This is a genomic window from Stenotrophomonas beteli, from assembly GCF_001431665.1.
Lineage (GTDB): Bacteria > Pseudomonadota > Gammaproteobacteria > Xanthomonadales > Xanthomonadaceae > Stenotrophomonas > Stenotrophomonas beteli.
This window is the reverse complement of sequence record NZ_LLXV01000039.1, coordinates 1-112,196: the sequence shown is the minus strand read 5'-3', so window position 1 is coordinate 112,196 and position 112,196 is coordinate 1. Positions and strand designations below refer to the sequence as shown.

The 112,196-nt window shown below is 67.6% G+C and carries 107 protein-coding genes, 1 tRNA gene, 1 pseudogene and 2 riboswitches (1 of these 111 running past the window's edge); of the genes and pseudogenes, 46 read left to right on the top strand and 63 right to left on the bottom strand.

Annotation, left to right across the window (positions count from 1 at the left end; all coding sequences use genetic code 11):
• From ARC23_RS10490 to dtd, 7 genes are all read right to left on the bottom strand, one after another.
• A protein-coding gene (locus ARC23_RS10490) for a glycoside hydrolase family 43 protein (protein WP_057497182.1) crosses the window boundary here: on the bottom strand, positions 1–183 show its beginning. Its footprint begins 804 nt before the window's first position; only the first 183 of its 987 coding nucleotides appear in the window; the start codon lies at positions 181–183; the stop codon falls past the left edge of the window.
• Positions 184–286: 103 nt separating this feature from the next.
• Positions 287–706: an H-NS histone family protein gene (locus ARC23_RS10485; RefSeq protein ID WP_057497181.1), complete on the bottom strand. Its 420-nt coding sequence runs from the start codon at positions 704–706 to the stop codon at positions 287–289.
• 139 nt (positions 707–845) lie between these two features.
• A complete protein-coding gene (locus ARC23_RS10480; RefSeq protein WP_080393065.1) occupies positions 846–1,907 on the bottom strand; it encodes a potassium channel family protein in 1,062 nt (353 codons plus the stop codon).
• Between the two features lie 185 nt (positions 1,908–2,092).
• Positions 2,093–2,168: transfer RNA gene (locus tag ARC23_RS10475), tRNA-Ile, on the bottom strand.
• A 661-nt stretch (positions 2,169–2,829) separates the two neighbouring features.
• Positions 2,830–4,230, bottom strand: a complete 1,401-nt coding sequence (yjjJ, locus tag ARC23_RS10470; RefSeq protein ID WP_057497179.1) for a type II toxin-antitoxin system HipA family toxin YjjJ — start codon at positions 4,228–4,230, stop codon at positions 2,830–2,832.
• Between the two features lie 246 nt (positions 4,231–4,476).
• The gene (gene rpoD, locus ARC23_RS10465) at positions 4,477–6,330 is read right to left on the bottom strand and encodes an RNA polymerase sigma factor RpoD (RefSeq protein ID WP_057497178.1); all 1,854 of its coding nucleotides are present in this window, start codon (positions 6,328–6,330) and stop codon (positions 4,477–4,479) included.
• A gap of 92 nt (positions 6,331–6,422) precedes the next feature.
• Complete coding sequence (dtd, locus tag ARC23_RS10460; RefSeq protein ID WP_057497177.1) at positions 6,423–6,863, bottom strand: D-aminoacyl-tRNA deacylase; 441 nt, start codon at positions 6,861–6,863, stop codon at positions 6,423–6,425.
• 62 nt (positions 6,864–6,925) lie between these two features.
• Between dtd and ARC23_RS10455 the strand changes: the two genes are divergently transcribed.
• The 4 genes from ARC23_RS10455 (at position 6,926) to ARC23_RS10440 (ending at position 11,163) form a co-directional block, all read left to right on the top strand.
• The gene (locus tag ARC23_RS10455) at positions 6,926–7,846 is read left to right on the top strand and encodes a lauroyl acyltransferase (RefSeq protein WP_057497176.1); all 921 of its coding nucleotides are present in this window, start codon (positions 6,926–6,928) and stop codon (positions 7,844–7,846) included.
• A gap of 72 nt (positions 7,847–7,918) precedes the next feature.
• Entirely contained in the window at positions 7,919–9,052 is a 1,134-nt protein-coding gene (gene ribA / locus ARC23_RS10450) for a GTP cyclohydrolase II RibA (RefSeq protein ID WP_057497175.1), read from the top strand.
• A 75-nt stretch (positions 9,053–9,127) separates the two neighbouring features.
• Positions 9,128–9,628 (top strand): PH domain-containing protein, encoded by a 501-nt coding sequence (locus ARC23_RS10445; RefSeq protein ID WP_057497174.1) that lies wholly within the window; start codon positions 9,128–9,130, stop codon positions 9,626–9,628.
• Entirely contained in the window at positions 9,625–11,163 is a 1,539-nt protein-coding gene (locus ARC23_RS10440) for a PH domain-containing protein (protein ID WP_057497173.1), read from the top strand. Before ARC23_RS10445 ends, ARC23_RS10440 begins: the two co-directional genes overlap by 4 nt.
• Positions 11,164–11,257: 94 nt before the next feature.
• Here the strand turns inward: ARC23_RS10440 and ARC23_RS10435 are convergent, their stop codons facing one another.
• On the bottom strand, positions 11,258–12,316 hold the full coding sequence (locus tag ARC23_RS10435) for a CDP-glycerol glycerophosphotransferase family protein (protein ID WP_057497172.1): 1,059 nt from the start codon (positions 12,314–12,316) through the stop codon (positions 11,258–11,260).
• On the opposite strand from ARC23_RS10435, the gene ARC23_RS10430 reads away from it, so the two are divergent.
• A complete protein-coding gene (locus ARC23_RS10430; protein ID WP_057497171.1) occupies positions 12,315–13,121 on the top strand; it encodes a glycosyltransferase family 2 protein in 807 nt (268 codons plus the stop codon). The genes ARC23_RS10435 and ARC23_RS10430 overlap by 2 nt on opposite strands.
• Before the next feature lie 21 nt (positions 13,122–13,142).
• Here ARC23_RS10430 and ARC23_RS10425 read toward each other — a convergent pair whose 3' ends face one another.
• The 5 genes from ARC23_RS10425 to def form a co-directional block, all read right to left on the bottom strand.
• Positions 13,143–14,387 (bottom strand): O-antigen ligase family protein, encoded by a 1,245-nt coding sequence (locus tag ARC23_RS10425; RefSeq protein ID WP_238985231.1) that lies wholly within the window; start codon positions 14,385–14,387, stop codon positions 13,143–13,145.
• A gap of 164 nt (positions 14,388–14,551) precedes the next feature.
• Entirely contained in the window at positions 14,552–16,261 is a 1,710-nt protein-coding gene (locus tag ARC23_RS10420; protein WP_057497170.1) for an ArnT family glycosyltransferase, read from the bottom strand.
• Positions 16,262–16,284: 23 nt separating this feature from the next.
• Positions 16,285–17,616, bottom strand: a complete 1,332-nt coding sequence (gene rsmB, locus ARC23_RS10415; RefSeq protein ID WP_057497169.1) for a 16S rRNA (cytosine(967)-C(5))-methyltransferase RsmB — start codon at positions 17,614–17,616, stop codon at positions 16,285–16,287.
• A gap of 3 nt (positions 17,617–17,619) precedes the next feature.
• Positions 17,620–18,543, bottom strand: coding sequence for a methionyl-tRNA formyltransferase (gene fmt / locus ARC23_RS10410; protein ID WP_057497168.1), 924 nt, complete (start codon positions 18,541–18,543; stop codon positions 17,620–17,622).
• 118 nt (positions 18,544–18,661) lie between these two features.
• On the bottom strand, positions 18,662–19,174 hold the full coding sequence (gene def, locus ARC23_RS10405; protein ID WP_057497167.1) for a peptide deformylase: 513 nt from the start codon (positions 19,172–19,174) through the stop codon (positions 18,662–18,664).
• 127 nt (positions 19,175–19,301) lie between these two features.
• Here def and ARC23_RS10400 point away from each other — a divergent pair, with 127 nt between their 5' ends.
• The 9 genes from ARC23_RS10400 to ARC23_RS10360 all read left to right on the top strand — a co-directional run bounded on the left by ARC23_RS10400 (position 19,302) and on the right by ARC23_RS10360 (position 28,873).
• The gene (locus ARC23_RS10400; protein WP_057497166.1) at positions 19,302–20,435 is read left to right on the top strand and encodes a LysM peptidoglycan-binding domain-containing protein; all 1,134 of its coding nucleotides are present in this window, start codon (positions 19,302–19,304) and stop codon (positions 20,433–20,435) included.
• Between the two features lie 138 nt (positions 20,436–20,573).
• Complete coding sequence (dprA, locus tag ARC23_RS10395; protein WP_057497165.1) at positions 20,574–21,701, top strand: DNA-processing protein DprA; 1,128 nt, start codon at positions 20,574–20,576, stop codon at positions 21,699–21,701.
• 43 nt (positions 21,702–21,744) lie between these two features.
• Positions 21,745–22,218, top strand: coding sequence for a DUF494 family protein (locus ARC23_RS10390; RefSeq protein ID WP_057497164.1), 474 nt, complete (start codon positions 21,745–21,747; stop codon positions 22,216–22,218).
• Positions 22,219–22,257: 39 nt separating this feature from the next.
• Positions 22,258–23,010 carry a pilin gene (locus ARC23_RS10385; RefSeq protein WP_057497163.1) on the top strand — a complete coding sequence of 251 codons (753 nt, stop codon included), beginning with the start codon at positions 22,258–22,260 and terminating at the stop codon, positions 23,008–23,010.
• A gap of 49 nt (positions 23,011–23,059) precedes the next feature.
• Positions 23,060–23,992: an RDD family protein gene (locus ARC23_RS10380; RefSeq protein ID WP_057497162.1), complete on the top strand. Its 933-nt coding sequence runs from the start codon at positions 23,060–23,062 to the stop codon at positions 23,990–23,992.
• A gap of 193 nt (positions 23,993–24,185) precedes the next feature.
• The gene (locus tag ARC23_RS10375; protein WP_057497161.1) at positions 24,186–26,672 is read left to right on the top strand and encodes a DNA topoisomerase I; all 2,487 of its coding nucleotides are present in this window, start codon (positions 24,186–24,188) and stop codon (positions 26,670–26,672) included.
• 159 nt (positions 26,673–26,831) lie between these two features.
• The gene (locus tag ARC23_RS10370; RefSeq protein WP_057497160.1) at positions 26,832–27,392 is read left to right on the top strand and encodes a Sua5/YciO/YrdC/YwlC family protein; all 561 of its coding nucleotides are present in this window, start codon (positions 26,832–26,834) and stop codon (positions 27,390–27,392) included.
• 43 nt (positions 27,393–27,435) lie between these two features.
• Positions 27,436–28,125: a DUF4124 domain-containing protein gene (locus tag ARC23_RS10365; RefSeq protein ID WP_057497159.1), complete on the top strand. Its 690-nt coding sequence runs from the start codon at positions 27,436–27,438 to the stop codon at positions 28,123–28,125.
• 22 nt (positions 28,126–28,147) lie between these two features.
• The gene (locus ARC23_RS10360) at positions 28,148–28,873 is read left to right on the top strand and encodes a hypothetical protein (RefSeq protein WP_057497158.1); all 726 of its coding nucleotides are present in this window, start codon (positions 28,148–28,150) and stop codon (positions 28,871–28,873) included.
• 29 nt (positions 28,874–28,902) lie between these two features.
• On the opposite strand, the gene ARC23_RS10355 is transcribed toward ARC23_RS10360, so the two are convergent.
• Entirely contained in the window at positions 28,903–29,679 is a 777-nt protein-coding gene (locus tag ARC23_RS10355; RefSeq protein ID WP_057497157.1) for an SDR family oxidoreductase, read from the bottom strand.
• Positions 29,680–29,790: 111 nt separating this feature from the next.
• Between ARC23_RS10355 and ARC23_RS10350 the strand changes: the two genes are divergently transcribed.
• Positions 29,791–30,003 carry a hypothetical protein gene (locus tag ARC23_RS10350; RefSeq protein WP_057497156.1) on the top strand — a complete coding sequence of 71 codons (213 nt, stop codon included), beginning with the start codon at positions 29,791–29,793 and terminating at the stop codon, positions 30,001–30,003.
• Between the two features lie 99 nt (positions 30,004–30,102).
• Here ARC23_RS10350 and sppA read toward each other — a convergent pair whose 3' ends face one another.
• The 4 genes from sppA to ARC23_RS10330 all read right to left on the bottom strand — a co-directional run bounded on the left by sppA (position 30,103) and on the right by ARC23_RS10330 (position 35,276).
• On the bottom strand, positions 30,103–32,025 hold the full coding sequence (gene sppA / locus ARC23_RS10345; protein WP_057497155.1) for a signal peptide peptidase SppA: 1,923 nt from the start codon (positions 32,023–32,025) through the stop codon (positions 30,103–30,105).
• Between the two features lie 114 nt (positions 32,026–32,139).
• On the bottom strand, positions 32,140–33,504 hold the full coding sequence (locus ARC23_RS10340; RefSeq protein ID WP_057497154.1) for an MATE family efflux transporter: 1,365 nt from the start codon (positions 33,502–33,504) through the stop codon (positions 32,140–32,142).
• A gap of 199 nt (positions 33,505–33,703) precedes the next feature.
• On the bottom strand, positions 33,704–34,279 hold the full coding sequence (locus tag ARC23_RS10335) for a DUF3106 domain-containing protein (RefSeq protein WP_057497153.1): 576 nt from the start codon (positions 34,277–34,279) through the stop codon (positions 33,704–33,706).
• The gene (locus ARC23_RS10330; RefSeq protein WP_057497152.1) at positions 34,272–35,276 is read right to left on the bottom strand and encodes a hypothetical protein; all 1,005 of its coding nucleotides are present in this window, start codon (positions 35,274–35,276) and stop codon (positions 34,272–34,274) included. The genes ARC23_RS10335 and ARC23_RS10330 overlap by 8 nt, the downstream gene beginning before the upstream one ends.
• 414 nt (positions 35,277–35,690) lie before the next feature.
• Between ARC23_RS10330 and ARC23_RS10325 the strand changes: the two genes are divergently transcribed.
• Positions 35,691–37,868 (top strand): primosomal protein N', encoded by a 2,178-nt coding sequence (locus ARC23_RS10325; RefSeq protein WP_057497200.1) that lies wholly within the window; start codon positions 35,691–35,693, stop codon positions 37,866–37,868.
• A gap of 96 nt (positions 37,869–37,964) precedes the next feature.
• Here the strand turns inward: ARC23_RS10325 and ARC23_RS10320 are convergent, their stop codons facing one another.
• Entirely contained in the window at positions 37,965–38,585 is a 621-nt protein-coding gene (locus ARC23_RS10320; protein WP_057497151.1) for a glutathione S-transferase family protein, read from the bottom strand.
• Between the two features lie 111 nt (positions 38,586–38,696).
• On the bottom strand, positions 38,697–39,476 hold the full coding sequence (locus ARC23_RS10315; protein ID WP_049470953.1) for an NYN domain-containing protein: 780 nt from the start codon (positions 39,474–39,476) through the stop codon (positions 38,697–38,699).
• A 125-nt stretch (positions 39,477–39,601) separates the two neighbouring features.
• On the opposite strand from ARC23_RS10315, the gene ARC23_RS10310 reads away from it, so the two are divergent.
• On the top strand, positions 39,602–40,882 hold the full coding sequence (locus ARC23_RS10310) for an NAD(P)/FAD-dependent oxidoreductase (protein WP_057497150.1): 1,281 nt from the start codon (positions 39,602–39,604) through the stop codon (positions 40,880–40,882).
• A gap of 82 nt (positions 40,883–40,964) precedes the next feature.
• On the opposite strand, the gene ARC23_RS10305 is transcribed toward ARC23_RS10310, so the two are convergent.
• Positions 40,965–41,396, bottom strand: coding sequence for a nuclear transport factor 2 family protein (locus ARC23_RS10305; protein ID WP_057497199.1), 432 nt, complete (start codon positions 41,394–41,396; stop codon positions 40,965–40,967).
• A gap of 144 nt (positions 41,397–41,540) precedes the next feature.
• Entirely contained in the window at positions 41,541–41,816 is a 276-nt protein-coding gene (locus tag ARC23_RS10300; protein ID WP_057497149.1) for a GIY-YIG nuclease family protein, read from the bottom strand.
• 40 nt (positions 41,817–41,856) lie between these two features.
• Positions 41,857–41,946: riboswitch (glycine riboswitch) on the top strand.
• A gap of 13 nt (positions 41,947–41,959) precedes the next feature.
• A riboswitch (glycine riboswitch) is annotated at positions 41,960–42,063 on the top strand.
• A gap of 84 nt (positions 42,064–42,147) precedes the next feature.
• On the opposite strand from ARC23_RS10300, the gene ARC23_RS10295 reads away from it, so the two are divergent.
• Both ARC23_RS10295 and ARC23_RS21310 read left to right on the top strand, forming a co-directional pair.
• Positions 42,148–42,765: a trimeric intracellular cation channel family protein gene (locus ARC23_RS10295; RefSeq protein ID WP_057497148.1), complete on the top strand. Its 618-nt coding sequence runs from the start codon at positions 42,148–42,150 to the stop codon at positions 42,763–42,765.
• A complete protein-coding gene (locus ARC23_RS21310) occupies positions 42,762–42,884 on the top strand; it encodes a hypothetical protein (RefSeq protein ID WP_275044128.1) in 123 nt (40 codons plus the stop codon). Before ARC23_RS10295 ends, ARC23_RS21310 begins: the two co-directional genes overlap by 4 nt.
• A gap of 51 nt (positions 42,885–42,935) precedes the next feature.
• Here ARC23_RS21310 and ARC23_RS10290 read toward each other — a convergent pair whose 3' ends face one another.
• The 5 genes from ARC23_RS10290 to ARC23_RS10270 all read right to left on the bottom strand — a co-directional run bounded on the left by ARC23_RS10290 (position 42,936) and on the right by ARC23_RS10270 (position 46,303).
• Complete coding sequence (locus ARC23_RS10290) at positions 42,936–44,009, bottom strand: 3-deoxy-7-phosphoheptulonate synthase (RefSeq protein ID WP_057497147.1); 1,074 nt, start codon at positions 44,007–44,009, stop codon at positions 42,936–42,938.
• Between the two features lie 295 nt (positions 44,010–44,304).
• Positions 44,305–44,562 carry a hypothetical protein gene (locus ARC23_RS10285; RefSeq protein ID WP_057497146.1) on the bottom strand — a complete coding sequence of 86 codons (258 nt, stop codon included), beginning with the start codon at positions 44,560–44,562 and terminating at the stop codon, positions 44,305–44,307.
• 110 nt (positions 44,563–44,672) lie between these two features.
• The gene (locus tag ARC23_RS10280; protein WP_057497145.1) at positions 44,673–45,011 is read right to left on the bottom strand and encodes a DUF6616 family protein; all 339 of its coding nucleotides are present in this window, start codon (positions 45,009–45,011) and stop codon (positions 44,673–44,675) included.
• 54 nt (positions 45,012–45,065) lie between these two features.
• A complete protein-coding gene (locus tag ARC23_RS10275) occupies positions 45,066–45,806 on the bottom strand; it encodes a DNA alkylation repair protein (protein ID WP_057497144.1) in 741 nt (246 codons plus the stop codon).
• The gene (locus tag ARC23_RS10270; RefSeq protein ID WP_057497143.1) at positions 45,803–46,303 is read right to left on the bottom strand and encodes a MarR family winged helix-turn-helix transcriptional regulator; all 501 of its coding nucleotides are present in this window, start codon (positions 46,301–46,303) and stop codon (positions 45,803–45,805) included. Before ARC23_RS10270 ends, ARC23_RS10275 begins: the two co-directional genes overlap by 4 nt.
• Positions 46,304–46,469: 166 nt before the next feature.
• Between ARC23_RS10270 and ARC23_RS10265 the strand changes: the two genes are divergently transcribed.
• Entirely contained in the window at positions 46,470–47,633 is a 1,164-nt protein-coding gene (locus tag ARC23_RS10265; protein ID WP_057497142.1) for a serine hydrolase domain-containing protein, read from the top strand.
• Between the two features lie 75 nt (positions 47,634–47,708).
• On the opposite strand, the gene groL is transcribed toward ARC23_RS10265, so the two are convergent.
• Together groL and ARC23_RS10255 are read right to left on the bottom strand one after the other, a co-directional pair.
• Positions 47,709–49,358 (bottom strand): chaperonin GroEL, encoded by a 1,650-nt coding sequence (gene groL, locus ARC23_RS10260; protein ID WP_057497141.1) that lies wholly within the window; start codon positions 49,356–49,358, stop codon positions 47,709–47,711.
• A gap of 81 nt (positions 49,359–49,439) precedes the next feature.
• The gene (locus ARC23_RS10255) at positions 49,440–49,727 is read right to left on the bottom strand and encodes a co-chaperone GroES (RefSeq protein ID WP_006396661.1); all 288 of its coding nucleotides are present in this window, start codon (positions 49,725–49,727) and stop codon (positions 49,440–49,442) included.
• Between the two features lie 351 nt (positions 49,728–50,078).
• On the opposite strand from ARC23_RS10255, the gene ARC23_RS10250 reads away from it, so the two are divergent.
• The 4 genes from ARC23_RS10250 (at position 50,079) to ARC23_RS10235 (ending at position 55,226) form a co-directional block, all read left to right on the top strand.
• A complete protein-coding gene (locus ARC23_RS10250) occupies positions 50,079–51,869 on the top strand; it encodes an endonuclease (protein ID WP_057497140.1) in 1,791 nt (596 codons plus the stop codon).
• Between the two features lie 68 nt (positions 51,870–51,937).
• Entirely contained in the window at positions 51,938–52,276 is a 339-nt protein-coding gene (cutA, locus tag ARC23_RS10245) for a divalent-cation tolerance protein CutA (RefSeq protein WP_057497139.1), read from the top strand.
• On the top strand, positions 52,273–54,663 hold the full coding sequence (locus ARC23_RS10240; protein ID WP_057497138.1) for a protein-disulfide reductase DsbD family protein: 2,391 nt from the start codon (positions 52,273–52,275) through the stop codon (positions 54,661–54,663). Before cutA ends, ARC23_RS10240 begins: the two co-directional genes overlap by 4 nt.
• Entirely contained in the window at positions 54,660–55,226 is a 567-nt protein-coding gene (locus tag ARC23_RS10235) for a TlpA family protein disulfide reductase (RefSeq protein ID WP_057497137.1), read from the top strand. The genes ARC23_RS10240 and ARC23_RS10235 overlap by 4 nt, the downstream gene beginning before the upstream one ends.
• 99 nt (positions 55,227–55,325) lie before the next feature.
• Here ARC23_RS10235 and ARC23_RS10230 read toward each other — a convergent pair whose 3' ends face one another.
• The gene (locus tag ARC23_RS10230; RefSeq protein ID WP_057497136.1) at positions 55,326–56,246 is read right to left on the bottom strand and encodes a bifunctional helix-turn-helix transcriptional regulator/GNAT family N-acetyltransferase; all 921 of its coding nucleotides are present in this window, start codon (positions 56,244–56,246) and stop codon (positions 55,326–55,328) included.
• A gap of 280 nt (positions 56,247–56,526) precedes the next feature.
• Between ARC23_RS10230 and ARC23_RS10225 the strand changes: the two genes are divergently transcribed.
• Together ARC23_RS10225 and ARC23_RS10220 are read left to right on the top strand one after the other, a co-directional pair.
• Positions 56,527–59,085 (top strand): TonB-dependent receptor plug domain-containing protein, encoded by a 2,559-nt coding sequence (locus ARC23_RS10225; RefSeq protein ID WP_238985230.1) that lies wholly within the window; start codon positions 56,527–56,529, stop codon positions 59,083–59,085.
• 205 nt (positions 59,086–59,290) lie between these two features.
• On the top strand, positions 59,291–61,813 hold the full coding sequence (locus ARC23_RS10220) for a PepSY domain-containing protein (RefSeq protein WP_057497134.1): 2,523 nt from the start codon (positions 59,291–59,293) through the stop codon (positions 61,811–61,813).
• A gap of 92 nt (positions 61,814–61,905) precedes the next feature.
• On the opposite strand, the gene ARC23_RS10215 is transcribed toward ARC23_RS10220, so the two are convergent.
• On the bottom strand, positions 61,906–64,446 hold the full coding sequence (locus ARC23_RS10215) for a methyl-accepting chemotaxis protein (protein ID WP_057497133.1): 2,541 nt from the start codon (positions 64,444–64,446) through the stop codon (positions 61,906–61,908).
• Positions 64,447–64,649: 203 nt separating this feature from the next.
• Here ARC23_RS10215 and ARC23_RS10210 point away from each other — a divergent pair, with 203 nt between their 5' ends.
• Positions 64,650–65,492, top strand: a complete 843-nt coding sequence (locus ARC23_RS10210) for an arylamine N-acetyltransferase family protein (RefSeq protein ID WP_057497132.1) — start codon at positions 64,650–64,652, stop codon at positions 65,490–65,492.
• Positions 65,493–65,586: 94 nt separating this feature from the next.
• Here the strand turns inward: ARC23_RS10210 and ARC23_RS10205 are convergent, their stop codons facing one another.
• Positions 65,587–65,958 carry a VOC family protein gene (locus tag ARC23_RS10205; protein WP_057497131.1) on the bottom strand — a complete coding sequence of 124 codons (372 nt, stop codon included), beginning with the start codon at positions 65,956–65,958 and terminating at the stop codon, positions 65,587–65,589.
• Positions 65,959–66,041: 83 nt separating this feature from the next.
• Between ARC23_RS10205 and ARC23_RS10200 the strand changes: the two genes are divergently transcribed.
• Complete coding sequence (locus tag ARC23_RS10200) at positions 66,042–66,764, top strand: transporter substrate-binding domain-containing protein (RefSeq protein WP_057497130.1); 723 nt, start codon at positions 66,042–66,044, stop codon at positions 66,762–66,764.
• A gap of 52 nt (positions 66,765–66,816) precedes the next feature.
• Here ARC23_RS10200 and ARC23_RS10195 read toward each other — a convergent pair whose 3' ends face one another.
• Positions 66,817–67,716 carry a LysR substrate-binding domain-containing protein gene (locus ARC23_RS10195; protein ID WP_057497129.1) on the bottom strand — a complete coding sequence of 300 codons (900 nt, stop codon included), beginning with the start codon at positions 67,714–67,716 and terminating at the stop codon, positions 66,817–66,819.
• A gap of 98 nt (positions 67,717–67,814) precedes the next feature.
• Here ARC23_RS10195 and ARC23_RS21080 point away from each other — a divergent pair, with 98 nt between their 5' ends.
• Positions 67,815–67,958: a hypothetical protein gene (locus tag ARC23_RS21080; RefSeq protein ID WP_203226353.1), complete on the top strand. Its 144-nt coding sequence runs from the start codon at positions 67,815–67,817 to the stop codon at positions 67,956–67,958.
• 7 nt (positions 67,959–67,965) lie between these two features.
• On the opposite strand, the gene ARC23_RS10190 is transcribed toward ARC23_RS21080, so the two are convergent.
• Positions 67,966–68,532 (bottom strand): GIY-YIG nuclease family protein, encoded by a 567-nt coding sequence (locus ARC23_RS10190; RefSeq protein ID WP_057497128.1) that lies wholly within the window; start codon positions 68,530–68,532, stop codon positions 67,966–67,968.
• 132 nt (positions 68,533–68,664) lie between these two features.
• Between ARC23_RS10190 and ARC23_RS10185 the strand changes: the two genes are divergently transcribed.
• Complete coding sequence (locus ARC23_RS10185; protein WP_057497198.1) at positions 68,665–69,465, top strand: D-alanyl-D-alanine carboxypeptidase family protein; 801 nt, start codon at positions 68,665–68,667, stop codon at positions 69,463–69,465.
• Positions 69,466–69,470: 5 nt separating this feature from the next.
• Here the strand turns inward: ARC23_RS10185 and ARC23_RS10180 are convergent, their stop codons facing one another.
• The gene (locus tag ARC23_RS10180) at positions 69,471–70,064 is read right to left on the bottom strand and encodes a TetR/AcrR family transcriptional regulator (protein WP_057497127.1); all 594 of its coding nucleotides are present in this window, start codon (positions 70,062–70,064) and stop codon (positions 69,471–69,473) included.
• Positions 70,065–70,080: 16 nt separating this feature from the next.
• Positions 70,081–70,677 carry an NAD(P)H-dependent oxidoreductase gene (locus ARC23_RS10175; RefSeq protein ID WP_057497126.1) on the bottom strand — a complete coding sequence of 199 codons (597 nt, stop codon included), beginning with the start codon at positions 70,675–70,677 and terminating at the stop codon, positions 70,081–70,083.
• Between the two features lie 127 nt (positions 70,678–70,804).
• Between ARC23_RS10175 and ARC23_RS10170 the strand changes: the two genes are divergently transcribed.
• Positions 70,805–71,335, top strand: coding sequence for a hypothetical protein (locus ARC23_RS10170; protein ID WP_057497125.1), 531 nt, complete (start codon positions 70,805–70,807; stop codon positions 71,333–71,335).
• A 33-nt stretch (positions 71,336–71,368) separates the two neighbouring features.
• Here the strand turns inward: ARC23_RS10170 and ARC23_RS10165 are convergent, their stop codons facing one another.
• Complete coding sequence (locus ARC23_RS10165) at positions 71,369–72,196, bottom strand: isocitrate lyase/PEP mutase family protein (RefSeq protein WP_057497124.1); 828 nt, start codon at positions 72,194–72,196, stop codon at positions 71,369–71,371.
• Between the two features lie 165 nt (positions 72,197–72,361).
• On the opposite strand from ARC23_RS10165, the gene ARC23_RS10160 reads away from it, so the two are divergent.
• The 5 genes from ARC23_RS10160 (at position 72,362) to accC (ending at position 76,201) form a co-directional block, all read left to right on the top strand.
• Positions 72,362–73,096 (top strand): DOPA 4,5-dioxygenase family protein, encoded by a 735-nt coding sequence (locus ARC23_RS10160; RefSeq protein ID WP_057497123.1) that lies wholly within the window; start codon positions 72,362–72,364, stop codon positions 73,094–73,096.
• A gap of 319 nt (positions 73,097–73,415) precedes the next feature.
• Positions 73,416–73,865, top strand: a complete 450-nt coding sequence (gene aroQ / locus ARC23_RS10150; RefSeq protein ID WP_057497121.1) for a type II 3-dehydroquinate dehydratase — start codon at positions 73,416–73,418, stop codon at positions 73,863–73,865.
• Positions 73,862–74,287 (top strand): lysozyme inhibitor LprI family protein, encoded by a 426-nt coding sequence (locus ARC23_RS10145; RefSeq protein ID WP_057497120.1) that lies wholly within the window; start codon positions 73,862–73,864, stop codon positions 74,285–74,287. Before aroQ ends, ARC23_RS10145 begins: the two co-directional genes overlap by 4 nt.
• A 54-nt stretch (positions 74,288–74,341) precedes the next feature.
• A complete protein-coding gene (gene accB / locus ARC23_RS10140; protein WP_057497119.1) occupies positions 74,342–74,821 on the top strand; it encodes an acetyl-CoA carboxylase biotin carboxyl carrier protein in 480 nt (159 codons plus the stop codon).
• A 12-nt stretch (positions 74,822–74,833) separates the two neighbouring features.
• Positions 74,834–76,201, top strand: coding sequence for an acetyl-CoA carboxylase biotin carboxylase subunit (gene accC, locus ARC23_RS10135; RefSeq protein WP_049395360.1), 1,368 nt, complete (start codon positions 74,834–74,836; stop codon positions 76,199–76,201).
• A 130-nt stretch (positions 76,202–76,331) separates the two neighbouring features.
• Here accC and ARC23_RS10130 read toward each other — a convergent pair whose 3' ends face one another.
• A complete protein-coding gene (locus ARC23_RS10130; RefSeq protein WP_057497118.1) occupies positions 76,332–76,706 on the bottom strand; it encodes a hypothetical protein in 375 nt (124 codons plus the stop codon).
• The gene (locus ARC23_RS10125) at positions 76,703–77,668 is read right to left on the bottom strand and encodes a hypothetical protein (protein WP_057497117.1); all 966 of its coding nucleotides are present in this window, start codon (positions 77,666–77,668) and stop codon (positions 76,703–76,705) included. The genes ARC23_RS10130 and ARC23_RS10125 overlap by 4 nt, the downstream gene beginning before the upstream one ends.
• 165 nt (positions 77,669–77,833) lie before the next feature.
• On the opposite strand from ARC23_RS10125, the gene prmA reads away from it, so the two are divergent.
• From prmA to fis, 3 genes are all read left to right on the top strand, one after another.
• Positions 77,834–78,754 carry a 50S ribosomal protein L11 methyltransferase gene (gene prmA / locus ARC23_RS10120; RefSeq protein ID WP_057497116.1) on the top strand — a complete coding sequence of 307 codons (921 nt, stop codon included), beginning with the start codon at positions 77,834–77,836 and terminating at the stop codon, positions 78,752–78,754.
• A 42-nt stretch (positions 78,755–78,796) separates the two neighbouring features.
• Positions 78,797–79,576, top strand: coding sequence for a DUF3426 domain-containing protein (locus tag ARC23_RS10115; protein ID WP_057497115.1), 780 nt, complete (start codon positions 78,797–78,799; stop codon positions 79,574–79,576).
• Between the two features lie 114 nt (positions 79,577–79,690).
• Entirely contained in the window at positions 79,691–79,966 is a 276-nt protein-coding gene (gene fis, locus ARC23_RS10110; protein WP_005419706.1) for a DNA-binding transcriptional regulator Fis, read from the top strand.
• Positions 79,967–80,094: 128 nt separating this feature from the next.
• On the opposite strand, the gene ARC23_RS10105 is transcribed toward fis, so the two are convergent.
• From ARC23_RS10105 to ARC23_RS10080, 6 genes are read right to left on the bottom strand one after another with little or no spacing between them, the layout of a single operon-like run.
• Positions 80,095–81,090 carry a phosphatidate cytidylyltransferase gene (locus ARC23_RS10105; protein WP_057497114.1) on the bottom strand — a complete coding sequence of 332 codons (996 nt, stop codon included), beginning with the start codon at positions 81,088–81,090 and terminating at the stop codon, positions 80,095–80,097.
• A complete protein-coding gene (locus ARC23_RS10100; RefSeq protein WP_057497113.1) occupies positions 81,087–81,716 on the bottom strand; it encodes a lysophospholipid acyltransferase family protein in 630 nt (209 codons plus the stop codon). Before ARC23_RS10100 ends, ARC23_RS10105 begins: the two co-directional genes overlap by 4 nt.
• Before the next feature lie 13 nt (positions 81,717–81,729).
• Positions 81,730–82,167 (bottom strand): hypothetical protein, encoded by a 438-nt coding sequence (locus ARC23_RS10095; RefSeq protein WP_057497112.1) that lies wholly within the window; start codon positions 82,165–82,167, stop codon positions 81,730–81,732.
• Positions 82,164–83,492 (bottom strand): phosphatase PAP2/dual specificity phosphatase family protein, encoded by a 1,329-nt coding sequence (locus tag ARC23_RS10090; protein WP_057497111.1) that lies wholly within the window; start codon positions 83,490–83,492, stop codon positions 82,164–82,166. Before ARC23_RS10090 ends, ARC23_RS10095 begins: the two co-directional genes overlap by 4 nt.
• Positions 83,492–85,243, bottom strand: coding sequence for a bifunctional alpha/beta hydrolase/class I SAM-dependent methyltransferase (locus ARC23_RS10085; RefSeq protein WP_057497110.1), 1,752 nt, complete (start codon positions 85,241–85,243; stop codon positions 83,492–83,494). Before ARC23_RS10085 ends, ARC23_RS10090 begins: the two co-directional genes overlap by 1 nt.
• Positions 85,244–85,277: 34 nt before the next feature.
• Positions 85,278–85,895: a CDP-alcohol phosphatidyltransferase family protein gene (locus ARC23_RS10080; protein ID WP_057497109.1), complete on the bottom strand. Its 618-nt coding sequence runs from the start codon at positions 85,893–85,895 to the stop codon at positions 85,278–85,280.
• A gap of 209 nt (positions 85,896–86,104) precedes the next feature.
• On the opposite strand from ARC23_RS10080, the gene purH reads away from it, so the two are divergent.
• Positions 86,105–87,688: a bifunctional phosphoribosylaminoimidazolecarboxamide formyltransferase/IMP cyclohydrolase gene (gene purH / locus ARC23_RS10075; protein ID WP_057497108.1), complete on the top strand. Its 1,584-nt coding sequence runs from the start codon at positions 86,105–86,107 to the stop codon at positions 87,686–87,688.
• A 61-nt stretch (positions 87,689–87,749) separates the two neighbouring features.
• Complete coding sequence (purD, locus tag ARC23_RS10070; RefSeq protein ID WP_057497107.1) at positions 87,750–89,033, top strand: phosphoribosylamine--glycine ligase; 1,284 nt, start codon at positions 87,750–87,752, stop codon at positions 89,031–89,033.
• 77 nt (positions 89,034–89,110) lie between these two features.
• Here purD and ARC23_RS10065 read toward each other — a convergent pair whose 3' ends face one another.
• The 8 genes from ARC23_RS10065 to rhlB all read right to left on the bottom strand — a co-directional run bounded on the left by ARC23_RS10065 (position 89,111) and on the right by rhlB (position 96,223).
• The gene (locus ARC23_RS10065; protein WP_057497106.1) at positions 89,111–89,443 is read right to left on the bottom strand and encodes a helix-turn-helix domain-containing protein; all 333 of its coding nucleotides are present in this window, start codon (positions 89,441–89,443) and stop codon (positions 89,111–89,113) included.
• A 104-nt stretch (positions 89,444–89,547) separates the two neighbouring features.
• Positions 89,548–89,718: a type II toxin-antitoxin system RelE/ParE family toxin gene (locus tag ARC23_RS21345; protein WP_341271525.1), complete on the bottom strand. Its 171-nt coding sequence runs from the start codon at positions 89,716–89,718 to the stop codon at positions 89,548–89,550.
• 266 nt (positions 89,719–89,984) lie between these two features.
• Complete coding sequence (gene rpoH, locus ARC23_RS10055) at positions 89,985–90,860, bottom strand: RNA polymerase sigma factor RpoH (protein ID WP_049428989.1); 876 nt, start codon at positions 90,858–90,860, stop codon at positions 89,985–89,987.
• 278 nt (positions 90,861–91,138) lie between these two features.
• On the bottom strand, positions 91,139–91,852 hold the full coding sequence (ung, locus tag ARC23_RS10050) for a uracil-DNA glycosylase (RefSeq protein WP_057497105.1): 714 nt from the start codon (positions 91,850–91,852) through the stop codon (positions 91,139–91,141).
• Positions 91,849–92,691 (bottom strand): response regulator, encoded by an 843-nt coding sequence (locus ARC23_RS10045; protein WP_049424094.1) that lies wholly within the window; start codon positions 92,689–92,691, stop codon positions 91,849–91,851. The genes ung and ARC23_RS10045 overlap by 4 nt, the downstream gene beginning before the upstream one ends.
• A gap of 7 nt (positions 92,692–92,698) precedes the next feature.
• Positions 92,699–93,646, bottom strand: a complete 948-nt coding sequence (gene ftsX / locus ARC23_RS10040; protein WP_057497104.1) for a permease-like cell division protein FtsX — start codon at positions 93,644–93,646, stop codon at positions 92,699–92,701.
• A 3-nt stretch (positions 93,647–93,649) separates the two neighbouring features.
• On the bottom strand, positions 93,650–94,336 hold the full coding sequence (ftsE, locus tag ARC23_RS10035) for a cell division ATP-binding protein FtsE (RefSeq protein WP_057497103.1): 687 nt from the start codon (positions 94,334–94,336) through the stop codon (positions 93,650–93,652).
• A 165-nt stretch (positions 94,337–94,501) separates the two neighbouring features.
• Positions 94,502–96,223 carry an ATP-dependent RNA helicase RhlB gene (gene rhlB / locus ARC23_RS10030; RefSeq protein WP_057497102.1) on the bottom strand — a complete coding sequence of 574 codons (1,722 nt, stop codon included), beginning with the start codon at positions 96,221–96,223 and terminating at the stop codon, positions 94,502–94,504.
• 513 nt (positions 96,224–96,736) lie between these two features.
• Between rhlB and trxA the strand changes: the two genes are divergently transcribed.
• Both trxA and rho read left to right on the top strand, forming a co-directional pair.
• Positions 96,737–97,066, top strand: a complete 330-nt coding sequence (gene trxA / locus ARC23_RS10025) for a thioredoxin (RefSeq protein ID WP_005411275.1) — start codon at positions 96,737–96,739, stop codon at positions 97,064–97,066.
• Positions 97,067–97,294: 228 nt separating this feature from the next.
• Positions 97,295–99,070, top strand: a complete 1,776-nt coding sequence (gene rho, locus ARC23_RS10020; protein ID WP_057497101.1) for a transcription termination factor Rho — start codon at positions 97,295–97,297, stop codon at positions 99,068–99,070.
• 68 nt (positions 99,071–99,138) lie between these two features.
• Here rho and ARC23_RS10015 read toward each other — a convergent pair whose 3' ends face one another.
• Positions 99,139–100,206 (bottom strand): hypothetical protein, encoded by a 1,068-nt coding sequence (locus ARC23_RS10015; RefSeq protein WP_152985246.1) that lies wholly within the window; start codon positions 100,204–100,206, stop codon positions 99,139–99,141.
• A gap of 105 nt (positions 100,207–100,311) precedes the next feature.
• Here ARC23_RS10015 and ARC23_RS21215 point away from each other — a divergent pair.
• Together ARC23_RS21215 and ARC23_RS10005 are read left to right on the top strand one after the other, a co-directional pair.
• Positions 100,312–100,461 (top strand): annotated as a pseudogene (locus ARC23_RS21215) (cupin-like domain-containing protein); the annotation flags it as partial.
• 235 nt (positions 100,462–100,696) lie between these two features.
• Positions 100,697–102,271: a sensor domain-containing diguanylate cyclase gene (locus ARC23_RS10005; RefSeq protein ID WP_057497098.1), complete on the top strand. Its 1,575-nt coding sequence runs from the start codon at positions 100,697–100,699 to the stop codon at positions 102,269–102,271.
• 30 nt (positions 102,272–102,301) lie between these two features.
• Here the strand turns inward: ARC23_RS10005 and aceK are convergent, their stop codons facing one another.
• A complete protein-coding gene (aceK, locus tag ARC23_RS10000) occupies positions 102,302–104,032 on the bottom strand; it encodes a bifunctional isocitrate dehydrogenase kinase/phosphatase (protein ID WP_057497097.1) in 1,731 nt (576 codons plus the stop codon).
• A gap of 164 nt (positions 104,033–104,196) precedes the next feature.
• On the opposite strand from aceK, the gene ARC23_RS09995 reads away from it, so the two are divergent.
• Entirely contained in the window at positions 104,197–104,934 is a 738-nt protein-coding gene (locus tag ARC23_RS09995) for a KilA-N domain-containing protein (protein ID WP_238985229.1), read from the top strand.
• A 111-nt stretch (positions 104,935–105,045) separates the two neighbouring features.
• On the opposite strand, the gene ARC23_RS09990 is transcribed toward ARC23_RS09995, so the two are convergent.
• The 8 genes from ARC23_RS09990 to queF all read right to left on the bottom strand — a co-directional run bounded on the left by ARC23_RS09990 (position 105,046) and on the right by queF (position 112,034).
• Positions 105,046–105,405: a hypothetical protein gene (locus ARC23_RS09990; protein WP_057497095.1), complete on the bottom strand. Its 360-nt coding sequence runs from the start codon at positions 105,403–105,405 to the stop codon at positions 105,046–105,048.
• A gap of 52 nt (positions 105,406–105,457) precedes the next feature.
• Complete coding sequence (locus tag ARC23_RS09985) at positions 105,458–105,874, bottom strand: roadblock/LC7 domain-containing protein (protein WP_057497094.1); 417 nt, start codon at positions 105,872–105,874, stop codon at positions 105,458–105,460.
• Positions 105,867–106,415: a GTP-binding protein gene (locus tag ARC23_RS09980; protein ID WP_057497093.1), complete on the bottom strand. Its 549-nt coding sequence runs from the start codon at positions 106,413–106,415 to the stop codon at positions 105,867–105,869. Before ARC23_RS09980 ends, ARC23_RS09985 begins: the two co-directional genes overlap by 8 nt.
• Entirely contained in the window at positions 106,408–107,373 is a 966-nt protein-coding gene (locus ARC23_RS09975) for a hypothetical protein (protein ID WP_057497092.1), read from the bottom strand. The genes ARC23_RS09980 and ARC23_RS09975 overlap by 8 nt, the downstream gene beginning before the upstream one ends.
• 316 nt (positions 107,374–107,689) lie before the next feature.
• Complete coding sequence (locus ARC23_RS09970) at positions 107,690–109,912, bottom strand: NADP-dependent isocitrate dehydrogenase (RefSeq protein WP_057497091.1); 2,223 nt, start codon at positions 109,910–109,912, stop codon at positions 107,690–107,692.
• A gap of 283 nt (positions 109,913–110,195) precedes the next feature.
• Positions 110,196–110,708 (bottom strand): hypothetical protein, encoded by a 513-nt coding sequence (locus tag ARC23_RS09965; protein ID WP_057497090.1) that lies wholly within the window; start codon positions 110,706–110,708, stop codon positions 110,196–110,198.
• A gap of 45 nt (positions 110,709–110,753) precedes the next feature.
• Positions 110,754–111,047, bottom strand: coding sequence for a LysM peptidoglycan-binding domain-containing protein (locus ARC23_RS09960; protein WP_057497089.1), 294 nt, complete (start codon positions 111,045–111,047; stop codon positions 110,754–110,756).
• A gap of 168 nt (positions 111,048–111,215) precedes the next feature.
• Positions 111,216–112,034: an NADPH-dependent 7-cyano-7-deazaguanine reductase QueF gene (queF, locus tag ARC23_RS09955; protein ID WP_057497088.1), complete on the bottom strand. Its 819-nt coding sequence runs from the start codon at positions 112,032–112,034 to the stop codon at positions 111,216–111,218.
• Between the last annotated feature and the right edge of the window lie 162 nt (positions 112,035–112,196).

Here is a 112,196-nt window from a genome sequence, read left to right as displayed (position 1 = left end):
CGCATCGTAGTCCGCAGAGGTGGTCGGGAATATCCAGTAGCGGCCATCGAACACCGCTGCTTCCGGGTCGGCATACCACCCCTGCAGGATCGGATTACCCGAGGTGACGGGCGGCGCTGCCTGCGCGCCCGAGGCCAGTGCTACCGCCATGCAGGCGGCCATCATCCACGAACCCAACGCCATGCCGTGCGCTCCCGTGCTGGATCAACGGGAACATCTTAGATCGATTCAGATGCGGGTGCGAAGGCCGGCATCCCCATGTCGCATGCGGAGCGGGATACGGGCCTCAACCCTTCTTGATGACGGTGCGCTTGCCGATGGTGCTGGTCTTGCCCGCCGTTGGCCTGGCCAGACCGGGAATCAGGAAATCGGTGACCTTGTGGCCCTTGGATACCTTGGCCGCCAGCCAGCGCGGCATGCGCCCGCGGCCGCTCCAGGTCAGGCGCTTGTATTCCGGATCGCGATACTTGGGGGCGACTTTGGCCGATTTACGGCGGGCGGGTCTGCGCGCGGGCGCAGCGTCCTCCACAGCGTCATCGCCGAAGAGTTCTTCGAGGGTGTACCCGGCTTCGGCCGCGGCGGCCTTCAACAGGCGGCGCACTGCTGCCGCCGGGCGACGGGTGGTGATCAGGGCCCTGCGCTGTTCGGCAGCCACCACCAGGGCGCCCAGCTCGCGCAGGCTGAGCGATTCGATATCGATAGTCATGGTGGGGAAATTCTATGATGATTGACGGAATGTCAAGCCGACTTGAATTCTTCCTGCAAGTCGCAGCATTGAGGTTTCCTACGCGCGGCGACAGTATCTGCGATATCGGAAAAACGCGATCGGAGCCGCAGTCGTCACCTCACTTGGCTTTTGGCAATCGCCCTAGTACACGCAATTTTTCAATCGCCCGCGTAACGAATTTATTACTGAGCCTTAGCTCAACAGCAATGCGCTTGTGGTCATGGCGGGGCCAGTTCTGGAGTGGCCCCGCCGGGCAAGCAGAAAGTACCTGAGCCAGCACCGCCTCAGTGATCACTGTCGCTGCCTTCCTTCGACCGAGCTCGATCTCCGCCAGCAAGCCGTTCTCGAGCTTTCGTTGTGCATTGGAGATATCAGTTGTTGCCTTGGCAAAACCAATCCGAGTCAATACCGTCCCAGTCCAATCGAGCACTCGATTTGACTGCATCTCGATAACCAACTTGACCAAGCTAACAATACGCCCCACGGCAACGTCCAAGCGCCTCTGCGACTCGGTATCGATTGCAGGCAGCGACATTGCGCCGACAATGGGACGTGATAACGCCTTGAGCTCTATCAGCATCCTGTTGAGCGCTGGCGCATTCCCATATACTCCCAAGCTGGAGTGGTGTGCGTGGAAGGCCACGTAGTTTGAAACACCTTCCAGCTTCCCATTGAGATCCTGTACAAGCCGACTGACATCATTGACGTTTGCATTATCGATACTGATACACAGCTTTTCCCTCACGCCAGCCATTGCTGCCGAGAAGTCGCTCAATCGTCTGTCGCGATCACTTGTATGGAGAAGGAACAGGGTGGCCTGAGATCTTTCCGACGCCAACTTTCCTATGAAAAGCGCAACCGCAGCCAACCCGAAGAAGACCAGTCCGCAGGTTACGATTCGCCCGACGCCCACAGGCAGATAGTCACCATAGCCGAGCGACGTAAGAGTTACGACAGAGAAGTAAGCCGCATCGAGCAAGTCTGATTTCTGAGCCCCGGCTTGTTCGATTCCGTGTCCTTCCGGCGCAGTCGCGAAATAGATTGTTGAAGCCAGCAAGACGAAGACGCTGACTATCCACATGTCACGATAGGAGGCGCGTTCCAAGGTGCGCCCAATTCGACCCGGCATGTAGGGCTTGGAGTGGGGCTGCCCGATACCTGGACTTTGAGTAGGGCTCATCCATACCTCATGGCTACAGAGAATAAAATCTTGATAGGAAGGCTGCTTTTCTTCTTGAGCCAAGAGACACAGCCCTGACCGAATCAGATCTCAGTCTCTCCCCGGATCGTTTGGCGATAACCCTTGCTGTGCCAGAGCGCCACACGGGTTCAATCTAAGCCTGTGGACGTCATTGAACGCCGATGTGGTGGGCCCACCAGGATTCGAACCTGGAACCAAGGGATTATGAGTCCCCTGCTCTAACCGTTGAGCTATAGGCCCTGCGCAGCGCCACAGTGTAGTGGAGCCCGCCCCTGCCCGGCTACTCAGTCCTCAACAGCGAGCGCCTTGGCCCCCCTGCTCCAGCCTCACCTCGGCAATCTCCGCTTAGTGCTGCATCTGCCGCAGGTGCGCCTGGAACAGCGCCACAGTCCTTCTCGCTCTCGCTTTCAGCCCCATCTTCGCTCTCCTGCGATTCGTTGAACCTCTTCCGCCTCCTGTTGAGAGAGGCGACCGGATGCTTCAACACGGTCGTAGGGCCGCCCGCAGCTTTGCTCCTCGCGGAGTCTTGTATGGCTTGCGCGCCACCCGGTCAGAAACCTTGGGGCTCACCGGGATGGCGAGGGATACGGCTCGACCTTGGACTGCCTGCCGTTGCGCCAGACAGCCCGGCTACGAAGGTGTGTTGCGCACCTGCCAAGGACTGTGCAGAAAGGAAGGTAGAGGGCTCAATTGCTGATTGCGACACACTCTGGAAGAGCACGCAGCTTCCGGAAGTTCCAACGCTTTGAACGGACTGGGAATCCGACTGAGCGAGCGCGGCACCCAGGCAATTTCTGCGATCAGATTCCAACAGTCCTCAAAGCCAAGTGCGTCACAAAGCGCAGCGAAGATTGTACGAGCGGTCCGGTCATGGGAAACGCGGGAGATGGGTCATCCGAAATCATCCAAACCGCACACCCATCGCCGCTACCCGCTCGGCATTCACCGCCGCCAACGCACGCAACCCAGCCGCCCCCACACGCGCATCCCCCGCCACACGTTCCCAGAACTCAGTGGCCAGCGGTGCTGCCCAGCGCAGGTGTTCCAGTTCACCACTGCCACGCGGTGCCACTGCTTCCAAGGGTACGTCCTGCCGCAATACGCCCAGCCGCGACGGCGCCAGCGACATCGGCAGCATGTCGTACGTCGGCGCCAATGGCAGCACGCCGCGATCCACAAAGTGGAAGCCTACATTGCCCTGGTGCATGTCGCTGTTACCGATCAGGCGGCCGAATGCGTGCAGCCGCGCCATGGCCTGCACGGTGCGCGAAGAAAGCCAGCCCATCGCCTGTAGCTGCGCTCCGGCAGAGGGCCAGTCCAGGGTGGCCTCACCGGTGAACGCAGCCGACAGCGCCAGCAGCGAGACGAAGCCACGTCGACCCAGCAGATCGGCGGTGCGGTCGAAACGTTCCACCTCCAGGAAGGTGTGCGAGGGTGTCTGCAGCAGCTCGCTGCGGGCGGCATTCATGCCGGCGCCGCGCAGCGTCTGCAGGGCCAGGTGTTCGCAGACCAGCAGATCGGCCCAGCGCTGCGCAGCGTCGCCGCCATCGGGCTGGGCGAACTTCACCAGTACCGCGCGCCGGCCGGCCGCACTTTCCACGGTGGCGGTGAACTTGGGCTGCTCGCCGCCCGGTGATGAGCCCACGTCTTCGCCGGCCAAGGCGGCGCTGGCGCGCTCGGGGTACTGGCGCATGCGGTCGGCGGCATCCACGCGGTCCGGTGGTGCGTCCAGTGCCGCCAGGGCGGTCTGCACAGCTTCGCCGCCCAGCAGCAGATCGCCGATTTCGGTCCCACCGCCCTGCACCAGCGCCGTCAGCACATCATCTCGCTGCCATCGGTTGAGGTCAGTCGGCAGGCCGAGCGCACGGCCGCGGCCGTGGGCGAAGCCGCGGCCCAGGAATCCCTGCGGCCGCAGGTCGTCCAGGTACCAGGGCAGGCCCGGGAAGAAGCCGGGCAGGTTGCCATCGGGTGCACGCTGCAGGTTCGCCCGCGCGCGGCTGGCGTCCACGTGGAAGGTATCGCCACTGAGCGCGATCATCCGGCCCAGTTCTTCCAGCGTGGCATCTTCGCGCAGCCGGTACAGCGGCCATTCGCTGCCGGCGCGCGAGGGGTGGCGCAGCGCGTAGGCGGTCGCGCGGGTCTGGCCCAGCCGCACCACCTGGCCACCACTGCCGGCAACCAGGCGGCTGAGGGTCATGCGGTTCACGCCCAGCCGTTCGGCCAGGACCGACGTCGGCAATGGCTGGCCGGGGGAAAGCTGAGCGATCAGGTCCTGGGGCTGCAACAACGGGGGGCGGGCCATGGCGGGTCTGCCGGCAGAATAGTGTTACGTATTTAACGCAAATGCCGATCCTTCGCAAGCGATCTAATTTCTGTAATACCTTGTTCTACAAGCAATTAACGCAATGCCCCTGCCCCTATCCACGTTAATACTGTTACGTAACAACTTCGAATATAGATACTAATCTATTGCACGTAGCCCTATGCGTCGCCCAAAAAAAACCCCGCCGAAGCGGGGCTTTTCCAGCACATCAGCCGTCGCCAGATATCAATCGATATCCAGGAAGCTGCGCAGCTGCTCCGAGCGGCTCGGGTGACGCAGCTTGCGCAGCGCCTTCGCTTCGATCTGGCGGATGCGCTCGCGGGTCACGTCGAACTGCTTGCCGACCTCTTCCAGCGTGTGGTCGGTGTTCATGTCGATGCCGAAGCGCATGCGCAGCACCTTGGCTTCCCTCGGGGTAAGCCCGGCCAGCACGTCGCGCACGGTTTCAGACAGGTTGATGTTGGTGGTGTTCTCGATCGGGGACTCCACGTTGGTGTCCTCGATGAAGTCGCCCAGATGGGAATCCTCGTCGTCGCCGATCGGGGTTTCCATCGAGATCGGCTCCTTGGCGATCTTCATCACCTTGCGGATCTTGTCTTCCGGCATGTCCATTTCCTTGGCCAGCTCCTCCGGCGTGGCCTCGCGGCCATACTGCTGGAGCATCTGGCGGGAAATGCGGTTCAACTTGTTGATCGTCTCGATCATGTGCACCGGAATACGGATGGTGCGTGCCTGGTCGGCGATCGAGCGGGTGATCGCCTGGCGGATCCACCAGGTGGCGTAGGTCGAGAACTTGTAACCGCGGCGGTATTCGAACTTGTCCACGGCCTTCATCAGGCCGATGTTGCCTTCCTGGATCAGGTCGAGGAACTGCAGGCCACGGTTGGTGTACTTCTTGGCGATCGAGATCACCAGGCGCAGGTTGGCCTCGACCATTTCCTTCTTGGCCTTGCGCGCCTTGGCTTCACCGTAGGCCATGGCACGGCTGATTTCCTTCAGCTCTTCCAGGTCCAGCTGGGTCAGCGTCTCGATGTCGATCGTCGCCTGCTGTTCGGCGATGATCTGGTCCTTCACTTCGCGCAGCGCCGAGGACCACTTCTGCTTGCGCTTCAGTGCGTCTTCCACCCACTCCAGGTTGGTCTGGTTGCCTTCCCAGGAACGGATGAAGTCCTTGCGCGGCATGCGTGCGGTGACGGTGGCCAGGTTCAGCACGCGGCGCTCATGGGCCTTGATGTCGGCCATGGTGTCGCGCAGCTGCTTGGTCAGCACGTCGGTCAGCGGCAGCGGCAGCTTCAGGGTGACGAACACCGCCGACATTTCTTCGCGCAGGCGCGGCAGGTTCTTCTTGTCGCCCTTGGTCGCGGCCTTCTTGAAGGCGTTGAAGGCATCGGTCAGCGCCTGCATGCGCGCGGCGACTTCCTCCGGATCCGGACCGGTCGGTGCGGCTTCTTCCTCGCCACCGTCGACATCATCGTCCTCGTCCTCGTCGCCTTCGGCGTCGGCATCGCTGCTGTCATCGGCAGCGGCCGCCGGCGGCGCCGGCTCTTCGTCGGCCAGGTCGTTGAAGCCGACGATCACTTCGGCCAGGCGCTTCTTGCCTTCCTTGTGGGCTTCGTAGTCGTTCAGCAGCGACTCGACCGAGACCGGGAACTGGCCCAGTGCGGCCTGCACCTGCGAAAGGCCTTCCTCGATGCGCTTGGCGATGGCGATTTCGCCTTCGCGGGTCAGCAGCTCGACGGTGCCCATTTCGCGCATGTACATGCGCACCGGGTCGGTGGTACGGCCACCTTCGGTGTCGAGCGCGCTCAGCGCGGCGGCGGCTTCTTCGGCCGCGGTGTCATCGACTTCGCGGTTGCCGGTGTTGCCGTCGTTGAGAAGCAGGGTCTCCACATCCGGCGCAACTTCATGGACATCGATGCCCATGCCGTTGATCATGCCGATGATGTCTTCGATCTGTTCCGGGTCGACCATGTCGTCCGGCAGATGGTCATTGACTTCGGCGTAGGTCAGGTAGCCCTGTTCCAGGCCCTTGCTGATCAGTTGCTTGATTTCGGATTGGGCAGGACGTTCGTTGGCCATGTAGTGCTCGCGCCACCGGCTGGGTAGGAAATAGGGAACGTAGCATTATACCAGCCCGGGGCCCCGCCTGCCGGGCGGTGGTCCCGGCGGCTTCAGGGCCTGAGAAGGAAGGTCACAGGACCGTCATTGACCAGGCTGACGACCATATGGGCGCCAAATCGGCCAGTTTCCACCCCCGGGGCGTGATTTTCACGGCAGATCCCGACAAATCGATTGAACCCGCGTTCAGCCTCGTCCGGCGGGGCGGCGCTGGTGAAGCTGGGGCGCATGCCCGACCGGGTATCGGCGGCCAGGGTGAACTGGCTGACCAGCAGCAGGCCGCCGCCGGTATCGCGCAGCGAACGGTTCATCTTCCCGGCCTCGTCGGCGAATACCCGGTAGCCCAGCAGCCGCTCGGCCATCCGCTGCAGCTGGGCCTCGCTGTCGCCCGGCTCCATGCCGACCAGCGCCAGCAGCCCGGGGCCGATCTGCCCCACTGCTTCGCCCTCGACGTGGACGGCGGCTTGGCTGACGCGCTGGATCAGGACGAGCATGCGGGGGCTTCCAATCAAGACGGCCGGCCACGATAGCAGCGCCCTTGGCTAAACTGGCACCGATGAATCCGCAACGCAAAGCCCGGCTGGTCTACCGCGCCACCACCCTGTTCGCCCGCCTGCCCTGGCCGCTGCTGCGAGGGGTCGCGCGCGCCCTGGCGTGGGCGTGGATCAATCTCAACGCCCGTGAGAGCCGCGTCACCCGTCGCAACCTGGAACTGGCCTACCCGGAAATGGATGCCGCCGCGCGCGGCGACCTGCACCGCGAGCTGCTGCGCTCCACCGCCCTGCAGGCCATCGAGACCCTGCGACTGTGGAGCCAGAGCCCGGCCGACAACCTGCGCCTGCACCTGAAGCAGCGCCACGGCGAAGCCCTGTACGACGCGGCGCTGGCCAGCGGCAAGGGCGTGATCGTGGCCGCCCCGCACTTCGGCAACTGGGAGCTGCTGAACCAGTGGCTGGCCTCGCGCGGGCAGATCGCCATCGTCTACAAGCCGCCGGAGGACGAGGCCAGCGATGCCTTCCTGCAGCTGGTGCGGGGCGGCCAGAACGTGCAGCAGGTGCGCGCCGAAGGCCCGGCCGTGCGCCAGCTGTTCAAGGTGCTCAAGGACGGCGGCGCCACCGGCATCCTGCCTGACCAGCAGCCCAAGGCCGGCGATGGCGTGTTCGTGCCGTTCTTCGGCGTGCAGGCGCTGACCATGACCCTGGTCAACCGCCTGGCCGAGCGCACCGGCGCCATCGTGCTGTACGGCTGGTGCGAACGCATCGGGCCGGACATGGAATTTGCCCTGCACATCGAGCCGACGGATCCGGCGGTGGCCGATCCGGACCCGCAGGTGGCCGCCACCGCGCTCAATGCCGGCATCGAGCGCATCGCCCGGCGCGACCCGGCGCAGTACCAGTGGACCTACAAGCGCTATACGCTGCGGCCACCGGGCAGCGGCGAGGACGACCCGTACGCGACTGAGGAACATCCGCACTGAGGCCTGCCGGTTGCCTGCGACCGACGGCCGCACCATGTTGAATACGACGCTGGCGCCCCCATAGAGACTGCGATGTCCGCCTCCCCCGGTCCTGCCATGCCTGCTTCATCCCTGTTCGGCGACCCCGCCGCGATCCGCTGCGAACGCGCGGTGGCCGAACTGCGCGCCGGCCGCCCGGTGCTGCTCCACGATGGCCGGGGCCAGCGCCTGGCGGTCATCGCACTGGACAGCGCCACTGCCAGCAGCTTCGCCACCTTTGCCAACGCAGCGCGCGAGCGCCACTACCTGTTCCTGACCGCCACCCGCGCCCGCGTGCTCGGCGTGGAGGCACCGCAGGGCGCGCGCCTGCCGCTGGCCGGCATCGCCTTCGACGCGCTGCCCTCGCTGGGCTATCTGCGCGAGCCGGGCCCGATGCCGGCCGACTGGAGCGCCGGTGATGCCTTCGATGCCGGTGCGGTGGAACTTGCACGCCTGGGCCTGCTGCTACCGGCGATGGTGGCGGTAGGCCTGGAATCGGGCGACCGCAGCTTCGACGGTGCCGCCGAAGTGGCCCTGTGCGACCTGGCCGAGGGTGCGGCACACGCGGCCCACGACTACGAACTGGTGGCGCGTTCACCGGTGCCGCTGCGTGATGTCGGCATGACCACCTTCGCGGTGTTCCGCGGTGGTGTGGCGCAGCGCGACCAGGTGGCGATCATCGTCGGCGAGCCGGACCTGTCAGCGGTAGTGCCGGTGCGTGTGCACTCCTCGTGCCTGACCGGCGACCTGTTCGGTTCGCTCAAGTGCGATTGCGGCGACCAGCTGCGGCGTGGCCTGCGCAAGCTGAAGGAGTTGGGCGGCGGCGTGCTGCTCTACCTGGACCAGGAAGGCCGTGGCACCGGCATTGCCGCCAAGATGCGCGCCTACGGCTACCAGCACGACGGCCTGGACACCATCGACGCCGATGCGCAGCTGGGTTTCGGTGCCGACGAACGCCGCTACGGCAGCGCGGTGGCGATGCTGCGCGGCCTGGGCATCTCGCGCGTGGCCCTGCTCAGCAACAACCCGACCAAGGCGCAGCGCCTGCGCAATGCCGGCATCGAGGTGCTGGACTGCATTCCGGTCACCGGCGAGATCACCACCGAGAACGAGCACTATCTGCGCACCAAGGCCGACCGTGCCGGCCACCTGCTGGATGTGGATGCGCTGATCCAGGCTGCGCAGTAACGCAGCCGACCTGCTACCGTCTGCGCGGTGCGGCCACGGCCGCCATCGCCCGCCCTCCCGCCTGACGGAGCCTGCGTGACCGACATCGTTCCTGCCATCCCGCCCACCGCTGCCTGGCAGTCGCTGCCGCAACGCGCTGCGCGCCTGGCCGCATTTGAAGGCGCCTTCGGTGGGCTGTTCGTGCCAGGCCTGCCACTGGCGGCAGCCTGGTGGTTCTTCGATCTTCCCGGCGGCCTGTGGGCTGCATCGGCGGGACTGCTGGCGGGGCTGCTGTGCGGCGCCTGGCTGGGCCACCGGCGCCTCACCCGCACCCGTTGGCGGCTGGACGCACAGGGCCTGGGCCTGCGCCGCGACCTGATGTGGCAGCTGGAAACGCGCATTCCCGTTTCGCGGGTGCAGCACCTGGACCTGCGTCGCGGCCCGCTGGAACGCCGCGCCGGCCTGGCCACGCTGATCGTGCACACCGCCGGCACCCGCATGAGCGCCGTCACCGTCAGCGGCCTGGACGAAGCCGACGCCGAACGCCTGCGGGACACGCTGGCACACCAGCTGGAGCAGGACGCCGACGCCCTGTGAGCCTGCCGCCGCCCCTGCCCGCATCGCTGCCCGCCGGTGGCGAGGATCATCGCCTGCACCCGTGGTCGTGGCTGTTCGTGCTGCTGATGCAGCTGCGCCATTACTTCCTGCCGCTGGTCGCGCTGCTGGTGTTCGGCCAGCGCGGTGACCGCGATCCGATGTGGGCACAGCTGCTGCCGCTCTCGGCCATCGCCGTGCTGGTCCTGGTGTCGGTGCTTCAGTACCTGAGCTATCGCTACCGCATCGGCAGCGATGCGATCACCGTGCGCAGCGGATTGCTTGCGCGCAATCGTCGCGAGATTCCGTTCGCCCGCATCCACAATGTGGAGGTACGGCAGAACCCGCTGCATCGCCTGTTCGGCGTGGCCGAGCTGCGCCTGGAGTCGGCCGGCGGCACCCGCCCGGAAGCGGAAATGCGGGTACTGAAGCTGGACCAGGCGCTGGCGCTGGAGCGCCTGGTGCGCCAGCGCGGGCACGCGCCGCCGGCTGCCGGTAACCGCCTGCCGGCCGGCACCGCCGATGCGGGCGACGAACAGGTACTGCTGCGCCTGTCGAGCAGGGACGTGGTACGCATGGGCCTGCTCTCCAACCGCGGCTGGGCGCTGGTGCTGGCCGCCATCGGCGTGCTGTTCCAGGTCGTGCCGCGTTCACTGATGGACGATGCCCTGCAGCGCGGCGGCCGCGAGGCCTTCGGCTATGCCAGCCACCTGCACCCTGGCGTGGCCGGCGCCTTCGCGCTGCTGGCCGCTGCGCTGCTGCTGGGCTGGCTGGTACTGCGCGCGCTGTCGGTGGTGCTGACCGTGCTGCGCTATCACGGCTTCATCCTCGCCGAGCAGGCCGGCCGCCTGACCGTGTCGGCAGGCCTGCTCAGCCGCACCCGCAGCAGCGTGGCGCGTCGCCGCATCCAGGCCTGGACGCTGCGTGAGGGCACCCTGCATCGATGGTTCGGGCTGCGTCAGCTGCGTATCGACAGTGCCGCCGGTGGCCCGTCGCGCGAGGAGGACCGCGCGCTGCGCGAGCTGGCGCCGCTGGCTCCGGCGCCGCGCTGCGAGCAGCTGGTGCAGCAGCTGCTGCCGCACCTGCACTGGCCGCCCGCGCACTGGCAGGCGGTGCCGCAACGCGGTCGGTGGCGGCTGTGCGCGGGCGCCCTGGTGCTGGTGCCGGCACTGGCGGCGGCGGCCTGTTGGCGCTGGGGTGGTTGGGGCCTGATCGTGCTGGCCTGGTTGCCGGTCGCACTGTGGGTGGCGCACCAGCAGATGGCGCGCATCGGCTGGTACCTGGACGCGCACTACGTGGCAGTACGTGGCGGCTGGTGGAACCGCTGGTGGCGCTGGGCCGAACTGGACAAAGTGCAGGGCCTGCGGCTGCACCGCTCGCCGCTGGACAGGCTGCTGGGCACCAGCAGCCTGCAGCTGGACACCGCCGGTGCACACGGTGATGTGGCATTGACCCTGTCCTACCTGCCGCAGGCACAGGCGCGGCAAGTGATGGATCAGCTGGCCAGCGCGCTGGCACGGCGCCAGCTGCGCTGGTGATGCAGGGCCGGATCCGGCCTTGAATCAGGTAGTGAGCGGGGTCGCGCATCCACGCATGGCGTGGATCTACTGTAGAGCCGAGCCCATGCTCGGCTTACCGCTGCGACGGCCCCCAATAGCCCAGGTCCCTGCGGATCTGCAGGTCGCGCATCCAGCTGCCGAACGGCTTGCGCCGCAACGTGCCCATTTCACCTGACAGGAAATCCTCGGTGGCCGCGATCACCCGTTCGCTGGACAGGCCGTCACGGTAGGGATGGATGGCATCGGCATAACGCACGATCTCCGCTCTCAGCGCGGCGTCCGGGTGCAGCGCGCGCTGCAGCATCGCCACCAGCTGCGCAGGGTCGTCGAAGTCGATCATGTGCGGCTTCGGCACGCGGTTGCGGAACGTCACCACCGGCTTGTGCTGGACGATGAACTCCGAAACGATCGACGAGGTATCCGACACCAGCACGTCGGCCGCACGCTGCGCGGCCATCACCTGCTCGGGCTCGATGAAGCGCGCATTGGCACCGGCCAGCGCGCGGTACTGCTCGAACAGCTGCGGCGGGCACTTCGGATGCAGCGTCAGCAGCCAGTAGCGTTCACCGGCGGCGATGTCGGCGGCGATCTGCGCATGCAGGTGCGGGGCCGCACTGAGGCGTTCGGTGAAGGTCGAGCCGAACAGGATCACCGGGCGATCGCCCGCAGGCGCGCGCAGCGCGGCGCTGTCGCCGCCATCATCGCGGAACAGTGGATCCAGTTTCGGCCAGCCGGTCTCGGCCACCGCGAAGTGGCCCTGCTGATCGGCGATCTGGCGGAACGGCGCAGTGGTGGCCGGGCCCTGCGTGCAGTACAGGTCGAACATGCCGCGCACCCGGAAATGGCCACGTGCACTGTCACGCTTCTCCACGTTGAAGCCATGGAACAGCTGCACCTTGGCCCCGGACAGGAAGGTCGGCACCCAGTTGGCGGCGCTGAACACGGCGCGCGGACGCATCGCCAGGGCCTGCTTCAGTCCGATGTTGGGCACGCCCGGCAGGTGGCTGCCGGCCGCACCGTCTTCAAACCAGGCGGCCAGCTCCTGCCCGGAGGCGTGCAAGGCCTGCGCCAACGGGGCGAGAATAGGCAGCGCATAGCGCTCCGTCGCAAACAACAGGTAACCGGCCATCATGTCCTCCACGACCGCTCCCATCGAACGGCCTCGCATCTCGGCGTGCATTATCACGTTCAACGAGGCCGGCCGCATCGGCGACTGCCTGGCCTCGCTGGCCTTCTGCGACGAGATCGTGGTGGTGGACTCGCAGTCCACCGACGCCACCGTGGCCATCGCCGAAGCGGCCGGCGCCCGCGTGCTGCAACGGCGGTTCGAGGGGTTCCGCAGCCAGAAGGCGTTCTGCGTGGAGCAGGCCGGCCACGACTGGGTGCTGTGCCTGGACGCTGATGAGCGCATCAGCCCGGAACTGCGCGCGGCCATCGAACAGGCCCGCGACGGTGGCTTCGCCGGCCATGCCGGCTACCGCTTCGCGCGCCTCTCCGAATACTTCGGCAAGTTCCTGCGCCACGGCAACGCCTACCCGGACCGGGTGCTGCGCCTGTTCGACCGCCGCCAGGGCGGCTGGCGCGGCAAGCGCGAGATCCACGAGGCAGCCAGCGTCGATGGCCGCGTCGGCACCCTGCGCGGCGATCTGATCCACTATCCCTACCGCTCCCTGCAGCAGCAGCTGGCCAAGACCGAGAAGTACGCACGGATGATGGCCGAGCACGAGTTCGCACGCGGCAAGCGCGCCACCCTGGGCAAGCTGGTGCTGGCGCCGGCCTGGCGGTTCTGGCGCGGCTTCCTGTTCCGTGGCGGCTTCCGCGACGGCTGGCACGGCCTGGTCTACGCCTATGTACGCGCCAACTACGTACGGCAGAAGACCATCATGCTGTGGATGCTGGGCAACGGCCAGGCCGTGGCCGATCCGCCCGCCGCCTGACCGCCGCGTATCGGGTGGCGCTCAGCCGCCGAGGCGTGCCCGATGGCGCGCGCCTTCGACGATCGACAGGCCGGTCAGCAGGCCGACCAGGGTGACGTAGAAACTGGCCGTCATCTGGTGCGCGAACATCGACTGGGTCAAGCCGCAAAGGGCGTAGGTGGTCACCAGCATCACCCCGGCGGCGGCCGGACCACGGAACGTCGCCCGGCCACTGCGCCGGTGCAGGCGCACGAACAACCCGAGCGGAATGCCGTAGACCGCCAGCAACAGCGCCAGGCCCGGCGCCCCCTGGGTGGCCGCCCATTCGGCGATGTCGTTGTGCGCATGGCCCAGGTGGCAACGCGCCTCGGCCGGGTTGTCGCGGCAGACCGGCAGCCGCTGCATGGCGTTGTCGAAATGCCCGATGCCAACCCCGACCAGCGGGTGATCAACGAAGGTGTCCCAGGCCACCTGCAGGCGTTCCACGCGCGCGCCGGCCGAGGAATCGCTGTCGCCCTGCTCCATGCGCTGCACATCGCTGTGCAGTTCACTCAGGCGTACCTGGTGGCGCAGTTCCGGCACCGACAGCAGCAGTGTCGCGCCGATGGCCAGCATGCCTGCCAGCACAGACAGCCGCGCTGCACCGGTCCGCCAGCGCAGGCTCAGCGCCAACACCACCAGCAGCGCCAGCAACGCCGCAAAGACCCCGCGGCTACCGGTCAGGACGATGGTGCCGCAGCCGGCGGCCATGCCCACGATCACCAGCGACCAGCGCCGCGACGGGCGGCAGAACACCAGCAGCACCATCAGCACCATCACGATGTCGGCCAGCACGATGGCGTTGGTGAACAGTTCGGCGCGCGGCGCACCACCGAGTACCTGCCACAGCGACATGGCGAAGGTGGCCAGCAGACCGGTCAGCGCGCCGTACCAGAGCCAACGCAGGTCGGGACGCAGCGCGCAGACCCACAATGCGATCCAGGGGATCACCACGAAACGCGAACGATTGTCGACGTCACGCAGGCCCTGTTCGAACAGCAGCACCGATACCAGCCCCAATACCAGCACGGCCAGCATCAGCCCGGTCAGCACCTTGACCGGCTGCCCGGCCATGCCACGCGCACGCCACAGCAGCTCCGGCGCCAGCAGGGTACTGAGCAGCAACAGCAGGCCATACGGCAGCAGGTTGATCGGCACGGTCAATACCAGCGCCGGCAGGCAGAACAGGCCCAGTTGCGCCAGCCCGTGCGCAGCGCCCTGGCGCCCACCAACGGGAACGCCCAGCAGGTCGCCGCCCTTGGAATTCAGGTTGTCCGGTGAAGCTGGCACGTCGGGAGATATCGCTGCAATCTGCGGAATGAACGGAAGCGGCCCGCAGAGGCCGTTCCCGCCTGCTGTTTTACTGCCTTTGGCCGCACTTGGGCAGACTGGACAAGCAGAAATCGTAGGCGCTAGTCATGTTCCTGCAAGCGCCGTTCACGTTCCCGCTCGGCCGGGGTGGCCACGCACGGCAGGCTGACCGCTGCCGCAGGCACCAGCCACCAGCGGCGCCGGTTGGCCACGCCGGCCAGTTCCGCACGACTGCGGTCGACGCATGACAACAAGGCGTGCTCATTGACCAGCAGCCAGCGACGGTCGGGTACCAGTCGCTGCCAGCGGGTCGCGGCCGCCAGCTGCGCGTACCAGGGGGTCTGGAAACCGAACGTGGCGGCCGGGCGGTCGGCCAGCAGCAGGTTCTGTTCCTTCCACGCCACCAGCCCCAGTTCCGCGTCCGGGCCGATGCGGGTGCCCACGGTTCGCATCAGCCCGTGAGCGGAACTGGAATCGTTCAACAGCGGGTAGCCGATCAGGCTGTACAGCGTCCAGATCCCGGCCAGGGTCGAGACCAGCGCGAGGTGACGCCGGCGCCCGCTGGCCAGCAGGCTGAAGCCCCCCCACAGGCCCATGGCCAGAATCGCCCACGCCAGCGCGTCGACCGCCCCGGGCGTCAACCCGCGGCTGTGTGTCAGCCGCAGTTCGTAGCCCGGGTTCCCCAGCAGCGCCAAGGCTCCGGCCACGGCCAGGCCCAACGCCAGCAATGCGGTGAACACGCCCACCACGGCCTGCACGTCACGCCGCTTCAGCAGGCCCGGCAACAACGGCGCCAACGCCAGGCAGAACATCGGCAGCGCCGGCAGGATGTACACATCGCGCTTGCCGTCGGGCAGCGAGAAGAACAGCACCACCAGCAGCCACCAGGCCAGCGGCAGCAGGTAGCGCGGGTCGCGGCGGCGCAGGCGCCGGCGCCACGCCGGAAGTGCCCAGGGCAATGCCAGGACCGGCGGAATCCACAGCAGCGGCATCGTTGCCAGGAAGTACCAGCCGGGCTGGTGGTGGTCCCAGGAATGGGCGTAGCGCCGTGCCGTCTGCTGGAACAGGATGTCGTCGACGTAGGCCCGGTACGCGTCCGAACCGGTGGCCAGCGCCGCCAGCAGCATCGGCGCCAGCCACAACGCCACGGCCAGCACGAAGGCCAGCGGTGCCAGCCAGAAGCGCGGATTGCGCGCGTGCAGGTGCAGCCGCGGCCAGTGCAGCGCTGCAGCCAGCGCCGCCGGCACGAGCATCAGCAGCGCCAGCATGCCCACGCCTTTGGTGATCACCCCGATACCGGCGAAGAACCAGCCCAGCCACCACCAGCGCCAGGCTGGGCCGAGCAGCAGGTGGCGCAGCAGGCCGTAGTTGGCCAGGGTGATGAACAGCAGCAGCAGCGCGTCGATCTGCGCCTTCTTCGCCTGGAAGGTGAACTGCAGCGCGAACAGCAGGGCCCAGCCCGCATACAGCCCCACCCGCCGCGTCCACAGCCGGCGGCCCAGATCCACCACGCACCACAGCGTGCCCAGCGCCGCCAGCAGCGACGGCACCAGGAAGGCCACGCGCCAGTGCCCGATCAGGCTGTACAGCGTCGCCTGCCACCACATCAGCATCGGTGGCTTGTCCGAGTACAGCTCGGTGCCACGATGCGGGAACAGCCAGTGCCCGCTATCGACCATCTGCTTGGCCACCAGCGCGAAGCGTGGCTCGTCCGACGGCCACGGATCGCGAAGGCCAAGCCCGGCCCCCAGCACCAGCAGGGCCATCACCGCCAACAACCAGGTCTCGCGCGACGCGCGGGTTTTCAGCATGGGACTCGCAACGGCAGCGGGGGTCAGGCCGTTTTTAGCAGACGTGCGTAGAAGAATCCGTCAGCATCGTTGTCACCAGGCAGTCGTTGGCGTGCGATACCGTCACAATCCAGGCCGAATGCGTCGCCCAGTGGTTGCGCCTGCGCATCCGGATGCCACTTCAGGAACGCCCTTACCTGGTCGACGTTCTCGGCGCGCAGGATCGAACAGGTGGCGTACAGCAGCACCCCGCCCGGGCGCAGCATCGACCAGCAGGCTTCCAGCAGGCGTGCCTGCACACCGACCAGGGCCTCGATGTCCTCGGCGCGGCGGTGGAACATCACGTCCGGTTGCCGGCGGATCACGCCGGTGGCCGAACACGGGGCGTCCAGCAGAATGGCGTCGAACAGGGTGCCATCCCACCACGAACCGGGGTCACTTGCGTCAGCCACCCGGGTCTGCGCAGCGTCACCCACGCCGGTACGCACATAGGTATCGCGGGCGCGCGCCAGGCGACGGGCATCGATATCCAGGGCCAGCAGCTGCAGGCTCGGGTCACGTTCCAGCAGGTGCGCCGACTTGCCACCGGGGGCCGCACAGGCGTCCAGCACACGGGCGCCGCGCGCCGGTGCCAGTGCGTCGGCAGCACATTGCGCCGACAGGTCCTGCACCGACAACGCACCGTCGGCGAAACCCGGCAGCTGGTTCACCGCGATGGGCGTCGCCAGGCGCAGCGCATCGGCACAGAGCGGGCTGGGCTCGGCGACGATACCGGCCTCGGCCAGCACCGCCAGGGCCTTGTCGCGGCCCCCGTGTTGGCGGTTGGCACGCAACCACAGCGGTGCCGGTTGCAGGCTGGCGGCGAAGATCGCCTCGGCCTGGGCCGGCCAGTCCCGCTGCACGGCATCGGCCAGCCACTCGGGAAACGCCTCGCGGGCCGGCTGCTCGGGGAACCCTTCGCGCTGCGCACGGCGCAGGATCGCGTTGACCAGGCCGGCCTGGCGCTCGCGGCCCAGCGCGCGGGCGGCGTCGACGGTGGCCGACAGCGCCGCATGGGCCGGCAGTTCCAGCACGTCCAGCTGGGCGAAACCGACCATCAGCAAAGTGCGCAGGTCGGCATCGCGCACCGACAGCGGCTTCTGCATCCACGACTGCAGCGCTGCGTCATAGGTGCTGCGCCGGCGCAGCACGGCGAAACACAGGGCTTCCAGCAGCGCGCGGTCACGGGTATCGGCCAGCTTGGGCAGGGCCCAGGCCAGTTCGGCTTTCAGCGAACGGCCACGGGTGAATACCTGCGCCAGCACGCGCGCGGCCAGCATGCGGGTCGCGGCGCCCGGCGCGGCCTTGGCGATGGAGAAATCGTTCTGCTTCGACACCGCTTATGCCCCCACGCGCAGGTCGCGGCGGGCGTTGAGGTAATCGGCGGCGGTGATCGCCTTGCCGCCTTCGCGCTGCAGCACACGCAGGCGCAGCGCGCCCTGGCCACAGGCGATGTCGACGCCCTCGCGGCCGGCGGCCAGCACCGTACCCGGGACCTGGCCGTGGGCCAAGTCCAGCGCCACGGCGCCATGGATGCGCACGCGCTCGCCGGCCAGCATGGCCTCAGCAATCGGCCACGGGTTGAACGCGCGCACGGTACGCGCCAGCGCCCCGGCGTCCTGCGCCCAGTCCAGTTTCGCTTCAGCCTTGTCCAGCTTTTGCGCGTAGGTCACGCCGTGCTCCGGCTGCGGCCGCGCGATCGGCTTGATCCCGGCCCGCAGCAGGCCCAGCCCGTCGGACAGCACCTGCGCGCCCAGCTCGGCCAGCCTGTCGTGCAGCTGGCCGCCGGTATCGGTGGCGGCAATCGGCAACTCCTGGTGCAGCAGCACCGGACCGGTATCCAGGCCGGCTTCCATCTGCATCAGGCATACGCCGGTCGTTTCGTCGCCGGCCTGGATCGCGCGCTGGATCGGCGCGGCGCCGCGCCAGCGCGGCAGCAGCGAAGCGTGCACGTTCCAGCAGCCATGGGTCGGGATGGCCAGCACCGCCTTGGGCAGGATCAGGCCATAGGCCACCACTACCATCAGGTCCGGCTGCAGATCGCGCAGCTGCTGCTGTGCGGCTGCGTCCTTCAGCGATTCGGGCTGGTAGACCGGAATGCCACGGGCCACCGCCTCCAGCTTGACCGGCGACGGCGCCAGGCCACGGCCGCGGCCGGCCGGGCGATCCGGCTGGGTGTAGACGGCCACGACCTCGTGGTGGCGCGCTGCGGCGCGCAGCGACGACACCGCGAATTCCGGCGTACCGGCAAAGACAATCCTCATGGCTACCCCACTTGCAGGATGGATTCGTGCAGGAAAGAAAACGGCGCCGTCGGCCGGCGCCGTGCAGCCCGCGCAGTGCGCAGGCACGGGCCACCCGCCGGGTGGCCCGGATGGGCGATCACGCCACGTGCTTGCGCTGCTTGGCCAGCTTCTTGCGGACCATTTCGCGCTTGAGCGGCGACAGGTAATCAATGAACAGCTTGCCGTCCAGGTGGTCCATCTCGTGCTGGATGCAGGTCGCCAGCACTTCACCGGCCTCGATCTGCTGCGGCTTGCCGTTGCGGTCCAGGTACTTCACGGTGATGGTGTCGGCACGGGTCACGTCGGCGAAGATGCCCGGCACCGACAGGCAACCTTCCTGGTACACCCGGCCACCGTCCTTGGCGATGATTTCCGGGTTGATGAACACATGCGGTTCATTCTTTTCTTCGCTGACGTCGATGACCATGAAGCGCTTGTGCACGTCCACCTGGGTGGCGGCCAGGCCGATGCCGGGGGCGTCGTACATGGTCTGGAACATGTTGTCGACCAGCTCCTGGAAGGCCGGCGTGGTGACTTCGGCGGCGTCGATCAACGCGGCCTTGGTACGCAGGCGCGGATCGGGGAACTCGAGAATGGGGAGAAGGGCCATGGCTGTTTCCGGATATAAGGGCCGGCACGCCGGCATACGTCGCAGATTCTAGCTCCAACGCTTGCCTTGCGCCCCGGTTTCTGGACTATAGTGCGCGAACCTGTTGGGGAATCAGGGCTTCACACCTATGTTGCTTCGTTTTCGTACGGTCGTCGCCGCGGCGATGCTGACCGTGGCTGCCTATGCTACCGCCGTGGAAGTGAATGGCGGGCACCCGGACACCTATGTGGTCCGAAAAGGGGACACGTTGTGGGATATCGCCGCACGTTTCCTGCAGAAGCCCTGGCTGTGGCCGGAGATCTGGCAGGCCAATCCGCAGATCGCCAACCCGCACCTGATCTATCCCGGTGACGTGCTCAGCCTGGCCTATCTGGACCGGGTGACCGTGGCCGCCCAGCCCGGCCCACGCCGGGAGGCCCCGATCGATGCCATTCCGCTGGCCCAGGTCGAGCCGTTCCTGAAGCAGCTGAGCGTGGTCGACAGTGTCAAGCAGCTGCCCTACGTGGTCGGCCTGGAAGACAACCGGCTGCGCGTCTCCGGCGGCGATACCGTCTATGTCCGCCTGGCCGATGCCCAGGTCGGCCAGCGCTGGGCCGTGGTCCGCCCGACCGTGCGCTACGCCCAGCCCAAGCCGACCGAGGACCTGACCGCCAATGGCGATGTCACGCCCGGCAGCGGCAACCTGTGGAAGGCCTACAACGCCCCCAACGCGCGCCGGGGCGTGCTGGGCTACGAGCTGGCCCAGGTCGCCACCGGCACCATCACCCAGGTCGCCGGCGGCAAGGTCGAGGCGTCCACCCTGGTCCTGGACAAGAACGTCGGCGGCCGCGAAGTGCGTTCAGGCGACCGCCTGGTGCCGGTCGAGGCCCGTCCGTACGACCTGCAGTTCGTGCCGCACGTACCGGCGGCCGGGGTCGAAGGCGTGGATGTGCGCGTGCTGGCGGTGACCGACATGTTCACGGCCGGCGGCCCGCGCGACGTGATCGCCATCTCGGCAGGCCGCGCGCAGGGCGTGGACAACGGAACGGTGTTCTCGCTGTGGCGCCCGGGCCGTCACGTCGCGCACCGCATGAAATACCCGACCTCCTCACGCATGGACGACGCGCTGAGCACCGGCGCCGGCCGCGTCTCGCTGCCCGATGAGTATGCCGCGCACGCGATGGTGTTCCGCACCTTCGACAACGTCAGCTACGCGCTGGTGATGCAGGGCGTGAAGCCAGTGCGGGTGGGCTACAACGCGTTGCACCCGGACGCGAAGTAGCCGTCGAGCGTGGCTTGACGCCGCAGAAGGCGGCGTCGCGCTGGCTCGACTCCACCGGGTCGGCTTCCGGCAAATTCTGACGACCACACGCGAAGGCGCCCTAGGGCGCCTTTTTCGCGTGCGGCCGATAGTGGGGGAATGACCGATCATGCAGATGAGGCGCTGCTGCGCCTGTTGATGGCGGGGGGCGCATTGGCGCCACGGCAGGCATTGCTGCGCAGCGCCGGTGATGCCGCAGCGGCCCTCGCACTGGGACCGGCCGGATGGCGCACGCACGGCTGCACGCCAACCCAGTGCGCGGCCCTGCAACATCCCGACCCCAGGGCCCAGGCAGCCACCCTGCGCTGGCTGGCGCACGACCACCATCATCTGCTGGCCTGCACCGACCCCGCCTTTCCACCGCCGCTGCTGGAGGTGCCCAATCCACCGCTGGCCCTGTTCATGGCCGGCGATCCCAGCCTGGCCTGGCGCCCGTCGGTGGCGCTGGTCGGCAGCCGCTCGCCAACGCCGGGCGGCCGCGCGCTGGCGGCCCGCTTTGCCGGGTGCTTCGTCGAGGCCGGCCTGGCGGTGACCAGCGGGCTGGCGGCCGGCATCGATGCCGCGGCTCACCAGGCTACGCTGGACGCCGGTGGCTGTACCGTGGCGGTGATCGGCACGGGACCGGACCGGGCCTATCCGGACAGCCATGCCCGGTTGCAGGCGCGGATCGCCGCCGACGGCGTGGTGCTCAGCGAGTACCTGCCCGGCACGCCCGCACGCCCCGGCCACTTCCCGGCGCGCAACCGGCTGGTGGCCGGGCTGGCAATGGCCACGGTGGTGGTCGAAGCCGCACAGCGCTCGGGCGCGCTGATCACCGCGCGGCTGGCCGCCGAGGCCGGCCGCGAGGTCTGCGCACTGCCCGGCTCGGTGCTCAACCCACGTGCGGCGGGCTGTCACCGCCTGATCCGCGACGGCGCCGCGCTGGTCGAGCGTCCCGAGGACGTGCTGGAACTGCTGGCCCCCGCCCTGCGCCAACAGCTGCCGGGCTTGCAATCGCGGCTGGCCACCCCCACTGAACAGGCACCGCCGGCGCTCCTGCCGGCGCGCTGGGCGAACGACCCGGACTACCAGTGCTTGTGGCGGGCCCTGGACCACAACCCAAGCGGTATGGATTCACTGATCACGCGCTGTGGATTGACGGCGCCACAGGTGTCCTCCATGCTGCTGGCCATGGAACTGGCGGGAATCGTGGTGTGCGTACACGGCCGCTACTGTCGAACTCCCTAGTTTCTTCACCTCCACAGCGTCGCGCGACGCAGGCCGAGGGGCAATGAAAGAGAGCATCCTGGATGTACTGCTGTACCTGTTTGAACACTATTTCAGCGAAGATGCGGACCTGATCCGTGACCGCGATTCGCTCCAGAACGGCCTGATCCAGGCCGGTTTCAGCCCAACCGAGATCAACAAGGCGTTCGACTGGCTCGACGCCCTGGCCGCGCAGCGGCCGAGCATGGCCCAGGCCCGGGTCGACGGCCCTGTGCGCGTCTACCATGGCCCCGAGCTGGACAAGCTTGACGTGGAATGCCGCGGTTTCCTGCTGTATCTGGAACAGCACGGCATCCTCGACGCCGACCAGCGCGAGCTGGTGCTGGACCGGGCAATGGCCCTGGACCAGGACGAACTGGACCTGGACGACCTGAAATGGGTCGTGCTGATGGTGCTGTTCAACCAGCCCGGCTCCGAGGCAGCCTACGCCTGGATGGAAACGCAGATGTTCATGGACGAGCCAGAACCCCTGCACTGACCGTACACTTGGGGGCATAGCGCATTCAGGAGCGTCCCCGTGAGCGAGTGGTTCCATGCAGAAGGCAACCGGCAGCAGGGTCCGCTGCCGGCGGAACAGGTGGTGGAGTTGTTCCGCAACAACCAGATCACCCTGGACACCCTGGTCTGGCGCGACGGCCTGCCGCAATGGCAGCCGTTGCGCAGCGTCGTCGACGAGCTCGGCCTGATCGTGTCGGCACTGGACGCGGCAACGCCATCGCTGGCGCCCGATCCCACACCGGAACCCGCGCCGCCGCAGCCACCGGTGCTGCCGCCGGCCACCCCCTATGCCGCCACGTCCGCCGCAGCCGGCGTGCTGCCGCCGCCGAAGAAGAAGCTCTCCGGCTGCGCGCTCACCGCCATCATCGGTGGTGGATTGCTGCTGGTGCTGGTGCCGATCATGGCCATTCTGGCGGCGATCGCGCTGCCGGCCTACAACGAGTACACCGTACGTGCCAAGGTCGCCGCCGCGGCCGATGCGCTGCACCCGTTGAAGGACCAGGTGCAGCACTTCGCCGATGACGAAGGCCGTTGCCCCGGTGCCAACGACGCCGGCTTCCCGGCCCCGGGCGACTTCACCCAGGCCGGCCTGTCGGCCGTGCACATCGGCCGCTTCAACAACGGCCATTGCGGCATCGAAGCCACGCTGGCCGCGCCGGGCAAGCAGATCGACGGCGATCTGCTGTGGCTGGAATACGACCGCGACAGCGGCCGCTGGGAATGCAGCGGCGAGAGCGACAACAAGTACCTGCCGCCGTCGTGCCGCGGTTGAACCACACGCACGGCGGCACTTCCAAGGACGATCCAACAGGGAACATGCAATGACCGAGTGGTACTACGCCGAAGGACAGCACCGCCAGGGCCCCCTGCCGGTGCAGGAGATCCGCCAGCGCTTCCAGCGCGGGCAACTGACCCTGGACACGCTGGTCTGGCGCGAGGGCATGGCGCAATGGGCCGCGCTGCGCCAGGTGGTCGACGAACTCGGCCTGCAGACCCTGGCCGATGCCAGCACAACGGCCGCCAGTGGCGGCTTCGACCTGCGCGGCGACTATGCCGCCATCGACAACGGCACCGCGCCCCTGCCCGGCACCGGCGCCCTCAGCAGCTCGCCCTACAGCGCCCCTGCGGCCGCCGGCGGCAGCAGCCACGCCCAGCCGATCGCCGGTGGCGAAGTGGTCTACGCCGGCTTCTGGAAGCGCGTGGCCGCCTACATGATCGACTACTTCGTGCTGGCCATTCCCGGCGGCATCATCGGTGCCATCATCGGTGTCGTGCTGGGCGCCAGCATGGGTGCGTTCGGCGGCGGCGACACCGCCATCGAAATCGTCGCGCAGCTGGCCAGCGCGCTGATCAACCTCGGCATCGGCATGGCGTATTACACCTGGTTCCATGCCTCGCAGGGCGGCGCCACGCTGGGCAAGATGGCGGTCGGCATCAAGGTCGTGCGCAGCAACGGCGAGCGCCTGACCAAGGGTCGCGCCTTTGGTCGCTACTGGGCGGCAGTGCTGAGCAGCCTGATCCTGGGCATCGGCTTCCTGATGGCCGCCTTCACCGAGCGCAAGCAGGGCCTGCACGACATGATCTGCGACACCCTGGTGGTCGATCGCTGGGCCTTCACCGACCAGCCGCACCTGCAACGGCGCGAGCTGGGCGCGGTCACCATCGCGATCCTGGTGGTGACCGGCCTGCTGACGCTGGCAGGCCTGGCCCTGCTGGTATTCGCGGTCGGCTTCATCGCCAAGATGGCCTCCTGAACGGCCATCCTCACGCCTGGCTGCTTGACAGGGGCCGCCCGGGCGTGATTCCTCTAACAAGGTGAAACCTGAACGCCCGGCACAGTACCGGGCGTTCAGTTTATGGATTTGCCCGTGGCCGCTTCACTAATGCGGCCGTTTGCTCCACCCTAGCGGCCCCTTCCCCACGGTTCGCCCCACAGACCCTGCTGCCATGCCCAAGCACCTGCTCATCGTCGAATCGCCGGCCAAGGCCAAGACGATCAACAAATACCTCGGCAAGGACTACACCGTCCTGGCCTCGTATGGGCACGTGCGTGACCTGATCCCGAAGGAAGGCGCGGTCGACCCGGACAACGGGTTCGCCATGCACTACGACGTCATCGACAAGAACGAGAAACACGTCGATGCGATCGCCAAGGCCGCCAAGGGCGCCGATGACATCCTGCTGGCGACCGACCCGGACCGCGAGGGTGAGGCGATCAGCTGGCACATCGCCGAGATCCTGAAGGAACGCGGGCTGGTCAAGGACAAGCCGATGCAGCGCGTGGTGTTCACCGAGATCACCCCGCGCGCCATCAAGGAAGCGATCAGCCAGCCGCGCGCCATCGCCAGTGACCTGGTCGACGCCCAGCAGGCGCGTCGCGCGCTGGACTATCTGGTCGGTTTCAACCTGTCCCCGGTGCTGTGGCGCAAGGTGCAGCGTGGCCTGTCCGCCGGCCGCGTGCAGAGCCCGGCGCTGCGCATGATCGTCGAGCGCGAGGAGGAGATCGAAGCCTTCATCGCCCGCGAGTACTGGTCCATCGGCGCCGAATGCGCGCACCCGTCGCAGCACTTCAATGCCAAGCTGGTCAAGCTGGACGGGCAGAAGTTCGAGCAGTTCACCATCACCGACGGCGACACCGCCGAGGCCGCCCGCCTGCGCATCCAGCAGGCCGCGCAGGGCTCGCTGCATGTCACCGACGTGGCCAGCAAGGAGCGCAAGCGCCGCCCGGCACCGCCGTTCACCACCTCCACCCTGCAGCAGGAGGCCTCGCGCAAGCTCGGCTTCACCACCCGCAAGACCATGCAGGTGGCGCAGAAGCTGTACGAAGGCGTGGCGATCGGTGACGAAGGCACGGTCGGCCTGATCTCGTACATGCGTACCGACTCGGTGAACCTGTCGCAGGATGCGCTGGCCGAGATCCGCGACGTCATCGCCCGCGATTACGGCATCGCCTCGCTGCCGGACCAGCCCAACACCTACCAGACCAAGTCGAAGAACGCCCAGGAAGCGCACGAAGCGGTGCGCCCGACCTCGGCCCTGCGCACCCCGGCCCAGGTCGCCCGCTTCCTCACCGACGACGAGCGCCGCCTGTACGAGCTGATCTGGAAGCGCGCTGTCGCCTGCCAGATGATCCCGGCCACGCTCAACACCGTCAGTGTGGACCTGTCCGCCGGCAGCGAGCACGTGTTCCGTGCCAGCGGCACCACGGTGGTCGTGCCCGGCTTCCTGGCCGTGTACGAGGAAGGCAAGGACAGCAAGAGCGCAGAGGACGAAGACGAAGGCCGCAAGCTGCCTGCGATGAAGCCCGGCGACCGCATCCCGCTGGAACGCATCCTGGCCGAACAGCATTTCACCCAGCCGCCGCCGCGCTACACCGAAGCGGCGCTGGTGAAGGCGCTGGAAGAGTACGGCATCGGCCGTCCCTCGACCTACGCCTCGATCATCCAGACCCTGCTGTTCCGCAAGTATGTGGAAATGGAAGGCCGCAGCTTCCGCCCGTCCGACGTTGGCCGCGCGGTGTCCAAGTTCCTGTCCAGCCACTTCACCCAGTACGTGGACTACGACTTCACCGCCAAGCTTGAGGACGAGCTCGACGCCGTCTCGCGGGGCGAAGAAGAGTGGATTCCGCTGATGGCCCGCTTCTGGGAGCCGTTCAAGGAACTGGTGGAAGACAAGAAGGAATCGGTCGACCGCGCCGAAGCCAGTGGCGCCCGCGAGCTCGGCACCGATCCCAAGACCGGCAAGCCGGTCAGCGTGCGCCTGGGCCGTTTCGGACCGTACGCGGCCATCGGCAGCACCGCCGAGGACGCCGAGGAGAAGCCCAAGTTCGCCTCGCTGCGCCCCGGCCAGTCGATGCACACCATCTCCCTGGAGGACGCGCTGGAACTGTTCCTGATGCCACGTGCACTGGGTGAGGACAAGGGCGAACCGGTCAGCGTCGGCATCGGCCGCTTCGGGCCGTTCGCCAAGCGCGGCAGCACCTACGCCTCGCTGAAGAAGGAAGATGACCCGTACACCATCGACCTGGCCCGCGCCGTGTTCCTGGTGGAAGAGAAGGAAGAGATCGCGCGCAACCGGATCATCAAGGAATTCGAAGGCAGCGACATCCAGGTGCTGAACGGTCGCTTCGGCCCGTACATCAGCGACGGCAGGATGAACGGCAAGATCCCCAAGGATCGCGAGCCGGCATCGCTGACCCTGGCCGAGGTGCAGCAGCTGATGGAAGAAACCGGCAAGCCGGTGCGCAAGGGCTTTGGCGCCAAGAAGGCCGCAGCGAAGAAGGCACCGGCCAAGAAGGCAGCGGTGAAGAAGGAAGCAGCACCGAAGAAGGCCGCAGCCAAGAAGGCACCGGCCAAGAAGGCGGTGAAGAAGGCGGCCGCGAAGAAGGCCCCGGCCAAGAAGGCCGTCAAGAAGGCCGTCAAGAAGGCGAAGTAGTTTCACGCCATGCGTGGATGAGGGGTAGTGCCGGCCGCTGGCCGGCGACACCCGGACGCATCAGATGCCGGCCAGCGGCCGGCACTTCCGGGCCAGGGTCCACCCCATCTGCACGCAGCAGGGGGATAATGAAGGCCCACGTCGGGCCTGGTTGCCGTCATGAAAGAACTCACCCTGGACTCCGCTGTCGCCACGCTCCGTACCGGCGGCGTGATCGCCTACCCGACCGAGGCGGTCTGGGGCCTGGGCTGCGATCCCTCGCACGAAGCAGCGGTGCACATTGTGCTGCGGCTGAAGCAGCGACCCATCGAGAAAGGCATGATCCTGGTCGCTGCCGACCTGCCGCAGCTGGAAGGCTGGGTGCGCCTGCAGGCGCTGCCCGACGCCCGCCAACGCGCCGTGCTGGCCAGCTGGCCCGGCGCCAACACCTGGATCCTGCCGGCCGGTCCGCGGGCGCAGCCCTGGGTGACCGGCGAGCACAGCGGCATCGCCGTGCGCATCAGCGCGCACCCGCTGGTGGCCGCCCTGTGCCGCGCCTGGGGGGGGCCGCTGGTGTCCACCAGCGCCAACCTGGCCGGAGAGCCGCCGGCCCGCAGCCGCGCCGAGCTCGATCGGCGCCTGCTGCGCCTGCTCGATGGCGTGCTTGATGGCCAGACCGGCGGCCTGGCCCAGCCGACGCCGATCCGCGATGCGCTCAGCGGCAACGTGCTGCGCTCCTGAGCCGACGATTGCACGGTCCCGGACAATCCCGCACCCTGCTGCCATGAACCTGACACGCACCGTCCTGGGCCTGTGCCTGCTGCTGCCATGGAGCGCAGCGCCAGCAGCCGACGACGTGCGCGTGTACCGCTGCGTGGCCAGCAACGGCGCGGTGGCCCTGCAGGACAAACCCTGCAGCAACGGGCGCCAGGAAGTCCGCGACCTGCAGCGTCCGCGCGATCCGCTGCCGAGGGTGGCCAGCAGCGACGCACCGCCGCCGCCCAGCGCAACGCCAGCCATCCGCGAGCGCGAAGTGCGCCACGTCTATATCCAGCCGCCGCAGCCGATGTACGAATGCGTGAGCGACGACGGCCGGCGCTACACCAGCGACAGCAACGAGGGCAATCCGCGCTGGGTTCCGTTGTGGACCAGCATCTGGCTGCCGCATGGGTACCCGGGCGGCGGTCATCCCGGCCCGCGCCCGGCCATCGGTGGACCGGTGGGGCGGCCCATCGGCGGAGGCGCCGGGTATCGCCCGCCCACGGTCGGTGTCGGCGTGGAGATACCGGCCGGCAGCGTGCTGGTGCGCGACACCTGCCACGCCCTGCCGCAGCAGGAAGTGTGCGCGCGCCTGCGTGACCGCCGCTGGGAACTGGACCGTCGCTACAACAGTGCGCTGCAGAGCGAACGCACCACCATCAGCACCGAACAGCGTGGCATCGACGCACGCCTGTCGCAGGACTGCGAGCGCTGAGCGCAGCCTGTACGCTGTGCGCATGAACAGACTGATCTGGCTGGCCCTGGCAATGTTGCCCGGCGCTGCACTGGCCGAAGAAGGCGTCATCTACCGCTGCACTTCCAGCAGCAGCGATGTTCCGACCCTGCAACGTACGCCCTGCCCTGCCGGCAGCCAGCAGCAGATCCTTCGCATGCCCGCGCCGGCCAGCGCCGAACCGGCCGTGATTGAGCCCTCACCGGTACAGGATTCCACGCCGGCCGCCGTGCCCGGCGCGAGCGGATCCACTGCGCCCCCGACCGCGCCACGGCGCGCGGACGAAGGGCGCACGATCATGGAAGCCGGCATGGTGGATGCCGAGGGCGGCGATCAGATCCTCGACAGTGCGGCGCTGCGTCACGATGCCGATGCGCGTGCCGCCAGCGACGGGCCGTCGAAGCCGCCCCTGCCCCCGATCTTCCAGTGCAGCGACAGCCAGGGCGGCGGCTACCTGCACGAATACGAGCCCTCGCCGGCACGCTGCGAACTGATGACCGTACAGGGCCTGGGCGGTGCAACGCCGGTCAATGCGGCCAGCTGCGAAGTGGTACGCGACACCTGCGAGGAGGTCCCCGAGGCACAGCGCTGTGGCAGCTGGCAGCAGCGCTTCCGCGACGCACGCGGCCGCGAGCGCTTCGCCGCGCCGGAGAACCGGGATACCGCGCGCGGTGAACGCGAGCGGCTGCAGGGCGTGCTGGAGGCCAGCAGCTGCCCGGTACCGGGGTGACAGCCCCGGTAGTGCCGGCCGCTGGAAGATCAGAACCCGTAGCGCAGGAATCCACCATCCACGGCGATGCACTCGCCGGTGACATAGCTGGCTGCCGGCAGGCACAGGAAGCCCACGGCCGCAGCGACTTCCTCCGGCTCACCGATGCGGCGCATCGGCGTGCGGTTGATCACTTCCTCGTAGTAGTCCGGGTCCGACAGCGGGCCGGACGTGCGCCGCGTGCGGATGTACCACGGCGCCACCGCATTGACCCGGATGCCATCCTCGGCCCACTCGACGGCCAGGTTGCGGGTCATCTGGTGCATGGCCGCCTTGGTCATGCCGTAGACCACGCCGCTGCGCACGTGGGTCAGGCCGGACACGCTGCCGACGTTGACGATGGACGATGCGGCGTGGCGTGCCAGCAGCGGATGCGCGTAGCGCGACAGTTCGAACGCCGAGAACAGGTTGGTCTCGAAGATGTTGCGCCATTCGTCCTCGGAGTACTCGGTCGCAGGCCGGGTGATGTTGCCGCCGGCGTTGTTGACCAGGATATGCAGGCCATCGCTATGGTCTTCCACCCAGTCCAGAATCTGCCGGCGGTCTTCGTCATCGGAGACATCGGCGGCCAGCGCATGCACCTGCATCTGCGGATGCACGTCCAGCAGTTCGTCGCGCGCGGTCTCCAGCATGTCGATATCGCGCCCGACGATCATCAGGTCAGCGCCAAAGCCGGCCAGTTCATGCGCGATGGCCAGGCCGATGCCGGCGCTGGCACCGGTGATCAGGGCCGTCTGGCCGTCCAGGCGCCACCGTTGCTGGGTCATGTGTCCTCCGGGGCCGTGCCCACTGCATTTCGATGCCGCAAGGATACGCGCTCACGGCGGCGCCCTGCCGGGGATGCGACACTGCACGCACGCCCGTCCCGGAGTGCCGCCATGCGCATCCTGAACCTGTCCACGCCCCTGCTGGCTGCCGTGCTGCTGTGTGCCTGCCAGCGCCCGCCCGCACCGAACCCGGAACAGCCACCGGTGCCGAAAGCGATGTCGCACGCGATCAACGAGCCGCTGGACCGCGCCAAGGACGTGCAGAAAACCGTGGACGATGCCGCCGCGCGTGAGCGCAAGGCCGAGGCCGACGCGATGCAATGATCCGGGGAGCCAGGGCCCTTTGCGCTGCAACGGGATCCGACCCCATGAACGAAAAACGCCCGGCCGAAGCCGGGCGTTTTCATTCGGTCGCGTGGCCGGTCAGAACCCGCAGAAGCAGTACGCCAGCGCCTTCACCGGCGCACCGTTGCCCTTCTCGCGGGCCGCGTTCTCGACGAAGCGCAGCTGCGTGTCCACTTCCGGCATCGTACGTGCCAGCATCATCCGCGCCATGCCCGAGTCGGACAGCATCCACGCACCGGCACGGCTGCCGGCGAAACCGCTGACGAACTGCGCGAACGGCGTGGCCGCCTTCTCGATGTAGCGCACGCGGTAGGCGTCGGCCTTGCCGAGCTTGGCGCGGCTGGCCGCATCGGCCACGGCATCCTTCAAGCCACCGAAGGCGTCGACCAGGCCGCGCTCCTTGGCCTGGGCACCGCTCCACACGCGGCCACGGGCCACTTCATCGATGGCCTCGACCGGCTTCTTGCGGGCCTCGGCGACCCGGCCGGTGAAATCGGCGTAGCCCTTGTTGATCACCGACTGGATGACCTGGCCAACGGCCGGATCCATCGGGCGGGTGACATCGAACGCGCCGGCAAAGCGGGTGGTGCCGACACCGTCGGTGTGCACGCCGATCTTGTCCAGCGCGCGGCTGAAGTTGGGAATCATGCCGAAGATGCCGATCGATCCGGTGATGGTCGACGGATCGGCGTAGATGCGGTCGGCATTCATGCTGATCCAGTAACCGCCCGATGCGGCCAGGTCACCCATCGATACCACCACCGGCTTGCCGGCGGCCTGCAGGGCCACCACTTCACGGCGGATCTGCTCGGAGGCGAAGACTTCGCCACCCGGAGAGTTCACGCGCAGCACCACCGACTTGACGTTCTCGTCGTCACGCGCGGCACGCAGCAGCGCCGAGGTCGACTCGCCACCGATGCGGCCGGCCGGCAGGTCACCGCCGCTGATTTCGCCAGCGGCGACCACCACGGCCACCTGCGGACGCGAGTCCACCGGGTTGCGACGCGCGTCGAGCAGTGCCAGGTAGCCGCCGAAATCGACATTGCGGAAACCGCCGTCGGCATCGTCATCGGCCACGCCGCGCTCGATCATCAGATTCTCGAAGTCCTCGCGGGTCTTCAGCGCGGTCACCAGCTTCTGCTGCAGCGCGAACTTGGCCAGATCGCCACCGGCGGCGGCGACGCCTTCGGGCAGCGTGTCGATGCCTGCGGCCAGCTGAGCCGGGTCCAGGCGGCGCGCCTTGGCGATGTCACCCAGGTAGCGCTGCCACACATCGTTCATCCAGAACAGGTCGGCTTCCTTGGAGGCCGGGGAGGCGGCGTCGAGCACGTACGGCTCGGCCGCGGACTTGTACTCGCCCACCTTGAACAGGTGCACGTCCACGCCCAGCTTGTCCTGCAGGCCGGTGCGGAAGTACTGGCGATAACGACCCAGGCCTTCCAGCACCACCGAGCCCATCGGGTCCAGGTAGACCTCGTCCGCCTGCGCGGCCAGCAGGTACTGCGACTGGCCCATGCTCTCGCTGTAGGCCACCAGCTGCTTGCCCGAGGCGCGCAGGTCCTGCAATGCTGCGGCCACCTCGCGCAGCGAGGCAAAGCCGGACGGCTGCAGCTTGTCCAGCTCCAGCACCACCCGCTCGATCTTCTTGTCTTCCTTGGCCGACTCGATCACCCGCAGCAGGTCGCGCAGCTGGATCTCTTCGGCACTGTTGTCACCCACTGCCTTGGCCAGCGCGCGGCTGACCGGATCAGCGCTGAACTGCTCGACCAGGCGCCCTTCCGGCGCGATCACCAGGGTGGTCCGGTCCTGCAGCGATTTGCTGGCTCCGGCGCCCATGCCGGCGGCGACGATGAACATCACCAGCAGCAGGAACAGCAGGCCGAAGAACACCAGGTTGAGGATCAACCGGCGGGTGAAGTTCATGACGTCCCACAGCCCGATGAAGAAACTGGCGACGGGGTTGCGACGCGCCGGGGGCAGCGGGGGCACGGGTTGATTCATGGAACACTCCGGATGGCTTCTTGCCGTGGTACCAGCATAGCCGGTGCCGCGTGATGCGGCATCGGACACAAGTCAGGGGATCGCCCGCCACAGAGGTGGGGCGGGCACGGAAGGTCAGGACAGCATCGACTGGCCGATGCGCAGGCTGCTGCGGCGCAGGCGCCAGCCCATCAGGATGGCAGCGGCGGTCAGCCCGACGATCAGGCCGATCCACATGCCCTGCGGGCCCATGCCCAGGCCCAGGCCGAGCCCGGCACCGAGCGGCATGCCCAGGCCCCAGTACGCGAACATGGCAATGAACATCGGCACGCGGGTGTCCTTCAGGCCGCGCAACGCGCCGGCCGAGAGCACCTGGATGCCATCGGGGAACTGGAAGGTCGCCGCATACAGCAGCAGCGTCGAGGCCAGGCCAGCCACTGCCAGATCGTTGGTGTAAACCCCGACGATGGCGTCGTGGCCGAACAGCAGCACCGCCGCCGACAGCGTCTGCGTACCCATGATGATCGCGTAGCCGGCCCACGCCGCACGGCGCACGCCAAAGCCATCGCCACGGCCGACGGCATGGCCGACGCGCACGGTGGTAGCCTCGGCCACGCCCATCGGGATCATGAAGCACAGCTGCGCGACGTTGATCGCGATCTGGTGTGCGGCCGCTTCGTTGGCACCGAGGCGGCCGATCAGCAGCGCGGTGACGATGAACAGACCGCCTTCCATCAGCACGGTGATGCCGATCGGCAGGCCGGTACGCAGCAGGTCCCAGATCGCCTTCCAGCGCGGGCCTTCGAAATGCGAGAACAGCTGCAGGTGGGCGAAGCGCTTGGTGCACCACAGGTAGGTGGCAAACGCGATCGCCTGCAGCCACATCATCACCGCCGAGGCGATGCCCAGGCCTTCGGCGCCCAGTTCCGGGAAGCCCAGCTTGCCGTTGGCCAGCACATAGCCCATTGGCGCCAGCACCAGCAGGCCACCGAAGCCGAGCAGCATGGTCGGCAACGTCCAGTGCATGCCTTCGCTCAGGTAGCGCATGCAGAAGTACAGAGTGAGCGCCGGCCCGCCCCAGCGCACCGCATGCAGGAACGCGGTCGCCCCCGGCACGATGTCCGGCGCGATGCCGAATGCCGGCAGCAACGGCGGCACCACGGTGAGGAAGGTGAACATGATCAGGCCCAGGCCCAGCGCCAGCCACAACGCCTGGCGGAACAGCGGGCCGATCTCGCGCTCGCGGCCGGCGCCATGCAGCTGCGAGACCGAGGCGGTAAGCGAGATGAGCGTGCCGATCGGGATCAGCATCGGCAGCCACAACAGTGCGGTACCGATGGTCACCGCGGCCAGGGTCGCCGTGGCGTGGTGGCCGGCAATCACGTTGTCGACGAAGGAGATCAGACCGGTGGATACGTGGCCCAGCACAAGCGGCAGGGCGAGCAGACCGGTGGCGCCGACTTCCTTGCTGAAGCGCGGCGTGGAGGTTGCAGTAGACATAAGGTGCTTGACGCGAACTACGGTTGCGCGCGAAGGGCACAGGCACCGGGTTTGCGGCCGGTCATCTTACGCGCGCAGCGCGGGTATTCCCATGACACGGCGTGAATGCTGGGTTCCAGCCCGCAAAAGGGGACGGAGGGGATTAAGTCGCATTCGGCACTGACTGGCCTGATACGACTTAATCCCCTCCGTCCCCTTTTTACTGGCCGGCCTGGCGCTTGAGCCAGGTGTCACGCTCGGCGGCGGGCACCGCGAGGAAGGCGCTGCGCACTGCGTCGCGTTCCTGGGGTGGCGTGCGCTGCGCGACCAGGGTCAGCTGCGCCAGCTGCGCCGGGCTGAGCTGGCGCAGCACGGCCAGTGCGGTCTCCCGCTGCTCCGGCGGCACGAACCCGAACAGCCCGTGCAGCTTGGGAAACTCCAGACCCAGTTGCGGGCCGAGCCGCCAGCCGTCGCGGAAGGCCTGGTCCTGTGCCTGGAACTGTTGGCGCAGACGCTGCTGCTGGTCGGCCGGCAGCGCATTGAAACGCGCAGCCGCCTGGCGGATGCGCTCGCGCTCGCCTTCCGGCAATGCACGCCAGGCCGCATAGTCGGCGCGACGCTGGCGCTGCTGCTGCGCATCGAGCTGGGCAAAGGCTGATGGCGCAGCGGCCGATGGCGGCGTCGCAACCGGGGCGGCCGGCGACGGTGCCGGCAGCGGCACGTTCACGCTCTGTGGAGCGGCCGAGAGCGACAACGGCAGGGCCAGCAGCAGGCTGGCGAACACGGGCTTATTCATCGGCGGCGGTGGTTTCCAGCGTGGTGCTGGCCGGCTCCGGCCGGCTCGGCTTGGATTGCGATTCGTCCACCGGCAACGGTCCGCCGGCAGCCGTCCACGCATACAGATCGGCGTCGGCGACCAGCGGGTAGTCGCGGTCGCCCAGCATCGTCGCGTCGTCCGCGGCCTGGGCCGGGCTCGCCGCCGGCGGGGCATTGACGGTGCTCGGCGGCAGCGCTTCCACCGTGACCGGACCGGCCTCAGCGACCACCCCTTCCGGCAACGCCGCATCACTGCCGGACGAACGGCCCTGCCAGTGGCGCCAGCCGAGGGCGGCAACCAGCAGCACGGCCACGGTCACCAGCAGGATCAGCGGGCCGCGCCAGCGCGGCTTGGCAGTGGGACGCCGCCGCTTGCCCTGGGCGGGCGCACGTTCATCACGCTGCGGTGCGCGCCAACTGGTCGTGGCGGCTTCAGTGCTGGCCACCGGTGCCGCCGGCTGCTGCAGCTGCTGCAGGCGCTTGGCCGGCAGATCCCGGATCCGCCCCTGTACCTGTTCGGCCAGCTGGCGCCAGGCCGAGGCATCGGGCTGGCCGTGCGCATCACGCGGGCAGGCATCGGCCAGCAGATGCTGGTAACCCGCCTGGTCCTGGTCGAGTACGCGCATGGCAATGCCCTCGTCCAGGCTGCCGCCCACCCGCAACAACAGGGCCAGTCGCGGCAGGGGCGCCATCTCGCCCAGCGCTGCCAACGGCGGCAGCCACTGCCCGCCCACCGGCTCACGCAGGGCTTGGCGCTGGCCCAGCAGGGTCCAGAAGCGGGTCGGCCATTGCGCCATCGGCAGATCACTGGCCACGGCGGCGAAGGCACGCATCACTGCCACCAGGGTCTGCTCGGCTCGGGCGGCATCGCCGCACTGCAGCTCGGCCACCACCAGGGCACGGCGCTCGACGCCGCGCAGGAACGCCGCCAGCGCGCCGGCCGCGGTCGAGGAAACAGGGGCAGGCACAGCCGTCATCGGTCACTCCAAAGGTCTGCCGGCATGATAGCGGCAGCCCATTGGCGCCCGGCAGGACTTGCGCCAACAGCTGCTTCGTGCTGCAGGTTGTGCACAGCACCACGCCCCCCGCGCGGAAAACTGGGGTCTACAGCTGAATTCACTCTGTTTCAGCAATGTTTCACACCTAACTTACTGATTTAAATACCTTTTAATGTGTGGCGATTTTTTGACCAACCCAAGGGCAAGGCTGTCGCCATCGGCCTCGCACGCGCCCGTCGACCGGTAACGCACAACGTTATCCACAGAACGTGTGGATAAGACTGAATCTCCAATGGACACCGATATTTAGGTGACATTTATGATTGCCCGGGCCGCGCTCGACCGCCTCCGGCGCCTGCCATCCGTGTGCGCATGGCCCGTTACACTGGCCCGATGTTTGCCCCCATTCCGACTCTGCAGGTCGCCCTGCCCGTCCCGCTGCCCCGCCTGTTCGACTACCTGTCTCCACAGGGAGGTGATCCGGAGGTGGCCGTCGGTTGCCGCCTGAAGGTGCCGTTCGGCAACCGTGAACTGGTCGGTGTGGTCGCCGGGCACAGCCACAGCGACGACGGCCAGGGCCTGCGCCAGGCGCTGGCCTGGTGCGACGCTCAGCCGCTGCTGCAGGGCGAGCTGTGGCAGAGCCTGCAGTGGCTGGCACGCTATACCCATGCGCCGCTGGGCGAAGTGGTGAATACCGCCCTGCCCGGTCCGCTGCGTCATGGCGAACCGCTGCCCGACACCCATCACTGGGGCTGGCAGCTGACCGCTGCGGGCCGCGCACAGCGCGACACGCTGCGCGCCGGCAGCCGCCCCCGGCAATTGGCCGAGCTGCTGGCCGAGGCTATCGTCGATGAGGACGTGCTGGGCGAACGCATGCAGGACTGGCGCACCGCCGCGCGCAGCCTGGCCAAGCGCGAACTGGCCGAGCGCGTCGCCCTCAGCGTGGCACCGCAGCATGCGCAACCGCTGCCCGGCCCCACACTCAACCCGGACCAGGCCGAAGCGGTGGCATCGATCAACGCCGCCGAAGGTTTCCAGCCGTTCCTGCTGGACGGCGTGACCGGCAGTGGCAAGACCGAGGTCTACCTGCAGGCGATCATCCACTGCCTGGCGCAAGGCAAGCAGGCGCTGGTGCTGGTACCGGAAATCGGCCTCACCCCGCAGACCCTGGCGCGCTTCCGTGGTCGCCTCGGCATTGCGGTGCATGCGCTGCATTCAGGCCTGAACGACAACGAGCGCGCGCGCGTCTGGGCAGCGGCCTCACGCGGCGAAGCACGGGTGATCGTCGGTACGCGCTCGGCGGTGTTCACCCCATTGCCGCAGGCTGGCCTGTTGATCGTCGACGAGGAACACGACGGCAGCTACAAGCAGCAGGACGGCATCCGCTACCACGCGCGCGATTTCGCCCTGGTGCGGGCCAAGGCGCTGGGCGTCCCGGTACTGCTGGGCAGCGCCACGCCTTCGCTGGAAACCCTGCACAACGCCTATGCCGGGCGTTACACCCACCTGCGCCTGAAGCAGCGCGCCGGTGATGCACGGCCCCCGCGCGTGCGCATTCTGGATGTACGCAAGCGGCCACTGCATGACGGCCTCTCGGCCGATGTGCTGGCCGGCATCGGCGAACACCTCAAGCGCGGACAGCAGGTGCTGGTGTTCAAGAACCGCCGCGGCTACGCGCCGGTACTGCTGTGCCACGACTGCGGCTGGACCGCGCCATGCCAGCGCTGCGATGCGCCGATGACCGTGCATGGCGGCGGTCGTCGCCTGCAGTGCCATCACTGCGGCGCGCGGCAACCGGCGCCGCTGGCATGCCCCGCGTGCGGGAGCCTGGCGCTGCAACCGCAGGGCATCGGCACCGAGCGCCTGGAAGAACATCTCACCGCAGCCTTCGCCGACTTCCCGGTGGTCCGCATCGACCGCGGCACCACGTCGCGCCGCGATGCACTGGAGCAGCAGCTGGCGAAACTGGGCGACCAGCCCGGCATCCTGGTCGGTACGCAGATCCTGGCCAAGGGCCACGACCTGCCCAAGCTGACCCTGGTGGTGGTGGTGGGCATCGACGAAGGCCTGTTCTCGGCCGACTTCCGCGCCAGCGAGAAACTGGCCCAGCAGCTGATCCAGGTCGCCGGGCGCGCCGGCCGCGCGCGCGACCCGGGCGAGGTCTGGCTGCAGACCCATCATCCCGGGCACCCGCTGCTGGAAACACTGGTCAGCGGTGGCTACCACCCGTTCGCGCAGGCCGAATTGAACCAGCGCCAGGCCGCGGGATTTCCGCCGTTTGCGCACCTGGCGCTGATGCGTGCCGAAGCGCAGCAGGTCGAGCATGCCAACGCCTTCCTGCTGGCGGCACGGCAGCTGCTGGGCGAACAGGACACGGTCGAGGCGTATGGGCCGATGCCGGCGCCGATGCCGCGCCGTGCCGGTTACCAGCGCACGCAGCTGTTGCTGTCGGCGCAGCAGCGGCCACCGCTGCATGGCGTACTGGCGCAGCTGGTGCCGCAGCTGTACGCGCTGCCGGAAGCGCGCAAGGTGCGCTGGTCGCTGGATGTGGATCCGACGGATCTTTATTGAGGGGTCAGAGCCCACCCGCCGGGTGGGATCCGACCCCGATGCCCTGGGGTCGGATCCCTTTTCGCAGAAAAGGGCTCTGACCCCGGACGCTTTCGCTTACGTCAGCGGCGACATCACGCCGCGCTGGTAGGCGGGGCGCTCGCGAAGACGGGCGTACCAGTCGGCCAGGTGCGGCAGTTCCGGACGCTGGATCGGCAGTTCGAACCAGGCATAGATCAGCGAGCCGAGCGGGATGTCACCCATCGCGAACCTCTCGCCCGACAACCACGGCTGCGTGGCCAGGGTGGCGTCGGCCATCGCCAGGTAATCACCGGCTCGCACGATCGCGGCATTGATGCGCGCCTCGTCACGGTCGGCCGGGGCGGTGCGCATGATGCCCCAGATCAGTTCGGAGTACAGCGGCGCCATCCGCGAGGTGCTCCAGTCCATCCACTTCTCGGCCTGCGCACGCTCCATCGGGTCTTCGGCGTACAACGTGCCCAGCGCATAGCGTGCGCTCAGGTAGCGCACGATGGTGTTCGACTCCCACAGCGGCAGGCCGTGATCCTCGATCACCGGCACCAGGCCGTTCGGGTTCATCGCCACGTACTCGGGTGACTGTGTGCCGCCATGGCTGCCGCCGACTTCGATGGATTCGTACGGCAGGCCGATCTCCTCGGCACACCACAGCACCTTGCGGACGTTGCTGGAATTGCGACGGCCCCAGATCTTCAACATGCGGGTTTTCCTTGCTGGCAATGCGAGCGGCAACGATACGCCTGATCGGTTGGTGATGTGCGTGCCGGGTGCGGGATCTGTCATCTGGAGCATGCCGGCCAGCGGCCGGCGCTACCGGTTCTTCTTCGGCAGCGCGCGCACGTAGGACGATTTGCCATCCTTCTTCAGCTCGAACAGGCCAATGGCCGCCAGCAGGTCACTGAGTTTGCCGTAGCCGTAATTGCGCGGATCGAACGAGGCCTGGTTGCCGATCTGGCTGCCGACCGGCCCCAGGTGCGACCAGCCATCCTCGCCCTCGGCCGCGGACACCGCGCGGCGCAGCATCTTGACCAGCCGCGTGTCGCTGCGCATCTCCGCACCGCTTTTGCGCGGGCGTGCATCGTCGTTGGCCACCGGCTCGTTCGAGGCCTGTTCGCTCGATGCCTGCTCGGCATCCGGGACACTGGCGTGGGTCTGGCCCAGCGCCTCCAGATAGGTGAATTTCGAACACGCGTTGACGAACGGTTCCGGCGTTTTCTTCTCGCCGAAGCCATACACCTTCACGCCATCGGTCAGCAGCCGCATCACCATCGGGGTGAAATCGGCGTCGCTGGAAACGATGGCAAATCCATCCAGGTTGCGCGCGTACAGCAGGTCCATGGCATCGATCACCATCGCCATGTCCGAAGCATTCTTGCCCTTGCTGTAGGCGAACTGCTGGATCGGGCGGATTGCATACTCGTGCAGCACCGCTTCCCAGCCCTTCAAGCGCGGGCTCTTCCAGTTGCCATAGGCACGACGCACGTTGGCCACGCCATAGCGCGCCACTTCGGCCAGGACCTCGTCGATCTTCGAGGCCGGCGCATTGTCGGCGTCGATCAACAGGGCGATGCGCTTTTCCGGTTCGCTCATGGATTCCTCGCGGGCGGTTGCCTGAACCCGAGTATCGCCGATCCATGCGGGCGCTGACGTGACAGGCGGCCGGCGTGCGAAGATGCCAGGCGCTTCCCCCAATGCCCCCCCACTGGAGTGAGTCGATGAGTCGTGAGCGCGTTCCCCACCTGGTCGTTGTCGGCGGCGGTTTTGCCGGTCTATGGGCCACCCGTGCGCTGGCCCGCGAGCGCATACGCATCACCCTGGTCGACCGCCGCAACCATCACCTGTTCCAGCCGCTGCTGTACCAGGTGGCCACCGCCGGCCTGTCCGCGCCGGATATCGCCGCACCGCTGCGCCACATCCTCGGCCACCAGCGCAACGTGGAAGTGCGGCTGGGCGAAGTGGTGGCCATCGACAAGCAGGCCCGGCAGATCCGCATGGCCGATGGCAGCACGCTGGACTACGACAGCCTGCTGCTGGCCACCGGCGCCACCCATGCCTATTTCGGCAACGACCAGTGGGCCGATGATGCGCCCGGCCTGAAGACGCTGGACGATGCCATCGCGCTGCGCCGCAAGCTGCTGCTGGCGTTCGAGCGTGCCGAGGCCGAACCGGACCCGGAGAAGAAGGCCGCGTGGCTGAGTTTCGCCATCGTCGGCGGCGGCCCCACCGGTGTCGAACTGGCCGGCACCCTGGCCGAGATCGCACGGCACACGCTGCGCAACGAGTTCCGCCACATCGACCCGGCCAGTGCCAAGGTGCGGCTGGTCGAAGCCGGGCCGCGCGTGTTGTCCTCGTTCCCCGAAGTGCTCTCGCTGAAGGCACGCCGGCAGCTGGAAAAACTGGGGGTGGAAGTGCTGACCGGTACCCCGGTGAGCGACATCGACAGCCAGGGTTTCAAGCTCGGCGATCAGTTCGTGCCGGCACGCACGGTGGTGTGGGCCGCTGGCGTGGCCGCTTCACCGCTGGCGCGCACGCTGGAGGTGCCGCTGGACCGCGCCGGACGCGTGCAGGTGCAACCCGACCTGACCCTGCCCGACCACCCGGAATTGTTCGTGGCCGGCGATCTGGCCGCGCTGAACCAGGCCAACGGCAAGCCGGTACCCGGCGTGGCACCCGCTGCCAAGCAGATGGGCAAATACGTGGCCGAGGTGATCCGCGCACGCCTGCACGGCAAGGCAGAGCCCGGGCCGTTCAAGTACGCCGACTACGGCAACCTGGCCACCATCGGCCGCATGGCCGCGATCGTGCACCTGGGGCGCCTGCAGCTGTCCGGCGTGCTGGCGTGGTGGTTCTGGCTGGCCGCGCATGTGTTCTTCCTGATCGGCTTCCGCAACCGCATCGTGGTGCTGCTGAACTGGGCGGTGGCGTACTGGAGCTACCAGCGCAGCGCGCGCATCATCTTCGGTGATGACCGCGACGACCGGCGGCCAAGGCGCTAGGGCCCGCGCATGCTCCTGTAGAGCCGAGCCCATGCTCGGCTGCACTTTGCGCGGATTGCAGAAGCCGAGCATGGGCTCGGCTCTACGGCGCCTTCGGTTTCGGGTACCACAGCGCGTTGACGATGACCCAGCGCTGCTCGAAGCGCCCCATGTGGAAGTAGTCGACGAACCACGGGGTTTCCAGCCGCACCGAGGCCGCGTTGCCGGTCACGTCCAGCACCGTGCAGCGGCGATCCCATTGATCCTTCGGGGTCTTCAACGCGCCCTGCTTCGTCAACGAGACCAGTTCTTCCTTCGACATCCGGCGCAGGCCGAGGCGTTCGTCGGGTGTATCGCCGAGGACCGCGCGCTTGGCCAGGTCCGGATGCAGGGAGCGGGCGACGCGTTGCGGGTCGGCCTCCAGCTGGCCGTCGTCGTAGTCGAGGCAGGTGGCTTCGATGGCCGCGAGGGTGGCCGGGTCGGCGGCAGGGCTCGTTGCTGCGGAAAGAGCGAACAGCAGGGCAAGGGCGGACATCAGGGTCTCCAGCGCTGAGAGCTGGGCGATCATGGCATGGCCGCAAGCGCCCATCGACGCATGGCGTGGATCTACTGTAGCGCCGAGCCCATGCTCGGCTTCTGTATCGGGCATCAGGAACAGCAGCCGAGCGTGGGCTCGGCGCTACAGCACGCCGGAATCCGGTTCCTGCAGCCAGGCCAGCTTGCGTTCGCGCGGCTGCTGCTTGAGCTGCCACTCGGCCCGCGAGGCCGCAGCACGGTCCGGGTACTCGCGCACGGCCAGGATGCGCAACGGTGGCCGGGCCCGGGTGTAGCGCGCCCCTTTCCCGGCCCGGTGCGCGGCGAAACGCGCGTCCACATCGGTGCTGATGCCGGCGTAGTAGCTGCCATCGCGGCATTCGAGCAGGTACAGGAACCACGGGCGGAGGGACGGGGCCATGGCCGGATTATGCCGTGCTGCACTGCAGCGGATATACTGGCGCCCGAATGCAGGAGAGAGGCGCCGCGCTGGCGCCCGCCGAAGGCGCAGGCTCCCATGATCGCTCAGGCCGGTGGGCTGGAATCCCACCAACCATGCATTCGACTCGCCGAGCTGGAGAGAGGTCACCGGGCACGCCCGGGACGATCCGCCGAAGGGGCACGCGGCCCATGCCGCTGAACTCTCAGGCAAAAGGACAGCGGGAGCGGCACCGGTCATCGTCGTCCCGTCATTGCGCAGGCAGTGGCGGTCGTCGCGCATGGCCGGCCCCACCGCGCCCGGAGCCTGTCCCATGCTGCTGTCCATCATCTACCTGATTGCCATTTCCGCCGAAGCCATGACCGGCGCACTGTCCGCCGGCCGCCGCCGCATGGACCTGTTCGGCGTGGTCATGATCGCCTGCGTCACCGCCCTCGGCGGCGGCTCGCTGCGCGACATCCTGCTCGGCCATTACCCGCTGGGCTGGGTGAAGCATCCGGAGTACCTGGGCTTCACCGTGTGCGCCGCGCTGATCGCCACGTGGGTGGCGCGCTGGATGCACCACTTCCGCCGCACTTTCCTCGTGCTCGATGGCCTGGGCCTGATCGCCTTCACCCTGATCGGCTGCTCGATCGCGCGCGAGGCCGGCCATGCAACGCCCATCGTGCTGATTGCCGGCATGCTGACCGGTGCGTTCGGCGGCGTGCTGCGCGACATCCTCTGCAACGAGGTTCCGCTGATCTTCCAGAAGGAGCTGTACGCGATCATCGCGCTGCTGACCGGCGCGGCCTACCTGTTGCTGCTGTACTGGGGCGTGGCCGACGCCACCGCGATCCTGTGCTGCCTGGGCGGCGGCTTCGCGATGCGCCTGCTGGCGATCCACTACCGCTGGGAAATGCCGAAGTTCGTCTATCACGACGAAGTGCATTGACGTTCGCATTCGGCGATGCCCACACCACCCCGGCGATGGACCTGGCGCTGTCGCTCATGCGCAGCGCCAGGCGCATCGCCGGTGCAGATGGGCCGGTCTCCAACTCCGACCGGCCCTGATCGCGGCCGCACCCCCGCAGGCGCTGGTCGCCATCCACACACGTGCCGCGCTCAGGCGGCTTCGGACACCTTCACTTCGCGACGGGCGCGCACAGCCGCAGCCAATCGCTCCAGTACCCTCACGGTGGTGTCCCAGTCGATGCAGCCATCGGTGATGCTCTGCCCGTAGACCAGCGGCTGGCCTTCCACCAGTTCCTGGCGGCCACCGACCAGATGGCTCTCGATCATCACGCCGACGATGCGCTGTTCGCCCTCTTCCAGCTGAGCGGCAATGTCGTCGATCACCTTCGGCTGGTTTTCCGGATTCTTCAGGCTGTTGGCGTGGCTGGCATCGATCATCAGCCGGGTTGGCAGCTTGGCCTTGGCCAGCACCTGGCAGGCCTCGCCGACGCTGCCTGCGTCATAGTTCGGCTGCTTGCCGCCGCGCAGGATCACGTGGCAATCCGGGTTGCCGGTGGTCGAGACAATGGCGGTGCCGCCCTGCTTGGTGACCGACAGGAAGTGATGCGGATTGGACGCAGCACCCACGGCGTCAGCGGCAATCTTCACGTTGCCATCGGTGCCATTCTTGAAGCCGACCGGGCACGACAGCCCCGAGGCAAGCTCACGATGCACCTGGCTTTCGGTGGTACGCGCGCCGATCGCGCCCCATGCCACCAGGTCGGCGATGTACTGCGGCGAGATCACGTCAAGGAACTCGACACCGGCAGGCAGGCCGAGCTTGTTGATGTCGCGCAGCAGGCCACGGGCAATGCGCAGGCCCTTGTCGATCCTGAAGCTGCCATCCAGGTCCGGGTCGTTGATCAGGCCCTTCCAGCCCACCGTGGTGCGCGGCTTCTCGAAGTACACGCGCATGACGATTTCCAGCTCGCCGGCCAGTGCATCGCGCAGCGGCTTCAGGCGCTGGGCGTACTCGATGGCGGCGTTGGGGTCATGGATCGAGCACGGGCCCACCACCACGGCCAAGCGGTCGTCACGGCCGTGCAGGATCTGGTGCAGGGCCGCGCGCGAGGCGCTGACAGTGTCGGAGGCTTCATCGTCACACGGCAGCATCGCCAGCAGCTGGGCAGGCGGTGTCAGCGGTTCGATGGTGCGGATACGCAGGTCGTCGGTGTGCGGGGGCATTGCAGGAGATCTCCGGAACGTTGGGGGTCCCCAGCGTGGCGGCATGAAAAAAGCCGCCAGGTTCGCTGGCGGCTTTCGGGAATGCGTCTGAAGCTTTCTTCAGGGTGAGCGCAGTCCTTCCTCCGCCAGTGGCTTCGGAAAGTAATACCAGTAAAAGCTGGTGGGGGCTGCGTTCATGGGATCTATTGATAGCACAGCTTTTGCGCAGTGCAAAATGTTTCATCCGCAACTGGGGACGCGGTTCAGCGTGGGGCCCGCCCGGCCCATCCCTGCGGCAGCTGGCACGCGAAGTCGGTCATCTGCCATGTACTTCCACGTCCAGCAGCAGGCCTTCATGGATGTCGGCCCAACGCTCCAGCACGCGGCCCAGTTCCTGCCGCGCTTCCTGCAGCTGTTCCGGGTTGAGCAGGGAACGGGCGGTGTAGAGGTCGGACACCAGCCGCCGCAGGACGGACTCGGGGATGGCCACCGACGGCCCTTTCACCTCCGGCAGCTGCAGTGCCGGGGTGTCGCCAAGCGGGCCGTACAGCGTTACCTGGAGCGTGCTCTGCATGATCGACTTCCGTGCGGATGACAGGGGCAATGCACTGTTTACCGCGTCCGGGTGACAGGCGCATGTGCCACCCATGCCTAGGACCGGCATCCATCGGCATCTGCCGCCTGCTACAAGGCGGCCAGGTCGGCCAGATGCTGGGCCATGCTGTCCATCGCGCCTGTCGCATGGGTGGTGGTGAAGTACTCATGCCAGCCGGTAGCGGCAATGCCAGCCACCAGCGCATCGACCTCCTCGCGGCTCGCGCAGCGCCAGACCGCATAGAACTGATCATCGCTGCTGTGCGGCACGCCCATGGAAATGCGGCCCATCGCCAGCGGCGTGATGCGGGCTGGATCGAACTGCTGCATGCCGGCACCGATGCGGTCGAAGAAAGCGCTCCGCTGCTCGGGCGGGAGTGTGGTCCAGGCAGGCGTGGCGGAATAGAGCTCGATGAAGGTGTGCGACACGGTGGTTCTTCCTTGAGGTTTACGAAGTTGAGGGGAGGCGGCCGGCAACCGGCACTACCGTAGCGAGCGCAGTGCGCGCCTGCGGATGTAGGCGTTGGCGTCGCTGTGGCGCTCGTGCTGCCAACGCGTGCACAGCTCGCGCAGCCACTGGGGCTGCGTCTTGCCGGCATCATTGAGCCAGTTGCCGACCGAATCCTGCACATAGCGTTCCGGGTCGTCAGCCAGTGCTTCCAGCAGCGCGGATGCATGCTCCGGGTGCTGCTTGAACAGCGCGATGTGCGTGGCCCACACACCGCGCGGGCGCAGTGCTTCGCAGGCGAAGCGCCGAATGCGGGGCGAGCTTGCCCGCGTCCACGGTTTCAGGCATTCGAGCGCCTGCAGCGGCGCCGCCACGATGTCATCGCGTAGTGCCAACCACGCCCATTCGCGCACGCCGAAGTGCGGATCATCTGCCAGCGGATGCATCGCCTGCAGCTTGGCCGCAAGGGATGCGGTGCTGTCGCCGCCGATCAGGTAGCAGGCCCAGCCACGCACGGTGTCGGAAGGGTGCGATTGCCAGTGCACCGCATCGCCCTGCCCGGCTTCGCGCAACAGCACCGCGGCCAACGCCATGCGCTGGGTGATGCCCTTGCCCGCCGCATCGCGCATGCGTTGCACAGCGGCCACCTGCAGTTCGGGCACCACTGCGGGCAACAGTGCGCCGAAATCCACTGCCAGGCACTCGGCCAGATGGGTGGCGGCGGTGCTGCCGGTGTTGAGCGCACCCAGGCGCTCAGCCGGGATCGCGGTGCTCACGCCGCCGGCCCTCGACCCGCATCGGTGTACTGCCAGACCTTGTGCAGCAGCTGCGAAAGCTGCTGCTGTTCGCCGGCATCCAGCCCGTCGAACAGGCCACCGATCCATTGCGTGTGCTGCTCGAACAACGTCCCAGCCAGGCGCTTTCCCTGCGCAGTCAACACGATCTGAAGGCGACGGCCATCTTCGGCATCACTGCGCCGCTGCAGCAGGCCTTCGCGCTGCAGGCCATCGAGCAGGCCGCTGATGGTGGCGCGGGTGACGCCGGCGCGCTCGGCCAGCTCATGCGGCGGCAGCGTGCCACCGGCACCGTGCAGCAGGAACAGCACGATGAAGCGGCCTTCACTGAGCCCGTGCGGTGCCAGCCGCGCGGCGCAGTCGCCGTCGATTGTCGAGGACAGCGAGAGCAACTGGAAGCACAGATGCAGCTGGGCGACATTGGCGTGGCCGCGCCGCCGGGCCTCGTCTAGAAGAGCGCCATGCTTTGGCTCAAGCATCATGATTTCCACTATGTTTAGGCGCCTAATTATATTCACACCAGAACAGAATGCAAGACTGGCCGGGCCAGCCGCCGGTCCACGCAGGGCGTGCTCCTGGCACAAGGGGCTGGACGCAGCCGAAGCTGCGGTAGCATCGCGCCACGTCCCGCCAGGAGGTCCACGCATGCGCCGTGTTGCCCTGTTGTTGCTGACGCTGTTTCCGCTGGCCGTGCTGGCCGCGCCGCCCCCGGTACCCACGCCGGCCCGCATCGACGCCGAAGCCCAGCGTCTGATGCATGCCGCCCACGCGCGCGGCATGGCGCTGGCGGTGATCGATGGCGGCAGGGTGGTGCACGTGGCCGCCTACGGCGAGCGCAATGCGGCAGGCGAGCCGCTGCGCACCGACACCGTGATGTATGCCGCGTCACTGACCAAGATGGCGTTCGGCCATCTGGTCGCACAGCTGGCGCAGGACCGGAAGATCGAGCTGGATGCCAGCATTGCTGCGGCGCTGGACAAGCCCCTGCCGGACTACCCGCCGGAGCCGAAGAAGTACGCCGACTACCGTGTGCTGGCCGACGATGCGCGCTGGCGCCAGCTTACCCCGCGCCTGCTGCTCAACCATTCCAGTGGCTTTGCCAACTTCGGCTTCCTGGAGCCCGATGGGCGGCTGAAGTTCCACTTCGATCCCGGCAGTCGCTATGGGTATTCCGGCGAAGGACTGATCCTGCTGCAGTTCGTGATCGAACGCGGGCGGCTGGGCGAGGATGTAGGCGCGTTGATGCAGCAGCGGGTGTTCGACCGCTTCGGCATGACCCGCACCAGCATGATGTGGCGCGAGGATTTCGCCGCCAACCTGGCCGATGGCTGGACGGCGGAAGGTACCGCTGAGCCGCACGATGAGCGCAGCCGCGTGCGCGCGGCCGGCTCGATGGATACCACCATCGACGACATGGCGCGCTTCGCCGCCGGCTACGTGCGTGGCGACGGGCTGTCCGCATCGATGCGCCGGGAACTGGTGCGGCCTCAGCTGCCGATCACCACCGCCAGCCAGTTCCCCACCCTGCAGCCGGAGCTGCCGCCTGCACAACGGCACCGGAAGCTGGCGGCGGGGCTGGGCGTGGTGACCTTCCAGGGCCCGCAGGGTGCCGGCTTCTACAAGGGCGGCCATGATGATGCGGTGGGCAATACGCTGGTGTGCATCGAAAAGGGCCAGCGCTGCGTGGTGATCCTGGGCAACGATGTACGTGCCGAGGCGGCGTTCCCGGCGCTGGTGCGCTTCGTGCTGGGTGAAACCGGCGTGCCGTGGGCATGGGAATACGGGGCGAAGAAGCCGTTCGTGCGTTGACCGCATCGCCCGCCACGCCCACAAAAAAACCCCGCCTTGCGGCGGGGTTCTTCATTGCATCGGTAACGCGGGGACTTAGAAGTCCATGCCGCCCATGCCACCCATGCCGCCCATGCCACCGGCGCCGCCCATGGCCGGCTCGTCCTTCTTCGGAGCTTCGGCAACCATGGCTTCGGTGGTGATCATCAGGCCAGCGATCGAGGCTGCGTTCTGCAGCGCCGAACGGGTCACCTTGGTCGGGTCCAGGATGCCGAACTGCAGCATGTCGCCGAACTCGCCGGTGGCCGCGTTGTAGCCGAAGCTGCCGGTGCCTTCCTTGACCTTGTTGATGATGACCGACGGCTCGTCGCCGGCGTTGGCCACGATTTCGCGCAGCGGGGCTTCCATCGCGCGCAGGGCGATCTGGATGCCGTGGTTCTGGTCTTCGTTGGCGCCCTTCAGGCCGGCCAGCGCGGTGACCGCGCGGACCAGGGCAACGCCACCGCCCGGGACCACGCCTTCTTCAACCGCTGCACGGGTGGCGTGCAGGGCGTCGTCGACGCGATCCTTCTTTTCCTTCATTTCGATTTCGGTCGAAGCGCCGACCTTGATCACGGCAACGCCGCCGGCCAGCTTGGCCACGCGTTCCTGCAGCTTCTCGCGATCGTAGTCGGAGGAGGTGTCCTGGATCTGGGTCTTGATCTGCGCCACGCGTGCATCAACGTTGGCCTTGTCGCCGACGCCATCGATGATGGTGGTGTTTTCCTTGGAGACCTGCACCTTCTTGGCCCGGCCGAGGTCCTTGATGGTGGCCTTTTCCAGCGACAGGCCCACTTCTTCGGAGATCACGGTGCCGCCGGTCAGCACGGCCATGTCTTCCAGCATCGCCTTGCGACGGTCGCCGAAGCCCGGTGCCTTGACGGCCACGACCTTGACGATGCCACGGATGGTGTTGACCACCAGGGTAGCCAGCGCTTCGCCTTCGACTTCTTCGGCCACGATCAGCAGCGGCTTGCCGGCCTTGGCGACGCCTTCCAGCACCGGCAGCAGGTCACGGACGTTGGAGATCTTCTTGTCGTGCAGCAGGATGAACGGGTCATCCAGGTCAGCGGTCTGCGACTGCTGGTTGTTGATGAAGTACGGGGACAGGTAGCCGCGGTCGAACTGCATGCCCTTGACCACGTCCAGCTCGTTGTCCAGGCCCGAGCCTTCTTCAACGGTGATCACGCCTTCCTTGCCGACTTCCTTCATCGCGTCGGCGATGATCTGGCCGATCGACTCGTCCGAGTTGGCCGAGATGGTGCCGACCTGGGCGATCGCCTTGTCGTCGGCGGTCGGCTTGGAGATGTTCTTCAGCTCGGTGACGGCGGCCACGACGGCCTTGTCGATGCCGCGCTTGAGGTCCATCGGGTTCATGCCGGCGGCCACGGCCTTGGCGCCTTCGCGGATCAGGGCCTGGGCCAGCACGGTGGCGGTGGTGGTGCCGTCGCCGGCATCGTCGTTGGTGCGCGAAGCAACTTCCTTCACCATCTGCGCGCCCATGTTCTCGAACTTGTCAGCCAGTTCGATTTCCTTGGCGACGGAGACGCCGTCCTTGGTGATGGTCGGCGCGCCGAAGCTCTTTTCCAGCACGACGTTGCGGCCCTTCGGGCCCAGGGTGGCCTTGACGGCATTGGCGAGAACGTTGACGCCGCGCACCATGCGCGAACGGGCGTCTTCACCGAAACGAATATCCTTGGCAGCCATTGCGATTACCTCGATGTTTGCACCGGGCCGGGCCCGGCGACGAAAGGGGATGTCTTACAGAAAAGCAGGTCGCGCCGAAGCTCAGCCGATGACGGCGAGCACGTCGTCTTCGCGCAGGACCTTGTATTCGACGCCTTCGCTCTTGTACGAGCTGCCGGCGTACTGGCCGTAGATGACCTTGTCGCCGACCTTCAGCGACGGAGCGCGCACGCTGCCGTTGTCCAGCGGCTTGCCCGGGCCGACGGCCACGACTTCACCCTTGGTGGACTTTTCCTTGGCCGAATCCGGAATGACGATGCCACCGGCGGAGATTTCGTCGGCTTCGATCGGCTTGACCACAACGCGGTCGTGCAGCGGCTTGATGCTCATAAGAGACCTCTTAAGTTATTGATTGGTCTAAAAAAGTCCGGCGATGTTAGCAGTCACACCAGGCGAGTGCCAGCAACGCGCGTGAAAAAGCCCGACAAGTCGGGAGCACGACAGAGATGGAGACCTCCACAGGCCTTTCAAGGGCCGATCCCGAAATTTTTCTCCGGGCCCGGAAACCTCCTTCCCTGCGTGGACGCCTGTATAGGGGTGAAGCGCGGCAAGCCAAGGGGGAAACGGGTGACATTTGGTGACCGATGTCCCACTGTCAGATATCTGACGTTCATTTACGACAAAGTGTCACTGGATCGGCCTTAGGCTCGGCCGCGCATTCCCAATCACAAGGAGTTGTCGATGCGATTGCTGTCCCCGCTTGCCGCCGCCTGCCTGCTGGCGCTGGCCGCCGCGCCGGCCCAGGCCGAGGTCTTCATCAACGAACTGCACTACGACGACAGCACCGCCGCCGGTGACGTCGGCGAAGCGATCGAGGTCGTGGCCACCGCCGGTGAGGACCTGTCCGGCTACCGCCTGTACCTGTACAACGGCAGCAATCCGTCGGCCGCCACGGTCTACGCCAACAACCCGGTTCCGGCCGGCAGCGCCGCCGGCTGCGGCAGCGCCAGCATCGCCGTGGTCAGCTACCCGACCAACGGCCTCCAAAACGGCCCGAACGACGGCATCGCCCTGGTCGATGCCAGCGGCAAGGTGGTCCAGTTCCTCAGCTACGAGGGCGCCATCACCGCCTCCGGCGGCCCTGCCGCCGGCATGACCAGCCAGAACATTCCGGTGGCCGAGACCAACAGCACGGCGCCGGGGACCTCGCTGCAGCTGACCGGCAGCGGCAGCCAGTACGCCCACTTCACCTGGGCCGAATCGGCCAGGCAGACCTTCGGCAGCTGCAACAACGGCCAGACCTTCAGCGGTGATGGCACCCCGGGTCCGAACACGCCGCCGTCGGTGTCCACCACCACCCCGGCGCAGGGCAGCAGCACCTTCCCGGCCGCGGCCGATCTGGAAGTGGTGTTCAGCGAGACGGTGAACCTGGCCAGTGGTGCCTTCGCGCTGAGCTGCGGCACCTCCGGCAGCGTGCCGCTGACCTTCCCGGCCAGCGGCCGCAGCGTGAAGCTGTCCACCAACACCGCGCTGGTGGCCGGTGAAGCCTGCCGCTTCGACATCCGCGCCGCGCGCATCACCGACCTGCAGGGCGCGCACCCGGCCGCTGACAGCCGCATCGCCTTCACCGTGGCCAGCACCGGCGGCAACCCCGACCCGGGCAATCCGGGCGTGCCGGCCGGCTACTACTCGAAGGTGAACACCTCCAGCCCGAGCCAGCTGCGCTGCTCGCTGCACGCCACCATCAAGGGCCACACCGCCTACCCGTACAGCGGCTCGGGCACCAGTACCTGGACCATCCTGGAAATCGCCGACGAGGATCCGAACAACCCGAACCGCATCCTCGATGCCTATCGCAACCGCAGCTACGCCAAGGTCAGTGATCGTGCGGGCACCGGCAGCGGCCTCACGTACAACCGCGAGCACACCTGGCCGAACTCGCTGGGCTTTGCCAGCACCACCGGTGACAAGGGCCTGCCGTACGCGCCGTACACCGACACCCACATGTTGTACCTGACCGACGCGCAGTGGAACGCCGATCGTGGCAACAAGCCGTTTGCCAAGTGCGACGCCGGCTGCGGCGAGCGCGCCACCGAGGCCAACAACGGCCAGGGCGGCGGCAGCGGCGGCTACCCGGGCAATTCCAACTGGGTACGCACGCCGGACGGCAACACCGGCACCTTCGAGGTGTGGGGCAAGCGCAAGGGCGACATGGCGCGTGCGGTGATGTACATGGCGATCCGCTACGAGGGCGGCAAGGACGCGGCCACCGGCCAGTCCGAGCCGGACCTGGAGCTGACCGACGACCGCAGCAAGATCGTCAAGACCAGCAGCTCGCCGGCCTACATGGGCCTGCTGTCGACCCTGATCGACTGGCACCTGTCCGACCCGCCGGACGATGCCGAGCGTGCACGCAATGACGTGATCTACAGCTTCCAGGGTAACCGCAACCCGTTCATCGACCACCCCGAGTGGGCGACCCCCGGCCTGTTCACGTCGGCCAAGCCGGCCACCTGCCAACTGGCCAACTGACCGCGCAACGCAGCGGTCCATCGCCGCCGCCGGGCCCTGGCCCGGCGGCGGCCCTATACTCGACGGTCATGTCGACCGTCGATCCCGTGCTGCTGCTGTTGACCACCTGCCCGGACCGGGCCAGTGCCGAGCGCATCGCGCACGCGCTGGTCGGCGAGCGCCTGGCCGCATGCGTGACCCGGCTCGAGGGGGCGCAGTCGACCTACCGCTGGCAGGGCGAGGTCACCACCGACGCCGAGCTGCAGCTGCTGGTGAAGACCACCGCGAGCCGCGTCGATGACGCAATCGCCCGGATCGTCGAACTGCATCCGTATGAACTCCCGGAGTGCATCGCGGTCGAAGCCCGGGCCGGCCTGCCGGCGTATCTGGATTGGATCCGGGCACAGACCCGGGAGGACACTGTTTGAAGACTCTGTTTGCGCGTGGCGCCGCCTTGTGCGCCCTGTTGTGGCTCTCGCTGCCGGCGTTCGCGCTGGATGAGAAGGACCTGCTGCCGGTGGACCAGGCGTTTGCGCTGACCGCCACCGCCCCCGAGCGCGGCCAGGTGCAACTGCAGTTCAAGATCGCGCCGGGCTATTACCTGTATCGCCACCGCACCAGCGTCAAGGCCGACCCGGCATTCAACGCCGGCGCGCTGCAGATGCCCAAGGGCGACAGGCACCACGACGACTTCTTCGGCGAAGTCGAAACCTATCGCGAGCGCCTGCAGGCCACCCTGCCCGGCACGCCAACCGAGGCTGCCGGCACCCTCAGCCTGGAAGTGCGTTACCAGGGCTGCGCCGATGCCGGTGTCTGCTACCCGCCGCAGAAGCGCGTGGTGCAGGTCACCCTGCCCGGCGGTGGTGCACAGGCGGCGGCCCCGGCCGCGCGTGCCGCTGCGGCCAGCCCGTTCAACAACCCGCTGGCCGGTGCCGGCAACAGCGGTGGCCTGCGCCTGCCGGGTGCGGCCAGCAACAGCCAGGCGCTGCCGCTGCCGTCGGAACAGGCGTTCGGCTTCGATGCGATTGCCAGCGATGGCAACACCGTGCTGCTGCGCTTCAGTCCGGCCCCGGGCTACTACCTGTATCGCGACCGCACCTCGCTGAAGCTGGAAGGCAGCGCCGGCGTGCTGGCCGACAAGCCACGCTGGCCGGCCGCACAGTCGCATCGCGATGAGCACTTCGGCGATGTCTCGGTGTATTTCAACCAGGTGGAAGTGCCGCTGCCGCTGCGCCGCACGGTTTCCGAGGCGGTCGACAGCACCCTGGTGGTGACCTTCCAGGGCTGCCAGACCGATGGCATCTGCTATCCGCCGATGACGCGGCGGGTGAAGCTGTCGATCCCGGCCGGAAAGATCAACGCCCGCGCCGACCAGGCACCGCCACGCACCGAGGTGATCAGCCCGCTGCCCGCCACCACCGGGGCGGCGCGCGAAGGCGCCGATGGCGCCCCGCTGCGCCTGCTGCCAACCGTACCCAATACCGATGCCGGCGCTCCGCTTGCCGCCGGCGCCGCAGGCGCCACCGCCGGCAATGCGTTCGCCGCCGATGCCCGCGGCGACAACGCACTGCGCACGCGCCCGCCTGCGAGCACGCCGAATCCGGACCGCTCGTTCGTGTGGGTGCTGCTGCTGGCGCTGGCCGGTGGCCTGGTGCTGAACCTGATGCCGTGCGTGCTGCCGATCCTGTCGCTGAAGGTGCTGAGCCTGGCGCAGAGCGGCGAAAGCCCGCAGCGTGCGCGCAGCCATGCGCTCTGGTACACGCTGGGCGTACTGGTCGCCTTCGCAGTGATCGGCGCACTGATGGTCGGCCTGCGCGCGATCGGCAACGCGGTCGGCATCGGCTTCCAGCTGCAGCACCCGGGCGTGGTGGCGGCGCTGGCCTACATCATGTTCGCGGTGGGCCTGAGCCTGTCCGGCGTGTTCACCCTCGGCGGCGGCATCGGCAACCTGGGCCAGTCGCTGGCCAGCCGCAGCGGCCCCGCCGGCGATTTCTTCACCGGGGCGCTGGCCTGCGTGGTCGGTAGTGCCTGCGTCGGCCCGTTCATGGGCGGCGCGATTGCCTACGCCTTCATCGCCCCACCCCTGAAGGCGATGACGGTGTTCCTGTTCCTCGGCCTGGGCCTGGCGCTGCCGTTCCTGCTGGTCGGCTTCGTGCCCGCATTGGCGCGGCGCCTGCCCAAGCCGGGCCCGTGGATGGAAACGCTCAAGCATGTGCTGGCCTTCCCGATGTATGCCACCGCGCTGTGGCTGCTGTGGGTGCTGGGCAAGCAGCGCGGCGTGGACGGCATGGCGCTGGTACTGGGCGGCCTGCTGCTGTTCGCCTTCGGCCTGTGGCTGTTCGAACGCAACCGCTGGACCGGTTCGCGCGCGGTGACCCTGCTGGGCGTGCTGCTGGCGATCGGCGCCCTGGTGCCGGCGTGGAGCGTGACCCAGCTGGAACCGCCGGCGCGGGCTGCGCAGGCGGCCAGCGACAACGTGGTCGAATACTCCCCGCAACTGCTGGACCGCCTGCGCGCCGACAATCGCGTGGTGTTCGTCAACATGACCGCCGACTGGTGCGTCAGTTGCAAGGCCAACGAGCGTGCGGTGCTGTCGCGACCGGAGTTCAAGGAACTGCTCAAGCGCACCAACGCGGTGTACATGCGTGGTGACTACACCAATGTCGATCCGCAGATCACCACGTTCCTGGAAGAGCACAAGGCGGTGGGTGTGCCGCTGTATGTGGTGTACGGCCCCGGCGCACCGCCGACCGTGCTGCCGACCCTGCTGACCCAGGCGGTGGTGGAGGAAGCGCTGCTGCGCACCGCACGATGAAGTGGCAACGGCCAGCGCTGCTGTGGACAGCGGTGCTGGCCGCCGGCCTGGGCCTGTGGGCCGGGCACCGGCTGGCCCCCGCCCCGGCTGCGCCGATTGCCGTCGCGCCTGCAACCGCGGCTGTGCCCGCACCAGCCCCGCTGCACGCCGGAGACCGGATGCCGGCTCTGTCGCTGCCCGACCTCGACGGCCGGCCATTGGACCTGCAGCAGCGCTTCAGCGGTCGCCCGTTGCTGGTCAATGTCTGGGCCAGCTGGTGCGCGCCGTGCGTGGAGGAGATGCCTGAACTGGCCCGTTTCGCTCACGCCCAGGGCGGTGGTGGGGTGCAGGTGCTGGGTCTGGCCCTGGACACCCCGGAGGACGTGCGCCGCTTCCTGCATCGGGTGCCGGTGGACTACCCGATCGTGATCGAGACTCCGGGCCCCCGCGACGCCAGCGTGCAGCTGGGCAATGCCCAGGGCCTGTTGCCCTACAGCGTACTGTTCGATGCCCAGGGTCGCATGGTGAAGGCGAAGCTGGGACCGTTCGCGCCTGGCGAGATCGAGGCATGGGCCGCCCCATAGGCCTTCGCCGGCGGTGCAGGTGCCACTCAACAACCTGCTGGAGAACATCCTGCGCCGGCAGCATGCAGGTCCAGGCAGCATGCGCTGCGCCCGATCGCATCAGACCAGCGGGCGCGCCCACAGCTGGGACACCTGCGGCTGGCCGAACAGCTGTTCGTTCTGCTCTGCTATCAACTCGAAACCGGCCCGTTCGTACAGGCCGCGCGCTTCTGTGAGCGCGGCATTGGTCCACAGCACCATGCGCTTGTAGCCCACCGCACGCGCGAAACTCATCGCCTCCTCCACCAGCCGCTGCCCGATGCCCCGCCTGCGCGCACTGGCATCGACGTGCAGCAGCCGCAGCTTGGCATTGTGCGCGTCGTGCCGGACCACGAACACCGAGCCCACCGCGGTGCCATCCAGTTCGGCGATCCAGCAGCGCTCGGTCTGCGGGTCATGCGCGCGCAGGTAGCGGGTGACGATGTCGGCCACCAGCGCTTCAAACTCCGCGTTCCACCCGAATTCGCGTGCATACAGCGCGCCGTGCTTCTGGATCACCCAGCCCATGTCGCCGGGGCGGGGATCGCGCAGCACGCAACCTGACGATGCACCTCCCAGCAGTGCCTGGATGTGTCCCATCGCCTCCAGAAGGCGCTGGCATCCCGCTTCACTGATGCCTCCCAGCATGGCACCGATGCTTTCGCTGGACGCTGCATCCAGCTGTGCGAAGGCGGCGCGGCCCGCCTCGGTCAACACCAGCCGGTTCGCGCGCGCGTCCATCACCGATGGCTCGCGTTGAACCAGACCGCGCGCCTGCAGCCCGCTCAACAGCCGGCTGAGGTAGCCCGCGTTGAGGTCCAGCCGTTGGCCCAGCTGCGCAGCTGTGATGCCCTGGCCCGTCGCCAGTTCGAACAGCACCCGCGCTTCGGTGAGGGTGAAGTCGCTGTGCAGCAACCGCTCCTCAAGCACCGCGATCCTGCGGGTGTAGAAGCGGTTGAAGGCGCGGACCCGTGCAACGGGATCGGCAATGAGCGTAGACACGGGATATTCCTGATAGTTGCCTGAAGCACATACTACGTGCTTTCAGCAGACATATGAGGCTGTTTTGCGATCCATTCCGCGACTTTGCACCTGAAATCGAAAGATTCGTTGCGGTACGGTTTACGCTCTGTTAATTCTACGTTTAGCGACCAGGGCCCTGGCTGCAAGGAGAACCAACAGGATGAACCACTGACCGACAAACCACTCAAATCGACTGCAGGGTGCATGCATGAAACACGGAATTCGCAGAAGTGTTCGGGCTCCAGACGCAATCACGCCCTTGGCATCCGCAGTAATGGTGGCCCTCGCCACCGCGCTGCTGTCCACCAGCCCCGTTGCATGGGCGCAGGACAGCAGCCCATCGACGACGCCCGACGCGGCCACCACCCTGGATACCGTTTCGGTGCTGGGCAGCCGTACCAAACCGCGCACGGTGTCGTCGTCGGCGGTGCCGATCGACATCATCAGCGGTGAAGAGTTCCGCAACCAGGGCGCGACCGACGCCCTCGACCAGCTCAAGGTGCTGGTACCTTCCTTCAACGTCAGCACGATTCCCATCGACGATGCGGCCAGCCTGGTGCGTCCGGCCAACCTGCGTGGCCTGCCGCCGGACAACACCCTGCTGCTGGTCAACGGCAAGCGTTTCCACCGCTCGGCGGTGATCACCTTCCTCGGCCATGGCCTCTCCGATGGTGCGCAGGGCCCTGACCTTTCGGTGTTCCCGTCACTGGCACTGGAGCAGGTCGACGTACTGCGCGACGGTGCTGCCGCGCAGTATGGATCGGACGCCATCGCCGGCGTGCTCAACTTCGGCCTGAAGAAGCTGCGCGAAGGCGGTACTGCCGAGGTCTTCGCCGGGCAGTACTACAAGGGCGACGGGCTTACCACCCAGTACTCGGCGCAGATCGGCCTTCCGCTGACCGAGCACGGCTTCGCCACCCTGACGGCTGAGTGGCGCAAGGCCGACGACACTTCGCGCAGCGTGCAGCGCGATGATGCCGCCGCGGTGGCGGCGGCCGGCTACCCCGGGGTGAACGACCCGGCGCAGATCTGGGGATCGCCGAAGGTGGACGACGACCTCAAGCTGGTCGCCAACCTCGGCTACGACACCGAAAACGTGGAGTTCTACCTGTTCGGCAACTATGCCAAGCGCAAGGTGGACGGCGGGTTCTACTACCGCGACCCCACCGCGCGTTCGGGCGTGTACTCCAATGATGGGGGTGAGACGCTGCTGGTGGGCAACCTGACCGGCGTGGGCAGCTGCCCTTCCATCGCCCTGCGCGACGGCGCCGGCAACCTGCTGCCCTACAGCACCGTAAGTGGCGCCGTGGGTGCGCTGCCGGCCAACTGCTTCACCTTCCTCTCCAGTCTGCCCGGTGGCTTCACCCCACGCTTCGGCGGCGAACTGGAGGACGCTTCGGTGTTCGCTGGCGCCAAGGGCACGTGGGGCCAGTGGTACTGGGACGTAAGCGGCTCCTGGGGCCGCAACGATATTGAGTTCACCATCTACAACACCGTCAACGCGTCGCTCGGGCCTGACCAGCCGGCCGGGTTGCGATTCCGACCCGGCGGTAACACCCAGACCGAAAAGAACCTCAACGTGGACGTAAGCCGGGACATACCGGCCAGCTTCAGCAGCCAGCCGCTGCGCCTGGCGATGGGCGCCGAATGGCGCGAGGAGAGCTTCAGGATCAGCCCCGGTGATGGCCCATCCACCGCCATCGGCCCGCTGACCGAACAGGGCTTCGCGCTTGGCTCCAACGGTTTCAATGGTTTCAGCACGCGCACCGCCGGCACCTTTGATCGCCGCAACTGGGCGGCCTATGCCGACCTGGAAGCCCAGCTCACCGACAAGCTGCTGCTGGCCGGTGCGCTGCGCTACGAGGACTACGATTCGTTCGGCAGCACCACTACCGGCAAGTTCACCGCGCGTTTCGACTTCAACGAGCACTTCGCCCTGCGCGGTGCCTACAACACCGGCTTCCGCGCACCGACTCCCGGCCAAGCCAACGTCAGCCAGATCAGCACCGTGTTCGGCGGCACCGCGCTGGAGGACATTGCCACGCTTCCGCCCACCAACCCGATCGCGCAACTGAAGGGCGCCCAGCCGCTCAGTCCGGAAGAGTCCAGGAATGTGTCACTGGGAGCGGTGTGGACCGCGGGCGACTGGCTGATCACCCTGGACGGCTACCAGATCAAGGTGGAAGACCGCATCGCGTTGAGCACCAGCTTTGCGGTCACCCCGGAAGAGCGCGCGGCGCTGGTGGCCGGCGGCAATCCGGAGGCCGCCTCCATTTCGCAGGTGACCTACTTCGGCAACGCCTTCGATACCACCACGACCGGCGTGGATCTGGTGACCAGCTTCAAGAGCAATCATTTCGGCGGGGTAACCACCTACTCGCTTGCCGCCAACTGGAACCGCACCAAGGTGGATCGCTACGACACCGACTTCATCGACGAAGCCCGCGTCTACAAGCTGGAGAAATCGCTGCCCAGGACCAAGGGCTACTTCAGCATCCACCACCAGCGGCAGATCTTCCATGCCAACCTGCGCTTCAATTACTACAGCAGCTGGTACGAAGACCATCTGGACAGCGGCGTGATCTCCGCCGAGGACGGGGGCCTGCCGATCTACGGCGGCAGCGCGCTGATCGTGGATGCAGAGGTGGGCTGGAAGTTCGATTCGGGCCTGTATTTCAGCCTTGGCGCGCAGAACCTGTTCGACCGCACGCCGGCCGGCAACCCCTGGGGCGGGGTGGCCGGTGCGCAGTACCCCGTGCACTCGCCCTACGGGTTCAACGGCGGCTTCTATTACGCGCGGGTAGGCTGGAAGTTCTGAGCCCTGCGTGAAGACCCGGGACGACAGCCAGGGAAGGCTGCGTCCCTGCGTCCAAGTACACCGCGACGGGGGCAGAGGCCGGGCACAGCCCGGCCTCTGCCCAACGGCTTGACCGCAGCCAACGCGCCACGGAGAATTCCGCGACTAATTCTCATTTGCTGTTGCGCAGGATGCGGGCGGCAGCCTCCCGGGCCCTCCTTCTTCGATGTTCAAGAACGTCCTGTTCCAACTGCACTGGCTGCTGGGCATCACCGCAGGTGCCATCCTGGCCGTGATGGGCCTCAGCGGTGCCGTGCTGTCCTTCGAGGACGAACTGCTGCGCGCGGCCAATCCCGGCTTCGCCGCCATCGCCGAACACCACGCCGACGGCCAGCTTCCACTGGCGCTCAGCGAGCTGGTGCCGCAGCTGCAGGCCGGCAACGAGCGTCCGCTGCAGCGACTGCGCGTCGATGCGACCGGGCAACGCCCCTCGGTGGCGCGCTTTGCCGGCGGCAAGCAGCACTGGGTGTACTTCGACCCCTACAGCGGTGAGCGCTTCAGTGCCCTGCGCGGGCAGGCGTTCTTCGACTTCGTCGAGGACCTGCATCGCCACCTGGCCGCCGGCGAACGCGGCAAGTGGATCACCGGCAGCTGTGCCATCGCCCTGCTGTTCTTCACCCTGTCCGGGCTCTACCTGCGCTGGCCACGACGCTGGTGGCACTGGCGCAGCTGGCTGGCGGTGGAATGGAAGCGCAGCGGCCGCAGCTTCCTGTGGAGCCTGCACTCGGTGGCCGGCACCTGGGTGCTGCCGATCTACCTGATGAGCGCGCTGACCGGCCTGTGGTGGTCGTTCGACGGATACCGCAGCGTGGCCAATACGCTGCTGGGCGTTGCGCCGGCGGCCAGGCCCACGGTTGCGACCGATGCGTCGCTGGACCTGCAGCGCGTCGAAGCCACGCTGTACGCATTGCCCGGGGTGCGCACCGGCTTCATCGACCTGCGCCTGCCGGAAAAGCCGGGCCAACCGCTGAACGTCCGGGTCATGGCCGGCGATCCGGCGCAGCGCGGGGGCCACCACGATCGCGCCCACGATCTGCTGCAGCTGGACCCGGCCAGTGGTGCAGCCCTCGATGCGCGCCCCTATGCGCGCCAGGGCGCTGGCGCACAGCTGGCCACCAGCGTGTTCGCATTGCACTCGGGCAGCTACTTCGGTGTCCCGGGGCGCGTGGTGGTGATGCTCAGCAGCCTGGGCATGAGCCTGTTCTTCATCACCGGCTGGATGCTGTACCTGGATCGCCGCCGCAGCCAGCGCGCGGCGCGCGGCCTGCGCCGCTCGCTGCCGGTTGCGGCCGCCGATGACGCCGCTACGCCGTGGCTGGTGGTGCACGCCAGCCAGAGCGGGCTGGGCGAGCAGCTGGCCTGGCGCGCAGCGGCGCAGCTGCAGGCCGCCGGCCACGCGGTGCGGGTACTCCCGCTGGCCCGCCTCGATGTGGCCGGACTACAGCGCAGCACGCACGCATTGCTGGTGCTCAGTACTTTCGGCGATGGCGAGCCACCGGATGCGGCACGACGCGCCGCGCGGCAGCTGCTTGCACAGCGCCTGGATCTGTCGGGCCTGGCATTCGGGCTGCTCGCACTGGGTGATCGCCAGTACCCGCATTTCTGCGGCTTTGGCCGCCAGGTCGACAGCTGGCTGATCGGCAATGGCGCACGACCGCTGTTCGATCGCATTGATGTGGATGCCGCAGCGCTACCGGCCCTGCGCCAATGGCAGCTGCAACTGGCAACCCTGACCGGAATCGCCACCGATGACAGCGTGCTGCCGTCGGCCACGGTGATGCACGACTGGCGATTGCTCGGCCGCGAGCGTCTCAATCCCGGCAGCGTCGGCGGTGCGATCTGGCACATCCGCCTGGCGGCACCGGCACAGGTGCAGTGGCAGGCCGGTGACATCCTGCATGTGTCGCCCCGGCACAGTGCAGCACATGCCAGCGCGGTACTGAAGGCGCATGGGCTGGATCCGCTGCAGCCAGTGCTGGTGGAGGGTCAACCACGCACGCTGCTGGCACTGGCCAGCGAACGCGAACTGCCCGGTGCCGATGCCGCGCTGGTGGTGCAGGACGCCTGCCTGTGGCTGGCCGGGCTGCCCGCGCTGCCCGGGCGCGAATATTCGATTGCGTCCGCTGCGCAGGATGCCGCAGTGGAGCTGGTGGTGCGGTTGACGCATGACCCGGCCGGTCGTGCCGGGCTGGGTTCGGGTTGGCTGTCGCTGCATGCACCGGTGGGCGCCGGCATCGTGGCCCGCGTGCACCGCAATCCGGGTTTCCATCGCGTGGCTGCCGCGCCGATGCTGCTGATCGGCAATGGTACCGGCATCGCCGGCCTGCGCAGCCTGCTGCGCGAAGCCGCGCATGCAGGTGCGCACGGGCACTGGCTGCTGTTCGGCGAACGCCAGCGCGCACACGACTTCCTGTTCGGCGAAGAAATCGAGGCCTGGCAGGCCGAGGGTCATCTGCAGCGGGTGGACCTTGCATTCTCGCGCGATGGTGACGGTGGCTACGTGCAGGATCGGCTGCGCGCGGCCTCCGATGTGCTGCGCGACTGGATGCAGCGCGGCGCGGTGATCCATGTCTGCGGTTCGTTGCAGGGCATGGCCGAAGGCGTGGACCAGGTGCTGCGCGAGGCGCTGGGCGATGAAGCGGTGGAAACACTGCTGGAACAAGGACGCTACCGGCGCGACGTGTATTGATTCCTGCCGCCTGACGCTGGTGTGAGCCGAGCATGGGCACGGCTCTACAGTGTTCCTGCAGCCGATGTAGCGCCGGGCCTGCGCTCGGCTGACTAGGCCGCCGCGGCGCGCGCCTGCGGCATCGACTGCAAGCGGAACGCGCCCACGGCCTCCGCCAGGGCCTGCACCTGCGCCTGCATCTGTGCGGTGGAGGCACCCGCCTCTTCCACCAGACTGGCGTTGCGCTGGGTACTGGCTTCCATCTGCACGATGGTCTGGTTCACCTGCGCGATGCCGGCGTGCTGGTCGTGCGAGGCGCTGCGGATACCGGCCAGCAGGTCCGCCAGCTGCTGCACGCTGCCAACGATCTCGCCCATGGTGGTGCCGGCCTGCTCGGCCAACCGGTTGCCTTGCCCGACCCGCGCCACCGAATCCTCGATCAATCCCTTGATCTGCTTGGCTGCCTCGGCACTGCGCTGGGCCAGCAACCGTACTTCGGCGGCCACCACGGCAAAGCTGCGGCCCTGCTCGCCGGCGCGTGCCGCTTCCACGGCCGCGTTGAGCGCAAGGATGCTGGTCTGGAAGGCGATGCCATCGATCAGCTGGGTGATGTCGCCGATGCGGCGTGATGCCTCACTGATGCCCTGCATGGTCGCCACCACCTGACCGACGGCCTCGCCGCCACGCTGCGCCACGGCGGCCGCGCCCTGCACCAGTGCATCGGCACGCCCTGCCGCGTCGGCGTTGCGACCCACCGTATCGGTCAGCTCGTGCATGGACGCTGCCGTCTCTTCCAGGTTGGCGGCCTGCTGCTCGGTACGCTGCGACAGGTCGTGGTGGCCGGCGACGATCTCGCCTACGCCGGTATCGAGATGCGACGTCGCCTGCTGGATGCGGGTGACGATGCGCCCCAGCTGCGCCACGGTGGCGTTGGCATCATCGCGCATGCGCGCAAAGACACCCTGCAGATCACCGCCCATGCGCACACTGAGATCGCCGCTGGCCAGTGCAGCCAGCAGCGCCTGCAGATCGCCAAGATTGGTTTCGAAGGTGGCCAGCAGGCGGTTGATGCTGGTTGACAGCGTGCGTACGAAGCCCTGCTTGCCATCCAGTTCGATACGCCCCTGCAGATCGCCCTGGGCAGCCGCATCGACCAGCGCGGCCACTTCGGTCTCCAGCAGGTGTTCCAGCGCACGGCTGCGCCACTCCACCGCTACGCCGAGGTAGTGCCCTTCATCGATGATGGCATTGGCGATCAGCTGGTAGCGCACGCCGGCATGGCTGATCTCGCGTTCCTCGCGCTGGCGCACGCCGACCAGATTGGCCAGCGCCGGGTGCAGCCGCACCGCGTCGCGGCCCAGCAGCTCGTCGGCGTGCATCGCCAGATGCTGCTGCAGTGCCGGGTTGGCATAGGCCAGCCGGCCCTCGGCATCGATCACCATCAGCCCGGTCTGCGCGCTGTCCAGCGCCTGGCGCACACGGGTGTTGCCGCGGGCCACCGCACGTTCGGTGTCGATGCGTGCGCGCAGCTGCTGCTGCATGTCGACCAGGCGTTGCGCCAGCTGGCCGATCTCATCGTTGGCGTTGTAGACGCGAAGGGTGGTGTCGAGGCGATCGTCGGCGATGTCACTGGCAAAGCGCAGCGTGTCCTGGATCGGCTGGCGTACCGCGCGCAGCACCAGCACCAGGCTGGTGATCAGCACGCCGGCCACCAGCAGCAGGGTCAACGTGAACAGTACGCTCATGGTGCGCGCACCTGCTTGCTGGCGTGACTGTGCAGTGGCCAGCGCCGATACCTGGGCCTGCTGGAATGCGGCCAGCGCCGGGGCAACGCCGGCGGCGGCGTCCAGCAACGACTGCGCCTCCACATCCAGGCCGACGCGGGCGGCGGTGTAGGCCAGCAACGCGTCCTGGTAGCCCTCCATGCCGCTGCGCAGGGTGTCCTGCACATCGGCCGGCAGTCCGGCCAGCGCCAGGTCGAACGGCAGCTTTTCCTCGCTGGCACGGTCGGCGTGGGCCGCGTCACCGTCGAGCAGCAGCAGCGCCTCCTGGCGGCGCATTTTCTGCAGCGTCAGCGCCAGTGCAGGGCGCTGCAGCGCATCGACCTGCGTCTGCAAGGTATCAGCGGCCTGCTGCAGCTGCGCGGCAAGACCGGCGTCGCCCCGTCCCATCTCATCCACGCGCTCGAACAGTGCGGCAACACCCTGCGAAAAGGCGTCTGCCGCTTCAGCCAGCGCCTGCAGTGCCTTGCGCCGGCCGGCGTCCATCGGCATCGCCCGCAATGCCTGCAGGTCCGCCTGCAAACCCTTCTGCGTGGCCAGCAGCTGATCGCGGTCGGCATCACCGAAACTCCGCGCATACTGGGTCTGCAGGCGGCGGGCTTCGGCCACGCGGGTGGCCAGGCGGGCAGCCAGATCACTGCCGTGCTGGTAGCTGGCCTGGTTGCGCGCGGCCTGTGCGCTGCTGTGCCCGGTCCAGGCGTAGACGGCGGCGATCGCCGCCAGGCCCAGACTGCAGATCCAGAGGGTGGCCTTGAGCTTGTTGGCTACGCTGAGCCGATGCGGCTGCAACCAGCGCAGCAGGCCGGGGGACGCCCTGCACCATGTGGCAAGGCGCGTGTGCAGGGACCAGAGGTGGGGAACGACGGCCGACATGACAGGGCTCCAGGCAGAAAGACGCACCTGTATCGGCCGGGATGGACGCAGCTTTAGCGCTATTTTCGATGCCTGCCTGTACCTGCCGGCGCACGCGGCCTTTGTACCGGGGGCAGGCGACGGGGGGATGACACCGGCGCCGCGCTTGACCTCAACCCCGGTTGCGGGAGCACAGTGGACCTCCCTCCCCGCCCGGTGCCGCCATGGTCACGCTCGATGTCCCCCGCTATCTGCAACGCCTGCAGCTGGCTGCGCCGCCGCCCGCGACGCTGGCCGGGCTGGCGCTCCTGCAGCAGCGCCACAACGCATTGCTGCCGTTCGAGACCCTCAGCTGCCTGCTGCGCGATGCGGTACCGATCGACCTGGACAGCGTGCAACGCAAGCTGCTCCACGCGCGCCGTGGCGGCTACTGCTTCGAGCTCAATGGCGGCCTGTTGGCCCTGTTGCAGGCGCTGGGGTTCGACGCACAACCGTTGAGTGCGCGGGTCCTGCTGGCCGCGCAGGACGGTGAGCTGACCGCGCGCACCCACCTGCTGTTGCGCGTGCGGGTGGACGGGGATGACTGGCTGGTGGATGCCGGGTTCGGCAGCCTGACGCCCACGGTGCCGCTGCGCCTGCACGATGCGCAGCCGCAGACCACGCCGCACGAGCGCTACCGGCTGCAGCGCCTGCCAGGCGAGGGCGATTTCGTGCTGTCAGTCGAATCCAGCGACGATTGGCGGGCGATGTACCGGTTCGACCTGCAGGTGCCTGCGCCGATCGACAATGTGGTGGGCAACTGGTACGTGTGCACCCATCCCGATTCCAGCTTCCCGGGCCAGCTGCGTGCATCACTGACCGCGCCGGATTGGCGCCGCACCATCGGCAGCGGCAACTACACCGAGTACCGGCCCGGACAGGCGCCGGACAAGCGCCCATTGCACGATGTCGGCGACGTGCGCGACGTGCTGCAGCAGCGCTTCGGCGTGCAGCTGCCGGACGACCCGCGGCTGGACCCGGCGATCAACGATTGGCTGCAGCGCTCACGTGCCGCGATCCACGTATAGCGTCGAGCCCTGCCCGGCGGGCGCTTTTGTAGAGTCGAGCCATGCTCGACTGGCGTGGTCCCGGCACCCCAAAGCAGTCGAGCATGGCTCGACGCTACATGAACGCGCGCGCCTGCAGCGCAATGCGATTGCCTTCGCTGTCGGCGATCTCGGCCACGCGCCAATCACCGGCATCGGCCGGGCCGAAGCGCAGCTCGGCCCCGGCCTGCAGCGCACGCTCGAGGCTGGCATCCAGGTCATCAACCCCGATGTAGATGCGCGCGCCGTGCACGGAAGGCAGATAGTCGGCCCCCTGCACCAGCGCCATGCTGGCACCGGGGGCCTCATCGGCAAACGGCAGGTAGGCCATCCTGCAGTCGTGCAGCAGGATCGGTTCGTCCACCGCCACCTGCAGCCATTGCTGGTAGAACGTGATGGCCCGGGCCAGGTCAGTGACCGGTATCTCAACGTGCAGGATGGGGTTCATGTCCGCAGGATAACCGGATACTGACACGGCCTTGCAGGGCAGCACTGGCATGCTGGACCGCCCTTTTCCCTGCGGAGCCCTGCATGTCCCTGGCCGATCATCGAAGTGCCTTGGCACCGCAGGGCTTCCTGCGCGTGGCGATCAACCTGGGCAATCCGGTACTGGCACAAGGCGATGCACGTGCCCCGCGTGGGCCTTCGCTGGAACTGGCGACGGCCCTGGCACAGCGGATGGGCGTGCAGGCACGTTTCACCTGCCACGACGCCGCGGCCTCGGTGGTCGCCGCAGCGGCGCAGGACGGCTGGGATCTGGCCTTCCTGGCCATCGATCCGGCACGCGCCGACCGCATCGCCTTCAGTGCGCCGTACGTGGAAATCGAGGGTACCTACCTGGTGCGCGAGGACAGCCCGGCACAGCGGGTTGCCGATCTCGACTGCGACGGCATGCGCATCGCGGTGGGTCGGGGCGCGGCCTACGACCTGTTCCTCAGCCGCGAACTGCGGCATGCCGTGATCGAGCGCGCGGCGACTTCAGCAGCGGCCATCACTCTGTTTGACCAGCAGCACCTGGATGCCGCGGCCGGGGTACGTCAGCCACTGGCGGCCTGGGCGCAGGCGCATCCCGGCCACCGCGTGCTGGCCGATCGTTTCACCGCGATCCGGCAGGCGGTCGCGGCACCGGCCTCGCGCCCGGCCGAGGCATTGCGGGCGCTGTTCGAGGAAGTTGAGGCGATCAAGGCAGGCCCGTTGCTGGGCGAAGCGTTCGCCCGTGCCGGCCAGGCGGTCACCCTGGTCCGATGCGTGTAGTCGAGCCATGCTTGACTGCTCCTGCGAAGGGCCAGTCGAGCATGGCTCGACGCTACAGATGCGCGCCGGCCATATGCCGCACATGCTCGGCCGCCTGCGCGTGCAGCCAATCGCGGAAGGCAAGGAAACCACGGTGGTGGGCCGAGCGTGGCGGGTACACCAGCCAGTGCGGCCAATCGGTCTTCAGGCGCTGCTGGGACAGCGCGACCAGCTGGCCGGAGTCGAGCAGCAGGCGCGCGCGCGTGACCCGGCCCAAGGCGACGCCCACGCCATCCAGCGCAGCCCGGTGATGCGCCTCCGAATCATCCAGCACCGCCACGTAGCGGGGTGGCGGGTTCTGCCCGCTCAAGGCGAACCAGGCGCCCCAGGCACCGTCGGGATCACCCAGCAACGGCCATTGCGTGAGCGGGACATTATCGATGCCGCCCATGCGCTCGATCAGGGCCGGGCTGGCCATCGGCAGCAGCCACTCATCGAACAGCGGCTCCACCACCAGCCCCGGCCAGGTGCCGCTGCCCAGCCGCAGCGCGGCATCGAACTGGCGCTGGCGATCGAAATCCACCAGGCGTTCGCTGGACTGCAGGTTGATCTCGATCTGCGGATGTGCGGCCACGAAATGCCCCAGGCGCGGCACCAGCCACGCCGACGCCATCGACGGCACCGCGCTGATCGTCAGCACGTGCTCGGCGCGTGCGGCATAAGGCTGGAACGCCTCGTTGATCGCATCCAGATGCGGGCCGACCTGGTCGAGCAGGCGCTGCCCTTCCAGGGTGAGGGTGACGCCGCGCGGCTGGCGGACCAGCAGCGGCTGCCCCAGCCGCTCTTCCAGCTGGCGCATCTGATGGCTGAGCGCACTGACGGTCAGGTTCATCGACGCCGCTGCGCGTGACAGGTTGCCCAGCCGCGCGGCGGCCACGAAACCCTGCAGGGCATGAAGGGGCGGGCGGGACATCAGGCTTGAATTCCTCTCAAGGCATGCTTGCGGAAATGTCGCTTTTTGCCTGTCCATGCTGCCCGTATCGTGCAATCCACTCAAGTGGAGGCACGCTCATGAACATCTTCGGCAGCCTGTTGTTCCTGCACGGCCATATCGTCAGCGCCGAACTGGCCCGGCAGCTGGCCTGCCCGTCCACCGGCTCCCCCACGGGTGCGCCGCAACCGGCCGCGCCGGTTCAGCAACCGCATGCCCGTTGAACACGGCTCAACCTGCATACCAACGCTGGACGTGTTCAGGCAGCCATGGCATTGGGTCGATATCCAGCGCCCGGCAACCGTCGAGGGTGTCACGCAGCACGCGCTCGCCGGGGCCACCGGGCATGCGCAGGCCATCCTCTTGCGGAAGCTGCACCGCCGCCCAGTCGTGCAGCCGGTCCATGCGCAGGCGCAGTGCGGCCTGCAGCCATGCCTTGAGCTGGAAACAGCGATAGCCGTGTGCGCCCAACGCATCAACCGCGAGCGACAGCGCCTGGTTGGCACCACGTACCCATTCGGTGCGACCTCCGGCCTTGTCCTGGACCGTCATCGGCGCCGGCGCGCGGTGCGCCTTGAACGGCGAACGCAGCTGCAGTTCCAGATCACGCGCATCGCGCTCGCTCTCCGCTTCCACCAGCGCGCCGGCATCAAGGTCGAAGAACTCGAACCAGCGCCGGTGCAATGCGCTGATGCGCCCGAGCGGATCGCGTGAAAAGCCGATCTTCGCGTAGTCCTCCCACGCACAGGGGAAGACGTAGGCGAAGACACGACCGTCGATGCGGATATGCGATTGCATGTGCGCAGGCTGCCTCCACTGCGGCCCGGGCGCAACCGGGCGTTACCGTGGGCGCTGCAGCGCTTTGGCAGTGCGGCTTCATGCAGCCGCTGCGGACTATCCTTGCTGCCTGTCGCTGTCATCACCGCCACCATGCCCGCTCCTGCGCCTGCCCACCTACCGGTCTCGTCCATCACCCTGGAAGCGGCAACCTTCGCGGTGGTCCACGAGCACAACGCGGGCATCGCGCGGCAACCGGCCTCGCTGACCAAGCTGATGACCGCCTACGCCGCTTACGAATGCGTCGAAGAGAACGGTGGCGCGTGGGACCAGGCGGTCACCATCGCCGCCGAAGATGTACATGCGGTGGCCGATGATGAAACGCGCATGGGCCTGGTGCCCGGCGAAACGCTCAGCCTGGCTCGCCTGCTGGAAGGGTTGATGATCGTCTCCGGCAATGATGCGGCGCTGGCCATCGCACGCCATCTGGACGGATCACAGCCTGCGTTCCTGGACCGCATGAACCGGCACGCGCGCCAGCTTGGCCTGCGCAGCACGTGGTTCGCCAGCGTCTCCGGCATCACCACCCCGCACCATGCCTCCAGCGCGCGCGACATCGCGGTACTCGCCGCCTGCCTGCTGAATGACCATCCGCAGATCCTGGCAATCACCGCGCAGCGCACGTTCGCGCATGGCCGCTTCAGCCGCAACAACCAGAACGCCCTGCTTGGCGAAGACGGCGTGGATGGATTGAAGACCGGCTACACCCAGGCCGCTGGCTTCTGCCTGGCCGCCACCGCATGCCGGGCTGTGCCCGGGCGGAGCCCGCCGGTACGCCTGATCACCGTGGTGCTGGGCGCAGAAAGCCGCGACGTACGCGATGCCCTTGTGCGCGAGCGGCTGGCCGCCGGCTTTGCGGCGCTGGCCGGCACCACCGCCAACACCAACGCCTGAGCGGATCAGCGTCGCTTGACCGTCGCCACGATCAAGCGCTGCAGCTCGGCCTCGGCGCCGGCCTTGTCCAGCGCGCCTGCCGCCACGGCTTCGGACAGGGCTTCGGCCGCACCAAGAATCGCCCAGCGTCCGGCCAGCGGAACCGTGCCATTGGCCGCAAATGGGCCCAACCAGGTATCGCAGTTGTCGATGAAATCCTGCTGGTAGCGCCGCCGCACCTCGTGCAGTTCAGGTGCACCGACCAACGCGGCAAGAATGCCCTGCACTTCACTGCCCTGGCTGAGGATGCAGTCGATGTAGCCGGAGGCGATGGCCGCCGCACGATCGGCCAGCTGCGCCCTGGCGCGGCCGATGCGCTCGTTGAAGACGCGCGTCTGGCGGCCGTCGTAGTCATCGTAGAGCGCGGCCAGCAGCCCGTTACGGGTCACGAAGTGATCGTAGGCCACCGGCTTGGTCACACCCGCCGCCTCGGCCAGCCGGCCCAGCGTCAGCGCATCGGTGCCTTCGTCGCCGACCAGCGCCCAGGCCACGTCCAGCAACTGGCGGGCGCGTTGCTCGCGGGTCAATCGGCGGCGCGTGGGTGCGGCGTTGGCAGGCATCGGTGGAGCACGGCGGTCAGCGCATCGGAGTAGCGATTTTACGGCCGATTTCCACCGCGGTCTGCAGATGCGCGGCGGCCGCACCGCTATCGGCATCGAGCAGCAGGTCGGACGACAGCACGCGCGCGCCGCAGTAGTCGAAGATGCCCATGTCGATCTGGGTCTTCATCGCCGCGCCATAGCCACGCCGTTCGATCATCTCCGCGCCAGCGCCGCCGACGCCGACCAGATGCACGCCCAACCGCTGCAGCTTCTTCTGTACCTTGCCGTCGGCGCCGTCCTGGTAGGCCCAGCCCTGGGTGAACACGCGGTCGATCCATCCCTTCAACAACGCAGGGAACGACCACCAGTACAGCGGATAGACCAGCACCAGCGTATCGGCCCGGTCCAGCCGCGCGTGCTCGGCGGCAACATCGGCCGGCACCGCACCGGTGCCGCGGAACAGCGCCTGGTCCTCGCGGTTGAAACGCGGGTCGAAGCCTTCGGCCACCAGGTCGGCGTGGGTCACGGTGTTGCCGGCGTCGGCGGCCCGGAGGGCATCGCCGATGCGCCGGGCGATGGCATGGGTGAGCGATCCGGGTTCCGGGTGGGTGGTGACAATGAGGCTGTGCATGGGCGAATCTCCAGGAATCATTACCTACCAATAGTAAGTAACAATGCCCGGATCACCAGCGCCATCGATGGGACGCTGTTTTTGCGTTCGCCGTATAGTGCGCCCCATCCCGTGGAGATCGCCGACGATGCGCCGACGCCTGTTTGCCCCGATGCTGGCCGTGTTGCTGTGCGCGGGCGCTCCTGCCACCGCAGGCGAGCTCAGCCCCGATGATGCGGCAGCCCTGCGTGCTGAGGTGCGCGCGATGGTGGCGGCCTTCAGCCGTGGCGATGCGGGGTTCCTGATCGCGCGCACGCATCCCAGCCTGAAACGGCTGGCTGGCGGCGACGAAGCCTTCGCGCGGATCGCCGGTAATGCGGCGGCCCAGCTGCGCAGCGCGGGCGTGGAGATCGTCAGTGAGGACGTCGGCATCCCCGGCCGGACCTATGCCGCCGGCGAGGAGGAAGTGTGTTTCGTGCCGCGGCACTCACTGATGCGGGTGCGCGGAACTGCGATCCGCAGCACCACCTTCATGGTGGCGGTGCGCCGCGTTGGCGATCCGGGCTGGACGTATCTGGATGGGTCCGGGCTGCAGGACAACCCGGGCCTGCTGCGCCAGCTGCTGCCCGCACTCGAGGCCGGTGTCCTCCTGCCCGAGCGGCATATCGAAGCGCTGTAGGCGCTGGCGGATCCATCCCCGCAGGGCGTGGACCTACTGGAACAGCGCGTTCAACGCCGCGCCCGGGGCCGCGTGTTGCAGGCCGTCGAAACGGCCGTCCTGCACGATCGGCCCGGTGGCCTGCATCAAGCCTCCCCACGCGGCGCGGGCCAGTGCTCCGCCCAGGCTGACCCGGCGCACGCCGAGTGCGGCGATGTCCTGCAGGTTGAGCGGGGTAGGCCCACCGACCAGCAGGTTCACCGGTCTGGATCCGGCCGCGGCAACCACCGCGCGGATCTGTTCCGGCGAACTGATGCCCGGCGCATAGAGCACATCGGCACCGGCCTCGGCATAGGCGCGCAGACGCTGCAGCGTGTCGTGCAGATCCGGTACGCCAACGAAGAAGTTCTCGGCACGTGCCACCAGCAGCACCTCGCCCCCGGCCTGATCAATGGCGGCGCGTGCCGCACGCAGGCGCGCCACCGCATCATCGATCGGGCGCAGCGGTGCGTCGATCACGCCGCTGGCATCCTCGATCGACAGCGCGGCGATGCCGGTGCCGATGGCCGCCGCCACCGCCTCGGCCACCTGTGGCGGGGATGCGCCGAAGCCATCCCCGAAATCGGCATTCAAGGGCAGCGGGGTCGCTGCGGCCATCAGCCGCAGGTGCTCCAGCGTGGCCGGCAGCGAAACCGCGCCATCGGGCCGGCCTTCGCTCCAGGCGCAGCCGGCGCTGGTGGTTGCCAGGGCCAGGAAGCCCTGCCGCTGCAGATAGCGTGCACTGCCAACGTCCCAGGGATTGGGCAGTACGAAGCAGCCTTCAGCGTGCAGCTGGCGGAAGGCCGCGCGCTTGCGCCGGGTGTCTGCATCGGACAGGGACATGGCGGGCTCCGGGGCGGTACCCCGGCACCCTAGCCCGCTCCGCGCCCGGACTCAATGGCACCGGCGGCAACCTGCATGAGGTGATGCCGCCTGCTTATTGGACGCCACCGGGTGGCCTGCCCGAGCGTGCCATCTCGCCCCCGCGCTGCCGCCACGGAGTCCTGCATGCACGCTGACCTGCCTTCCCCGACCGGCGTTGCCATCGACGCCGACGACGCCCAGTGGGCCGACCTGCTCTCGCCCAGCCGGCGGCGCCTGATCGCCTCGGCCGGCTTGGCCGCCGGCGGCCTGGCCAGTGCGTCGACGGCCGCGGCAGCGCCCCATGGCGACACCGCCATGAACACCACCGAGCCCGCTCGCCCCGGCTTCCGCGCCATCGTGCCGCCGGCGCCCAAGGGTCGCAGCCCCTGGGGCGAGGCTACCGCGGACGAACCCACCCCGCGCCCGGCCAGCGTGCGCCCCGGCGAAGCCACGTTACCCCGCACGCCGCGCCCCTACACCGACATCAAGAGCTACCACGCGCATATCTACTTCGATGAGGACAACTTCGAGAAGGCCGCGCTGCTGCGGCGCTGGACGGCCGAGCGCTTCCCGGTGGAGCTGGGCAACTGGAACCTCGAACCACGCGGGCCGCACGTGACCCCCTCGTTCTACTTCGGCTTCACCAACGACCTGCTGCCGGTGCTGATGCCGTGGCTCCAGCTCAACAGCCTGGGGTTGACCATCCTGATCCACCCCAATACCGGGGATGGCCGCGCCGATCACCTGCATTACGCGTTGTGGGTGAACCGCGCGCAGCCGGTGAATGCCTACAACTGGCCGGTGCTGGCGCCAGGCGAGCGGGAGCCGCTGGAAGAGGTGTTCCCGAACGTGGTGCCGACGGTGCCGCTGGAGACCTGAGCCGTCGGGTCCCAGAGGGCTCCAGGCGGGTGCGTAGCTCGCTGCGCACCGAACCCCGTCATCCACGCATGGCGTGGGTTCACCGCCTCGCGGGCCATTGCGGCATCAGCCCTCGCCCGGCCTTGCCGCCATCGTCGGCCTACGTGCACGCATCCCCGGCCAGCACGGCATTCAGCGCGCCTTGATCCAGCGCCCGCCATACGGCCACAAGCCCTTCCGCGAATTTCAAACACTCGATTGAAACGCTGCAAACTTCGCCGAACTGGACAGCATCCACCGCTTCCGCCAGACTGCCGCCCTTTCCCGTCTTCCGGATCCCATGGCGAAGCTGCTGGTCCTGCACGGCCCCAACCTCAACCTGCTCGGCACCCGCGAGCCGGAGGTCTACGGCCACACCACGCTGGCCGACATCGACCAGGCTCTGGCCGCGCAGGCGTCCGCCGCCGGGCACGCTGTGGAAAGCCTGCAGTCCAATGCCGAGCATGTACTGGTGGACCGCGTGCAGGCCGCGCGCAACGACGGAACCGCTTTCATCCTGATCAATCCCGCCGCCTTCACCCACACCTCGGTCGCCCTGCGCGACGCGCTGGCGGCGGTGGCGGTGCCGTTCATCGAGATCCACCTGTCCAACCCGCATACCCGCGAACCCTTCCGCCAGCACAGCTACTTCAGTGACAAGGCGGTGGGCGTGATCTGCGGCTTCGGCGCCGACGGCTACCGCTATGCAATGGATGCGGCGCTGCTGCGCGTGCAGGCGGCCAGCGCGTGAAGATGCCGCCGCGCATGCTTGCCGGCATCCTGCTGTGGGCCGGTCTGTGCGGCGCCAGTGTCGCTGCCGAGCGCGCGGCCGCAGGCATCGACTGCGCACAGGCAAGCGGCGGCTACGAGCGCGACATATGCGATTCCGATCGCCTGGATGATGCCGACAGCGCATTGAACGCCGTCTACGCGCAGGCGCGTGGCGAACTGAAGGCGCAGGCAACCGATGGCAGCTGCAGCCGCTGCGCGGTGGCCGAACAGCAGCTGGTGAAGGCCCAGCGCATCTGGATCACCTTGCGCGATGCAGATTGCGAGGCGGTGTATGCCTTCAATGCAGACGGCACCTCGCGCAACCCCGCGAAGATGCAATGCCTGATCACCCAGACGCGCGACCGTACGCGGCAGCTGCGCGAGTTCTACGAACTGCTTTGAACCGAGTGCAACCGCACTCTCCACCACACTGACATCACGAGCAAAGAGGCCACCATGGATCTCCGCAAAATCAAGAAGCTGATCGACCTGCTGGAAGAGTCGAACCTGGCTGAAATCGAAATCAAGGAAGGCGAAGAGTCGGTGCGCCTGTCGCGCGCCCCGGTGGCCGCCTATGCCGCCCCGGCCGCTGCCCCGGTGTATGCCGCCCCGGCCGCCCCGGCGCCGCAGGCGATGCCGATGCAGTCGCCGACCGAAGCCTCCACCGGCGGCACTGCCAAGCCGGGCCCGGCGCTGCCGGAAGGCCACGTGCTGCGTTCGCCGATGGTCGGCACCTTCTATGCCTCGTCCGCTCCGGACAAGCCGGCCTTCGTCACCGTTGGCCAGCAGGTCAAGGAAGGCGAAACCCTGGCCATCATCGAAGCGATGAAGATGTTCAACCCGATCGAAGCCGACACGTCCGGCACCATCGTCGCCATCCTCGGCGAGAACGGGCAGCCGGTGGAGTTCGACCAGCCGCTGTTCGTGATCGGCTAAGGGGCGGACGCCATGCTCGACAAAGTCGTCATTGCCAACCGAGGGGAGATCGCGCTGCGCATCCTGCGCGCGTGCCACACCCTGGGCATCCGCACGGTGGCCGTGCACTCCACGGTCGACCGCAACCTCAAGCACGTGGCCATGGCCGACGAGTCGGTCTGCATCGGCCCGGCACCGTCGCCGCAGAGCTACCTGAACATCCCGGCACTGATCGCCGCCGCTGAAGTCACCGACGCCCAGGCCATCCACCCGGGCTACGGCTTCCTGTCGGAGAACGCCGACTTCGCCGAGCGCGTGGAGGAGTCCGGCTTCATCTTCATCGGCCCCAAGGCCGACACCATCCGCATGATGGGTGACAAGGTCGAAGCGATCCGCGCGATGAAGGCCGCCGGCGTGCCGTGCGTGCCCGGTTCGGGTGGCCCGCTGGGCGACGACATCGTGGCCAACACCAAGATCGCCCGCGAGATCGGCTACCCGGTCATCATCAAGGCCGCTGGCGGCGGTGGCGGCCGCGGCATGCGCGTGGTGCACGCCGAAGCCTCGCTGAAGACCTCGATCGAAACCACCAAGAGCGAGGCCAAGGCCGCGTTCGGCAATGGCGAGGTCTACATGGAGAAGTTCCTGGAAAATCCGCGCCATGTGGAGATCCAGGTGCTGGCCGATGGCCAGGGCAATGCCATCCACCTGGGTGAGCGCGACTGCTCGATGCAGCGCCGCCACCAGAAGGTGGTGGAAGAAGCCCCGGCACCGGGCATCACCGCCGAACAGCGCGAGCAGATCGGCAAGGTGTGCACCGAAGCCTGCGTGCGCATCGGCTACCGCGGCGCCGGCACGTTCGAGTTCCTGTACGAGGACGGCCGCTTCTACTTCATCGAAATGAACACCCGCATCCAGGTGGAACATCCGGTCACCGAAATGGTCACCGGCATCGACCTGGTGGCCGAGCAGCTGAAGATCGCCGCCGGCCAGAAGCTGTCGATCAAGCAGAGCGACGTGGTGCTGACCGGCCATGCCATCGAGTGCCGCATCAATGCCGAAGACGCTGAGACCTTCGTGCCGAGCCCGGGCACCATCACCGGCTTCCATCCCCCGGGTGGCCCGGGCGTGCGCGTGGACACCCACATCTACAGTGGCTACCGCGTGCCGTCCAACTACGATTCGATGATCGGCAAGCTGATCGTGCACGGCCCGGACCGCGAAACCGCCATCGCCCGCATGCGGGTGGCGCTGAGCGAGATGGTGGTCGATGGCATCAAGACCAACATCGCCCTGCAGCAGCGGATCATGCGCGACAAGGGCTTCCAGGCCGGTGGCCAGAACATCCACTACCTGGAAAAACGACTGGCCGAACGCAAGAACAAGCCGATCGCGCTGACCTGATCGGCGCCAGGCGCTGGACATGAAAAGGGCGGGGAAATCCCCGCCCTTTTTTTGTTGCTGTAAAGCCGAGCCCATGCTCGGCTTGCTGGCAAGCTCAGCCGAGCGTGGGCCCGGCTCTACGGCAGGCGCATCAGCGCTTGCTGGCCGCTTCGGCCGGAATCTGCGACTTCGCCAACGGGCGTACGCCGTTGGGCGAGCTCGGATCGACGATCACCATGGTCTCGGTCGAGCCGTCCGGCCACACCACCTGGAAGGTGCTGCCGGCCGGAAGCGAGGTGAACGGCATGCCGGTCTGCGCACGATAGACCGCCGCCACCTGGCTGGCACCGGTGCGGCGTATGTCTTCCGGTGCCTTCACCGTGGTCAGTTCCACCTTCGACAGATGACGGTAGCGGTCCTCATAGGTATCGATCATCAACAGGCCAACCGCACCGGCCGAGTAGGCCACGAACAGCGCCACCCAGAACCAGAACTTCGCCCCATGCAGGAATCGACGGTAATTCATCGCCCGTCCCTCTTTCCAATCAATCGCTTGATCCATTCCTTCATCTTCCCAGCACCTTGCGGTGAAACCGCAGCGTCATATACGAAATCCCGGAAATCCTGCGTCCCATCCTGCGAACAGATCCCTCCGTTCGCACAAAAACTGTTGACCAGCACGCTGTCGGCCCCACACGGTAGACCGAGTTCGCAGGCTGCAAGCCGCCAGGCCAGTTCGCTCAGCTGCTCGCCGGCCACCAGGCCCTCCAGCGCGCTGTCGCCGGCCGCACGCACACCCATGCCGGGCGCGATGGCCATGTAGGCCTCCGGGTCATGCGAGGTACGCACGCGCTCGACCAGGTCACGGCGGTATTCGGGCGAGTCGTGCAGCGGTTCGCCTTCAGCGAACAGCGATGCCTCGGCGGCCAGGTTGCCCTGTGCGGCGGCCTTGCGACGTTCGGACAGCACCAGCGCCGCGCCCAGCTTGTCGCCCGGCACGAAGCCGCCGCATCGCTGCGCAACGCGCTCGCGTGCCTCGACCATGGCCGGCGCGGCGGTCAACCCCAGTCCACTCAGCACATTGTTGTCCAGGCGGTAGCCGCCGGGATCCAGGGCGTACTGCGCGCAGTAGTCGTACACCCGGCTGAGCATCCAGCGCGCCTCGTGATTGCCGCCGTCAGCCTGGGCACGCAGGCGCTGCGCGTAGGCATACAGGTCGTTGGCGTCTTCGATGTCGGCCCGAAGGTCCAGCGGCAGGCCCGACGGCAACGCATCGCTGCGCTCGAAGGTGGCCAGCCGGCGCGCCAGCGCCTCGGGCACCACGGGCAACGCGGCGGTGTTGTCCACCGCCGGGACCACGGCCGGTGCGTCCGCCCGCACGACCGGCGGCGCCACCACGTGGCCGCTGGCCCGATACCCGGCCACGCCCAGCACGGCCACCGCCGGCAGCACGAGCAACCAGGTTTTGAGGGTCGGAGCCAGGGCCATCAGCAGCGGTGATCGTTCACAGCGCACAGGAAAGCGCCGAGTTTAGCAAGGCCCGGCAGGCCTGTCTGAATCCGCCCCGTTCATCCAGCAGGGGCATCTCAGGCAATACGGAGACGCCCCGATGGTCTAGCATGGCCCCCTTTCCCGCCATTGCCCCCCACCGCCATGCCGTTCCTGGAACTGACCCTGCGTTGCACCGAAGCCACCCAGCCCCGCTATGAGAACGCGCTGGAGGACGTGGGCGCGCTGGCTGTCACGCTGCTCGATGCCGAGGCGGACACCAGCAACGAGCAGGCCATCCTCGAGCCGGGCGTGGGTGAGACGCCGCTGTGGGACACCCTGGTGCTGAGCGCGCTGTTCCCCGCCGACAGCAACGCGCTGCTGCTGCTGGCCGCCCTGGAAGCCTTCGACCCCGAGCTGGACTGGAGCGGCGGCAGCTTCCGTGCCGTCGAGGACGAAGACTGGGAACGCGCCTGGCTGGACCAGTTCCAGCCGATGGATTTCGGCAGCCGTACCTGGATCGTGCCGTGGAACCATGACCTGCCGGACGCCGCGCAGAGTGCCGACGCCGCCGTGGTACGACTGGATCCGGGCCTGGCCTTCGGCTCGGGCACCCACCCCACCACCGCGCTGTGCCTGCGCTGGCTGGACCAGCTGGCCGTGGATGGCCTGCTGCAGGGCCAGCGCGTGCTCGACTTCGGCTGTGGCTCGGGCATCCTGGCGCTGGCCGCGCTGAAGCTGGGCGCGGCCGAAGCGATCGGCGTGGACAACGATCCGCAGGCCCTGGTCGCCACCGCCGACAATGCCGAACGCAACGGCGAGCAGGCACGCATGCAGGTCTACCTGCCGCAGGACGAACCGGTCGCCACCTATCCGATCGTGGTCGCCAACATCCTCGCCTCGGCGCTGGATGCGTTGGCCGAACTGCTGGCCGCGCGCGTGGCCCCGGCGGGCCGCATCGCGCTGTCCGGCATCCTGCACGGCCAGGAAGGCGAACTGCTGCAGCGCTATGCCGCCTGGTTCGATGATCTGCAGGCCACCCAGGATGGCGACTGGATGCGCATCACCGGCGTGCGCCGCGCCTGATCGTGGTTGAATGACTGCTGGATCCGAGCCCGCGCCCTGAGCATGTCCGAGCCGAACCCGCCGCGCCGCCCCCTGGCCACTTTCCTGCACGCCACGCCGGAGCGTACCGCCGCACCTGCAGGTGATGCGCACGCACCGGACCCGGTGGCGAATGACACGCCGGGCAACACCACCGAGGCGTCACCTGAAGCGACGCTCCAGGTGGCGGCACCGGAGCAGGCCGACGGGCCGCACGCCGATGCGGCGGTCATCGAAGAACAGGCGGCGCTGGGCCCGCCCGACGTCGCGCACACAACGGCACCGGTAGCCGCGCGCGACGCCCCGAGCTTCCTCGGCACCACGCGCCCCCGCGCCCTGCCGACGCCACGCTGGCACTGGGCGCTGGTGGCCGGGCTGGCACTGCTGCTGTTGCTGCAGAGCGTACTGGCCGATCGCGCGCGGCTGGCCGCCGACGCCGGCAACCGCGGCTGGTTGAGCGCGTTGTGTGGCGCGCTGCGCTGCGACCTGCCGGCCTGGCACGAGCCTGCCGCGTTCACCATGACCAGCCGCGAGATCCGCCCGCTGCCCGGACAGCCCGGCGTGCTGCAGGTACAGGCCAGCATCCGCAACGATGCACGCTGGGCACAGGCATGGCCGGACCTGCGCCTGTCGCTGTCCGATGCCGACGGACGGATCATCGGCAGTGGCGTGTTCGCACCCGCGCAGTATCTGGGCGAGACCCCTGGCGCGGCCCTGCTGGAACCCGGCCAGAGCGCACGCATTGCCTTCCGCGTACAGGAACCCGCTGCGTCAACCGTCGCATTCACCTTCGACTTCCTGTGACAGGCCGGAGGCGACCAGCCGTGGCAGGTCGGGCACGCTCGCGCTAGACTGGCCGCCACCACCTCGTCCGGCCGCGCGCCCCGCGCGCACGGGCACCACAGATCGGGAACCCCCTTGAACGCTGTCCTCTCTCGTCCTGACAACAGTCGTGGCGCTCCCCGGCCACCGCTGCGTGAACATGTCGCCCAGTCCGTGCGCCGTTACCTGCGTGACCTTGATGGCTGCGACGCGGACGATGTCTACGAGATCGTGCTGCGCGAGATGGAGATTCCCCTGTTCGTGGAGGTACTCAACCACTGCGAAGGCAACCAGAGCCGCGCCGCGGCGATGCTGGGCATCCACCGTGCCACCCTGCGCAAGAAGCTGAAGGAATACGGCATCAGCGCGTAAGCGCATGCCTGGATCGTGCGGGCCGCTGCCTGGCAACCCCACGAACGATGCCAGGATGTTGCAGTTGCCGGCCAGCGGCCGGCACTACCCGCAGATCCACGCCATGCGTGGATGAAAGCCCGGCAGTATCACCCGCCCCCGCCCGCCTTCCAGTAATACCGCACCACGTGGAAGAACACCGGCGCGGCAAAACACACCGAATCGAGCCGGTCGAGCATGCCGCCATGGCCCTCGATCATGTGGCCCCAGTCCTTGATGCCACGGTCACGCTTGATTGCCGACATCACCAGGCCGCCCCAGAACCCCATCAGGTTGATCAGCAGCGACAGGCCGAACGCCTGCAGCGGGGTGAACGGGGTGATCCACCACAATGCCGCGCCCAGCGCGCTGGCGCTCAGCACGCCGCCCACGAAGCCCTCCACCGTCTTCGACGGCGACAGCTTCGGGGCGATCAGGTGCCGGCCCAGCAGCTTGCCCCAGATGTACTGCAGCACATCCGAGGACTGCACCACGATCACCAGGAAGGCAAACAGCAGCACGTTGCGCGCCGGGTCATGCCCGGGCACATGCAGGTTGAGCAGCAGCGGCACATGCGAGATGCAGAACACGCAGATCATCAGCCCCCACTGCACCTTCGCCGTCCGCTCCAGGTAGTGCGTGGTATCGCCACCGATGGTGGACAGGATCGGCAGGAACAGGAACGCATAGACCGGGATCAGCAGCGTGTACATGCCATACCAGTCGATCCACACCAGGTAGTACTGCCACGGCAGCACGATGTAGAACGCGGCCAGCAGCGCGTAGTAGTCACCCGAGCGCGTCGGCGCCAGGGTGATGAACTCGCGCAGCGCGAACAACGAGATGATCGCGAACAACACGATCACGCCGGCACGGCCGAACAGCAACGCGCCGCCGACCACGATGGCCATCACCCACCACGCACGGATGCGCGAGACCAGATTGGCGATCACTGCGCTGGGCTGCCCGCGCTGGCGCCAGCGCAGTGTTTCGGACACCAGCGTGGCCACGACCAGCACCGCACCGACGCCGGCGAACAGCAGCCCGGTCTGCTGGCCCACGCTCTGCGCTGCCAGGTCGCCGGAAACATCGATCAGGAAACTCATGCACGCCCTCCATTCGGCGCCAGGTCCAGCAGCGCCTGGCGGCTGCGTGCCAGGAACGCAGCCTTGTCCTCATCGGCCTGCAACCGCAGCGGCGTGCCGAAGGTGGCCGTGCACAGCAGCGGCAGTGGCAGGAACCGCCCCTTCGGCATCACCCGCTTCAGGTTGTCGATCCACACCGGCACGAACTCCAGTTCCGGGCGCTGCCGCGCCAGGTGGTAGATGCCGCTCTTGAACGGCAGCAGCGGCTCGTCGCCGACGTTGCGTGTCCCTTCCGGGAACAGGATCAGCGAGCAGCCTTCGTCGACGGCCTCGCGCAGTACCTGCAACGGATCCTGCTGGCGATGACCCGCCTCGCGCTCGACCAGCACGCCGTTGAACACCGCATCGATCAGGTAGCGGCGCAGGCCGTCGCGCTGCCAGTATTCGGCCGCCGCCACCGGTCGCACCCGGCGGCGCAGGGCCGGCGGCATCGACGACCAGATCAGCACGAAGTCACCATGGCTGGCATGGTTGCCGTAGTAGACACGGTGCTCGCTGGACGGCGCGCAGCCGATCCACAGCGCACGCGCGCCGGTTACCACATGGATCGCGCCACTGCAGGCGCGCGCAATCAGTTCGGCGAACATCGGTTCCTCCCGTTCACGTCTGCGGCCACACCACGGCCAGCACCAGCAGTGCAACCTGCACGGCGGTCAACAGATACTGGCGCAGCAGCAACCGGCGCATGCCGGCCCAGCGTGTGTCCCAGCCACGCAGCGGCGCATCCGGCTGTAAGCGGCGCAGGCCACTGTCGTGCAGCAGCTGATCGATCCGGCGCGCGGCGGCATCACCGTCCAGGCCTTCATCGCCGAGCAACTGCAGCAGGCTGGCATCCAGCTCCACCCGCCATGCGTGGTAGCCCTGTGCGAGTCCGGCCCCGACGCTGAGCAGCACCAGGCCAGCGGCGATCATCGCCAGCCCCGGCTCCAGGCCGAGCAGCAGCACGCCCGCCAGCAGCAGCCCCAGCGACAGCAACGCAGGCCAACGCCCCTGCCGCAGCAGCAGCCGCATGGCCGCAATGTCCGGCGTCGTGCTCATGCTGGGTCTCCGGCCGCGACGGCAATCGCGCGCAGGTGCGCTTCGCCCAGCACGATGCCGGGGCGCACGCCACGCACAATCGACACCGCCGCCTCGACATCCGCCGCGCGACCGCTGCGCAACAGCCAGGTGGCCACGCTGGCCGCACTGCGCGAGTAGCCCAGCGCGCAGCACACCAGCAGCGGGCCGTGCGCACGCAGCCGCTCGATGGCCTCGGCCGCCTCGCGCAGCTGTGCCGCGCTCGGCACCAGCAGATCCAGCATCGGCACGCTGGCGTAGGTGGCGCCCGGTGCACGGCAGGACAACTCGGCACAGGCATCCACCACCGCCATCAGCGGTGGCGGCAATGCACCGTTGGGAATGCGGCCCAGCCACACGCCATCCAGCACCGCCACCGGCTGCGGCGCGCGCCGCGTCCACAGCCGTGAGTTGATCCAGGCCGCGCCGAGGTAGGGCGCCAGCAGCCAGCGCGCGGCCATGCTCAGGCGCCCATCGGCGCGCTTCTGGAACACCGCCGTGCCCAGCCCGGCGTAGGCCATCGCCACCAGCAGCAGCGACACCACCGGCCACAGCAGCCACAGCGCGGCACCCCGCAGCACGACAACCGGCACCAGCAACGCTATGGCCCCGAGCAGGTACAGCATCGCCAGGCGCCAGCGCTTCGCATCGCGGGCGGCATGCCAGGCCCGCAACGGTGGCGTGCCCTGCTCCGGCCACAGCCACACGCACAGCCACCCGGCCAGCAGGCCGGTCGGGATGTCGATGAAGTGGTGCTGGAACGTGGTCAGCACCGAAACACCGATCAGCAGCGCCCACACGTGCAGCACCCAGCGCCAGACGCCGTGCAGGTACTGCGCGAACTTCACCCACAGCACGATCAGCAGCACGATGTGCAGCGATGGCGCCTGGTTGAACGGCTTGTCGAAGCCCAGCAGCACATCGAACAGCCAGCCGAAAACGCCGCCGATCTCCGGCCGCTCGAAGCTGAAGCGCAGCGGCCACAGCAGGAAGCAGGTCACCGCGATCAGCTGTGCACTGAGCAGGCGCAACGCGTGCCGGTCCAGTTCCAGCCGCCGCCGGCACAGGAAGAACGAGATCGCGTAGAACAGGTCGATCGACCAGTACGGCACGATCGTCCACGGCACGAACGGGATGCGTGTCTCCCATGCGAACGCCATCACCGGCAAGGTGGCGTGGCGGCCGGCCATCCAGTTGGCGAAGCCATAACTGGCAAAGAAGAACGGGCCGAGCAGGGCCAGCCACAGCAGGGCACGCCGCCAGGGGCGCCCCTCCGCGGCCAGCGGGGTTGCGGCGAGCGTCGCCATCACGCGGTCCGGCGTGCCAGCGACACGGTGAAGATGCCGAAGTCATCGATGCGCTGGGCGACCTTCTCGAACCCGGCCAGGCGCACCAGCTCATCCATCTCCTGCTGGGTACGGCGGCGCATCACCCACGCAGCGCCACCGCGATGGCTGGTCAGCGCGCGGGCGATGAATTCCAGCTGCGGGTGCCAGGGCTGGCCGGTGTAAGCCAGGTAGCCGCCCACCGGCACGGTTGCGGCAATGCCCTGCAGCGAGCGCAGCACCGCATCGTTGTCGGGGAACAGTTCGTACAGGCCCGACACCACCGCCAGCGTCGGCGCCGGGTCCACCTTCGCCAGCTGCGCCGGGTCGAACGCGTCGCCCTGCTCGAAGCGCGCGATATCGGCCGCGCCCAGGCGTTCAATCAGGGCCTGGCCCTGGGTCACGTTCAACGCGCTGAAGTCACGCAGCACGATGCGGTCGGCGCGCTGTTCGCCCTGGCCCAGCGCCTCGAGCACATAGCGGCCATGGCCGGCGGCGACGTCCAGCACCCGCACCGGCGTGCCTCGCCCGCGCAGGCGCTGGGCAGCGTCGCGCAGCAGTTCCTGCAGGTGCTGGCCACGCACGCGGATACCACGCCAGCCGATCGCGTCCAGGTAGTTGCGGTCGACCATTCGCCCCAATGGGCCCTTGCCGCGCGCCTCATTCCGGTAGATGTAGTCCAGCGTGCTGCCGGAATCGAAACCGGTCTGCAGGCCCAGCGCAATGCCTTCGGACAATGTGCCACCGAAGCGCAGGCCGCCACGCACCACGCGCCAGCGCAGATCGGCCACGCTGTTGCGCTCCGGTGGCCAGGCCAGGATCTCCGATTCCTCGAAGGTCGGCCCGTGGCGGTGCGCATCGCGACGGGACAGCTCACGCAGCGGCTCGGCGAAACGTGCCTGGATGAAGCTGCGGATGCGCGCCAGTGCCGGTGCCCGATCGCGCTCGCCCAGCGTGTCGTGGAAGAAGCCCGGCAGGTGCACGCGCTCCTTGATCGGGCTGGACAGGCGCTCGTAGAAGCGGTCCTGCGGGCCACGGTGCACCACGAAGTCCGAGCCGGACACCAGCAGCTGCACCGGCACGCTGATCGCCTGTGCATCGGCCACGATGCGGTCGGCGGCCTCGTACAGGCCGAGCAACACGCGCACCGAGATCGGGCGGGTGATCAGCGGATCGGTGCGATAGCTCTCCACCCGCGCCGGGTCATGGGTCAGCCACTGCGGCTTGACGTAGCTGTTGACGAAGAAATTGCCGCGCAGCTTCTGCATCAATGCCAGGCCCGGCCGCGCGAACGGCACGTACAGCTTCACCTTGAACGCCGGCGAGGCCATCACCAGCGCGCGCAGGCGCGGCGCGTAGTCATGCACCCAGGTGGCGGCAACGACAGCGCCCACGCTCTGCGCGATCACCACGATGTCGTCCACCGCAATACCGTGCTCGGCGCCGATGTGGGCAATGAAATTGTCCAGATCGCGCACGAGCGCCGGGAAGCCCGGTGCATCGCCACGTGCGCCCGGCGAACGCCCATTGCCGCGCGCGTCCCAGGCGAAGAACGCCGTATCGGGCAGGTCCAGCTCATCGACCAGATGGGTGACCCGCCCGGAATGCTCATGGCCGCGGTGCAGCAGCACGATGGCCTTGGTGGCCGGGGTTGCGGTGGTGCCCGCCCAGTACCGGTAGAACAGCGGTACCTGGTCGAAGCTGTGGAACTCCCGTTCCTGCGCCTGACGCATGCAATCTCCTGATTGTCTTCTTGTATCTGCTTGGTTAATTCGGCGAAACCGCCGCTTCCCGCAGTCCGCGACGGACGCGGTTGATCATCGTCAGCACGCACAGCACCGCCATGACCGCAGCCACGCCAGTGACCGTCATCGCGCCAACCCATTCAAACGCCAGCAGCAGGCCCAGCGCACCGATCACGAAGGCGCGATCGCTCTTGCCCATCGGGCCGTCATAGCGGCGGCTGGCACCGACCATCAGCCCCAGTACGCCGGCGTATTCGCTCAGCGCCGCGGTCCAGGCCAGCAGCCACAGGGCCCCCGGGCGCACGCCCGGCACGCTCAACAGGCTCAGGTACAGCGCCGCATCGGCGATCACATCGCACAACTCGTTCAGATAGGCGCCGAGCCGCGACTGCTGGCCGAACTCGCGTGCCAGCATGCCGTCCACGGCGTTGAGCGCCATGCGCAGCAGCATCCACAGCGGCAGCAGCAGGTACAGCAGGGGCTGGGCCGGCGCGCAGCACCAGACGGCGGCGGCCACCAGCAGCGAGACCACGGCGGCGGCCACGGTCACCGCATTGGCGGTGATTCCCATGCGGTACAGGCCACGTACGGCCGGACGCAGGAGATCCTGAAAACGTCCTTTCAATGCATAGATCGACACGATCCGAACCCGCTGATCCTTGGCAGTTCCGGCACAGCCTACCCGATCAGGGTGCTGCCGCCGCATCGAATTGCTTGCAGTCTGCGGCCAACCGGCCCGTGCCGAAGGCGGCCACAGGCCCGTGACGGCAGCCGAATTCACCCGCCAGCGCCCGCCACCGGCCCCTACCGCCTACAATATCGGCCCCGCTCCGCTGCCGATTCTGTCCCATGACTGCTGATCTGTTGCCCGTCCGCCGGGCCCTCCTCTCCGTTTCCGACAAGACCGGCCTGGTCGAGCTGGCCACTGCGCTGGCGGCACGCGGCGTGGAGCTGCTGTCCACCGGCGGCACCGCCAAGGCGATCCGCGATGCGGGCCTGGCCGTGAAGGACGTGGCCGACGTCACCGGTTTCCCGGAAATGATGGACGGCCGGGTCAAGACCCTGCACCCGATGGTGCACGGCGGCCTGCTGGGCCGTTCGGGCCTGGATGATGCGGTGATGGCCGAGCACGGCATCGGCGCCATCGACCTGCTGGTACTGAACCTGTACCCGTTCGAATCGGTCACCGCCAAGGCCGACTGCACCCTGGCCGACGCGGTGGAGAACATCGACATCGGCGGCCCGGCCATGCTGCGCTCGGCGGCCAAGAACTTCGCCCGCGTGGCAGTGGCCACCGACCCGGCGCAGTACGCCGAGCTGCTGGCCTCGCTGGACGCCAACGACGGCCAGCTGTCGGCCAGCACCCGCTTCGCCTTCTCGGTGGCTGCGTTCAACCGCGTCGCCCAGTATGACGCCGCGATCAGCAACTACCTGTCGGCGGTCACCGCCACCGACGCCGCCGTGCCGGCGCGTGCCGAGTACCCGGCACAGATGAACTCCACCTTCGTGAAGGTGATGGACCTGCGCTACGGCGAGAACCCGCACCAGAGCGGCGCGTTCTACCGCGACCTGTACCCGGTGCCGGGCACGCTGGCCACCTTCCAGCAGCTGCAGGGCAAGGAACTGAGCTACAACAACCTGGCCGATGCCGATGCGGCGTGGGAATGCGTGCGCCAGTTCGACGCGCCGGCCTGCGTCATCGTCAAGCACGCCAACCCGTGCGGCGTGGCCGTCGGCGCCGGCAACGGCGATGCCTACGAGCTGGCCTACGCCACCGACCCGACCAGCGCCTTCGGCGGCATCATCGCCTTCAACAAGCCGCTGGACGCCGCCACCGCCAAGGTGATCCTGGACCGCCAGTTCGTCGAAGTGCTGATCGCCCCGGACTACGAGCCGGCTGCGCTGGAATACGCGCAGAAGAAGGCCAACGTGCGCGTGCTGCGCATCCCGCACGGTGATGGCCTGAACAACTTCGACAGCAAGCGCGTCGGCTCGGGCCTGCTGCTGCAGTCCTCGGACAACCGCGGCATGACCCGCGACGAACTGAAGGTGGTCAGCACGCTGGCACCGACCGACAAGCAGTTCACCGACCTGCTGTTCGCCTGGAAGGTGGCCAAGTTCGTGAAGTCCAACGCGATTGTGTACGCCAAGGACAATCGCACGATTGGCGTGGGCGCCGGCCAGATGAGCCGCGTGTACTCGGCCCGCATCGCCGGCATCAAGGCCGCCGATGCGAACCTGGTGGTCGAGGGTTCGGTGATGGCTTCCGATGCGTTCTTCCCGTTCCGCGACGGCATCGACGCCGCTGCTGCCGCCGGCATCAAGGCGGTCATCCAGCCGGGCGGTTCGATGCGCGATGCCGAAGTGATCGCCGCCGCCGACGAGCATGGCCTGGCCATGGTGTTCACCGGCGTGCGCCACTTCCGCCACTGATCCGCATCACGAAGCCGGGCTCTGCCCGGCTTTTCTTTTCCGTATCCGAGAACCCTGTCCCATGAAGATCCTCGTCATCGGCTCCGGCGGCCGCGAACACGCCCTCGCATGGAAGCTGGCCCAGTCCTCCCGTGTCACCGAAGTGATCGTCGCGCCCGGCAACGCCGGCACCGCCAGCGAAGACAAGTGCCGCAACGTGGCGGTGAAGGTAACCGACATCGACGGCCTGCTGGCGCTGGCACAGGCCGAAGGCGTGGCGCTGACCGTGGTCGGCCCGGAAGTACCGCTGGTGGCCGGCGTGGTCGACCGCTTCCGCGCCGCCGGCCTGCGCATCTTCGGGCCGACCGCCGCCGCCGCGCAGCTGGAGGGCAGCAAGGCCTACGCCAAGGACTTCCTGGCCCGCCACAACATCCCCACCGCGTTCTACGCGGTGCACACCGAGGTGGACGCGGCGCTGACCTATGTACGCGAGAAGGGCACACCGATCGTGGTCAAGGCCGATGGCCTGGCCGCCGGCAAGGGCGTGATCGTGGCGATGAGCCTGACCGAGGCCGAGGACGCGGTGCGTGACATGCTGTCCGGCAACGCGTTTGGCGATGCCGGTGCGCGCGTGGTGATCGAAGAGTTCCTCAATGGCGAGGAAGCCAGCTTCATTTCCATGGTGGACGGCGTGTACGCGCTGCCGATGGCCACCTCGCAGGACCACAAGCGCGTCGGTGACGGTGATACCGGCCCGAACACCGGCGGCATGGGCGCCTACTCGCCAGCCCCGGTGGTGACGCCGGAGGTACATGCACGCGTGATGCGCGAGGTGGTGAACCCGACCGTGCAGGGCATGATCGCCGACGGCATCCCGTTCACCGGCTTCCTCTACGCCGGCCTGATGATCGACGCCAGCGGCGCGCCGAAGGTGATCGAGTTCAACGTGCGCTTCGGCGACCCGGAAACCCAGCCGGTGATGCTGCGCCTGCAGACGGACCTGGTGGAGCTGGTGGAAGCGGCCATCGATGGTCGCCTGGACCAGGTGCAGGCCCAGTGGGATGCACGCCCGTCACTGGGCGTGGTGATGGCCGCGAAGCCCTACCCGGAGGCGCCGATCACCGGCGATGTGATTTCCGGTCTGGGCGATGTGCCGGCCAGTGCCAAGGTGTTCCATGCCGGCACCACGCTGGACGCGCAGGGCCAGGTGGTCAGCGCCGGCGGCCGCGTGCTGTGCGTGGCGGCGCTGGGCGACCGCGTGCGTGACGCGCAGGCCAATGCCTATGCCGGTGTGGCCAAGGTGAGCTGGGCCAACGAGTTCCACCGCAACGACATCGGCTGGCGCGCGATCGCACGCGAGGACTGAGGCACACCCCGCTTCCATGCCTGGCGTGGATGGAATACCACGGAAAAGCAAAGGCCCGGCATTGCCGGGCCTTTGCTTTACAGGACTGCTTCGAGACCCTTCCGATCAATCAGGTTAAGCAACTTCAGTGACGGTCCGCTGGGTTTCTTTTCGCCCTGCTCCCAGCTGCGTACGGTGGAAACGCTGGTATTGAGAACCCCCGCAAAGACCGGCTGACTGAGCTGCAATGACGTACGCAGAGCACGGATCTGGGCGCCGCTGTACTCAGGGATCGGCTCAAGGCAAAGCGCTTCGTAGCTGCTCAACCGACGTTTATCGATGAAGCCATGCGCGTGCAGACTCACAGCAGCATCATGCACCGCTTCAAGAAGCGCACTTTTCGCGCGCCGTCGCTCAGGGGTCTTCGTCACGGCCGATCTCCTGTAGATCCCCGTACTGCACGGCACGATTCACCTGCGCCGTACTCATTCTCAGGAACTCAGACGCATACAGCTGAAGGGCGTCGCGTTCCGCGCTACTGATGGTCGCGCGCGCGTTCTTCTCGTAGCCGGAGAAAGAACCAGTAGCGCCCCACCTTAGTTGCGACAATAACGTGGGCGCTACCGCGCTTTCCGCGGCCCGGCAGCGCAACTCGCTTTTTGAGAAGGCCGCCCCCTATATCTGCATCAATCAGTCCTTGACGCATTTCCACCACCGCGCAGCACAAGGCTCTATCGGTCAGTGAAGAACGTCATGCACTGCGGTTGAAGCTTCGAGTGCGGAAGACACGTGACATGATCATACCGTGCCACCGAGTGGTACGGCGTGGAAATCAGCGTCCAGCGCATGCTCCGGTCGGCGCGGCTGCCGCCCTGGCGTCAGGATTGATCCACGCCATGCGTGGATGCGCTCCAGAAACAAAAAGGCCCGGCATCACCGCCGGGCCTTTCTTCATTCCAACGCCATCCCGCCTTACGCGGTGAACAGCGCCTTCATCTTCTTCAGCGCGTTCGCTTCAACCTGGCGGATGCGCTCGGCCGACACGCCGTACTCGTCGGCCAGCTCCTGCAGCGTCACCTTGCTGTCGGCATCCAGCCAGCGGCGGCGGATGATGTCACGCGAACGCGCATCCAGCTCGGCCAGGCCTTCGCGCAGCAGCTGCATCTGGTTGTCTTCGCTGTCGGCACGCTCGTAGGCCATCGACGGGTCTTCATCGTTGGCTACGAGGAACGCAGCCGGCGACGGCGGCGCATGCTCGTTGTCCTCGTCGGTCGGCGCATCGAAACCGATATCGCGACCGGACAGGCGCGATTCCATTTCCATGACCTCACGCTCGGACACGTTCAGATCCTTGGCCACCGCGCTGACTTCGGCCGCGTTCATCCAGCCCAGGCGCGTCTTCGACTTGCGCAGGTTGAAGAACAGCTTGCGCTGCGCCTTGGTGGTGGCGACCTTCACGATGCGCCAGTTCTTCAGGATGAACTCGTGCATCTCGGCACGGATCCAGTGCACGGCGAAGGACACCAGGCGCACGCCCATTTCGGGGTCGAAGCGCTTGACCGCCTTCATCAGGCCGATGTTGCCTTCCTGGATCAGGTCGCCCAGCGCAAGGCCGTAGCCGTTGTAGCCGCGGGCCACGTGCACCACGAAGCGCAGGTGCGAATGCACCAGCTCGCGGGCGGCGTCCAGATCATTGCCGTCGCGGAAGCGACGGGCCAGGTCCTGTTCGTCATCGACCGACAGCACCGGGATCTGGTGCACGGCACCGATGTAGGCGTCCAGCGAACCGAGCGCACTGGGAATCGGGAGATTGTTTGCCACAAGGGCAGTAGAGGTGTTCTGGCTCATAGGCACCCATCTTAGCAGTCCGGGATTTGGACTGCTAAAGGAGGAAAAAGTTCCAGCATCCTATTGATGCAACACTGGTCCCAAACAGAGCCCTACCGTAGCGCGATTTGATGACAGTGGCGAGCACGCTTTTCGGGATTCACAATCCCTTGGAATTCAAGCAATTAACTGGCAGAAACCGGCCGATTTCAGTCAAGCGGAGCTGAACGGGCCGTTCTGAAGGCCTATTCAGGCCCGGAGACGTTGCCCGGTGTTCAGGCCCAGCAGCCCGCCGGTACTCAGAGCGCCGAACGCGGCGGCAGCGACCAGTCGATCGGGGCCTGGCCGCGGCGCTGAAGGTACTCGTTGGCCATCGAGAAATGCCGGCAGCCGAGGAAGCCCCGATGGGCCGACAGCGGCGACGGGTGCGGCGACTTCAGCACGCGGTGGCGACGGGTGTCGATCACCTTGCCCTTCTGCTGCGCATAGGCGCCCCACAGCATGAACACCAGGCCTTCGCGTTCGCGGTTGAGCACGTCCACCACGTGATCGGTGAAGCCCTCCCAGCCACGTCCCTGGTGCGCACCAGCCTTGCCCTCTTCCACCGTCAGCACGGCATTGAGCAGCAGCACGCCGCGCTGCGCCCACGGGATCAGGCAGCCGTGGTCCGGGCGCGGGATACCGAGATCGCTCTCGATCTCCTTGTAGATGTTCAGCAGCGACGGCGGCACCGGCACGCCAGGCGGTACCGAGAAACTCAGGCCATGGGCCTGGCCGCGGCCGTGGTACGGGTCCTGGCCGAGGATCACCACCTTCACCTGCTCGAACGGCGTGGCATCGAACGCGGCGAAGATCTGCGGGCCGGGCGGGAACACCGCCGCACCGCTGGCCTTGCGCTGGCGCAGGAAGCTGGACAGCTCGCGCATCTGCGGCTGCAGCAGGTAATCACCGACGTGCTGCTTCCAGCTCGGTTCCAGCTGGATCGTCGGGGTGTCAGCTACTTCATCGATCATCGCAACAAAGGTCCATCATTCAATCGGGCCAGGCGCAGCTGGAACAGCACCTTGGTGACCAGCAGGCGCTCTTCGATCGGCTTGAGCACCAGATCATTGGCACCGGACTGCAGCAGCCCGGTCTGATTGTGCGGGTTGCCATCACCGGTCATCACCAGCACCGGCAGGCGGCGCTTGCCGTAACCAAAGTCCACGCGTACGCGCTGCACCACGTCGCGGCCGCTCAGCTCGCCCTTCAGGGTGACGTCGGTCAGCACCAGGTCGATGCGGTGGCGGCTGCGGCCCAGCGACTCGGCGGTGAGCAGGGTGAACGCCTCTTCGGCGCTGACCACGTGCAGCACGTTCAACTGCTGGCGTTCGAGCATGCGCTTGGTGGCCTCGGCCACCACGCGGCTGTCCTCGATGTAGAGGATGGTGGCGCCGGGAATGGTCTGCGGCTGCACGTAGCCACGGATGAAGGTCGCCAGTGCCTCGTGGCCCAGCGCCTTGTCGAAGTAATCGGTGACGTATTCGGTGAAGCGGCGCTGCTCCAGGTGCTGCTGGGCGTCGCCGGAGACCACGATCACCGGCACGTACGCCTGGCCGGCCGCTTCGCGCACCATCCGCGCCAGCGCCAGGCCGTCGCCATCACGCAGGGTCAGCGAGGTGGTCACCAGGTCCACCGGGCCCTGCGCCAGCGCCTGCTGCGCGTCCTCGATGCTGTCGCAGCCGATCACCTCCACGCCCGGCAGGTCGCGCTGCAGGACGTCGGCGATCAGCTTGCGGACCAGCTTGGAACCATCGACCACCATCACCCGCGTCGCGGGCCCTTCAAGGTGCTTCAGCGCTTGCGGTTGCATGCCGGTCTCAGGTGTCGGTCGGGCGGGTCTGGCGGAGGAAGTGGCCGGTCACCAGCCAGGCGCCCAGCCAGCCCAGCAGCAGCGTGCCGAGCAGGACCAGGCCACCGTGCAGCAGGTCCAGGCCGTGCAGCACGAACGGGCTGCCGTAGCTGCGCGAGAGTTCGGCCAGCGGTATGCGCAGCGCGGCACCCGCGGCGCCGATCAGGGCCAGCGCCACCGCGCCGGCGCCGAGGCCGTACCAGGCGCCCAGATACAGGAACGGGCGGCGGATGAAGCCATCGCTGGCACCGAGCAGCTGCAGCACGCCGATCTCCTCGCGACGCGCCTGGATATCCAGGCGCACGGTATTGCCGACCACCAGTGCGGCGCCCGCGCCGAGCAGCACCGACAGCACCTGCACCAGCCGCGCACCGAAGGCCAGCCAGGCATCCAGGCGCTGGCGCCACAGCGCATCGTGCTGCACCAGGTCGGCCTCGGGCAGGCTTTCCAGCGCGCGTGCCAGGCGTGCGTCGTCCTTGCCCTGGCCGGGGGTGATCACCAGCAGCGACGGCAGCGGGTTGTCGTTGAGTGCATCGATCGCCTCGCCGAGGCCGGCATCGCGCAGTTCCTGCAGGCCCTGCTCGGGCGTGCGCACGTTCACCCCGGACACGTCGTCGCGGTCACGCAGCTGGCCCGCCAGGCGCAGCGCAGCGGGGCCATCGACATTGCCCTTCAGGAACACGTTGATGTCGCGCGACTGCTGCACGCTGCCGGCGAACTGCTTGAGGTTGTCCAGCGCGATCGACAGCCCCAGCGGCAACGCCAGTGCCAGCGCCATGACCATCACCGTCAGCAGGGTCGCCCATGGCTTGCGGAAGGCGCGGCCGAGGCTGAAGACCACGCTGTGCGCGTGGTGCTGGAACCAGACGCCCACGCGCGAGGGTGCGGCGGCTTCGCTGTTTTCGTTCTTGGCCATGGGTTACTCCGCCAGGTCCTGCGGCGAGATGTCATCCACCAGCCGGCCGTGGTCAAGGATCAGCACGCGCTTGCGCATGCGGCGCAGCAGCGGCAGGTCGTGGCTGACCACCAGCACGCTGGTGCCGCGCGCGGGCAGCTCGGCGAACAGGGCCATGATCTCTGCCGCCAGGGTCGGGTCGAGATTGCCGGTGGGTTCGTCGGCCACCAGCAGCTTGGGCTCACCGACGATCGCGCGGGCGATGCCGACGCGCTGCTGCTCGCCAGCGGACAGCTGCGAAGGCAGTGCCTTCTCGCGGTGGCCCAGGCCCATGCGCTCCAGCACCGAGCGCACGCGCTTGTTGATGTCGCTACGGCGGGTACCGCGCAGGATCAGCGGCAGCGCCACGTTCTCGGCGATGGAACGGCCCATCAGCAGGCGGTGGTCCTGGTAGACCGCCCCCACCGCGCGTCGGTGGCGGGGCACGTCGCCACCGCGCACCTTCAGCAGGTTGCGCTCGTCGAACAGCACTGCCCCGCGGCTGGGCCGCTCGTCCAGGTGGATCAACTTGAGCAGGGTGCTCTTGCCCGCACCGGAATGGCCGGTGACGAACAGCATCTCGCCCGGCGCGACCTCGAAGCTGACATCGGTCAGTGCCTCGTGGCCACCGGCGTACTGTTTGCTGACATTGTCGAAGCGCAGGACACTCATGCCCCGATTATGCAGGACCGGCGCGACGTCGTGGAGACGGTCGCACGATCGGTAGTGCCGGCCGCTGGCCGGCAGCCGTGTGGGTTGCCGGCCAAAGTGGGTGCCGACAATTGGTTGGCACCCCCTTCAATGTCGCCCGACCAACGGTCGGGCGCTACCCGCTGATCAGCTGCCGGACAGCATCCGACGGATCTTGCGGCCGATGCGGGTCAGGAACGAATCGCCGGTATCAGCAGTCGTGCGCACCGGCTTGGCCACCACCTGTACCGGGGTGACCGGGCTGGCGCCGTTGCCGGCCGTGGCCTGCACGCCCTCGGCACCCTCGACCGGACGGCCGTGGCGACGACGACGGCGCTTGCGCGGCTTGCGCTCGCCCTCGGCGGTACCTTCCGGCGCACCTTCGGCACGTGGCGGACGCGGCGGGCGCGGCGTCTGGGCCACGGCGGCTTCGGCACCTTCGACCGGTGCGGCAGCCGTCTGCTCGCCTTCCACGCGCGGCTTGCGCGGGCCACGCGAACGACGCTCGCCACTGCGCTCACCATCGCGACGCTCGCCTCGGCCACCGCCGGAGCGGCCACCACTGCGGCCACCGCCACGACGCTCCTCCTCGGCAGCGCGGGCTTCGCGCGCTTCACGGAAGATCTGGCCGACGCTCTCGTTCTCCTCGCCTTCCTCGCCAGCGGCCGGCGCCGGGCGCTCCGGGCGCGGCAGCGCGGTCAGCAGTTCCTTGGTGACCGGCTCAGACGGAATCTTCTGCTCGATGTAGGCCTCGATGTCCGGCAGGCCCATCGCATAGCGCTCGCAGGCGAAGCTGATCGCATCGCCCTCTTCGCCCAGGCGCGCGGTACGGCCGATGCGGTGCACGTAGTCTTCGGCATCGAACGGCAGGTCGTAGTTGTAGACGTACTTGATGCCGTCGATGTGCAGGCCGCGCGCGGCCACGTCGGTGGCCACCAGGATTTCCAGCTGGCCCTTCTGGAAGCGGTTGAGCAGGCTCTCGCGCTTCTTCTGTGGCACGTCGCCGGACAGCACGCCGACGCGGTAGCCAGCCTTTTCCAGCGAGCGGGCGACGCGCTCGACGAACACCTTGGTGTTGACGAACACCATGGTGCGCGCGCCTTCGCTGCGCGAGAGCAGGCCCAGCAGCAGCGGGATCTTCTCGTCGTCGGCCGGGAAGTAGATGCGCTGGCGCACACGCGCGGCGGTGATGGTTTCGGCTTCGACCACCAGCTTCTGCGGCTCGTTCATGTGCTCGTAGGCCAGCTCCAGCACGCGGTGGCTGAGCGTGGCGCTGAACAGCAGGGTCTGCCGGATGGTGCGCTCGGGCATGCGGCGCAGCAGGAAGCGGATGTCCTTGATGAAGCCCAGGTCGAACATGCGGTCGGCTTCGTCCAGCACGCAGATCTCGCAGGCGTGCAGCGAGACCACCTTGTGCTGCTTGACGTAGTCGATCAGGCGGCCCGGGGTGGCGATGATCACGTCCACGCCCTGCTGCAGGATCTCGCGCTGCTTGTCGTAGTCGACGCCACCGTAGACCAGCGCGAAGCGCAGGCCGAGGTCGGAGCCGAACTTCACCGCATCCTTGTGGATCTGGATGGCCAGTTCGCGGGTCGGGGCCAGGATCAGCGCGCGCGGGTCTTCCGGCTTGCGGTCGGCCAGCGCCGGCCGGCTCAGCAGGCGGTTCACGACAGCCACCAGGAAGGCCAGGGTCTTGCCGGTGCCGGTCTGGGCCTGGCCGGCCACATCACCGCCGGCCAGCGCGACCGGCAGGGTCAGCGCCTGGATCGGGGTGCAACGGGTGAATCCGGCTCCTTCAAGGCCAGCCTGCAGGGCCGGATGCAGCTCGAAGGAGGAAAAGGTCAAATCGGTCAGCGGTTTGTCGCTCATGGGTCCGTCTTGGTATGGCCGTCGGCCCGTGGGGCGGGCGGCGCTTCATCGTCTAGGGGCACCGTCGCAAACTGCGGCCCCTGCGGCGGGTTGGCAGGCAGGGACCACCCGGTCCGCACGCCGCACAATGCCCCAGTTTAACGCACTCGGGCCGGCAAACTGGAACGAAGCGTCTCAAGGTGCCACGAGACAACCCTGTCTTCACCCAGCCACACCGCACTTGAACGTCCTAGCGTGCCGCTGCTGGTGTCGCCCGCTGCCATCCCCATTTCCAGGAAGACAGTGAAATCCGGCACATACCGGGCTTCGAAGCGATCACGATACGCTGGGTTCCAGCCGGCGCCTGTCCCCGCCCTGCGATAGGGGTACACTGCCGGCCGTGAGCGTCCAGGCATCCCGCCGAACGCACCGCGGCAGTGCGCCGCGAGGCAACGACGAGGGTCGCGCCACCGGGCATGGCCCAGTTCACCCACCTCCGGCATGGCCGGGTGCAATCCAAGACGAGAAACCAAGATGAGCGACAAGGTTGTACATGTCGGCGATGCCGACTTTGATAGCGCAGTGCTGAATTCCAAAGAACCGGTGCTGGTCGATTTCTGGGCCGAGTGGTGTGGCCCGTGCAAGATGATCGCGCCGGCGCTGGACGAACTGGCCGATGCCTACCAGGGCCGCGCCAAGATCGCCAAGGTCAACGTCGACCACAACCGTGCGCTGGCCGCCAAGTACCACGTGCGTTCGATTCCGTACCTGGTCGTGTTCAAGGACGGCGAGAAGGTCGGCGAGCAGATCGGTGCGGTGGGCAAGGCCCAGCTGGCTGGCCTGCTGGACAAGGCGCTGGCCTGATCCTGCGGTTTCACGGCAGCCGCCGCGTGCGGCTGCTGTCGGGCGCACTGCGTCCATGATGAATGCTGTTCCCGGCGACCCTTGCACGGCGCCGCAGGCCGATGATAGTGTCGGCATATCCGGCCGCGTTCGCGTGCCGCACCCTCTGGACGCCGTTTCTTCCAGACCCATTCCCAACGTTCGCCGCCCCAGCCGGGCGCTCGCACCTTCAAGCGAGGAATAACGCTCTTGTCCGATAACACTCCCGAAACCGGCAGCGCTGAAGCGCCCGCCGAAAAGCGCGTGCGCAAGGCCCGCGTAAGCAAGGCAGCCGCTCCGGCCGCCGCCGAAACCAGCGCCGCTCCGGCGCAGCCGACCCTGCCGCTGGCAGCCGCGCCCGACGCGCCGGCGCCGGCCGCTGCGCCCCCTGCGCCGAGCGCGCCCGCCGCCGAGGCCCCCGCCAGCAGTGGCGGCGGTGAAGGCGGTGAGGGCCGCGAATCCGGCCAGCCGCGGCAGCAGAACCACCAGGGTGGTGGTCAGAACCAGAACCAGAACCAGAACCAGAATCCGTACAACCAGAACCAGCAGGGCCAGGGCCAGGGCAACCGCCGTGACCGCTTCCGCAACCGCCGCGACCGCGACCGTGATCGCAATGGCGGTGGCAACGGCGGCCGCTTCCGCGATGACGGCATGCCCAACGATGGCGGCGACCAGCAACCGTTCGTGCCGCGCCCGCACGCCAACGTGCCGGAAGGTTTCCCGGTCTATTCGCTGAGCGACCTCAAGCGCATGCCGGCGCAGAAGCTGCTGGAGATTGCCGAGCAGCTTCAGATTTCCGAAGGCGTGGCCCGCGCCCGCAAGCAGGACGTGATCTTCGCGCTGCTGAAGGTGCTGACCCGCCACGGCGATGGCGTCGCCGCCGATGGCGTGCTGGAAATCCTGCCCGACGGCTTCGGTTTCCTGCGTGCGGCCGAGGCCAGCTATCTGGCCGGCCCGGACGACACCTACATCTCGCCCAGCCAGATCCGCCGCTTCAACCTGCGCACCGGCGACCACCTGTCCGGCCGCATCCGCTTCCCGAAGGACGGCGAGCGCTACTTCGCGCTGTCGATCGTGGACACCATCAACGGTGAGCCGCTGGAAGCGTCGAAGAACAAGGTGCTGTTCGAGAACCTGACCGCGCTGTTCCCGCGCCGTCGCTTCACCCTGGAGCGTGGCAACGGTTCGTCGGAAGACATCACCGGCCGCATCCTCGATCTGATGGCGCCGCAGGGCAAGGGCCAGCGCTCGCTCATCGTGTCGCAGCCGAAGGCCGGCAAGACGATGATGATGCAGCAGGTGGCCACGGCCATCACCACCAACCACCCGGACGTGCACCTGATCGTGCTGCTGATCGACGAGCGCCCGGAAGAAGTGACCGAAATGCAGCGCACCGTGCGCGGCGAGGTCATCAGCTCGACCTTCGACGAGCCGGCTGCGCGCCACGTGCAGGTGGCCGAAATGGTCATCGAGCGCGCCAAGCGCCTGGTCGAGCACAAGAAGGACGTGGTGATCCTGCTCGACTCGATCACCCGCCTGGCCCGCGCCTACAACAACGTGGTGCCGAGCTCGGGCAAGGTGCTGACCGGTGGTGTGGATGCCAACGCCCTGCACCGCCCGAAGCGCTTCTTCGGTGCCGCGCGCAACGTGGAAGAAGGCGGCAGCCTGACCATCATCGCCACCGCGCTGGTCGACACCGGCTCGAAGATGGACGAGGTGATCTACGAAGAGTTCAAGGGCACCGGCAACAGCGAAGTGCACCTGAGCCGCCGCATCGCTGAAAAGCGCGTGTTCCCGGCCATCGACATCAACCGTTCCGGCACCCGCCGCGAAGACCTGCTGATCGAACCGGAACTGCTGCAGAAGATCTGGATCCTGCGCAAGCTGCTGCATCCGATGGATGAAATGGCCGCGATGGAGTTCCTGCTGGACAAGATGAAGAACACCAAGTCCAACGACGAGTTCTTCGGTTCGATGAAGCGATAAGAAGGAAGCCCCGCATTGCGGGGCTTTTTTTCACCTTCTGGAACGGCGCAACCACGCATGGCGTGGAACTACGAACAGATCTCGCGTGGGTCCAGGCCGAGGTCGCGGCAGATGCGGTCGTGGGCCAGGCCGGCGCAGCGCAGGGTGCCGCCCAGCATTTCGCTGAGGATGCTGCTGCCTCGATAGGCCAGGTAGCACCACGGTTCCACCGGCACCTGGCCGCCCTGTGCCTTCATCACCAGGCGCGCCTCTTCCCAGGCACCGGCAAAGTACAGCGCCAGCGCGAATTCGGCGCGCAGGCGGCGCTCGCGCGAGGACGTGCAGGCGGCCAGCGCGCGCTCCAGCCCGGCGGAATCCACATCCAGCCAGTCCAGCAGCGCGGTGCGTACCAGATCGGCCAGGCCCGGCACGTTGGCTGCGCGTACCACCCCGACAATCTCCAGCGGTGCATTGCACTCGTCCATCCATGGGTGGGTCCATTCAACAACGTGCGAGGCGATCACTGCATGGGCATCGCGGCCACGCGGCGCGTGTTCGCTGATCCAGCGCAGGTAAGCCCACATCTCCTCGTCGCTGCCGCTCCACTTTTCCATGCTGGCCTTGGCCATCATGTAGATCGAAGGCGCGTGGAATGGCGCCAGCGCCATCACTTGCGCGAACCGGTCACCGCGTGCATCACGCTCGATACCGCAGACCACGTCGCAATGCAGCAGGCCGTAGATCGCCAGCGGAGGGGCATCGGCACGGTCGGCCAGCTCCCTGAACAGCCTCTGCGCGGCCTGGAACTTCAGTGGGAAGGCACGCTTGCGTGCTTCGGGAATTTCATGGAAGTAGGTTTCGCCACGCAGGCGCCAGCCTTCGCCCAGCTCGGCAAAGGCCAGCAGCAGCGCGGCGTCCGTGGAATGCGGTTCAGTGGCGCGCCATTGCGCCGCCAGCGCCGGTGCCTCCACTTGCTTGCCGACATAGGCATAGAAGTCCACCTGATCGCCTTCGTGGACATCCATCATCCGCGACGAGGCCTGCGTGTACGCGCCCTGCCGAACCAGCTCCAGCAGGGCACGAGCTTCACTTACGAAGGAAACATTGATGGTGGAGGCGTAAGGCTGCAGCCTTGCGCTCCGGAGCAATCCGCGCATGATCATCCTTGTCTATGGATCCGCCCATCAAGCGGATCGAATCGTGGTGCGGCAGTTTAACGGCGCACCACGATCAGAAAGCAGGCCGGCATCCCGCCACGTCACCCTGGCGGGCAGCCGATCAGCCTGGTTGACGCCCACGCAATGGACGTCGAGCGCTTTCCACGCTTCCACCAGGCGCTGGCGCAGGCGCATGTGGCCGAACCGGCGCCAGGCGATGCCGTCTACATCCCCTCGCTTTGGTGGCGCCACGTGCTCGATGCCGATGTGTTGACCCGCGCACACTTCCAGCGCAGGCACAGGGCGTGCTGGCCCCGCTGGTAGCCGACAGTGCCCTGCAGATCCGGCAGACCCTGCGCCAACGCCTGCAGCGCCGAGCCGGGCAGCGACCGCCGCTTCACCCGCAGCGGCAGCGTTTGTGGCGATAATGCAGCCCCGCACCCGGCGACGCCCGCCGGCGCTGCACGCCCTTCGCCTCATGTAGCTCTGCATGCGCCTGATTTCGCCCCGCCTCAACCTGGGCAAGCTGATCCTTGCCCTGGCCCTGCTCAGCGCCATCATCGCCCTGGCCAACACGTTGCTGGCCAGCTACCGCGTGCAGCGCGACCAGCTGGTCGGCAATACCCTGGAAGCCAACCGCGTCTATGCCACCAAGCTGGCCGAGACCACCCAGAACTTCCTGCTGGCCGCGCAGCAGGAGCTGGCCTACGCCGCCACCCGGCTCGGCCAGAGTGACCTCGATCCGGCCCAGGCCCAGGACGAGGCCAGCCGCCTGCAGCTGCAGACCAACAGCTTCAACTCCTCGCTGGTGGTCGACGCCGACGGCCTGGTGATCGCCACCTCGCCGCAGACCCTGCAGCTGCAGGGCGAGATCCTGCACAGCGTCGGCAACAACGCCGCATTGGCGGCACGCCAGCCGATGATCAGCGATCCCTACCAGTCGGCCACCGGCAAGCTGCTGGTCTCGCTGTCGCACCCGATCTTCGATCGCCAGGGCCACTATCGCGGCTACGTCAGCGGGACCCTGTACCTGCGCCAGCGCAGCGCGCTGCACACGCTGCTGGGCAAGCATTACTACCGCGACGGCTCCTACCTGTACGTGGTTGATCGCCATGGCCGCCTGCTGTACCACGCCGATGGCAAGCGGGTCGGCGACTACGTGGTCGGCAATCCGGCGGTGAAGGCGGTAGTGCGCGGTGAACGCGGTGCGCAGCAGGTACGCAACAACCTCGGCGTATCGATGCTGGCCGGTTATGCGCCAGTACCGGCGACCGGCTGGGGCATCATTGCCCAGCGGCCGACCGAAGCCACGTTGCAGCCCTTGTCGCGGTTGATGACCGCGGTGATCTGGAACGCGATCCCGCTCGGCCTGCTGTCGCTGCTGATCACCTGGTGGTTTGCCCGGCGCATCTCGCTGCCGCTGTGGCAACTGGCGCGCAATGTGCAGGGGGGCGAGGACACCGGCAATGCGATCAACCACGTCAGTGGCATCCGCGCCTGGTACTTCGAGGTGGCCCAGCTCAAGCACGCGGTGCTGCACAGCTTCAATGCGTTGCAGGACCGTATCGGCACGCTCAACCGCGCCAACCGCACCGACCCGCTGACCGGCCTGCTCAACCGCCGCGGCCTGCAGCAGGCACTGGACGCGTTGCAGGTGCAGGGCATCCCCTTCGCGATCCTGGCACTGGATATCGACCGCTTCAAGGCGATCAACGACGGCCACGGCCACGACGTCGGCGATGCTGCCATCGTCCACATTGCCGACCAGATGCGCCGCTATTCGCGCGACAGCGATTTCCTGTGCCGTTCCGGCGGCGAGGAATTCCTGCTGCTGCTGCCCGGCATTGCTGTCGAGCCGGCGCGGCAGGCCGCCGAACGCCTGCGCCAGCATATTGCCGATCATCCGTTCGCAGCGGTCGGCAACATTACCGTGTCGCTGGGCGTGGCCCATTTCCCCAGCTTCCACGTCGATGCCGAGCAGGCGCTGCGGCTGGCCGACAAGGCCCTCTACATGGCCAAGGAACAGGGCCGCAACCGGGTAGTGGTGTACCCGTACTCGGGCTGAGACGACAGCGGCGGCCTGCGCCGACGGCGATCACGCCAGGCGGTGGCTGGCCGCGTAGGGCGGCGTATCGGGATAGTCACCACTGGCGAAGCGCGCCTGCAGGCCCTGCCACCACGCCGGATCGAACAGATGCCGATAGTGCTCGCGCACGGCGGCCAGCTCGCCGGCAGGCAGGCCCATGAACGGACCGAAGCGCTCGGGGAACACATCGCGCGCGCCCACATGGAACCAGGGCTCGTCGGCCAGCGCCTCTTCGGGCGTGCGCGGCTGCGGCCAGGCGCGGAACACGCAGTCACTGACCAGGCACAGTTCGTCGTAGTCGTAGAACACGGCACGGCCATGCCGCGACACACCGAAATTCTTCGGCAGCATGTCGCCGGGGAAGATGTTGTTGCGCGCCATGTCGGTGATCGCCTGCGCGTAATCGAGCACCGCCGCCCGCACCGCCTCCGCGCCCTGCTCGCGCAGGTACAGGTTCAATGGACGGAAACGCCGCTGCACGTAGCACAGCGCGATCTCCACCTCATCGCCATCGAGGCGGACGCTCTGCGCGCACTGCTGCAGCAGTTCATCCAGCAGTGCCGGCGCGAAGCGACCACGCGGGAAGCGCAGATGCCGGTAGGGCTGCGCATCGAGCAGGCGGCCGACGCGATCCAGGTTGAACACCAGTGCGTACTTCTCTTCCACCTGTTGCCGCGACATGGCCTTGGGCCAGGCGAAGCGGTCGCGGATCAGCTTGAATACCAGCGGGTAGCTGGGCAGGGTGAACACCGCCATGACCATGCCCGGCGTGCCTTCGGCGTGCACCAGCCGCTCCTGCGGGTGTTCATTGAAGTGGCGGAAGAAGGTGCGGTAGCGCTCGGTCTTGCCCTGCTTGGCACGCCCCAGCACCGTGTAGATCTCGTCGATGGGCTTGCCCGGCAGCAGGCTGCGCAGGAACACCACTGCGTCACCGACAGTGGCCAGGTCCGCCTGGAAGTAGCTGCGTGACACGCCGAACAGGTGGGCGACATCGCGACGCCGGGTCAGCACTGCATCGGCACGCAGGCCACGCGCGTCGTTGACCAGGGCGATGACGCACGGGGAAAAGCGATGCTCGCCGAACACCCGGCCGACCAGGTAGGCGCGGCGCTCCCGGTAGAACACGGTGTCGAGCAGCTCGATGCTGCGCACCGGCGTATCGCCCCAGTGGGCCAGATCATCCTGCAGGCGCACAGCGATGGCCGCCGCGCAGCGCAGCTGGTGCGCATAGGGAATGTCGAAGCGGTAATCGGCCAGCACGCGCTGAAAAGCCTCCACCGGCCGCGTCGGCGAGACCGCATAGGTGTGCCGCGCGACCGGGTGAGTGATCGCATCGGACGGCTCGACATCAAAGGCGATGAACTCCAGCGCCGGATCCACGCCACGGATGGAAAACAGGCGCCGCGACAACGTGTTGTAGAAGGTCTTGTACAGTTCGGCGTCGATCAGCCCCCGCAGCAGTGCGCTGTACTGCGCATGCACCTGCAGCCACAGCGCGCGCGCGCCGATCGCCTCGCCGGCGAGGCGGCGCAGTGCATCCATCTGTTCGGCAATGCACAGGTCGTACAACGCGATGCGTTCGACCGCATCCTGGCGCGCACCCGCCCAGTCACGCTGTTCGAAGCGCTGCCGTGCCCGGGCAGTGATCGCCGCGAAGCGGGCGTGGTACCGCTCGAAACCATCGCGGATGGCGGCGGCGACGCGCGGCGCCATGTCGGCATCGAAGTCAGGCTCGGACATGCAGGGCTCACCCGGAAGGACCGGCCTCACCATACGCTGGCGTGGGGTGGCTTGTGTAGGGCCGCTGCGCGCCGCGACAAACGCAACGATTCCTACAGACCCGATGCCTCCCTGCTGCCTACCCTTTCAGGCCCAACAACGGCACGAGGTGACGCATGCAGCAAATGACCTTTATTCCACGCGTGGAGGAAGGCAACGTAATCCCGCAGCGCGCCCGCGACGGTTACATCAGCGCGACCGCCCTGTGCCAGTCCGTCGGCAAGCGCTGGTCCGACTACCGGGCGCTGAAATCGACGGAGGAGTTCCTGCAGGAGCTCAAGGCGCAGACGAAGCTGTCGGAGAATGAGCTGATCCACGTGGTATCCGGTGGGAACCGGGCCATGCAGGGCACCTGGATCCACCCGTACCTCGCCATCCACCTCGGCCAGTGGCTGTCGCGCAAGTTCGCAGTGAAGGTCTCGCAGTGGGTGGTGGAATGGCAGCAGGGTCGCGCCAATGCGCTGCTGCCCGTGCACATCGATCGCTACATGCAGAACCGTGCGAAGGTGCCGTACACCCATTTTTCGATGCTCAACGAGCTGACATTGAACCTGATCGCACCGCTGGAGCAGGCAGGCTATACGCTCCCGCAGGCGCTGGTGCCGGACATCTCCGAAGGCCGCCTGTTCTGCAGATGGCTGAGGGATCATCGCGGCGTCAACACCGATGCACTGCCCACGTATGACCACACCTACCCGGATGGCCGGACGGTGCAGGCCAAGCTGTATCCCAACGAGTTCTACGAGGACTTCCGCCGCCATTTCAACGAAGTGTGGCTGCCCCAGAAGGCGCATACGTACTTCGCCAGGCGCGACAGCGAAGCGCTTTCGTTCGTGACCACGCTGCTGCTTCCACCGCAGTGAAAGCAGCGCCGAACGTGCTCGGCTGCTTCGGCTGAAAGCAGCCGAGCATGGCTCGGCTCTACAGTGGCAATGAGCAGCCGAGCATGGCTCGGCTGTACAGGAGCCGATGGCTCAGATCGCCAGTTCCGTCTCTACGTCCTGCACCTTGCGCCGCGCCAGCGCCAGGTTGGACTTGGCCCTGTCCAGCACGATGTAGAAGAACAGGCCTTTCTTCTTCGCCACCGGGCGCATGATGTGGTACGCCTTGCCCAGCGAAATCAGGATGTCCTCGATGCTGTCGTTGAGGTTCAGCGACGCGGCGGTCTTCATCTTGGCGCGGATCACTTCGGTGTTGCCGGCAGCAGCCACTTCCATGTCCATGCCGGTGCCGGCTTCACCCAGCAACATGCCACTCTCGTAGTCGACCAGCGCCACCGCCTGCGCGCCGTCGATGCCCATCAGTGCGTTCAACGATTCAGTCAATCCAGCCACGTCGCTCCCCTCTCAATGTTGGTTCGAGCCCCTTGTTCCCCTGCGGCCGGGCTCAGGCTCCGCCGAGTTCGGCCAGGATCGCCTGGCCACATTCCCTGCTCTGCCACAGCACCTGGCCGATCACGCTGCGCTGGTCGCAGGCCGCCATCAGCAGCAGCGGTGCGCGTCCTTCGGCCTGGATGGCCAGCATCAACACCTTGCCGCCGGCGGCCTCCAGCATCAGCGTCTGCAGGTCTCCCAGCACCAGCTCCCGCCCCACCGCCGCGGCCAGTGCCAGCATCGCGCTGGTCATCGCCGCCAGCCGTTCGCCGCGTCCCTCGGCGCCGGCGCTGACCAGGGCGAAGCCATCGACACTGGCCAGCACTACCGTGCGCACGCCTTCCACCCGCTGCTGCAGGTCCTGCAGCAGGGGCTGCAGGCGCTCACGCTGGCCGGCATCGGGCAGCACGGCCACCTGCCCGTCAGCCATGCGCCGCCACCAGCGCGTGCGCTTCCATTTCGCTCATCAGTACGTCCATCAGCAGCAGTCCCTGTTCGCGGTCACGGGCATCCACGGCCAGCAGTGGCAGCGGCTGGTCATCGAGGCAGGCACGGGCGGCCCAGTCATCCAGCGCGGCCTGTGGCGCCTGGTCCAGGTGGGTGACCGCCACGACCAGTGCCAGGGATGATGCGAACGGCTGCAGCACCTGCAGGTAGTCCTCCAGCTCACTGGCCAGGCCGGCGCGGCGCGCGTCCAGCAGCAGCACTGCGCCACGGGCACCCTGCAGCAGGATCGGCCACAGGAAATCGAAGCGCTGCTGGCCGGGCGTTCCGTAGAGACGCAGGCGTTCGCCGTTGGGCAGGTCGATGTCTGCGTAGTCCAGGGCGACGGTGGTGGAGGCCTTGTCGGCGCCGAGGCGATCACTGTTGGCCACATCGGTGTCGACCACCGCACCGGCCGCGATGCTGCGCACCAGCGTCGACTTGCCACTGCCCATGCCGCCCAGCACCACCACCTTGTGTTCACGCATTGCGCTCGCTCCCGCGCAGGTGCCGCCACAGGCGGGCAAGCAAACCGTTGTCGGTGCGGGTGCCGCCGGTCGCCATCATCGGCGTCGCCGCGGCGGCCTGCAGCTGCGCGTAGCCACACAGGTAGGCGGCATGGATGAAATCGCGCACGGCCGCCGCCGGCAGTTCGAGCAGCATCGCGCATTCTTCAACCGTGCACGCGCGCTTGAGCAGCAGCGAGCACAGGCGGAAGCCATCGTGGTCGTGACCCAGTACGCGGAAATCGGGCCAGCGCAGCAGCTTTACCGAGGTACCGCGCAGGCGTTCATCCAGTGCCTGCCAATGGCGGCTGCGTTGCGCCCATTGCCACAACAGCGGCCGCAACGGCTGGCGTGGTCGCTCGCCACCCAGCGCCTGCAGGCGCGCCGGTGTCAGTGCATCCAGCTGCAGGCGTTCGAAGGCATCGGCCAGGCGCTCCACCAGTGCGCTCGCCGGTTCCTGCAACAGTACGGCCTGGTCGTGCTCCAGGTCCATCAGCAGCAATGGCTCGCCTGCGTCACTCAACAATGCCTGGCCCTGGCGTAGCGGCAGCCGCTCGCGCAGCAGGCGGGTGATGGCGTGCGCGCCATCAGCCAGGCGGATCGGTGCAGGCGCGTGCATGGGCAAGGGCTCCGGTGCCAGCTGCATGCCACGCAGCGCGCGGCCGATGGCGCCATCGTCGAGTACATGCTGGTGGCCATCGCCCTCGCGCAGCTGGCCGCCGATGTCCTCGATCCAGCAGTGCAACTGCGGTCGCTGCTGGCGCATGCGCTGGGCCGCATTGCGCAGTGCCGGCGTATCGCGGATGACCAGCAGGTCGCAGTCGTCCAGATCCTGGCTGCGCCGGATCTGGCCGTCCGGCAGTGCCGACGCCAGGCGCAGTCGTTGCAGCAGGGCCTGCTCGCCCTGGATGTCGGTTCCCACTACCAGCACGCGTGCCATCCGTGTTCCCCGTGCGGCCACCTCCCCGGTGGCCTCGCGTCGCCAAGGCTAGGGCATTGCCAACGAAGACCGTCGTGATCGACTGCTCAGATCAAAGGCGGCTGCGGACCGCCTCCTGTCGTTTCTGCGACGGCCATCGCGGGCAAGTTTCATGCCCCGTTGACGGCATTCCGACAGCCGACGGGAGTCACGGTTCTGGACGCGGGTCGAATGGGGTCAGATCCCTTTTGCATGGCAAAAGGGATCTGACCCCGGAGCCCAAAAGAAAACCCGCGCCGAAGCGCGGGTTCCGGTGCCACGGCCGAACGGCAATGGATCAGCCGCGCAGCTGCTCCAGCGCGGCGTTGAAGGTCGCGCTCGGGCGCATCGCCTTGCTGGCCTTGGCCACGTCCGGGCGGTAGTAGCCGCCGATGTCCACGGCCTTGCCCTGCACCGCGATCAGCTCTTCGACGATCTTCTGCTCGCCGTCGGTCAGCGCCTTGGCCAGCGGCGCGAAGCGTGCCTTCAGCGCAGCATCCTCGTCCTGCGCGGCCAGCGCCTGTGCCCAGTACAGCGCGATGTAGAAGTGGCTGCCGCGGTTGTCGATGCCACCCAGCTTGCGCGACGGCGACTTGTCGTTGTCCAGGAACTGGCCGTTGGCCTCATCCAGCGCCTTGGCCAGCACGCGGGCGGCGGCGTTGTCGTAGCGGTTGCCGAGGTGTTCCAGCGACGCGGCCAGGGCCAGGAACTCACCCAGCGAATCCCAGCGCAGGTAATCCTCTTCAACGAACTGCTGCACGTGCTTCGGGGCCGAACCACCGGCGCCGGTCTCGAACAGGCCACCACCCGCCATCAGCGGCACGATCGACAGCATCTTGGCGCTGGTGCCCAGCTCCATGATCGGGAACAGATCGGTCAGGTAGTCGCGCAGCACGTTGCCGGTCACCGAGATGGTGTCCTCACCCTTGCGGATGCGGGCCAGCGAGAACGCGGTCGCTTCCACCGGCGGCAGGATGCGGATGTCCAGGCCGGTGGTGTCGTGGTTCTTCAGGTACTGCTCGACCTTGGCGATGACCTGCGCGTCGTGGGCGCGGGCGGCATCGAGCCAGAACACGGCCGGGGTGCTGCTCAGGCGGGCGCGCTCGACGGCAAGCTTGACCCAGTCCTGGATCGGCGCGTCCTTGGTCTGGCACATGCGCCAGATGTCACCGGCTTCCACGGCGTGTTCGAACACCACGGTGCCGGCATCGTCGGTCACCTTGACCACGCCGTCGGCAGCGATCTGGAAGGTCTTGTCGTGCGAGCCGTACTCTTCGGCCTTCTGTGCCATCAGGCCGACGTTGGGCACCGAGCCCATGGTGGCCGGGTCGAAGGCGCCGTGCGCCTTGCAGTCGTCGATGACGGCCTGGTACACGCCGGCGTAGCAGCGGTCCGGAATGACCGCCTTGGTGTCCTGCAGCTTGCCTTCGGCGTTCCACATCTTGCCGGAGTCGCGGATCATCGCCGGCATCGAGGCGTCGACGATCACGTCGCTCGGCACGTGCAGGTTGGTGATGCCCTTGTCCGAATTGACCATGGCCACGCCCGGGCGCTGTGCGTACTCGGCGGCCAGGTCGGCTTCGATCGCAGCGCGGGTGGCTTCGGGCAGCGACGGCAGGCGCGCAGCCAGGTCACCGATACCGTTGTTGGCATCGAACCCGGCCTGCTTCAGCACGTCGGCGTGCTTGGCCAGCACGTCCTTGTAGAACTCGTTGACCGCCACACCGAACATGATCGGATCGGAGACCTTCATCATGGTCGCCTTCAGGTGCAGCGAGAACAGCACGCCCTGGGCCTTGGCATCGGCGATCTGCTCACCGATGAAGGCCGCCAGTGCCTTGCGGCTCATCACCGCGGCATCGACGATCTCGCCGGCCTTGACCGCGGTCTTTTCCTTCAGCACGACGGCGCTGCCGTCCTTGCCGTGGAAGGTGATCTTCAGCGAACCGGCGTTGGCCAGGGTGGCCGACTTTTCGCTGCCGTAGAAATCGCCGGCGGCCATGTGCGCGACGTGCGACTTCGAATCCGACGCCCAGGCGCCCATGCGGTGCGGGTGCTTGCGCGCGTAGTTCTTCACCGACAGCGGCGCGCGGCGGTCGGAGTTGCCTTCGCGCAGCACCGGGTTCACCGCGCTGCCCTTGACCTTGTCGTAGCGCGCCTTGTAGTCGCGCTGCTGGTCGTTGGCCGGGGTTTCCGGGTAATCCGGCAGCGGATAGCCCTGGTCCTGCAGCTCCTTGATGGCCGCCTTCAGCTGCGGCACCGAGGCGGAGATGTTCGGCAGCTTGATGATGTTGGCGTCCGGGGTGGTCGCCAGCTGGCCGAGTTCGGCCAGGTCGTCGCTGACCTTCTGCGCATCGCTGAGCAGTTCCGGGAACTGCGAGAGGATGCGGCCGGACAGCGAGATGTCACGGGTTTCCACCACGATGCCGGCAGTGGCGGTGTAGGCGTCAACGATCGGCAGCAGCGACTGGGTGGCCAGGAACGGGGCTTCGTCGGTCAGCGTGTAGAGAATCTTGGACATGGGGGACTTGGACTCTGTAGCAATGCTCAGGGGAAGGCCGGCGCCAGCGCCGGGCCACGTGCAACCGTGTCGCTTTCCCCCACCGCGGTCAGGGTGGGCGCGCGGCGGGGAAACCCCTGCATTGTCGCGTTTTCAGCCGCGCGGGGCAAAGCCACGCCATACGCGGCGGTACTGCACGGCGGCAACGCTGTGATCCATTCACGCCTGTCCATCGCTCAATAAAAAGGACGCAGCCTCGCGGCTGCGTCCATCGTGAGCCCTGCCGGGAGAGAGTCGGCAGGACTTACTTGACCTCGAACTCCTGCGGCGTTCCGGCCGCCTTGCCATCGATGGTGACCTCGGCGCGGTACTTGCCCGCCGGCCAGCCCTTTGCATTCTTGAACGTGACGTTGGTGGTTTCCGCGCCACTGGTGTTCAGGGTGGCGTTCTGTTCGCCGGCCACCTGGCCGTCCTGGTAGGTCAGCTTCGCGCCAACGGTGACGTTGTTGGCGGCGCCGTCGGTCTTGACCGAGACGATGACGTCATCCTTCGGTGCGAACAATGCCGTGGTCGCAACCGACTTGTCGGCGGCGGCGGTTTTGCCGACGGTGACCGACGAGACGTTGACTGCGGCGGCCTCGGCCATCGGCGGTGGTGCGCCGGTCATCGGCGCCGGCGCTGCGGGTTCGGCCGGGGCGGTCGCTGCCGGAGCGGCGTTGGTCTCGGTCGACTCTTCCTTCTTCTTGCAACCGACCAGGGCGACGCTGCCCAGCAGGGCGGCGATCAGGGCGGTCTGGAGCGGGGTGGTCTTGATCATTCGGGGTTCCTCCCAGGGATTGTCGGACGGCGTTCGATGGCCGGCTTACTTCGGCGGCAGCTTCAGGGTCTGGCCCGGGAAGATCTTGTCCGGGTCATCAAGCACATCGCGGTTGGCTTCGAAGATCTTCTTCCAGGCATTGGCGTCGCCCAGATGCTGCTTGGCGATCTTCGACAGCGAGTCCCCCTTCTGCACGGTGTAGGTGCCGCCGCTGACAACGTCGGCGGTACTGTCCACCGAGGCGCTGACGCCGGAGAAGTCCGCCTTCGGCACCTGCTCGGCGGTACTGTCGACGCTGCTGCTGACGCCGGAGAAATCGGCTTTCTTCTCGGTACTCATCCACAACTCCCGTCTGCATGACTACGTGATTCGCACGGTGCCATGGAGGTTGTTAAATGGGGATGGTGCAGATGTGAAGCCGCCCCCGGGGACGGCTGAACAATCGGGAGAGAAGGTGTCCGGTCGTGCCGGCCAGCGGCCGGCACGACCCGTAACCGCCTGTGGCGGTTACTGCCGCAGTTCGCGGAAGGTCGCAGCCGGGGCGGCGATGCCCGGGCTGGCACGCCAGGGATTGATATCCAGGCCACCACGGCGGGTGTAGCGGGCCTCCACTTCCAGCCAGTGCGGCTGGCAGCGCGCGGTCACCTCGCTGAAGATCCGTTCAACGCACTGTTCGTGGAACTCGGCGTGCTCACGGTAGCTGACCAGATAGCGCAGCAGGCCGGCGCGGTCGATCTTCGGCCCTCGATAACGCAGGCTGACCGTGGCCCAGTCCGGCTGGCCGGTGACCGGGCAGTTGGACTTCAGCAGCGCCGAGACCAGGGTCTCCTCCACCACTTCGCCGGCATCGGCAGAAAGGAAGTCGGCCTGCGGCGGACCGTAGCAGTCGATGCCCACGTCCAGCCCATCGATGGATTCGCCCAACGGCGCCTCGCGCAGTTCCGGCAGGCCGAATTCCACCTGCACCGGCGCACCGGCACAGGCCGACAGATCGGCGGCGACGCGCGCGCGCAGTGCTTCGGCGCTGTCGATGCGGGTGCTGTTGAGGGAGTTGAGGTACAGCTTGAACGACTTCGATTCGATCAGCCGGGGCGAGGTGCATGGCACCTGCACGGTGGCCACGGCCACCTGCGGCTTGCCGCGCGGGTCGAGCCAGCTCAGCTCGAAGGCGTGCCAGCGGTCGTGGCCCACGAACGGCAGCGCGGCGTCATCGAGGCCGATCTCGGCGCGGGCGCCGCTGCGGGGGATGGGAAACAGCAGGCCGGGATCGTACTGCGACGGGTAACTGACCTCGCGACCGAGGCTGGAGTCCTGGGGGGTGTTCATGGGCGCCATTGTATCGCGCGGAGGGCGGGCCTCCGGCCGGGCCGGCCAACGGCGAGGCCCCTCCGTGGTGGTGGTGTTGCCGGATACAGGAGCTGGCCGGGAGGGTGGGTTGGCTGGGGGACGCCGTGAATCCATCCATGGAGGCTCGGTCGCCGCATCCAT

Bases quoted from the DNA above. Each gene is read 5' to 3' on its own strand.
- ARC23_RS09995 (WP_238985229.1), top strand. From the start codon at position 104,197: ATGACCTTTATTCCACGCGTGGAGGAAGGCAACGTAATCCCGCAGCGC.
- rpoD (WP_057497178.1), bottom strand. From the start codon at position 6,330: ATGGCCAACGAACGTCCTGCCCAATCCGAAATCAAGCAACTGATCAGC.
- ARC23_RS09965 (WP_057497090.1), bottom strand. From the start codon at position 110,708: ATGATCAAGACCACCCCGCTCCAGACCGCCCTGATCGCCGCCCTGCTG.
- ARC23_RS10005 (WP_057497098.1), top strand. From the start codon at position 100,697: ATGCGCCTGATTTCGCCCCGCCTCAACCTGGGCAAGCTGATCCTTGCC.
- ARC23_RS10215 (WP_057497133.1), bottom strand. From the start codon at position 64,446: ATGTCGGCCGTCGTTCCCCACCTCTGGTCCCTGCACACGCGCCTTGCC.
- rhlB (WP_057497102.1), bottom strand. From the start codon at position 96,223: ATGAGCGACAAACCGCTGACCGATTTGACCTTTTCCTCCTTCGAGCTG.
- aroQ (WP_057497121.1), top strand. From the start codon at position 73,416: ATGGCGAAGCTGCTGGTCCTGCACGGCCCCAACCTCAACCTGCTCGGC.
- ARC23_RS10115 (WP_057497115.1), top strand. From the start codon at position 78,797: ATGTCCGAGCCGAACCCGCCGCGCCGCCCCCTGGCCACTTTCCTGCAC.
- ARC23_RS10270 (WP_057497143.1), bottom strand. From the start codon at position 46,303: ATGCTTGAGCCAAAGCATGGCGCTCTTCTAGACGAGGCCCGGCGGCGC.
- ARC23_RS10350 (WP_057497156.1), top strand. From the start codon at position 29,791: ATGCGCATCCTGAACCTGTCCACGCCCCTGCTGGCTGCCGTGCTGCTG.
- ARC23_RS10455 (WP_057497176.1), top strand. From the start codon at position 6,926: ATGAATCCGCAACGCAAAGCCCGGCTGGTCTACCGCGCCACCACCCTG.
- ARC23_RS10210 (WP_057497132.1), top strand. From the start codon at position 64,650: ATGGTCACGCTCGATGTCCCCCGCTATCTGCAACGCCTGCAGCTGGCT.
- ARC23_RS10400 (WP_057497166.1), top strand. From the start codon at position 19,302: ATGTTGCTTCGTTTTCGTACGGTCGTCGCCGCGGCGATGCTGACCGTG.
- ARC23_RS10325 (WP_057497200.1), top strand. From the start codon at position 35,691: ATGTTTGCCCCCATTCCGACTCTGCAGGTCGCCCTGCCCGTCCCGCTG.
- ARC23_RS10430 (WP_057497171.1), top strand. From the start codon at position 12,315: ATGTCCTCCACGACCGCTCCCATCGAACGGCCTCGCATCTCGGCGTGC.
- ARC23_RS10370 (WP_057497160.1), top strand. From the start codon at position 26,832: ATGAAAGAACTCACCCTGGACTCCGCTGTCGCCACGCTCCGTACCGGC.
- aceK (WP_057497097.1), bottom strand. From the start codon at position 104,032: ATGTCCGAGCCTGACTTCGATGCCGACATGGCGCCGCGCGTCGCCGCC.
- ARC23_RS10195 (WP_057497129.1), bottom strand. From the start codon at position 67,716: ATGTCCCGCCCGCCCCTTCATGCCCTGCAGGGTTTCGTGGCCGCCGCG.
- ARC23_RS10435 (WP_057497172.1), bottom strand. From the start codon at position 12,316: ATGATGGCCGGTTACCTGTTGTTTGCGACGGAGCGCTATGCGCTGCCT.
- ARC23_RS21345 (WP_341271525.1), bottom strand. From the start codon at position 89,718: ATGCGTCAAGGACTGATTGATGCAGATATAGGGGGCGGCCTTCTCAAA.
- ARC23_RS10190 (WP_057497128.1), bottom strand. From the start codon at position 68,532: ATGCAATCGCATATCCGCATCGACGGTCGTGTCTTCGCCTACGTCTTC.
- ung (WP_057497105.1), bottom strand. From the start codon at position 91,852: ATGATCGATGAAGTAGCTGACACCCCGACGATCCAGCTGGAACCGAGC.
- ARC23_RS10305 (WP_057497199.1), bottom strand. From the start codon at position 41,396: ATGTCCGCCCTTGCCCTGCTGTTCGCTCTTTCCGCAGCAACGAGCCCT.
- accB (WP_057497119.1), top strand. From the start codon at position 74,342: ATGGATCTCCGCAAAATCAAGAAGCTGATCGACCTGCTGGAAGAGTCG.
- accC (WP_049395360.1), top strand. From the start codon at position 74,834: ATGCTCGACAAAGTCGTCATTGCCAACCGAGGGGAGATCGCGCTGCGC.
- ARC23_RS10290 (WP_057497147.1), bottom strand. From the start codon at position 44,009: ATGCCCCCGCACACCGACGACCTGCGTATCCGCACCATCGAACCGCTG.
- ARC23_RS09960 (WP_057497089.1), bottom strand. From the start codon at position 111,047: ATGAGTACCGAGAAGAAAGCCGATTTCTCCGGCGTCAGCAGCAGCGTC.
- ARC23_RS09980 (WP_057497093.1), bottom strand. From the start codon at position 106,415: ATGCGTGAACACAAGGTGGTGGTGCTGGGCGGCATGGGCAGTGGCAAG.
- ARC23_RS10125 (WP_057497117.1), bottom strand. From the start codon at position 77,668: ATGGCCCTGGCTCCGACCCTCAAAACCTGGTTGCTCGTGCTGCCGGCG.
- ARC23_RS10090 (WP_057497111.1), bottom strand. From the start codon at position 83,492: ATGGCGACGCTCGCCGCAACCCCGCTGGCCGCGGAGGGGCGCCCCTGG.
- ARC23_RS10365 (WP_057497159.1), top strand. From the start codon at position 27,436: ATGAACCTGACACGCACCGTCCTGGGCCTGTGCCTGCTGCTGCCATGG.
- ARC23_RS10205 (WP_057497131.1), bottom strand. From the start codon at position 65,958: ATGAACCCCATCCTGCACGTTGAGATACCGGTCACTGACCTGGCCCGG.
- purD (WP_057497107.1), top strand. From the start codon at position 87,750: ATGAAGATCCTCGTCATCGGCTCCGGCGGCCGCGAACACGCCCTCGCA.
- ARC23_RS10250 (WP_057497140.1), top strand. From the start codon at position 50,079: ATGCGATTGCTGTCCCCGCTTGCCGCCGCCTGCCTGCTGGCGCTGGCC.
- yjjJ (WP_057497179.1), bottom strand. From the start codon at position 4,230: ATGGCCCGCCCCCCGTTGTTGCAGCCCCAGGACCTGATCGCTCAGCTT.
- ARC23_RS10235 (WP_057497137.1), top strand. From the start codon at position 54,660: ATGAAGTGGCAACGGCCAGCGCTGCTGTGGACAGCGGTGCTGGCCGCC.
- ARC23_RS21080 (WP_203226353.1), top strand. From the start codon at position 67,815: ATGAACATCTTCGGCAGCCTGTTGTTCCTGCACGGCCATATCGTCAGC.
- ARC23_RS10130 (WP_057497118.1), bottom strand. From the start codon at position 76,706: ATGAATTACCGTCGATTCCTGCATGGGGCGAAGTTCTGGTTCTGGGTG.
- dprA (WP_057497165.1), top strand. From the start codon at position 20,574: ATGACCGATCATGCAGATGAGGCGCTGCTGCGCCTGTTGATGGCGGGG.
- ARC23_RS10200 (WP_057497130.1), top strand. From the start codon at position 66,042: ATGTCCCTGGCCGATCATCGAAGTGCCTTGGCACCGCAGGGCTTCCTG.
- ARC23_RS10340 (WP_057497154.1), bottom strand. From the start codon at position 33,504: ATGTCTACTGCAACCTCCACGCCGCGCTTCAGCAAGGAAGTCGGCGCC.
- ARC23_RS10095 (WP_057497112.1), bottom strand. From the start codon at position 82,167: ATGAGCACGACGCCGGACATTGCGGCCATGCGGCTGCTGCTGCGGCAG.
- ARC23_RS10355 (WP_057497157.1), bottom strand. From the start codon at position 29,679: ATGACCCAGCAACGGTGGCGCCTGGACGGCCAGACGGCCCTGATCACC.
- ARC23_RS10160 (WP_057497123.1), top strand. From the start codon at position 72,362: ATGCACGCTGACCTGCCTTCCCCGACCGGCGTTGCCATCGACGCCGAC.
- ARC23_RS10295 (WP_057497148.1), top strand. From the start codon at position 42,148: ATGCTGCTGTCCATCATCTACCTGATTGCCATTTCCGCCGAAGCCATG.
- ARC23_RS10315 (WP_049470953.1), bottom strand. From the start codon at position 39,476: ATGAGCGAACCGGAAAAGCGCATCGCCCTGTTGATCGACGCCGACAAT.
- ARC23_RS10170 (WP_057497125.1), top strand. From the start codon at position 70,805: ATGCGCCGACGCCTGTTTGCCCCGATGCTGGCCGTGTTGCTGTGCGCG.
- ARC23_RS10220 (WP_057497134.1), top strand. From the start codon at position 59,291: ATGTTCAAGAACGTCCTGTTCCAACTGCACTGGCTGCTGGGCATCACC.
- prmA (WP_057497116.1), top strand. From the start codon at position 77,834: ATGCCGTTCCTGGAACTGACCCTGCGTTGCACCGAAGCCACCCAGCCC.
- ARC23_RS10480 (WP_080393065.1), bottom strand. From the start codon at position 1,907: ATGAGCCCTACTCAAAGTCCAGGTATCGGGCAGCCCCACTCCAAGCCC.
- ARC23_RS10300 (WP_057497149.1), bottom strand. From the start codon at position 41,816: ATGGCCCCGTCCCTCCGCCCGTGGTTCCTGTACCTGCTCGAATGCCGC.
- ARC23_RS10180 (WP_057497127.1), bottom strand. From the start codon at position 70,064: ATGCCTGCCAACGCCGCACCCACGCGCCGCCGATTGACCCGCGAGCAA.
- ARC23_RS10310 (WP_057497150.1), top strand. From the start codon at position 39,602: ATGAGTCGTGAGCGCGTTCCCCACCTGGTCGTTGTCGGCGGCGGTTTT.
- ARC23_RS10255 (WP_006396661.1), bottom strand. From the start codon at position 49,727: ATGAGCATCAAGCCGCTGCACGACCGCGTTGTGGTCAAGCCGATCGAA.
- ARC23_RS10360 (WP_057497158.1), top strand. From the start codon at position 28,148: ATGAACAGACTGATCTGGCTGGCCCTGGCAATGTTGCCCGGCGCTGCA.
- ARC23_RS10085 (WP_057497110.1), bottom strand. From the start codon at position 85,243: ATGCGTCAGGCGCAGGAACGGGAGTTCCACAGCTTCGACCAGGTACCG.
- cutA (WP_057497139.1), top strand. From the start codon at position 51,938: ATGTCGACCGTCGATCCCGTGCTGCTGCTGTTGACCACCTGCCCGGAC.
- ARC23_RS10175 (WP_057497126.1), bottom strand. From the start codon at position 70,677: ATGCACAGCCTCATTGTCACCACCCACCCGGAACCCGGATCGCTCACC.
- ARC23_RS10420 (WP_057497170.1), bottom strand. From the start codon at position 16,261: ATGCTGAAAACCCGCGCGTCGCGCGAGACCTGGTTGTTGGCGGTGATG.
- ARC23_RS09970 (WP_057497091.1), bottom strand. From the start codon at position 109,912: ATGTCCAAGATTCTCTACACGCTGACCGACGAAGCCCCGTTCCTGGCC.
- ARC23_RS10285 (WP_057497146.1), bottom strand. From the start codon at position 44,562: ATGCAGAGCACGCTCCAGGTAACGCTGTACGGCCCGCTTGGCGACACC.
- ftsX (WP_057497104.1), bottom strand. From the start codon at position 93,646: ATGGCCAAGAACGAAAACAGCGAAGCCGCCGCACCCTCGCGCGTGGGC.
- ARC23_RS09985 (WP_057497094.1), bottom strand. From the start codon at position 105,874: ATGGCTGACGGGCAGGTGGCCGTGCTGCCCGATGCCGGCCAGCGTGAG.
- ARC23_RS10335 (WP_057497153.1), bottom strand. From the start codon at position 34,279: ATGAATAAGCCCGTGTTCGCCAGCCTGCTGCTGGCCCTGCCGTTGTCG.
- ARC23_RS10100 (WP_057497113.1), bottom strand. From the start codon at position 81,716: ATGTTCGCCGAACTGATTGCGCGCGCCTGCAGTGGCGCGATCCATGTG.
- sppA (WP_057497155.1), bottom strand. From the start codon at position 32,025: ATGAATCAACCCGTGCCCCCGCTGCCCCCGGCGCGTCGCAACCCCGTC.
- ARC23_RS10015 (WP_152985246.1), bottom strand. From the start codon at position 100,206: ATGCGCGGATTGCTCCGGAGCGCAAGGCTGCAGCCTTACGCCTCCACC.
- ARC23_RS10375 (WP_057497161.1), top strand. From the start codon at position 24,186: ATGCCCAAGCACCTGCTCATCGTCGAATCGCCGGCCAAGGCCAAGACG.
- ARC23_RS10165 (WP_057497124.1), bottom strand. From the start codon at position 72,196: ATGTCCCTGTCCGATGCAGACACCCGGCGCAAGCGCGCGGCCTTCCGC.
- ARC23_RS10380 (WP_057497162.1), top strand. From the start codon at position 23,060: ATGACCGAGTGGTACTACGCCGAAGGACAGCACCGCCAGGGCCCCCTG.
- purH (WP_057497108.1), top strand. From the start codon at position 86,105: ATGACTGCTGATCTGTTGCCCGTCCGCCGGGCCCTCCTCTCCGTTTCC.
- dtd (WP_057497177.1), bottom strand. From the start codon at position 6,863: ATGCTCGTCCTGATCCAGCGCGTCAGCCAAGCCGCCGTCCACGTCGAG.
- ARC23_RS10045 (WP_049424094.1), bottom strand. From the start codon at position 92,691: ATGCAACCGCAAGCGCTGAAGCACCTTGAAGGGCCCGCGACGCGGGTG.
- ARC23_RS10485 (WP_057497181.1), bottom strand. From the start codon at position 706: ATGACTATCGATATCGAATCGCTCAGCCTGCGCGAGCTGGGCGCCCTG.
- ARC23_RS09975 (WP_057497092.1), bottom strand. From the start codon at position 107,373: ATGGCACGCGTGCTGGTAGTGGGAACCGACATCCAGGGCGAGCAGGCC.
- fmt (WP_057497168.1), bottom strand. From the start codon at position 18,543: ATGAGGATTGTCTTTGCCGGTACGCCGGAATTCGCGGTGTCGTCGCTG.
- ARC23_RS10330 (WP_057497152.1), bottom strand. From the start codon at position 35,276: ATGACGGCTGTGCCTGCCCCTGTTTCCTCGACCGCGGCCGGCGCGCTG.
- ARC23_RS10265 (WP_057497142.1), top strand. From the start codon at position 46,470: ATGCGCCGTGTTGCCCTGTTGTTGCTGACGCTGTTTCCGCTGGCCGTG.
- rpoH (WP_049428989.1), bottom strand. From the start codon at position 90,860: ATGAGCCAGAACACCTCTACTGCCCTTGTGGCAAACAATCTCCCGATT.
- ftsE (WP_057497103.1), bottom strand. From the start codon at position 94,336: ATGAGTGTCCTGCGCTTCGACAATGTCAGCAAACAGTACGCCGGTGGC.
- queF (WP_057497088.1), bottom strand. From the start codon at position 112,034: ATGAACACCCCCCAGGACTCCAGCCTCGGTCGCGAGGTCAGTTACCCG.
- ARC23_RS10105 (WP_057497114.1), bottom strand. From the start codon at position 81,090: ATGAGTTTCCTGATCGATGTTTCCGGCGACCTGGCAGCGCAGAGCGTG.
- ARC23_RS10185 (WP_057497198.1), top strand. From the start codon at position 68,665: ATGCCCGCTCCTGCGCCTGCCCACCTACCGGTCTCGTCCATCACCCTG.
- trxA (WP_005411275.1), top strand. From the start codon at position 96,737: ATGAGCGACAAGGTTGTACATGTCGGCGATGCCGACTTTGATAGCGCA.
- ribA (WP_057497175.1), top strand. From the start codon at position 7,919: ATGTCCGCCTCCCCCGGTCCTGCCATGCCTGCTTCATCCCTGTTCGGC.
- ARC23_RS10390 (WP_057497164.1), top strand. From the start codon at position 21,745: ATGAAAGAGAGCATCCTGGATGTACTGCTGTACCTGTTTGAACACTAT.
- ARC23_RS10320 (WP_057497151.1), bottom strand. From the start codon at position 38,585: ATGTTGAAGATCTGGGGCCGTCGCAATTCCAGCAACGTCCGCAAGGTG.
- def (WP_057497167.1), bottom strand. From the start codon at position 19,174: ATGGCCCTTCTCCCCATTCTCGAGTTCCCCGATCCGCGCCTGCGTACC.
- groL (WP_057497141.1), bottom strand. From the start codon at position 49,358: ATGGCTGCCAAGGATATTCGTTTCGGTGAAGACGCCCGTTCGCGCATG.